At 38.9% G+C, this 115,343-nt stretch carries 108 protein-coding genes, 1 tRNA gene, 1 other RNA gene, 3 riboswitches and 1 other annotated feature (2 of these 114 cut by a window edge); of the genes, 43 read left to right on the top strand and 67 right to left on the bottom strand.

All coding sequences use genetic code 11. The annotated features are described in order from the left end of the window. Both asnB and malQ read right to left on the bottom strand, forming a co-directional pair. Positions 1-181: the beginning of an asparagine synthase (glutamine-hydrolyzing) gene (gene asnB / locus CPRO_RS01060; RefSeq protein ID WP_066046853.1), read on the bottom strand. Its footprint begins 1,649 nt before the window's first position; only the first 181 of its 1,830 coding nucleotides appear in the window; the start codon lies at positions 179-181; the stop codon falls past the left edge of the window. An 80-nt stretch (positions 182-261) separates the two neighbouring features. Continuing rightward, positions 262-1,842, bottom strand: coding sequence for a 4-alpha-glucanotransferase (gene malQ / locus CPRO_RS01055; protein WP_066046851.1), 1,581 nt, complete (start codon positions 1,840-1,842; stop codon positions 262-264). Between the two features lie 481 nt (positions 1,843-2,323). Between malQ and CPRO_RS01050 the strand changes: the two genes are divergently transcribed. The 10 genes from CPRO_RS01050 to putP all read left to right on the top strand — a co-directional run bounded on the left by CPRO_RS01050 (position 2,324) and on the right by putP (position 10,171). After that, the gene (locus tag CPRO_RS01050; RefSeq protein ID WP_066046849.1) at positions 2,324-2,704 is read left to right on the top strand and encodes a hypothetical protein; all 381 of its coding nucleotides are present in this window, start codon (positions 2,324-2,326) and stop codon (positions 2,702-2,704) included. A 201-nt stretch (positions 2,705-2,905) separates the two neighbouring features. Then, positions 2,906-3,259 (top strand): sulfite exporter TauE/SafE family protein, encoded by a 354-nt coding sequence (locus tag CPRO_RS01045; protein WP_066046847.1) that lies wholly within the window; start codon positions 2,906-2,908, stop codon positions 3,257-3,259. Next, positions 3,256-3,798 carry a sulfite exporter TauE/SafE family protein gene (locus CPRO_RS01040; RefSeq protein ID WP_066046845.1) on the top strand — a complete coding sequence of 181 codons (543 nt, stop codon included), beginning with the start codon at positions 3,256-3,258 and terminating at the stop codon, positions 3,796-3,798. Before CPRO_RS01045 ends, CPRO_RS01040 begins: the two co-directional genes overlap by 4 nt. 164 nt (positions 3,799-3,962) lie before the next feature. Beyond that, positions 3,963-4,346 carry a hypothetical protein gene (locus tag CPRO_RS01035; RefSeq protein WP_066046843.1) on the top strand — a complete coding sequence of 128 codons (384 nt, stop codon included), beginning with the start codon at positions 3,963-3,965 and terminating at the stop codon, positions 4,344-4,346. Further along, positions 4,343-5,026 (top strand): TIGR01906 family membrane protein, encoded by a 684-nt coding sequence (locus CPRO_RS01030; RefSeq protein WP_066046841.1) that lies wholly within the window; start codon positions 4,343-4,345, stop codon positions 5,024-5,026. The genes CPRO_RS01035 and CPRO_RS01030 overlap by 4 nt, the downstream gene beginning before the upstream one ends. Before the next feature lies 1 nt (position 5,027). After that, positions 5,028-6,026 (top strand): hypothetical protein, encoded by a 999-nt coding sequence (locus CPRO_RS01025; protein WP_066046839.1) that lies wholly within the window; start codon positions 5,028-5,030, stop codon positions 6,024-6,026. Then, complete coding sequence (locus CPRO_RS01020; RefSeq protein WP_066046838.1) at positions 6,019-6,423, top strand: GerW family sporulation protein; 405 nt, start codon at positions 6,019-6,021, stop codon at positions 6,421-6,423. Before CPRO_RS01025 ends, CPRO_RS01020 begins: the two co-directional genes overlap by 8 nt. Before the next feature lie 31 nt (positions 6,424-6,454). Then, a complete protein-coding gene (locus CPRO_RS01015) occupies positions 6,455-7,663 on the top strand; it encodes a Card1-like endonuclease domain-containing protein (protein WP_159430654.1) in 1,209 nt (402 codons plus the stop codon). A gap of 13 nt (positions 7,664-7,676) precedes the next feature. Continuing rightward, entirely contained in the window at positions 7,677-8,276 is a 600-nt protein-coding gene (locus CPRO_RS01010) for a TetR/AcrR family transcriptional regulator (RefSeq protein ID WP_066046834.1), read from the top strand. Between the two features lie 344 nt (positions 8,277-8,620). After that, positions 8,621-10,171, top strand: a complete 1,551-nt coding sequence (gene putP / locus CPRO_RS01005; RefSeq protein WP_066046832.1) for a sodium/proline symporter PutP — start codon at positions 8,621-8,623, stop codon at positions 10,169-10,171. A 487-nt stretch (positions 10,172-10,658) separates the two neighbouring features. Here putP and CPRO_RS01000 read toward each other — a convergent pair whose 3' ends face one another. From CPRO_RS01000 to CPRO_RS00985, 4 genes are all read right to left on the bottom strand, one after another. Continuing rightward, positions 10,659-12,386, bottom strand: coding sequence for a phospho-sugar mutase (locus CPRO_RS01000; RefSeq protein ID WP_066046830.1), 1,728 nt, complete (start codon positions 12,384-12,386; stop codon positions 10,659-10,661). A gap of 15 nt (positions 12,387-12,401) precedes the next feature. After that, positions 12,402-13,826, bottom strand: coding sequence for a PEGA domain-containing protein (locus CPRO_RS00995; protein WP_066046828.1), 1,425 nt, complete (start codon positions 13,824-13,826; stop codon positions 12,402-12,404). 426 nt (positions 13,827-14,252) lie between these two features. Beyond that, positions 14,253-15,239 carry a protein kinase family protein gene (locus CPRO_RS00990; protein ID WP_066046825.1) on the bottom strand — a complete coding sequence of 329 codons (987 nt, stop codon included), beginning with the start codon at positions 15,237-15,239 and terminating at the stop codon, positions 14,253-14,255. Positions 15,240-15,405: 166 nt separating this feature from the next. Continuing rightward, positions 15,406-15,478: transfer RNA gene (locus CPRO_RS00985), tRNA-Lys, on the bottom strand. Positions 15,479-15,762: 284 nt separating this feature from the next. On the opposite strand from CPRO_RS00985, the gene CPRO_RS00980 reads away from it, so the two are divergent. Continuing rightward, the gene (locus CPRO_RS00980; protein WP_066046823.1) at positions 15,763-16,968 is read left to right on the top strand and encodes a CCA tRNA nucleotidyltransferase; all 1,206 of its coding nucleotides are present in this window, start codon (positions 15,763-15,765) and stop codon (positions 16,966-16,968) included. 248 nt (positions 16,969-17,216) lie between these two features. Here CPRO_RS00980 and CPRO_RS00975 read toward each other — a convergent pair whose 3' ends face one another. Both CPRO_RS00975 and thyA read right to left on the bottom strand, forming a co-directional pair. Then, positions 17,217-17,705 (bottom strand): dihydrofolate reductase, encoded by a 489-nt coding sequence (locus tag CPRO_RS00975; RefSeq protein ID WP_066046821.1) that lies wholly within the window; start codon positions 17,703-17,705, stop codon positions 17,217-17,219. A gap of 13 nt (positions 17,706-17,718) precedes the next feature. Beyond that, positions 17,719-18,549: a thymidylate synthase gene (gene thyA, locus CPRO_RS00970; RefSeq protein WP_066046819.1), complete on the bottom strand. Its 831-nt coding sequence runs from the start codon at positions 18,547-18,549 to the stop codon at positions 17,719-17,721. 293 nt (positions 18,550-18,842) lie between these two features. Between thyA and CPRO_RS00960 the strand changes: the two genes are divergently transcribed. From CPRO_RS00960 to CPRO_RS00935, 6 genes are all read left to right on the top strand, one after another. Continuing rightward, entirely contained in the window at positions 18,843-20,075 is a 1,233-nt protein-coding gene (locus CPRO_RS00960) for an ABC transporter substrate-binding protein (protein WP_066046815.1), read from the top strand. A gap of 194 nt (positions 20,076-20,269) precedes the next feature. Next, positions 20,270-21,157, top strand: a complete 888-nt coding sequence (locus tag CPRO_RS00955; RefSeq protein WP_066046813.1) for a branched-chain amino acid ABC transporter permease — start codon at positions 20,270-20,272, stop codon at positions 21,155-21,157. Positions 21,158-21,160: 3 nt separating this feature from the next. Next, positions 21,161-22,249 (top strand): branched-chain amino acid ABC transporter permease, encoded by a 1,089-nt coding sequence (locus tag CPRO_RS00950; protein WP_066046810.1) that lies wholly within the window; start codon positions 21,161-21,163, stop codon positions 22,247-22,249. 28 nt (positions 22,250-22,277) lie between these two features. Next, positions 22,278-23,084, top strand: a complete 807-nt coding sequence (locus tag CPRO_RS00945) for an ABC transporter ATP-binding protein (RefSeq protein ID WP_082754388.1) — start codon at positions 22,278-22,280, stop codon at positions 23,082-23,084. Between the two features lies 1 nt (position 23,085). Next, a complete protein-coding gene (locus CPRO_RS00940) occupies positions 23,086-23,790 on the top strand; it encodes an ABC transporter ATP-binding protein (RefSeq protein WP_066053571.1) in 705 nt (234 codons plus the stop codon). Between the two features lie 126 nt (positions 23,791-23,916). Beyond that, a complete protein-coding gene (locus CPRO_RS00935) occupies positions 23,917-24,735 on the top strand; it encodes a MerR family transcriptional regulator (protein WP_066046806.1) in 819 nt (272 codons plus the stop codon). Between the two features lie 150 nt (positions 24,736-24,885). Here the strand turns inward: CPRO_RS00935 and CPRO_RS00930 are convergent, their stop codons facing one another. The 3 genes from CPRO_RS00930 to CPRO_RS00920 all read right to left on the bottom strand — a co-directional run bounded on the left by CPRO_RS00930 (position 24,886) and on the right by CPRO_RS00920 (position 27,672). Then, a complete protein-coding gene (locus CPRO_RS00930) occupies positions 24,886-26,241 on the bottom strand; it encodes an MATE family efflux transporter (RefSeq protein ID WP_066046804.1) in 1,356 nt (451 codons plus the stop codon). 79 nt (positions 26,242-26,320) lie between these two features. After that, complete coding sequence (locus tag CPRO_RS00925) at positions 26,321-26,968, bottom strand: LysE family translocator (protein ID WP_082754173.1); 648 nt, start codon at positions 26,966-26,968, stop codon at positions 26,321-26,323. Positions 26,969-26,970: 2 nt separating this feature from the next. Next, positions 26,971-27,672: a redox-sensing transcriptional repressor Rex gene (locus CPRO_RS00920; protein WP_066046802.1), complete on the bottom strand. Its 702-nt coding sequence runs from the start codon at positions 27,670-27,672 to the stop codon at positions 26,971-26,973. Positions 27,673-27,810: 138 nt separating this feature from the next. Between CPRO_RS00920 and CPRO_RS00915 the strand changes: the two genes are divergently transcribed. Together CPRO_RS00915 and CPRO_RS00910 are read left to right on the top strand one after the other, a co-directional pair. Beyond that, entirely contained in the window at positions 27,811-29,727 is a 1,917-nt protein-coding gene (locus tag CPRO_RS00915) for an ABC-F family ATP-binding cassette domain-containing protein (protein WP_066046800.1), read from the top strand. Between the two features lie 176 nt (positions 29,728-29,903). Then, the gene (locus tag CPRO_RS00910) at positions 29,904-30,572 is read left to right on the top strand and encodes a hypothetical protein (protein ID WP_066046798.1); all 669 of its coding nucleotides are present in this window, start codon (positions 29,904-29,906) and stop codon (positions 30,570-30,572) included. 56 nt (positions 30,573-30,628) lie between these two features. Here the strand turns inward: CPRO_RS00910 and CPRO_RS00905 are convergent, their stop codons facing one another. From CPRO_RS00905 to CPRO_RS00880, 6 genes are all read right to left on the bottom strand, one after another. Continuing rightward, complete coding sequence (locus CPRO_RS00905; protein WP_072743355.1) at positions 30,629-30,841, bottom strand: DUF1858 domain-containing protein; 213 nt, start codon at positions 30,839-30,841, stop codon at positions 30,629-30,631. Positions 30,842-30,916: 75 nt separating this feature from the next. Next, a complete protein-coding gene (locus CPRO_RS00900) occupies positions 30,917-31,120 on the bottom strand; it encodes a PF20097 family protein (protein WP_066046794.1) in 204 nt (67 codons plus the stop codon). 11 nt (positions 31,121-31,131) lie between these two features. Continuing rightward, entirely contained in the window at positions 31,132-31,509 is a 378-nt protein-coding gene (locus tag CPRO_RS00895) for a hypothetical protein (protein WP_066046792.1), read from the bottom strand. Positions 31,510-31,524: 15 nt separating this feature from the next. Then, on the bottom strand, positions 31,525-32,049 hold the full coding sequence (gene lepB / locus CPRO_RS00890) for a signal peptidase I (protein WP_236782366.1): 525 nt from the start codon (positions 32,047-32,049) through the stop codon (positions 31,525-31,527). A 23-nt stretch (positions 32,050-32,072) separates the two neighbouring features. Further along, positions 32,073-32,996: a SufB/SufD family protein gene (locus tag CPRO_RS00885; RefSeq protein ID WP_066046789.1), complete on the bottom strand. Its 924-nt coding sequence runs from the start codon at positions 32,994-32,996 to the stop codon at positions 32,073-32,075. Continuing rightward, positions 32,986-33,711, bottom strand: coding sequence for an ABC transporter ATP-binding protein (locus CPRO_RS00880; protein ID WP_066046787.1), 726 nt, complete (start codon positions 33,709-33,711; stop codon positions 32,986-32,988). Before CPRO_RS00880 ends, CPRO_RS00885 begins: the two co-directional genes overlap by 11 nt. A gap of 204 nt (positions 33,712-33,915) precedes the next feature. On the opposite strand from CPRO_RS00880, the gene CPRO_RS00875 reads away from it, so the two are divergent. Both CPRO_RS00875 and CPRO_RS00870 read left to right on the top strand, forming a co-directional pair. Continuing rightward, the gene (locus tag CPRO_RS00875; protein ID WP_066046785.1) at positions 33,916-34,488 is read left to right on the top strand and encodes a hypothetical protein; all 573 of its coding nucleotides are present in this window, start codon (positions 33,916-33,918) and stop codon (positions 34,486-34,488) included. Positions 34,489-34,553: 65 nt separating this feature from the next. Then, positions 34,554-34,653, top strand: a riboswitch (THF riboswitch). A 133-nt stretch (positions 34,654-34,786) separates the two neighbouring features. After that, a complete protein-coding gene (locus tag CPRO_RS00870) occupies positions 34,787-35,299 on the top strand; it encodes a folate family ECF transporter S component (RefSeq protein WP_066046783.1) in 513 nt (170 codons plus the stop codon). A 99-nt stretch (positions 35,300-35,398) separates the two neighbouring features. Here the strand turns inward: CPRO_RS00870 and CPRO_RS00865 are convergent, their stop codons facing one another. Further along, positions 35,399-35,866 (bottom strand): methylated-DNA--[protein]-cysteine S-methyltransferase, encoded by a 468-nt coding sequence (locus tag CPRO_RS00865; protein ID WP_066053565.1) that lies wholly within the window; start codon positions 35,864-35,866, stop codon positions 35,399-35,401. Positions 35,867-36,114: 248 nt separating this feature from the next. Beyond that, entirely contained in the window at positions 36,115-36,951 is an 837-nt protein-coding gene (locus CPRO_RS00860; protein WP_066046780.1) for a deoxyribonuclease IV, read from the bottom strand. 357 nt (positions 36,952-37,308) lie between these two features. On the opposite strand from CPRO_RS00860, the gene CPRO_RS00850 reads away from it, so the two are divergent. Further along, entirely contained in the window at positions 37,309-37,713 is a 405-nt protein-coding gene (locus CPRO_RS00850) for a bacteriohemerythrin (protein WP_066046776.1), read from the top strand. A 170-nt stretch (positions 37,714-37,883) separates the two neighbouring features. On the opposite strand, the gene CPRO_RS00845 is transcribed toward CPRO_RS00850, so the two are convergent. After that, on the bottom strand, positions 37,884-39,524 hold the full coding sequence (locus CPRO_RS00845; protein ID WP_082754171.1) for a Na+/H+ antiporter NhaC family protein: 1,641 nt from the start codon (positions 39,522-39,524) through the stop codon (positions 37,884-37,886). A 282-nt stretch (positions 39,525-39,806) separates the two neighbouring features. After that, positions 39,807-39,975: riboswitch (Lysine riboswitch) on the bottom strand. Continuing rightward, positions 39,970-40,101 (bottom strand): hypothetical protein, encoded by a 132-nt coding sequence (locus CPRO_RS15880; RefSeq protein WP_257721881.1) that lies wholly within the window; start codon positions 40,099-40,101, stop codon positions 39,970-39,972. (Overlaps the previous riboswitch by 6 nt.) Positions 40,102-40,200: 99 nt before the next feature. Here CPRO_RS15880 and deoD point away from each other — a divergent pair, with 99 nt between their 5' ends. Further along, a complete protein-coding gene (gene deoD, locus CPRO_RS00840; RefSeq protein ID WP_066046774.1) occupies positions 40,201-40,920 on the top strand; it encodes a purine-nucleoside phosphorylase in 720 nt (239 codons plus the stop codon). A gap of 79 nt (positions 40,921-40,999) precedes the next feature. Beyond that, entirely contained in the window at positions 41,000-42,202 is a 1,203-nt protein-coding gene (locus CPRO_RS00835) for a class I SAM-dependent rRNA methyltransferase (RefSeq protein ID WP_066046772.1), read from the top strand. A 313-nt stretch (positions 42,203-42,515) separates the two neighbouring features. Here CPRO_RS00835 and gltX read toward each other — a convergent pair whose 3' ends face one another. The 4 genes from gltX to CPRO_RS00815 all read right to left on the bottom strand — a co-directional run bounded on the left by gltX (position 42,516) and on the right by CPRO_RS00815 (position 48,934). Continuing rightward, the gene (gltX, locus tag CPRO_RS00830; protein ID WP_066046770.1) at positions 42,516-43,961 is read right to left on the bottom strand and encodes a glutamate--tRNA ligase; all 1,446 of its coding nucleotides are present in this window, start codon (positions 43,959-43,961) and stop codon (positions 42,516-42,518) included. 331 nt (positions 43,962-44,292) lie between these two features. Next, complete coding sequence (locus CPRO_RS00825) at positions 44,293-45,726, bottom strand: carbon starvation CstA family protein (RefSeq protein WP_066046768.1); 1,434 nt, start codon at positions 45,724-45,726, stop codon at positions 44,293-44,295. Positions 45,727-46,497: 771 nt separating this feature from the next. Continuing rightward, positions 46,498-47,238, bottom strand: a complete 741-nt coding sequence (locus CPRO_RS00820; protein ID WP_066046766.1) for a LytR/AlgR family response regulator transcription factor — start codon at positions 47,236-47,238, stop codon at positions 46,498-46,500. Further along, on the bottom strand, positions 47,216-48,934 hold the full coding sequence (locus tag CPRO_RS00815) for a LytS/YhcK type 5TM receptor domain-containing protein (protein WP_066046764.1): 1,719 nt from the start codon (positions 48,932-48,934) through the stop codon (positions 47,216-47,218). The genes CPRO_RS00820 and CPRO_RS00815 overlap by 23 nt, the downstream gene beginning before the upstream one ends. A gap of 389 nt (positions 48,935-49,323) precedes the next feature. On the opposite strand from CPRO_RS00815, the gene CPRO_RS00810 reads away from it, so the two are divergent. Continuing rightward, positions 49,324-50,487 carry an AI-2E family transporter gene (locus CPRO_RS00810; RefSeq protein WP_066046762.1) on the top strand — a complete coding sequence of 388 codons (1,164 nt, stop codon included), beginning with the start codon at positions 49,324-49,326 and terminating at the stop codon, positions 50,485-50,487. Positions 50,488-50,580: 93 nt separating this feature from the next. On the opposite strand, the gene CPRO_RS00805 is transcribed toward CPRO_RS00810, so the two are convergent. The 6 genes from CPRO_RS00805 to CPRO_RS00780 all read right to left on the bottom strand — a co-directional run bounded on the left by CPRO_RS00805 (position 50,581) and on the right by CPRO_RS00780 (position 55,663). Next, on the bottom strand, positions 50,581-51,384 hold the full coding sequence (locus tag CPRO_RS00805; RefSeq protein ID WP_066046760.1) for an N-acetylmuramoyl-L-alanine amidase family protein: 804 nt from the start codon (positions 51,382-51,384) through the stop codon (positions 50,581-50,583). A 176-nt stretch (positions 51,385-51,560) separates the two neighbouring features. Beyond that, positions 51,561-52,244, bottom strand: a complete 684-nt coding sequence (locus CPRO_RS00800) for an MBL fold metallo-hydrolase (RefSeq protein ID WP_066046758.1) — start codon at positions 52,242-52,244, stop codon at positions 51,561-51,563. A gap of 297 nt (positions 52,245-52,541) precedes the next feature. Beyond that, a complete protein-coding gene (locus CPRO_RS00795) occupies positions 52,542-53,114 on the bottom strand; it encodes an SOS response-associated peptidase family protein (RefSeq protein WP_066046756.1) in 573 nt (190 codons plus the stop codon). Next, entirely contained in the window at positions 53,107-53,664 is a 558-nt protein-coding gene (locus CPRO_RS00790; RefSeq protein ID WP_236782365.1) for a beta-class carbonic anhydrase, read from the bottom strand. The genes CPRO_RS00795 and CPRO_RS00790 overlap by 8 nt, the downstream gene beginning before the upstream one ends. Beyond that, the gene (locus tag CPRO_RS00785; protein ID WP_066046754.1) at positions 53,661-53,873 is read right to left on the bottom strand and encodes a hypothetical protein; all 213 of its coding nucleotides are present in this window, start codon (positions 53,871-53,873) and stop codon (positions 53,661-53,663) included. Before CPRO_RS00785 ends, CPRO_RS00790 begins: the two co-directional genes overlap by 4 nt. Positions 53,874-54,706: 833 nt before the next feature. Next, positions 54,707-55,663 carry a stalk domain-containing protein gene (locus tag CPRO_RS00780; protein WP_066046752.1) on the bottom strand — a complete coding sequence of 319 codons (957 nt, stop codon included), beginning with the start codon at positions 55,661-55,663 and terminating at the stop codon, positions 54,707-54,709. Positions 55,664-56,642: 979 nt separating this feature from the next. Between CPRO_RS00780 and CPRO_RS00775 the strand changes: the two genes are divergently transcribed. Further along, the gene (locus tag CPRO_RS00775; protein WP_066046750.1) at positions 56,643-57,545 is read left to right on the top strand and encodes a tyrosine-type recombinase/integrase; all 903 of its coding nucleotides are present in this window, start codon (positions 56,643-56,645) and stop codon (positions 57,543-57,545) included. Positions 57,546-58,028: 483 nt separating this feature from the next. Here CPRO_RS00775 and CPRO_RS00770 read toward each other — a convergent pair whose 3' ends face one another. The 9 genes from CPRO_RS00770 to CPRO_RS15125 all read right to left on the bottom strand — a co-directional run bounded on the left by CPRO_RS00770 (position 58,029) and on the right by CPRO_RS15125 (position 67,078). Then, the gene (locus tag CPRO_RS00770; protein WP_066046748.1) at positions 58,029-58,562 is read right to left on the bottom strand and encodes a hypothetical protein; all 534 of its coding nucleotides are present in this window, start codon (positions 58,560-58,562) and stop codon (positions 58,029-58,031) included. Positions 58,563-58,732: 170 nt separating this feature from the next. Further along, on the bottom strand, positions 58,733-59,635 hold the full coding sequence (locus CPRO_RS00765; protein WP_066046746.1) for a hypothetical protein: 903 nt from the start codon (positions 59,633-59,635) through the stop codon (positions 58,733-58,735). 227 nt (positions 59,636-59,862) lie between these two features. Beyond that, complete coding sequence (locus CPRO_RS00760) at positions 59,863-61,008, bottom strand: AAA family ATPase (RefSeq protein ID WP_157881608.1); 1,146 nt, start codon at positions 61,006-61,008, stop codon at positions 59,863-59,865. Then, entirely contained in the window at positions 60,951-61,157 is a 207-nt protein-coding gene (locus tag CPRO_RS15130) for a hypothetical protein (protein ID WP_157881607.1), read from the bottom strand. The genes CPRO_RS00760 and CPRO_RS15130 overlap by 58 nt, the downstream gene beginning before the upstream one ends. Before the next feature lie 789 nt (positions 61,158-61,946). Next, on the bottom strand, positions 61,947-63,584 hold the full coding sequence (locus tag CPRO_RS00755; protein WP_066046744.1) for a glycosyl hydrolase: 1,638 nt from the start codon (positions 63,582-63,584) through the stop codon (positions 61,947-61,949). A gap of 79 nt (positions 63,585-63,663) precedes the next feature. Next, positions 63,664-64,572, bottom strand: a complete 909-nt coding sequence (locus tag CPRO_RS00750; RefSeq protein WP_066046742.1) for a M48 family metalloprotease — start codon at positions 64,570-64,572, stop codon at positions 63,664-63,666. A gap of 110 nt (positions 64,573-64,682) precedes the next feature. Beyond that, complete coding sequence (locus CPRO_RS00745) at positions 64,683-65,678, bottom strand: stalk domain-containing protein (RefSeq protein WP_066046741.1); 996 nt, start codon at positions 65,676-65,678, stop codon at positions 64,683-64,685. A gap of 87 nt (positions 65,679-65,765) precedes the next feature. Beyond that, complete coding sequence (locus CPRO_RS00740) at positions 65,766-66,731, bottom strand: hypothetical protein (protein ID WP_066046739.1); 966 nt, start codon at positions 66,729-66,731, stop codon at positions 65,766-65,768. A gap of 197 nt (positions 66,732-66,928) precedes the next feature. Continuing rightward, positions 66,929-67,078 (bottom strand): hypothetical protein, encoded by a 150-nt coding sequence (locus CPRO_RS15125; RefSeq protein ID WP_157881605.1) that lies wholly within the window; start codon positions 67,076-67,078, stop codon positions 66,929-66,931. A gap of 132 nt (positions 67,079-67,210) precedes the next feature. Between CPRO_RS15125 and CPRO_RS00735 the strand changes: the two genes are divergently transcribed. From CPRO_RS00735 to CPRO_RS00720, 3 genes are all read left to right on the top strand, one after another. Continuing rightward, positions 67,211-67,534, top strand: coding sequence for a helix-turn-helix domain-containing protein (locus CPRO_RS00735; RefSeq protein ID WP_066046737.1), 324 nt, complete (start codon positions 67,211-67,213; stop codon positions 67,532-67,534). 641 nt (positions 67,535-68,175) lie between these two features. Then, positions 68,176-69,141 carry a phage/plasmid replication domain-containing protein gene (locus CPRO_RS00725; protein WP_066046733.1) on the top strand — a complete coding sequence of 322 codons (966 nt, stop codon included), beginning with the start codon at positions 68,176-68,178 and terminating at the stop codon, positions 69,139-69,141. 69 nt (positions 69,142-69,210) lie between these two features. Then, entirely contained in the window at positions 69,211-70,146 is a 936-nt protein-coding gene (locus CPRO_RS00720) for a tyrosine-type recombinase/integrase (RefSeq protein ID WP_066046731.1), read from the top strand. Between the two features lie 163 nt (positions 70,147-70,309). Here the strand turns inward: CPRO_RS00720 and CPRO_RS00715 are convergent, their stop codons facing one another. The 11 genes from CPRO_RS00715 to prpE all read right to left on the bottom strand — a co-directional run bounded on the left by CPRO_RS00715 (position 70,310) and on the right by prpE (position 85,862). After that, positions 70,310-72,979: an amidohydrolase family protein gene (locus CPRO_RS00715; protein WP_066046729.1), complete on the bottom strand. Its 2,670-nt coding sequence runs from the start codon at positions 72,977-72,979 to the stop codon at positions 70,310-70,312. A gap of 17 nt (positions 72,980-72,996) precedes the next feature. Then, positions 72,997-75,864, bottom strand: coding sequence for a hypothetical protein (locus tag CPRO_RS00710; RefSeq protein ID WP_066046727.1), 2,868 nt, complete (start codon positions 75,862-75,864; stop codon positions 72,997-72,999). Between the two features lie 439 nt (positions 75,865-76,303). Further along, an RNA gene (gene rnpB / locus CPRO_RS00705) (RNase P RNA component class A) lies at positions 76,304-76,636 on the bottom strand. 33 nt (positions 76,637-76,669) lie between these two features. Then, positions 76,670-78,331 carry a nucleoside kinase gene (locus tag CPRO_RS00700; protein ID WP_236782364.1) on the bottom strand — a complete coding sequence of 554 codons (1,662 nt, stop codon included), beginning with the start codon at positions 78,329-78,331 and terminating at the stop codon, positions 76,670-76,672. A gap of 20 nt (positions 78,332-78,351) precedes the next feature. Further along, the gene (locus tag CPRO_RS00695; RefSeq protein WP_066046726.1) at positions 78,352-79,476 is read right to left on the bottom strand and encodes a Nif3-like dinuclear metal center hexameric protein; all 1,125 of its coding nucleotides are present in this window, start codon (positions 79,474-79,476) and stop codon (positions 78,352-78,354) included. Then, positions 79,461-80,153 carry a tRNA (adenine(22)-N(1))-methyltransferase gene (locus tag CPRO_RS00690; protein ID WP_066046724.1) on the bottom strand — a complete coding sequence of 231 codons (693 nt, stop codon included), beginning with the start codon at positions 80,151-80,153 and terminating at the stop codon, positions 79,461-79,463. Before CPRO_RS00690 ends, CPRO_RS00695 begins: the two co-directional genes overlap by 16 nt. A gap of 386 nt (positions 80,154-80,539) precedes the next feature. Next, positions 80,540-81,613: an RNA polymerase sigma factor RpoD gene (rpoD, locus tag CPRO_RS00685; protein ID WP_066046721.1), complete on the bottom strand. Its 1,074-nt coding sequence runs from the start codon at positions 81,611-81,613 to the stop codon at positions 80,540-80,542. Positions 81,614-81,652: 39 nt separating this feature from the next. Continuing rightward, positions 81,653-83,431 carry a DNA primase gene (gene dnaG, locus CPRO_RS00680; RefSeq protein ID WP_066046719.1) on the bottom strand — a complete coding sequence of 593 codons (1,779 nt, stop codon included), beginning with the start codon at positions 83,429-83,431 and terminating at the stop codon, positions 81,653-81,655. 166 nt (positions 83,432-83,597) lie between these two features. After that, on the bottom strand, positions 83,598-83,783 hold the full coding sequence (locus CPRO_RS00675) for a hypothetical protein (protein WP_066046718.1): 186 nt from the start codon (positions 83,781-83,783) through the stop codon (positions 83,598-83,600). Next, a complete protein-coding gene (locus CPRO_RS00670; protein WP_066046716.1) occupies positions 83,780-84,793 on the bottom strand; it encodes a deoxyguanosinetriphosphate triphosphohydrolase in 1,014 nt (337 codons plus the stop codon). The genes CPRO_RS00675 and CPRO_RS00670 overlap by 4 nt, the downstream gene beginning before the upstream one ends. 280 nt (positions 84,794-85,073) lie before the next feature. After that, a complete protein-coding gene (prpE, locus tag CPRO_RS00665) occupies positions 85,074-85,862 on the bottom strand; it encodes a bis(5'-nucleosyl)-tetraphosphatase PrpE (RefSeq protein WP_066046714.1) in 789 nt (262 codons plus the stop codon). 126 nt (positions 85,863-85,988) lie between these two features. Between prpE and CPRO_RS00660 the strand changes: the two genes are divergently transcribed. Next, positions 85,989-86,384: a hypothetical protein gene (locus tag CPRO_RS00660; RefSeq protein ID WP_066046712.1), complete on the top strand. Its 396-nt coding sequence runs from the start codon at positions 85,989-85,991 to the stop codon at positions 86,382-86,384. A 365-nt stretch (positions 86,385-86,749) separates the two neighbouring features. On the opposite strand, the gene CPRO_RS00655 is transcribed toward CPRO_RS00660, so the two are convergent. Both CPRO_RS00655 and CPRO_RS00650 read right to left on the bottom strand, forming a co-directional pair. Further along, positions 86,750-87,010, bottom strand: coding sequence for a hypothetical protein (locus tag CPRO_RS00655; protein ID WP_066046710.1), 261 nt, complete (start codon positions 87,008-87,010; stop codon positions 86,750-86,752). After that, complete coding sequence (locus CPRO_RS00650; RefSeq protein WP_066046708.1) at positions 87,007-87,474, bottom strand: hypothetical protein; 468 nt, start codon at positions 87,472-87,474, stop codon at positions 87,007-87,009. The genes CPRO_RS00655 and CPRO_RS00650 overlap by 4 nt, the downstream gene beginning before the upstream one ends. Positions 87,475-87,597: 123 nt before the next feature. Between CPRO_RS00650 and CPRO_RS00645 the strand changes: the two genes are divergently transcribed. After that, positions 87,598-87,816 (top strand): hypothetical protein, encoded by a 219-nt coding sequence (locus CPRO_RS00645; RefSeq protein ID WP_066046706.1) that lies wholly within the window; start codon positions 87,598-87,600, stop codon positions 87,814-87,816. A gap of 247 nt (positions 87,817-88,063) precedes the next feature. Here the strand turns inward: CPRO_RS00645 and CPRO_RS00640 are convergent, their stop codons facing one another. From CPRO_RS00640 to dctP, 4 genes are read right to left on the bottom strand one after another with little or no spacing between them, the layout of a single operon-like run. Continuing rightward, positions 88,064-89,353 carry a TRAP transporter large permease gene (locus CPRO_RS00640; RefSeq protein ID WP_066046704.1) on the bottom strand — a complete coding sequence of 430 codons (1,290 nt, stop codon included), beginning with the start codon at positions 89,351-89,353 and terminating at the stop codon, positions 88,064-88,066. Then, positions 89,350-89,838, bottom strand: coding sequence for a TRAP transporter small permease (locus CPRO_RS00635; protein WP_066046702.1), 489 nt, complete (start codon positions 89,836-89,838; stop codon positions 89,350-89,352). Before CPRO_RS00635 ends, CPRO_RS00640 begins: the two co-directional genes overlap by 4 nt. Before the next feature lie 20 nt (positions 89,839-89,858). Then, a complete protein-coding gene (locus CPRO_RS15875) occupies positions 89,859-90,278 on the bottom strand; it encodes a TRAP transporter substrate-binding protein (protein ID WP_072743359.1) in 420 nt (139 codons plus the stop codon). Beyond that, a complete protein-coding gene (dctP, locus tag CPRO_RS15870) occupies positions 90,229-90,996 on the bottom strand; it encodes a TRAP transporter substrate-binding protein DctP (protein WP_066046698.1) in 768 nt (255 codons plus the stop codon). The genes CPRO_RS15875 and dctP overlap by 50 nt, the downstream gene beginning before the upstream one ends. A gap of 552 nt (positions 90,997-91,548) precedes the next feature. On the opposite strand from dctP, the gene CPRO_RS00620 reads away from it, so the two are divergent. Beyond that, positions 91,549-92,262, top strand: coding sequence for a GntR family transcriptional regulator (locus CPRO_RS00620; protein WP_066046696.1), 714 nt, complete (start codon positions 91,549-91,551; stop codon positions 92,260-92,262). A 224-nt stretch (positions 92,263-92,486) separates the two neighbouring features. Here CPRO_RS00620 and thiE read toward each other — a convergent pair whose 3' ends face one another. From thiE to CPRO_RS00600, 4 genes are all read right to left on the bottom strand, one after another. Continuing rightward, complete coding sequence (gene thiE, locus CPRO_RS00615) at positions 92,487-93,128, bottom strand: thiamine phosphate synthase (protein ID WP_066046694.1); 642 nt, start codon at positions 93,126-93,128, stop codon at positions 92,487-92,489. After that, a complete protein-coding gene (thiM, locus tag CPRO_RS00610; RefSeq protein WP_066046692.1) occupies positions 93,112-93,942 on the bottom strand; it encodes a hydroxyethylthiazole kinase in 831 nt (276 codons plus the stop codon). Before thiM ends, thiE begins: the two co-directional genes overlap by 17 nt. 258 nt (positions 93,943-94,200) lie before the next feature. Further along, positions 94,201-94,307, bottom strand: a riboswitch (TPP riboswitch). Between the two features lie 46 nt (positions 94,308-94,353). Further along, the gene (locus CPRO_RS00605) at positions 94,354-95,268 is read right to left on the bottom strand and encodes a recombinase family protein (RefSeq protein WP_066046690.1); all 915 of its coding nucleotides are present in this window, start codon (positions 95,266-95,268) and stop codon (positions 94,354-94,356) included. A gap of 374 nt (positions 95,269-95,642) precedes the next feature. Then, complete coding sequence (locus CPRO_RS00600) at positions 95,643-95,912, bottom strand: hypothetical protein (protein ID WP_066046689.1); 270 nt, start codon at positions 95,910-95,912, stop codon at positions 95,643-95,645. 77 nt (positions 95,913-95,989) lie between these two features. Here CPRO_RS00600 and CPRO_RS00595 point away from each other — a divergent pair, with 77 nt between their 5' ends. Then, on the top strand, positions 95,990-96,715 hold the full coding sequence (locus CPRO_RS00595; RefSeq protein WP_066046687.1) for a S8 family serine peptidase: 726 nt from the start codon (positions 95,990-95,992) through the stop codon (positions 96,713-96,715). Further along, positions 96,715-97,152: a hypothetical protein gene (locus CPRO_RS00590; protein WP_066046686.1), complete on the top strand. Its 438-nt coding sequence runs from the start codon at positions 96,715-96,717 to the stop codon at positions 97,150-97,152. The genes CPRO_RS00595 and CPRO_RS00590 overlap by 1 nt, the downstream gene beginning before the upstream one ends. 172 nt (positions 97,153-97,324) lie before the next feature. On the opposite strand, the gene CPRO_RS00585 is transcribed toward CPRO_RS00590, so the two are convergent. Continuing rightward, on the bottom strand, positions 97,325-98,044 hold the full coding sequence (locus tag CPRO_RS00585) for a helix-turn-helix domain-containing protein (protein WP_066046683.1): 720 nt from the start codon (positions 98,042-98,044) through the stop codon (positions 97,325-97,327). A 700-nt stretch (positions 98,045-98,744) separates the two neighbouring features. Between CPRO_RS00585 and brnQ the strand changes: the two genes are divergently transcribed. Continuing rightward, on the top strand, positions 98,745-100,049 hold the full coding sequence (gene brnQ / locus CPRO_RS00580) for a branched-chain amino acid transport system II carrier protein (protein ID WP_066046681.1): 1,305 nt from the start codon (positions 98,745-98,747) through the stop codon (positions 100,047-100,049). A gap of 394 nt (positions 100,050-100,443) precedes the next feature. Here the strand turns inward: brnQ and CPRO_RS00575 are convergent, their stop codons facing one another. The 5 genes from CPRO_RS00575 to rpoN form a co-directional block, all read right to left on the bottom strand. Beyond that, positions 100,444-101,826 carry an NAD(P)/FAD-dependent oxidoreductase gene (locus tag CPRO_RS00575; RefSeq protein ID WP_066046680.1) on the bottom strand — a complete coding sequence of 461 codons (1,383 nt, stop codon included), beginning with the start codon at positions 101,824-101,826 and terminating at the stop codon, positions 100,444-100,446. A gap of 443 nt (positions 101,827-102,269) precedes the next feature. Continuing rightward, on the bottom strand, positions 102,270-104,912 hold the full coding sequence (alaS, locus tag CPRO_RS00570) for an alanine--tRNA ligase (protein ID WP_066046678.1): 2,643 nt from the start codon (positions 104,910-104,912) through the stop codon (positions 102,270-102,272). A 67-nt stretch (positions 104,913-104,979) separates the two neighbouring features. Further along, positions 104,980-105,201: a binding site (T-box leader), on the bottom strand. 197 nt (positions 105,202-105,398) lie between these two features. Then, on the bottom strand, positions 105,399-105,614 hold the full coding sequence (locus CPRO_RS00565; protein WP_066046676.1) for a hypothetical protein: 216 nt from the start codon (positions 105,612-105,614) through the stop codon (positions 105,399-105,401). Positions 105,615-105,768: 154 nt separating this feature from the next. After that, positions 105,769-107,205, bottom strand: a complete 1,437-nt coding sequence (gene pdxR / locus CPRO_RS00560; RefSeq protein ID WP_066046674.1) for a MocR-like pyridoxine biosynthesis transcription factor PdxR — start codon at positions 107,203-107,205, stop codon at positions 105,769-105,771. 29 nt (positions 107,206-107,234) lie between these two features. Next, a complete protein-coding gene (rpoN, locus tag CPRO_RS00555; RefSeq protein ID WP_066046673.1) occupies positions 107,235-108,596 on the bottom strand; it encodes an RNA polymerase factor sigma-54 in 1,362 nt (453 codons plus the stop codon). A gap of 497 nt (positions 108,597-109,093) precedes the next feature. On the opposite strand from rpoN, the gene rsxC reads away from it, so the two are divergent. From rsxC to CPRO_RS00515, 8 genes are all read left to right on the top strand, one after another. After that, positions 109,094-110,485: an electron transport complex subunit RsxC gene (rsxC, locus tag CPRO_RS00550; RefSeq protein WP_066046671.1), complete on the top strand. Its 1,392-nt coding sequence runs from the start codon at positions 109,094-109,096 to the stop codon at positions 110,483-110,485. Between the two features lie 18 nt (positions 110,486-110,503). Next, positions 110,504-111,466, top strand: a complete 963-nt coding sequence (locus tag CPRO_RS00545; RefSeq protein WP_066046670.1) for an RnfABCDGE type electron transport complex subunit D — start codon at positions 110,504-110,506, stop codon at positions 111,464-111,466. Beyond that, on the top strand, positions 111,463-112,002 hold the full coding sequence (locus CPRO_RS00540) for an RnfABCDGE type electron transport complex subunit G (protein ID WP_066046668.1): 540 nt from the start codon (positions 111,463-111,465) through the stop codon (positions 112,000-112,002). The genes CPRO_RS00545 and CPRO_RS00540 overlap by 4 nt, the downstream gene beginning before the upstream one ends. Further along, positions 112,002-112,601, top strand: coding sequence for an electron transport complex subunit RsxE (gene rsxE / locus CPRO_RS00535; protein ID WP_066046666.1), 600 nt, complete (start codon positions 112,002-112,004; stop codon positions 112,599-112,601). Before CPRO_RS00540 ends, rsxE begins: the two co-directional genes overlap by 1 nt. A gap of 17 nt (positions 112,602-112,618) precedes the next feature. Next, positions 112,619-113,197 carry an electron transport complex subunit RsxA gene (rsxA, locus tag CPRO_RS00530; protein WP_066046665.1) on the top strand — a complete coding sequence of 193 codons (579 nt, stop codon included), beginning with the start codon at positions 112,619-112,621 and terminating at the stop codon, positions 113,195-113,197. A gap of 19 nt (positions 113,198-113,216) precedes the next feature. Beyond that, positions 113,217-114,113, top strand: a complete 897-nt coding sequence (locus tag CPRO_RS00525) for an RnfABCDGE type electron transport complex subunit B (protein ID WP_066046663.1) — start codon at positions 113,217-113,219, stop codon at positions 114,111-114,113. Positions 114,114-114,674: 561 nt separating this feature from the next. Beyond that, positions 114,675-114,932, top strand: a complete 258-nt coding sequence (locus CPRO_RS00520) for a DUF4321 domain-containing protein (protein WP_066046661.1) — start codon at positions 114,675-114,677, stop codon at positions 114,930-114,932. A gap of 207 nt (positions 114,933-115,139) precedes the next feature. Further along, positions 115,140-115,343, top strand: partial view of a rod shape-determining protein gene (locus tag CPRO_RS00515; protein ID WP_066046659.1) — the 5' end (the start) only. The gene runs 825 nt beyond the window's last position; only the first 204 of its 1,029 coding nucleotides appear in the window; it begins with the start codon at positions 115,140-115,142; the stop codon falls past the right edge of the window.

The raw sequence follows: 115,343 nt of genomic DNA, 5'->3' as shown, positions 1-115,343 counted from the left end.
AAATGGGCTGATGGCCGCCTTCTAAGTCGATGATACTCAAGCGGCGAAAGCCCATGGATACGCCGTCATCAATGTAAGAACCGCCGCTGTCTGGCCCACGATGAATGATTTTATTTTTCATGTTTTCCAGAACTTCTTCCGATGTTGCCAAACGGCCGGTAAAACCGCAAATACCACACATATTTATTTCCTCCTAAAATAATAGGGTTTTCTATCTTGATTCAGACTTAACTTTAGCATAACTTGTCAAAGAAAGCAATTCTAACCATGGTTTCTTCCGAACAAACGAGAAAGATATTTCAGCCCTTCTGTACAGCCATCATTCCACATATCCCAATCAAAGGCAAAGGACCAATTCCCCTCCGTTGTTCCCGGCTGATTCATACGATATTCCTGCCCCAGCCCCAATACATCCTGCAACGGAATAATAGCCAATTGCGCGGGAGAAGAAAAAGCAAGTCGAATCATATCCCAATTAGGGGCTTCACCCGTGACATTCATATATCTGCGAAAATGATCCTTTTCTTTTTCTGCTGCATTTTCATACCAGCCCAAGGTGGTATTATTATCATGGGTGCCTGTATAGACTACCGTATTTTGATTAAAGGAATGGGGTAAATAAGGGTGATTTTTATCCTGTCCAAAGGCAAACTGTAAAACACGCATACCGGGAAATCCTGTTTTTTCCCTTAGCTTATGAACTTCTTCTGTAATAATTCCTAAATCTTCAGCAATCAAGGGCAATTCTCCCAACGCCTTTTCCAGCCTGCGGAACAGTTTTTTACCAGGGCCTTTTACCCATTGTCCCTCTCGGGCGTCCACCGCATCAAAAGGAATCTCCCAATAGGATTCAAAGCCCCTAAAATGGTCTATTCGCAAAATGTCCATATCCTCCAAGGCCTTGCGGATACGTGAAGTCCACCATTGATACCCTGTTTTTTCGTGATATTTCCACTGATATAGAGGGTTTCCCCATAGCTGACCCGTTTCGCTGAAATAATCCGGTGGCACCCCTGCCACCACGGTAGGAAAGCCCAAGCCATTTAATTGAAATGCCTTTTGGTTCGCCCAAACATCAGCACTGTCATAGGAAACAAAAATAGGCGCATCCCCAATGATTTGTATTTTATTTTCATTGGCATAGCTTTTTAGGACACGCCATTGCTTATGGAATAAGTATTGCAAAAAACATTCCCATTGTATGTTATTCGTCAACAATTCCCGCCACTTTACAATGGTTTCTGCTTTACGCTCTCTGAGCTCTTTCGGGAAGGAGCACCAGCAAGCTGAATAGAAATATCCTCTCACCTTCTCCTCTGATAAAAATCCCTCAGTATCCCGATTAAATTCCAGAAGATCTTTATCATCTTCCTTTCTTTTCTCAATAAAGAACGCTTTTATGGCCATAAAAAGTGCGTAGTCCTCCAGCCAAACTTTATTTTCCTCCAAAAATTCTTCATATGCTTTGGGATATTCTTCTTTTCTAAAATTCTCAAATGCCCTTCGCAATAACGGCATTTTCAATTCCCTTGCTACAGAGTAATCTGTACGATGGAAAGTTGCCAACTTCTTTGCTTCCACCTCATTTTGAGAAAGCAAGCCCTCATCTACCAAAAAATCCACGCTTATGAACAAAGGCTCCCCTGCAAAAGCAGATGTGCTCTGATAAGGCGACCCACCACTATCCACTGGACAAAGGGGCAATATCTGCCATAGGGTTTGCTTTGCCGCCGCCAACTCATCTATAAATCGATATGCATCTCTACCAAAATCTCCAATACCAAAGGGCGAGGGAATGGAAGAGGGATGTAAAAGAATTCCGCTTTTTCTGCTTTCAAACATGGCAACAGCTCCTTTGGGTTTCATCTGATTCTATTTTGTGTCTTGAATGAGGATTTATGGATAAAAAATGCTCTTTATGAAAGCGCATCCTACTCATATCTTAAAAACTTTAATTAAAAAATGTGAAAAACTCACATGGAGGGTATGTAGACGTCCTGTTTTCTTTTTTTCATTGAAAAGGGAAGAGAGATTCCTGCTTCCCAAAATTTATTTAAATTTAAAAATAGTAGATAACCTCAATTCCTACCATATGTTTTTTTTCATTTTTCATACGCTTTTTTATGTTTTGAATTAAGCTTTGAATATGAGATAAAATCAGCAATCTAAAATATTAACGTACATTTTAACAGTTTTTGTTTCCTCCATCTATCCACATTTATACCAAAAAATCCCCATAATACCAGTTAAAATGAAGGATTTTTTTCTGTTTCCGTCAGACAATATAAATGCAAAGAATTATTTTTGCTTAAGGAGGGTATTTATGATGAAAAAATTTAGTTTTATTACAATGTTAGCAACGATGATGCTTGCCTTTGGTGGTTGTGGCAGCTCTGCTAACAACTTAGGCGGAGCAACCGACGGCTATGGATATGGTTATAACAGCTATGGCTATAATAACTATGACAGCGACGGTAGAGCCTATAACGGATATAATGCAGGGACTTATACCTCTAGTGGCGGCGCCGCATACTGGGATGGCTATGGTATCAACAGCGGAAGACCTTTAACAGACAATACCGTTGGAACTACCTTAGGCAATGACGTACGTGATATGGGAACAGGACTGAAAAATGCAGGCCGTAATGTTACCAATGGCGTAAGAAACACTCTGGACAACAGTACAGCTACAGTTGCCAGCTAATTAAACACATTTGGTTTATCTAAATCATAGGGTACCGATTTTGTCGGTGCCCTATGAAACCATTGATCTGAATAAATATAAAAAGTAGTATTGCAAAACCAAATACTACCTATTCTTCTTTAGAAAAGAAAATTTTTACAATACCATACATATTTACAGGTATTTCCGCCATACTAGCGAAAGAAAGGCGGTGTCATTTTCATGCACAAAAAAGGGAAGCAAATAGTCATCGGCTTAATCACAGGGTTTGCCAACGGCTTATTTGGCTCTGGCGGCGGAACCATTGTTGTACCGGCAATGGAGCGCTTTTTGGACGTTGAGGAGCATAAGGCCCATGCTACTGCAATCAGCATCATTCTGCCCTTATCCCTTCTGTCATTGATTATTTATTGCTGGAAAACAGATGTGGCTTGGAGCATTGCCCTATGGGCATCAGCAGGGGGAATTGCAGGAGGCTTTGTTGGAGCACGATTATTATCTAAGCTCAGTGGAATCTGGCTGCATCGAATCTTCGGTCTATTTATGATTGTGGCGGCAGTGAGGATGATACTATGATTTGGGTAGTGGTAATTGGTTTTGTCTCCGGTATTATTAGCGGCATGGGTATCGGCGGTGGAACAATTTTGATTCCAGCATTAATCTTTCTCCTTCAACTGAATCAGCATCAGGCACAGGGTGTGAACTTGATTTACTTTATCCCAACAGCCGTTGTTGCACTCATTACCCACACAAAAAATAAAAATGTTTTGTGGAAAACAACAAAGTCATTGGCAGTGCTTGGTCTTGCGGGGGCTGCGGCAGGTTCTCTTTTAGCCGTTTCCATGGATGCCGATTTACTACGTAAAATTTTTGGTGGCTTTTTGTTTTTTATGGGACTCAGTGAAGTATTTAAAAAGAAAACAAAGAAAGAAGGCTATGTAAGTATGAACAAAGATGAATTTTCAAAATTAAAACTTAAGTTTATTCAGGCAGATTTAAACGAAAAAATTGCAATTTACACCCAAACTCCTGGGTTAACAACACCTCAATATAAAGAGCTATTACACCACTATCCCTACGATCAAATTTCCAAACTGGAAGCCGCCCTTCAATAGGAATTAATTTACAACAAAGGTGACCTCCTGGATTCTCCCAGTTTTTTATGCATCAAAAAAAAGCCCGATTGCTTGCAGAAGATTTGCTTTGCAAAACGGGCTTTTGAACTAAAATAAATAATTACAAATCCATAGCATTTCTTATAAAAATGGAGTGCTGTTTATTGTGTATTTTCTTTTCCCATTTATTCTGCTATAATATTTCTAAGAAATGGAAGGAAGGCGGCGATGGCAGATTGAAGTTAGCGGAAGAACTATTTGTGGCAGAAAATATCAGCGACTTGGAAACAGTGGTTTATGCCTTAAAGAAAAATATTCCTATGCCCCGCCTGTATTGCATCCTTTTTAGATATGAAAAAAAGCGGTATGAAATCATTTCCTCATGGCAATTATGCAAGGGACGGTTCCCTCAGACTGAAAGCATCATCGTGGGTGTTGCCAACGGCAGACGGGAAACCTATGAGCTTATGGCCTATATTTTAGAGGAAGCAGTAAAGGAGCAAAAGGATCTATCAAATCCTAAAACGTGGATAGAGGGGATTGAATGACGGCGCTTTATAAAGGAATGGGCTTTTTCACAGGCATCGCACTTATGGTTATTTTACTAATCAGTTCCACGGAGTTTGTGGCTTATTACATGAACGGTTATTTTGAAAAAGAATATACAAAATATCAGGTTACGGAAGAAATTTCTATTGAAATGGACGATTTGCTCAATGTAACCGATGAAATGATGGACTATTTAAAAGGTAATCGTGAAGACTTGGTGATTTATACAAAAATTGGAAATACAGAACGTGAGTTTTTTAATGCCAAGGAAAAAAAACATATGCAAGATGTGCGGAAATTGTTCCTTGATGCCCAGAAAATACGCTTTGGAGCAATTCTATTTACGATTCTTGTTTCAGTGTGGCTGTTGTATTTGAAAAAAGGTCGCTATCTTCTCAAGGGAATTCAATGGGGCATCTTTGGTTTTATGACTTTAATCGGAATATTGGCAGGGCTTATGGCCTATAATTTCAATCGGTATTTTACACTGTTTCATCTTTTACTTTTTAATAATGATGATTGGATTTTAAACCCAAATACGGATTTACTGATAAATATTGTACCCGAGGGCTTTTTTCGGGATACCGCTTTCTGGATTGCAGGGCTGTTCATTGCAGGTGCCCTTCTTATCTGGTTAATGGCTTGGATTTTGTTAAAGGGCATAAAGACAGGGGAATAACATGTTAGGCATACTATTGGCTGTATTAAAGTTCATAGGGATACTGCTTCTAAGCATTTTTCTGCTGCTTATTTTTGTCATTGCAGTGGTTTTGCTCTGCCCCATCAAATACCGCCTTGCAGGGGAAAAAAAAGAAACCCTCACAGGGGATTTTGCTGTTTCATGGCTGTTTGGCTTAATACGTATCATGGGAAATTATCTTTATGGAACAGAACCTGAGATCAAAGTGAAAATTCTTTGGTTTACCTTGGGTGAAAAAAGAAAGAAAAAAAAGGTACGAAAAAGAAAAACCCGCCCCAGCAATCAGCCAATAAAAACCGGGAAAACTGTTGTAGCAAGAGAAGCTGTTTCCTCAAAAAAATCCTCCTCTCAAGGGGTTTATATGGCTGAATCTGTTCCTACGCCGAAACAGGAAGAAGAACCAATTTCTGTGGAGGAACAACCCACAGAGACAACATCCGTTGAGGAGGTAGGTAAAGATACCCCCCCCACCCCTAGACCGAAGGTAAGACGGGTAAAAATTGCAGAAATACAGGAGAAACCCATTGTTTTTGAAACAGAGGATAAAGCGTTCTTTCTGGATGAAGAAGATATTACTGAGGAGGAGATCTCTAAAGGGGACAAGCTTCGTTCTTACTGGGATAAGTTCCAAGAAATAGAGGGTAAGCGGGAAATATTTCAGGCGGCAAAAAAATTGCTGAAACGGCTGATTAAGGGCATTCTGCCAAATCATCTTATGGTGAAAGCCACCATCGGTTTAGGCGAACCCAATTATACCGGGTATTTTATGGGTTTGGTAGGCATCTTAACTGCAAAGTTTGGCAAGAATATTCAGGTAAAGGCGGATTTCACCAGACTTGTTGCAGAGGATATCCAGGTAAGCATAAAGGGCAATATCTTATTTGGCTATTTTTTGTATAGCCTTATGGCATTTATTTTGACAAAACCAGTACGCAGAATTTTAATCAAACTTTGGAAAGGAAGAAAACAAAATGGGTAAAGATTTTAAGGAATCTGTAGACGTACTTTTTAATAAAGTGGAAGATTTGGTTTCCACAAAAACCGTAGTGGGCGAGGCAATCACCATCGGCGATTTAACCCTTCTGCCTCTGATTGAAGTGGCGGTAGGCGCAGGCGCCGGTGCAAAGGAAAATGTCAACGCAGCCGGAGGCGTAGGTGCAAGAATCACTCCCTCTGCCGTTCTGGTCATTCAAAACGGAAGTGTACAAACCATCAATGTCAAAAATCAGGATGCTGTCAGCAAGCTGATTGACATGGCTCCAGGTGTGGTAAATAAACTAAACTTCGGGGCAGTTTTCGGAAACAGAGATAAAAAAGAACCTCAAGAAGATGTGAAATTTGAAGAAGAGGTCATCATCGAAGAGTTTGAAAAATAATCTTATGCAATTGAAACAAACTGGAAGGGAGATGGTTCCCACGGAACTTCTCATTGAATTTTATGATAAAGATGTTTTAAAGAACATTGTTGCACCGTTAACGCTGCGTCCTGAGAAAGTTCTTTACCTTTTTGATAATAATATGCAAGATATGATGGTTTTCTCAGCATTAAAAAAATGTTTGTCCCGAAATATCCCGGGCATCAAGGTGGAACACTTCCCCATTGATATTTCCTCCGTTGACAAAATTTCCCGCCAAATCAGTAGAGTTCTTGACCGTTTTAAGGTTGAAGAATGTGCCATTGATTTAACAGGGGGCAGTGAATTGATGCTTTTGGCTGGATATCAAGCAGGAACCAAGTTCAATCTTCCCCTCCTGCATACGGATCTGGCAAATAAAAGCATTACCAATTTATTGGATGACAGTATGGTGGCAAAAATAGTACCATTGACCTTGGAGGACTTTATTGACGCAAAGGGCGCCTGCTTTATCGGTGAATCCCACCGTCCCCCTTCTGAGGAACGTTTTTCGATAATCGAGGAAATGGCTCGATTTTTATTTGAACGCTTGACAGATTGGAAATATACCTGTAGCTTTATGCAGACCGTTGCCACCAGAACCCTCCCCCATGAACTTTTTATGGAGAGCAAATGGAACATACATATGAAAAACGGTAAGCCCGTTTATCCGGATCGGGTAATTTTAGAAAAATTTCAATGTATGGGCTTTATTCATAGTCTTCTGATAGAGGGAGAGTATGTTCAATTCGCCTTTCACTCTGTTGAAGATAAGCAGTACTGCATCAGCTACGGTGTTTGGCTTGAGCTTTATGTATATATTGCCGCAAAAAAAGCCGGTGTATTTCATGATGTAAAGCTAGGAACCATGATTGATTGGAACGCCTATGATAACATTACTGTGGCAGGAAACGAAATTGATGTGATCTTAATGGATGACTCCTTACCTGTATTTATATCTTGCAAACTGCGGGATGCGGATACAGCAGCGCTAAATGAGCTTTTGATTGCAAAAAAACGCCTTGGCGGCTGGTTTTCAAAAGGTATTATTATTACCTACGGCAAAGAAAGAAAAGGGAATACCGGCACCTATAAAAGAGCGCAAGAACTGGGTTTAGAGCTTCTAGATGCAACAGATATCATGGCGGAAGATTTCGGTCAACGCTTGGTAAAGGCCATACGGGAGCATGATTTGGTTAGTTTGAAATGGAAAAAGATTTAAGGAGAGGAACCACATGGGGAAAAAAAACAGCCGCAACACAAAAGGTAAAATTATTACAGCGGCTTGGAAGCTGTTTTATGAGCAGGGTTATGATGCTACAACCATTGAAGAAATTGTTGAAATGTCAGGCACCTCAAAAGGTTCTTTCTATCACTATTTCGGCGGAAAAGATGCACTGCTGGGCACCCTTTCAGAACTATTTGATAATAAATATCAAGAATTGATCCCCCAGTTAGATAGTCAATTAGACAGCTTTGATAAGCTCATGTTTTTGAATCAAGAGATGTTTCGCATGATTGACGACAGCATTTCTATGGATTTACTGGCAAGATTATACTCCTCACAGCTTGTTACCAGTGGACAAAAGCATTTACTGGATCACAATCGGGTTTATTATAAGTTATTGCGCCAAATTACATCTGAAGGGCAACAGCAGGGAGAATTGCGTTCTAACGTTTCCGTAAATGAATTTGTAAAGGCCTACGCATTGTGTGAAAGAGCCCTAATTTATGACTGGTGTATCTGCAACGGAGAATATTCCCTTTGCCAATATGCCAAGCAAATGATGCCTCTGTTTTTAGCAGGTTTTCGAGCAAATAAGACAGTTAATTAAAATGATTATTTTTGGAATTAAAAAAAATAACAAAAATATTCTAGTCAAAAATCCTTGAATTTACAAAGAATTTTTGACTTTTTTATTTTATAAGTATAATATATATTCTATACTTTATTCTGTATTTTAGTCTGATTTTTATTATGTTATAATGTTTTATCAATTGGAGTAATTCTACAACCATTTCAGATTTTCAATACTCTTTCGGAAAGTTATTAATGATAAGTAGATAAACTGGGTGAATGCCCACTTTCCAAATACATTTGCAATTATAAACTGTACGGCACATAAAATCTGAGGTTTCAAAAAAGGCTCCGCAACTTAAAAAGAAAGGATATGAACTTATGACATCAGCACAAATCTGCATCATGATTGCCATTACCATCTATTTGATGGCTATGGTTGCTATTGGAATCTATTGGTCCAAAAAGAATGAAAACGTAGGCGATTTTTATTTGGGAGGCAGAAAGCTTGGCCCTTTTGTAACAGCCATGAGTGCCGAGGCCTCTGATATGAGCAGCTGGCTTCTAATGGGTCTGCCGGGTGTTGCATACCTTTCCGGTATTGCAGATCCAGCATGGACAGCAATTGGTCTGGCCATTGGCACTTATATCAACTGGTTGGTGGTGGCCAAACGCATTCGTATTTATACCCATGAGGCAAATAATTCTATCACCCTGCCGGACTTCTTTTCCAGAAGATACCGGGATGATAAAAATATCCTCATGTGTATCGCCGCAGTGGTAATTATTATTTTCTTTATCCCCTACACAGCTTCCGGCTTCGCTGCCTGCGGTAAGCTATTTAGCAGCTTATTTGGGGTGGATTATCAAACAGCAATGATAATCAGTGCCATTGTTATTGTTGGCTACACAGCAACTGGCGGCTTTTCTGCCGCAAGCACAACAGACTTGGTGCAGAGTATCGTAATGACCATTGCACTATTTGTTGTTGTTATCTTTGGTATTCAGGTTGCAGGCGGTTTAGATGTAGTAATGGATAATGCAAGAGCCTTACCCGGTTACTTAAGCATGAATGCAATGTACAGCATTTCTGAGAACGCCGCAGCACCTTATGGTTTTTTGACAATCTGCTCCACAATGGCTTGGGGTCTGGGCTATTTTGGTATGCCTCATATTTTACTGCGTTTTATGGCGATTGAGGATACACAAAAATTAACGCTTTCCCGTCGTATTGCAACAGTTTGGGTAGTCATTTCCATGATTGTTGCCATCTTTATCGGTGTTGTTGGCTACAGTATGACTAAAGTTGGTGCGGTACCCGTTTTGGAAGGCTCCGCATCAGAAACGATTATTGTTCGAGTTGCTGACTTACTGAGTCATAGTGGTATTGCGACAGCCTTCCTTGCAGGCATCATCTTAGCGGGGATTTTGGCTGCTACCATGTCCACTGCGGATTCTCAGCTTTTAGCTGCATCCTCCAGTGCTTCTCACAACCTTCTGCAAGGCTTCTTTGGTATCAAAATGTCTGAGAAAAAAGCAATGAACATTGCCAGATGTTCCGTTGTCATCATCTCAATCATTGCCGCGTTTATTGCAAGAGATCCTGCAAGCTCTGTTTTTGCCATTGTTTCCTTTGCTTGGGCAGGCTTTGGTGCCGCATTTGGCCCTGTTGTACTGAGTGCATTATTCTGGAGACGTTCCAATAAGCAAGGCGCTTTGGCAGGAATGATTGCCGGTGGCGCAATGGTATTCATTTGGAAATACATGGTGAGACCTTTGGGCGGCGCTTGGAATATCTATGAATTGCTTCCCGCATTTGTGGTATCCTTTGCGGCAATCATTATCGTGAGTCTTTTGACCAAGGCACCTGAAAGAGAGATTACAGATGAGTTCGATCGGGTTAATATGCTTTGCAAAAAGAACGGTAAATAATATTAAACTTTAAAAGCCTGTGCCGAACAAATGGCACAGGCTTTTTATAAATACTCGTAGTTTCATAACAGTATTGTATACACCTACTTTTGCATCGTTTACCAGAATTTTAAAACTTTTTCAATTCTCATTTCAAATTTCTTTATTTCTTCTAAAATAATCCTCCTTGCAGATTGTCAATGTAATAAAATAATTATCCTATATGAACCTCTCTTATGAATTAAATGGTTACTTTGCATTCATGAGTACGCCCAGTTTCATTATTCTCACTGTATTATTAGGCTTTCTGTTCGTATCTTCCGCTTTTTTTATTTAAAAATGCCCAAATTATTTATATTTTAATTTCGTTACACAAAAAAGGATGTCGGCATTATCGACATCCTCAACAAGCAAAATGATTAAAATTAACCTTGTTTACAATCTAAACCATTTCATTTTAAATCAAAATAATCTTTGTATACAAAGTTCTAAAGTTCCAATTCCATAGTTAGATAGAAGCAAGTTTCTCATCCAAGTCTTTTGCAAGGGCAGAAAGCTTCTCTTTTGCTCCTTCTAAGCTTTCCCCTTTCACACCAATATAAAATTTCAGCTTGGGCTCAGTTCCTGAAGGACGAACGCACAGCCAAGTGCCATCCTCTAGGATATAATACAATACATCTGAAATGGGTAATGGACTTTTTTCTTCTTCCCCTGTTTTCAAGTTACGGAAAATCTGGGTTTTATAATCCCTTGCCCATACCACATCCTTGCCTCCAAAGGCCTTTGGTGTTGTTTCACGCAGAGAAGCCATGATTTTCTGAATTCTCTCTACGCCATCCAAGCCCTTTAACGTAATCGCCTTTACACCATCCAGATAATAGCCATATTTCTCGTATAACTTTTGCACTCCGTCATAAAGAGTCATTCCATTTTTCTTATAATAGGCCGCCATCTCACAAAGAAGTAACGTTGCCACCACTGCATCTTTATCCCTTGCGTAAGTGCCCGCCAAATACCCATAGCTCTCTTCAAAACCAAACAGATATTGATAAGCTCCTGTTTCTTCAAATTCCTTGATTTTCTCGCCGATAAATTTAAAGCCTGTCAGTACTTCAATTTTTTTAACACCATAGAAGTCACAAATAGGTTGAATCAATTCAGTGCTGACAATGGTCTTAATAACAACACCATTTTCAGGCAAAGTACCCTTCTCTGCCTTCTGAGAAAGAATATATTCTGTCAGCAGCGCACCCACCATGTTACCTGTCAGAACAACATATTCTCCCATGTCATCCTTTACCATGGCGCCAACACGGTCACAATCCGGGTCAGTTCCAACAATGATATCTCCGTTTTTTTCTTCAGAAAGCTTCTTCGCCAAGGTAAATACATTGGGATCCTCAGGATTGGGGTAGCCTACCGTTGTAAAATCGGGATCCGGTTCCTCCTGTTCAGGAACCACAAACACTTTTTTATATTTCGCTTTTTTTAAGACACGGCGCACAGGCTCGTTTCCTGAACCGTGAATGGGGGTATAAATAATGGTAAGGTTCTCCCCCATGTCCTCTGTAATTTCAGGACAAATACGTTGAGATAGCACCTGTTCATCAAAACAACGGTCAATCTCTTTGGCAATCGTATGATAAAGGCCCTTTTCCTCCGCCTCTTTTTGTTCCATCCTAAGAATCTGCCCATACTCTGTTACTGCATTAACCTCATCAATGATATCTGTATCTCTGGGTGCAACCACTTGGGCACCATCTGCCCAATACACTTTATACCCATTATATTCAGGAGGATTATGGCTTGCAGTAACCACGATACCCGCCGTACAGCCCAACCGTCTTACTGCGAATGAAAGCATCGGTGTAGGGCGTAATGAGGGGTAAACAAAAGCAGGAATTCCATTTGCCGCCAAAACTAAGCCTGCAATTCTTGCAAATTCAGGAGACATATGTCTGGAGTCATAGGCAATTGCCACACCCTTGGCCTGGGTGCCTTGTTTTTTGATATAATTTGCTAAGCCTTGGGTTGCCTTGCCTACGGTGTAAAAATTCATTCGGTTACTCCCCGTACCGATAATTCCACGAAGGCCGCCTGTGCCAAATTCCAATTCTTTATAAAACCGTTCCTTAATCTCTTTTTCATCCTCGGCAATCAGGCGAAGCTCCACCTTTGTGTCTTCGTCGATGGAAGGGTCAGCCAACCATTGGTGATATCTTTCCATATAATCCATACTCCCGCCTCCTCTTTATTCTCTTTCCAGTTCCACATTCATATGGCTTGAGCCACTGTTGACATTAATTACAGTGGAAAAGGATTGATACCCATTTTTCTCTACCCCAAGGCTATAACTGCCATAGGGGAGATTTAATTCCATGGGCGCAACACCCATGTCTTTCCCATCAATATAAATCTGAGCTCCATCCACATTGACGGAAATGCCAACAGAACCAAATTGAATATCTTTTTGCAAATTTGCATCAACAGACAGTGTATCCTTGTCCAGAACAACATGCTGGCTCCATTCTGTATAGCCATTTTTTAATATCACCACGTCATACTCTCCTAAGGGTAATACAGAGGGCACACTGCTATCCACCAAAGTTCCATTGATATAAAGCTTGTACCCCGTTACATTGGCGTTGATGATTAAAACCCCCACTTTTTCCTGTGCCTTTGAGAGGTCATATACATAAACTTCCCCTGTCTCCACAAAAATACTGTCTGTTCTTTCTTCAATATTATCACCTGAGACCGTAACCTTATGGGTTCCTTCCTTCAGAGGAATGCGCTCCACTTCTGCAAGGGGGACTGCTGCTGCTTCATCCAGCTGAAACTTCCCATTTACGATATTATCTTTATTCTCTATGGAGATATAGCCATGAAACTCTGCCACTTCTACAGACCATACAACATCTTCATAGCTTTTTAGAACCAGCACATCGCAAGCCTCCAAATCCTTAGGATTCAGTTCCTCGTGATTATACATAAAAATTGCCTGCTCTCCATAGCTAAATTTTTTCCCTTCTCCAAGCAGATTCTTTGAAGCGGTATCTGCTGTAAGCCCTGTCTCTTCCACAGTTTTTATTTTTCCGCCCTGATTCAAGGTTAATACAGTCTTGCCATCCTTATCCAAACCCACTAAAATAAGATCCCCTACACGAAGAGGAACATCCTTAACCCCTTGGCCTTGGGTATCAGTAAATTCTGTATCTTGCGTTACAAGGATGCTTTTATTGGCATTCCCCTTTATATCATAAACAATTAATTCACCACTGGCCAACGCCCCTTGAATCAAAACAGGGGTTTGCTCCTTGGCTAAATTTGGATTTCTATTTCCGGAAAAAAACAGGCCCCGCACCAGAGCAAAGCTGGCTATTGCCACAATTACTGCAACCACAGCAAGCATTGCCGCAGTCTTCTTATTCAAAAAGGGCTCTTCCACTTTTTTTCTTGGTGTCCCACGAGTAATCTCAGAAGGGCCATTAGGGGTGTTTCCAGTTGGCAAACGGTCAAACTTTTCAGACTCAAAGGCATCCAAAAATGCATCCTTGTCACCCAAGTCATCCTTAGGCTGATCATTTTCAAACTTCTTCATTTCCTTATTAATATCATCTAAACGAATCGTTTCATCAAATTCGTGCTCATCTTTTTCAAAGTGATAGTCTTTCACTAACTTCTCCTCCTTTGGGGAATTTTCAGACATACCTTACAGTACATTTTATACGTTTCCCCTATAAGTTGCAAGAAGAATTCGCAAAGCTCCTCTCCATAAGTTCCTGAAATATAAGAAAAAAATAAAAAGCCTCTTTGGTAAATTTGGACAGAAGAAAGCGAAAAAGCTATCAATCCAAGTACCCATGAGGCCTTACGTCACTGCCAACTCATTATTTTTTCTTCCTATATTTCCCAATGCTACATATCCTTAGGTTGTCCCCACCGGAAACATTTTCAGATTTTGATGGACTTCACTTGGAAAACACCTTGTTTCCCAAGTCAATCCATCCCTCTAAAATGGCTTTATTTATGGTTTGTGCTCTCTGTTTACATGCTATCACCCATGATATGAACAGATAAAACTCCCTGATCAAAGCCATTTTTAAACCCCTCGAATATAAGAGTACAGCTCTTTTGCCCGTCCCTCTTCCTCCGCCGCCAAAGCCAAACGTTCTTGCATAGCGGGAGAAACACAGGCTCTTCTTTTATTATAATACTCGTTAATTAAACGCAAAAATTTCTCAGGATAAATAACCAATGCTTGGAGCAGTACTTTTTCACCCTCCTCCAGAGGATTATTTTTTTGATATGCCTCAAGCATACCCACAACTCCATCTTTATCACCTTCCGTTTTTTTCATATAGCGTTTTAGATATGCTGCTAAATCCAATAACGGTATGTCACTGCTACATCCTTCAAAGCCACCCACAAACAGTTTTCCGCCATCTGATACCCTAAGATTTTCTCCCTTAAAGCTATGATGACAAAAGGTTCCTTCTCCCCTAGCCTTCTCAAACAAGGTGGAATAATTTGCTTCTGCCAAAAGGGCTTCTGCCTGCAAGGTCTGCTCCATATATGTATCGTAGTTATCAAGCACCAATAAATCTATGGCATCATAGCCCCCTTGTTTTTGAATGCGACGCTTAATTTTGGCAAGCTCCGCCCTTCTTTTTGCGAATTGTGCCGGCAAACGTTCTTTGTCCCATTGAACAAATCTGCTCTCTAATCCCTTTGCGCAAAGGTGCATTTTACCCAATGTTTCCGCGCCCCTGATGAAGGCCTCCTTTCCATCCTCCTCTAACGCTGCGGTGGGCAAAAGCTCCTCAAGAACATACACCGCTCCCTCCTTGACGAAGCAAGGCTGGCCGTCCATGGTATTATAAAACCTGCTTATCACAGTAAAGCCGTTTCCATAAAGACATTCCTTTACATCATGGGCATAACGGATGCCGTTCATTCGCTCCCTTGCCTTTTTCAATTCTCTTAGTCCTTTGTCCGTTTTGCAGACAAGACCTGTTCGGGTACGGGTTCCGCTGTAAAAACGAAGGCCATAACCCTCCCATAATATTTTTTCATATATTTCCTCCATATCCATTCCCCCTGCCGATTACGGACAAAACATTTCTGTACCATTCTATGGGGAAACAAACAGAAATATCCGTAAAAAAAAGAAAAACTCCCAAATCGGGAGTGTTTCAATGCAAAAAAGAAAAGCAGAACGACCTAGAATTACTCTAAGCCACTCTGCTTCGATATGCGCCCTCAGAGACTCGAACTCTGGACCCACTGATTAAGAGTCAGTTGCTCTACCAACTGAGCTAAGGGCGCGTATTTGTTGACTGCAAAAAATATATTATCACTACTTGTACCGTTTGTCAACGATTTCTGTCAAAAAATTTTTTATTTTTTTCATATATTATTTAAAGCTATCAATTAACTCTAATTTTCGGTATTTTTCGGCAATCTAAAAAAATCTGCGAAGGCTTTTTCTTTGTATTTTAGATTTTTATGGTATACTATGAAAGCATATTAAGTATTCCAAATGCTAGAATTTAATCTCTTAACGGGATTTTTTAAATACACTTTTCAGACTTTTTGAAGGGAGACTGTTTATGTTTTCAGTTGCATTGCCCCAGGATGTTTTATATATCATAAAAACGTTGAATCAAGCAGGCCACCAAGCTTACATTGTTGGAGGTTGTGTCAGAGATACCATTTTACACACCCAACCTAAGGATTGGGATATTACCACCTCAGCAAAGCCTGAGGAAACGAAAAAACTGTTTTCCCATACCTTTGACACCGGTATTCAGCATGGTACCATAACCGTTGTTTTAAATCATACCAATTATGAGGTAACCACCTATCGCATAGAGGGAGAATATGAGGATTGTCGTCATCCCAGTGGTGTAACCTTCACGAATAATTTGCAGGAGGATTTATTACGGCGAGACTTCACTATGAATGCCATTGCTTACCACCCAGAAGAGGGCTATCTGGACTTTTTTCACGGCATGGAGGATATTCAGTCAAAAACCATTCGAGGCGTAGGAGCGCCTGCTTTGCGGTTTCAAGAGGATGCTTTGCGCATGCTTCGCTGTGTAAGGTTTGCAGCACAATTGGGTTTTGATGTAGAAGAGGAAACCTATCAGGCCCTTTGCGAGAACAGAGAATTGATCAAAAAAATCAGCGTAGAACGGATTCATGACGAAATGGACAAACTATGGCTATGCCACCATGAAGATAAGATGCCCCTACTTTGGCAAAGCGGTCTCTTAACTGAAATTGATGAACAGCTTGCAAACCGCCTGATGCAACGAGAGCATGGCCTTTTAGAGGATCTCAAAAAAGCTCCAAAGGAGTCTGTTTTGCGTTGGACTATAGTTTTACAAGACTATTCCCCCCAAGAGGCAAAGGCTTTTTTAAAAAAACTCAAGTTTGACAATGATAGTTTAAAAAGAATCTGCATACTTCTTGAAAATATCAATCAGGCCCTACCCACCCTAGGGTATCCTTTAAGAGGACTTATCAGTAAGCTGGGGCTTGAAGCGGTGAGTCAGCTTATTATATTGCAAGAAATTTTGCGTCCTACAGCACCCTCTTTGCAGACGGCACAATGTCTGGATAAAATTATAGCAGACGGAGACTGCCTTACGTTAAAGGAATTGGCTGTGGATGGACAAATGCTCATGGAAATTGGTGTACCCAAGGGAAAGGAGCTAGGCAAGCTTTTATCTCTACTTTTGGACTTTGTGCATCAAAATCCTGAGAGAAACCAAAAAAATATCTTACTGGAAAAAGCAAGGGAGTTTATGTAAGGTCAAGTTCTCGGGACTCTGCCCTGAACCTTGCAATCTTAGAAACAAGTTCTCGAGACTTAGCCCCGAACCCCGCAAGCCTTTGTAAAGGCTTGACCCAAACTTTATATTTTCAAAAATTTGATTTATAATTGCATCGTGCATTAACTCACTTTATCAATCTTGACAGTACAAATAAAAAGGTGTACAAAAAGAACCTTTTTATAAAAGGGTGTCGACTTTGTCGACACCCTCACTTGTGATATTTATTATTTCTTTCTCTGATACAAAACAAACGTAAATTTCACACCGTTTTCTTCTTGCTCTTCTTCCTCAACAATCTCCCATTCAGGCATAGCATCCAAATTGGGAAAACGGGTATCTGCAGGAAAGGCTGCATGAATTTTCGTCACATACGCCTTCTGGCAAAAAGGCAAAAGCTGTTCATAAATACTTTCTCCACCTGCAACAAAAATTTCTTTTTCTTTAAATGACTCCAAAACGCTGGGTATCTCCGCTATGCTATGGCAAAGGGTAACACCCTCCGCCTGATATTCTAAATTATTAGTCAAAACAATATGTTCCCGATTGGGCAAGGGTTTTTTATTGGGGAAAGACTCTAAGGTCTTTCTTCCCAAAATCAATACATTCCCAGAGGTTATGGCACGAAACCGCTTCATGTCCCCCGAAATACGGCACAACAAATCCCCATCCTTGCCGATGCCCCATTGCTCATCTACCGCTACGATTACATTCATACCCTCACTCCTATCATATTGCCACAGGCACTTTTCCTATGGGCTTTCCATGCTGATAATCCTCTACGATAAAATCTGCCACTGTAAAATCATAAAAGTTCTTTATCTCTGGATTCAATCGCACCTTTGGAGCAGGATACTGCTCTCTTTCCATTAAATCTTGAATCATAGGCACATGCCTGTCATAAATATGCATATCACTGATTACATGAACCAGCTCTCCTGCCTTTAATCCGCTTACCTGAGCAAACATCATCAATAGAGCAGAATATTGCACCACATTCCAGTTGTTTGCCGCAAGGGTATCCTGAGAACGCTGGTTAAGTATTGCGTTGAGCTTGTCTCCCACCACGTTAAAGGTCATGCTGTAAGCACAAGGCTCCAGCCCCATTTCCATCAAATCCCCAAAGTTATAAATATTCGTCATGATTCGGCGAGAATAAGGAGTATTTTTCAACTGCCATAGCACATTATCTACCTGATCCATGGTGCCATGCTTGAAGGTATAGGGAACCCCAAGCTGATAACCGTAAGCTTTACCAATAGAACCATTTTCATCCGCCCAAGAATCCCAAATTTTACTGTTTAAATCATTGATATTGTTAGATTTTTTCTGCCAAATCCAAAGAATTTCATCGATGGCTGCTTTCCAATTTGTCGCTCTTAGTGTCAAAAGAGGGAACTCTTCAGAAAGATCATAACGATTCACAACCCCAAAGGTTTTTATGGTATATGCAGGGGTACCGTCTTCCCAATGGGGACGCACCTTTTCTTTTTCAGTAGAAAACCCATTTTCAAGGATTTCCTTGCAATTTTTGATAAAAATTTTGTCGGCTTTACTCATTTTTTCTCCTCCTATTCTGTAAATCCCTCAATCATTGAGGAGATTACCTTTTATTATAATAGAAAACCTTCTGTTTTTCTACCGCTGTCAATAAATTAATAATATATGTGTAAAACACAGCAAACCTATTTATTTTCTTGAAAAAAATCTTGTAAATATTGCCTAAGAACGTAAATTGTGGTACACTCAGGACAGCGATGCAAAACGCATATGTCCATTTGATGCGGACACGCATCGACAAAAATACACCTTTGCCCTCCACGGGCAAAAAAACTTAGGGAGGTAGTCGTATTATGAAAAAGTTCCTTGCTTTGACTTTGTCAGCTGCACTGATGCTGTCCTTGGCAGCTTGTGGTGGCGGCACAACCGGTGATGATGCTGCAAAAGATAACGCCGCAGCAACGGGTGTTGCAATTGAAGGCGACACAATCAAAATCGGTGTTTTCGAGCCTACAACCGGAGAAAATGGCGGTGGTGGCATGCAGGAAGTACTGGGTATGCGTTATGCAAACAAAGTAAATCCTACCGTTGACATTAATGGCACTACATACAAAATTCAATTAGTAGAGGTTGATAACCAGTCCGATAAAACAGCGGCGGTTACAGCAGCGCAGTCCTTAATCAGCTCCGGCGTTGTTGCAGTGCTGGGCTCTTACGGCTCCGGCGTTTCCATTGCCGCAGGACAAACCTTTGCTGATGCACAAGTTCCTGCAATAGGTGCATCCTGTACAAACCCTCAGGTAACCTTGGGTAACGATTTCTATTTCCGTACCTGCTTCTTAGATCCTTTCCAAGGTACCGTAATGGCTTCTTATGCAATTGAGAAGGGTTACAAAACCGCAGCTCTTGTAAGCCAGAACGGCGATGACTATTCCACAGGCCTTGCGGCATTCTTTAAGCAAGCATTTGAAGGCATGGGCGGCACCATTGTTGCAGATGAAACCTATCAGACAAATGAGTCTGATTTTAATGCAATCCTGACAACAATTAAAGGTGCAAACCCTGATTGTATCTTTGCGCCTTCCTCTATCGCTACTGCGACTCTGCTTCTGCCACAGGCACAGGCAAACGGCATTAAGGCACAGATTATTGCCAGCGATACATGGGAAAATGAAACCATCATCACTGCTGCTGGCTCTGCCGCAGAAGGGGTTGCTCTCTCCACATTCTTTGACGAGCATGATGAATCTAATCCTGTTGCAAAAGAATTTGTTGAAGGCTTCAAGGCTTACTTGAACGGCGATCCTCAGAACCTCACATTAAACGGTGGTTCCGACGGTGTTGCTGCTGTTTCCGCTTTGGGCTATGATGCATATATGTCCATCTACGAAGCGCTGAAGGCATTAGATGGCGCTGAAGCATTAAATTCCGTTGCTTTGCGTGATGCATTAAAAGCAGTATCCTTCAACGGCGTAACCGGTGCAATCTCCTTTGATGAAAACGGCGACGCTGTAAAGAATGTAGCTTACATCAAACAGATTAAAGATGGCAAGTTTAACTTCTTAAAAACACAGTCTGCTGAATAATAATTGTAAGAGATTGTTCTCTCAACAATTTTATAACAGTTCGCCGGGAGGAAGTTCGCCTCCCGGCAATTTTTCTTTCCAAACGGCTTGCTAAGGTTTGCAAAGGAAACCAAGGGCTAATCCTAATGGATACCTTCCCTTTTTAAACCTTTTCAAGCCGCACAATCAATTATCTTTGTCTGGAGGTTTTAACCATGACAGCAAATGCATTTTTACAATATTGTTTAACAGGTATTTCCATCGGCGGTATTTATGCCCTCATTGCCATTGGCTATACCATGGTATATGGCATTTTACGCTTAATTAACTTCGCCCATGGGGATATTTTCATGATGGCGGCTTATTTTATGATTTTTTCCATGGTAAATTTCGCTTTGCCCTGGTATTTGGCAATTATTGTGGTGATTTCTGCAACGGTAGCTCTTGGCGTATGTATCGAAAAATTGGCTTACAAGCCTTTAAGAAGCGCACCCCGTATGTCTATTATGATTTCAGCTATCGGTGTTTCCTACTTCTTGCAAAACGTGGCTACTTATTTATTCTCAGCTTTGCCAAAGCCCTATCCAACCATTGGCTTTTTGACAAAGACCATTTCCATTGGTGGAATTTCTACCTCGGTGGTAACTTTTATCACACCAATATTAACGCTGGGATTTGTATTTATTCTAATGCAGTTAATCAATCATACAAAAATCGGTATGGCCATGAGAGCCGTTTCTAAGGATTTTGAAACCTCTCAGCTTATGGGCATTAAAATTAACCGTGTCATTAGCATCACCTTTGTCATTGGCTGTTTTTTGGCAGCACTTGGTTCTATCCTTTATTTTACTCCCCGCCCCTCTGTATACCCCCTTGCCGGCTCACTACCGGGCTTAAAATGCTTTATTGCGGCAGTATTCGGGGGCATCGGCTCTATTCCCGGTGCAGTTTTGGGCGGGTTTATCATCGGCCTTTCAGAAACCTTTATTAAGGCGGCAGGCTATTCTGAATTTAGCGATGTATTTACGTTTATTTTACTCATCGTCATTTTACTAATTAAGCCAACAGGTTTGTTTGGCGAAAAAATAACTGAGAAGGTGTAAAACATGACAGAAAAAAAGAAAACCCAATTGAAAATCCTTTTTTCCGTGATTGCCCTTTTGATCTGTGCAGGTGTTTTGTATTATGTAAATCATTTTACTAAGCCTACCTTCATGCTTCGCACTGTATTGCAATTAGGCGCAATCTATGCCCTTGTGGCAGTTTCTATGAATTTATTAAACGGTTTTACCGGTTTATTTTCCCTTGGGCAGGCAGGCTTTATGGCAGTTGGCGCATATACCTTTGCCATCTTTACTATTCCCGCTAAAAGTCGCCCAGGGGTATACTATCTTTACGGCGTTGCCGATTGGCTTTCCAATCTTCAAGTGCCCATTTGGGCAGGACTAGTTTTGGCAGGCCTTGTGGCGGCGATCCTAGCGGCAATCATCGGTGCTCCTGTACTCCGCTTAAAAAGCGATTATTTCGCCATTGCAACATTAGGATTTGCAGAAATCGTTCGTATTATTGTAGGTAGTTCCCCGATGAATCGTGTCACCAACGGCTCCTTAGGACTAAAGCTGATTCCCAAGTTCCCTAACTTTTATTTTCCATTTATCGTTGTAGGAATTTGCATTCTCGTTGTTTGCTTACTCATTCGTTCCTCCTACGGGCGCTCCTTCAAAGCTATCCGAGAGGACGAAATTGCCGCTGAGGCAATGGGCATTAACCTTGCAAAGCATAAACAGCTTTCCTTTATCATTAGCTCCTTTTTTGCAGGGGTTGGCGGTGCGTTAATGGGTATGTATCTGGGGGCAATCACCTCAACAACTTTTAATATTACGTTAACCTATAACATTCTGCTGATTGTTGTAATTGGCGGTATGGGGTCCGTTACGGGCAGTATCATTTCTTCTCTTTTGGTTATTGCCGCAAGGGAGTGGTGGCTGCGTTTCTTAGATATGGAGACCTTTATCGGTAGCTTTAAGGTTCCTCTGCTAAAAAACGGCTTCCGTATGGTGGTTTTTTCTGTCATTTTAATGCTTGTCGTGTTGTTCTTCCGCCGTGGCATCATGGGAATGAAAGAATTCAATTGGGATTTTATATTAAATCGACTGGATAAAAAGAAAAAGGTAGGAGGTGAGGGCTGTGAGTGAAAAAGTTCTTTCCGTACAAGATGTTACCATGCAATTTGGTGGTGTTGTGGCAGTAAATAACCTATCCCTAGAGGTACATAAGGGAGAAATTGTTTCTCTCATCGGCCCAAACGGCGCCGGAAAAACAACAGCCTTTAATGTTATCACCGGTGTTTATGCACCAACCAATGGCAGTGTAGACTTTGAAAATAAGCTTATCATCTCCAACTACCCCAAAGGTAAAATGGAAAAAATGTATGCAGGGATAAATAAGGGAAAATACAAAAAAGTATTGGAACCAACCCCTGATAAAATTACAAATTTGGGCATCGCCCGTACCTTTCAAAACATCCGTTTGTTCAAAGAGCTCACCGTTTTGGAAAATGTATTGATTGCAAAGCATATGCGCATGAAGGCCAATGTTTTTGCTGATACCTTCCTCCTAAATTGGAAGGAAGAAAAGAAGATGAAGGAGGATTCTCTGGAGCTTTTGCGCATTCTGGACTTATATGACCTAAAGGACGAAAAATCCAGCTCCCTCCCCTATGGGAAACAACGTCATTTGGAAATTGCCCGTGCTTTGGCAACCAAACCGTCTCTGCTTTTATTGGATGAGCCTGCCGCAGGGCTGAATCCCCAAGAGACTGACGAATTAACTGCCTTTATCAAAAAAATCAGAGATCAATTTCATCTTACGGTTTTTATGATTGAGCACCATATGAATCTGGTAATGGATATTTCCGATCGTATCTATGTAATCGATTTTGGTAAAATGATTGCAGATGGCACACCCAATGAAATTCAGAATAATCAAAGGGTTATTGATGCTTATTTGGGGGTGGCTGAAGATGAGTAATATATTGGAAATCAAAAACTTAGTGGTCTCCTACGGAGGCATTGAGGCTGTAAAAGGCATTCATATGACTGTGCCGGAAGGAGAAATCGTAACCTTAATTGGTGCCAACGGTGCGGGAAAATCCACTACACTAAAGTCCATTTCCGGCTTGGTGAAGCCGAAGCAAGCTTCTATTCTCTATAAAGGAAAGGAAATTGTAGGGCAGTCTCCTGACTTTATAGTCTCTCAAGGTATCACCCTTGTTCCTGAGGGACGTAGAGTGTTTCCTAACCTCACTGTAATGGAAAACCTAAAAATAGGGGCTTATTTGCGCAAAGACAATCTAAAAGACGATTTAGAATATGTTTTCAGCCTATTCCCCCGCTTAAGGGAGCGAGAATGGCAAATGGCAGGCACCCTTTCCGGTGGTGAACAGCAAATGCTGGCAGTGGGACGGGCGCTAATGAGTAAACCGAAGGTGATTATGATGGATGAACCCTCATTGGGCTTGGCACCTTTGGTGGTAAGAGATATTTTTAATATCATTCAGACAATCAATCAAGAGGGCATTACTGTTTTATTAATAGAGCAGAACGCAAACATGGCTTTAAAAATCGCCCACAAGGCTTATGTTATTGAAACAGGTAACATAACCAAGGAAGGAACCGGTGCTGAGCTTTTGGCAAATGATGAAATCAAGGAAGCATACCTTGGCAAAACAAAATAATACCTATCCCTTTGGTCTGTATCAATCACCAAAGGGAATTTTTTTAAAAAATACCTATTGACTCTCACATTATGTGATACCTTATACTGAATCTGAGCTCAAAAATAACCCGCGTGAGGTGATAAAATGCTTAAAATTGGTGTGTTTTCAAAACTATCAAGAATCAGCATACGAATGCTGCGCCATTATGACGAAATAGGACTATTGGAACCAAAAACCATTGACTCCGAAAGCGGTTACCGCTATTACAGTGAGGCGCAACTCCCTATTGCAGAAAGAATTACTTCTTTGAAACAAATGGGGTTTTCTTTAGCAGTTATTAAGGAAATCGTCGAAAACTTTGATAATGCCCAGGCCTTTGCCCAATTGCTGGCTGTGAAAAAAGCAGAGGTCATGGAGGAGGCTGAGGATATTCGCCGCCGATTGGTTCTTTTGGAAACAACCATAGCCAAACTCAGAAAGGATGAATCAGCTATGACTTATAGTGTATCATTAAAAGAAATGCCCGAAAGATATGTGGCAAGCGTTAGACAAATTATCCCCGCCTATGACCAAGAAGGAATGCTTTGGCATACCCTAATGGCGGAAACCGCACCCCTTCAAATTCAGGATACAGAACCCTGTTATACACTGGCTATTTTTCATGACGGTGAGCATAAGGAATCCGATGTGGATGTGGAGGTGCAAAAATCTGTGAAAGGAACGTATCCCAACACAGAGCACGTTGTATTTAAAACCGTTCCTCCCGAATTAATTGCTTCTGCCACCTATCAAGGTAGCTATGAAAAAATCAGCGAGGTAAATGAGGCTGTTGCAAATTGGGTAAGAGACAATGATTATGAATTTAACGGTCTCTCTTTCTCCATTTATCACATCAGCCCTCATGAAACCTCAGATAGTAGTCAGTGGGTAACTGAGGTTTGCTATCCCGTGAAAAAGAAATAAGCAATTTATTTTAAGTCTAACCAAAGCAATACCTCTTCCGTAGAACCGCTGGGATATCTTTGTTTCTATTAAAAATAGGGAGTTTCATGGTTTTCAGTCATGAAGCTCCCTGTTTCATTGATAAAAATAGATTAAAGTTCCGTTTCCAATCTAAATACAGTGCATTTGCCATCTTGTGCCACGATAGCGGACAATGAAGAATATGGCTCTTACACACCAGTCAATAATCATGGCAATCCAAACGCCGTAAAGCCCCATTTGGAAATATACCCCTAAAATATAGCTGAATACAATTCGGAAAATCCACATAGAAAAAACGGACCAAACCATACAAAATTTTACATCGTTTGCAGCTCTGAGAGTATTGGCAAGGGAAAAAGCCTCAGGCCATATGATAATGGCGCAAATGCCATGGAGCCATGCAATTTCCGTTGTCATTTTCGTTGCCTCCGGTGATAGATGATACAGTATCAAAATCCACGGCAATGCAATCAAAATAATGGCATTGAAAACAAAAATCAGTATATGAATAAGCTTTAAAATCTTTCGAGTATAATATCTTACCATATCATAATCCCCCGCCCCAACACAGCGGGAACATACCGTCACAAGTGCCATACTTACCGCCATCCCAGGCATAATTTGGAACATAGCAATGATATTACCAACGGCATTTGCTGCAATGGCCGCCGTACCAAAAGAGGTTATCATACTCAGAACCAAGATTTTTCCCAATTGAAACATACTATTTTCCAAGCCATTGGGAATCCCGATAAAGGCAATCTTTTTCAACAATACCTTGTTTGGACGAAAGGAAAAAGGTCTGGAAAGGTGAAGGGTATGTTCCTGTCCTCGTAAGAGAAGGATAATCCCCAGGGCAGCAACAATACGGGAAACCAGTGTAGGAATAGCGGCTCCCATAACACCCATTCCAAAGCCAAAAATTAAAACTGCGTTTCCCCCAACATTGATTGTATTCATGAGAACAGAAAGGTACATAGGAACCCTTGAATTACCCATGGCACGAAAAATTCCCGCCCCTGCATTATAGAGAGCAATAAAGGGAATGGACGCAGTAACAATCATCAAATATGTTTTTGCACTTTCCATTACATTTGGCTGAATTTTACCAAAAATATTATGTAAAATCAAATTCCTTGTAAGGTATATTCCTACTGTAATCAGAATAGAGGAAACCGCTGTTAAAATCACAAGCTGATCCGTGGCCTGACAGGCTTTTTCTCGATTATTTTGCCCAAGAAATTGTCCTGCAACTACAGCCCCTCCCGTGGCAAGGGCTCCAAATAAAAAAATGACCAATACAAAAATATTATCCACCAAAGAAACTCCGGAAACGGCGTGCTCACCAACGCTGGCCACCATGATTGAATCGGATAGTCCCACCAGAATCGCCAAAAATTGCTCTATGATGATAGGCACAATCAGTCTTTTTAAATCTTTATTGGTAAATAAATAGCTCCTTTTTTCTTTTGTTTCCGAAATCATTCCCATAGCTCCTCACTGCAATACTTCTTATTTTATTTTTATAACGGACTCCCTCATGAAAAGAACAAAAATTTTGATGTTACAGGAATAAAGATGCGGCGCAATAAACCAAAAGCAACGCCATAATACCATTCAATAGCTTTTTATTTCTATCAAAAAAACTACGAAATACAGAACCAAAAAGTACCCAGCAACCACAGCTTAATAAAACAACTATCCAGTTAAACACAAGTACAACCAAAAAAGCTTTGATTGATTGGTCATAAGGAAAAACAAAATTAGAAATTAGGGTTATTCCAAATAACAAACCCTTTGGATTCACAAACTGAAGCATCACCGCTGTGAAAAACCCCCGTGTATCTAATTGGCGTCCGCCTTCTTTTGCCGCCTTGGGCTTGTCTCTCCATATCACCCACGCCAAATAAAGTATGTAAGCCGCACCAAAAATCGTCATGATTTGAACTATTTTCGGAATATAGCGAAACAAAAATAGATTACATAAAATGCTGCAAATCAAAATCAAAGAAAAACCCGTTGCCACCCCTGCACAAAAAGGCAGGCTTTTTTTCACACCATATTTGGCACCATTGTTCATGCACATGATATTATTAGGCCCTGGTGTAATACAGGATACAAATACATATGAAATAAAAGCAAAAATATGAACCAATTCACTCATCCTTTTTATATAAAACAAAAACTGCCCGCTAGGGAGCAGTCTTTTCATGTTTAGTCTTCCAAATCAACAATCGGCTTAATGGGCAATCCATTGGCAAGATGATGCAGTTCGCTTTCCTCGCTATACATTTCGTTTATTTTATAAAGCAAGGTCATCAAGCTGTCTGTCAAATGCACATTTTCAACCAAAACATCCTCAGGCACCTGCAAATCCACATGACTGAAGTTCCACATGCCCTTTACGCCCCATTTAGCCAAGTCGTTGGCAACCTTAACCGCCTTGGAACGAGGTAAAGTAAGAATCGCAACGTCTATACTATTGTTCTTGATGTATTCTTCCATTTTGTCAACATCATGAACTTCTACACCACGGATGGTCATTCCGATGATACGTGGGTTAATGTCGAACACAGCTTTGATAACAAAACCACGTTTTTCAAAATTGGTGTAATTTACCAAAGCCTGACCAATATTTCCCCCACCAACCACAATCATATTGTATAACCTGTCCAACCCGAGAATCTTCTTAATTTCATTGTGCAGATACTCTACGTTGTACCCGTAGCCCTGCTGCCCAAAACCACCGAAATTATTTAAATCCTGGCGAATTTGAGATGCAGTGATGTTCATTTTTGCACTCAGCTCCTTAGACGATATTCTGGTAATATCGCTCTCCAAAAGATCGCCCAGATAGCGGTAATATCTTGGGAGCCGATTAATCACCGCCGGCGAAATTCTCTTCTCACTGTCCATTTTATCCAAATCCTCTCTTGTCAACTTAGAATCAGTATAGCACTTATGTTATTTTATTGTCAACAATAACTCTTTTATTATCAGCCTTTTTCTGTTATGATTATACCTGTATCCCCAGAAAAAACGGAGGACAGAACTATGATACTAGCATGTAAAGATCTACACAAGGCCTATGGCATTGATGTAGTTTTAGACAAAATTACCTTCCATTTGGAAGAAAAGGAAAAAGCCGCAATTGTAGGGGTAAACGGCGCAGGCAAAACCACTTTGTTCCGTGTACTGACAGGAGAAACGTCCGCCGACGGCGGAGAGTATTACATGAAAAAAGATGCTACTCTGGGGTACATGGCACAGAATCAGCAAACCGAAAGCACACGGACAATCTATGAAGAAATGCTATCGGTTTTTGAAAAAATTTTGGAAACAGAAAAGCTTCTTCGTGAAATGGAAAACAAAATGGGGACTCTTGTGGGACAGGAATTGTCCGACAAGATGGAAGAATATTCTCGTTTACAACATTTTTTTGAGCAAAACGACGGTTATAGCTATCAAAGTCGTCTACGAGGTGTACTAAAAGGACTAGGTTTTGGAGAGGCTGATTTTAACCGCCCTCTTTCTCAGCTTTCCGGCGGTCAAAAAACCCGCATTTTTCTTGGAAAGCTTTTGCTTTCCAAGCCCGATATTCTCCTTCTGGACGAGCCTACAAATCATTTGGACATCGCTTCCATTGAATGGTTGGAGGATTTCCTCAGAAGCTATGACGGAGCCGTATTGATTATTTCCCACGACCGTTATTTCTTAGATAGAATTGTGACTAAGGTTGTGGAAATTGAACATAAAAAATCCTATATCTACAACGGAAACTATAGCTTTTATACCCAGCAAAAGGAAATCAACAGAGAAATTCAGCAGAAGGCCTTTGATAATCAGCAAAAGGAAATCAAACATCAAGAAGATGTGATTCGCACCCTTCGCTCCTTTAATCGGGAGAAGTCCATCAAACGTGCGGAAAGCCGTGAGAAAACCTTGGAAAAAATAGAGCGTGTAGCAAGGCCTGAGGCTCTGCCCGACCAAATGCGCCTCACTCTATCTCCCCTTATTATCAGCGGAAATGATGTGCTTCATACCGAAGACCTTTCCAAGTCTTACGGGGGCAATAAAATATTCCAATCCGTGGGGTTTGATGTCAAGCGTGGAGAAAAAGCCGCAATCATCGGACCTAATGGTGTAGGCAAATCTACTTTATTTAAAATGCTTCTGCGGGAAGTGACCGCAGATTCCGGCATTATTCGCTTGGGTACCAATGTTCATGTGGGCTATTATGATCAGGAACAACAAAAGCTGGATGAAACCAAAACCATATTCGCAGAAATTTCTGATACCTACCCCAATCTAACGGCAGGACAAATCAGAAATGTACTGGCGGCCTTTGTTTTTACCAATGATGATGTATTTAAGCCTATTTCTGCTTTAAGCGGCGGAGAGAAAGGGCGTGTCTCCCTAGCAAAAATTATGCTTTCCAAAGCTAATCTGCTTATGTTGGATGAGCCTACCAACCATTTGGACATGTTTTCAAAGGAAGTTTTGGAGAACGCCTTAAACTGCTATGAGGGAACAGTTGTCTACATTTCCCATGACCGTTATTTTATTAACAAAACAGCAGAGAAAATTTTGGAATTATCACCAAATGGAGTTACGCAATATACAGGCAACTATGATTATTATTTGGAAAAAAAGGCAGAGCAGGCTCGAAATGAGGCAGAACGGGCAAAGGAAGCCGGCATGTCTTCCTCGATCTCCCCTGTAGCAGTCAGCGAAACAAAGGTAGACTGGTTGAAGCAAAAGGAACAACAAGCAGCAGAAAGAAAACTTGCCGCTAAAATCTCCCGCTTAGAGCAAGAAATTGAAGAAACCGAGAGCGCCATTGTGAAAGCAGACGAAGCTATGGCAAATGCCAGCACAGATTATACAAAAGCACAGCAGATTTTTGAAGAAAAAACGAAGCTTGAAGAACATTTGGAATTGCTCTTTGCCCAATGGGAAGAGCTCCAATAAAAACGAAGGATGCACTGATTCTTGAAAGATGCAGATGGCGGATAAATTTCTGCTCGTCAGAAAAGAATTGCCCTTTTAGTCACGCTATAGAGGCATTTTGATGCTATTCAACGAAATAATTGACCATTGGTTGTGCATACAGAAAGAATCAGCGTCTACACGAAGGAGGAAAAGGAATGAGAATCTTTTATTTAGCGGCATTAATATTATTGGTAGTTCTTTTGGGTGCAGGGAGTGCATTGGGAGCCAACTCACAAATTGTATTTTACCTGTTTATTTTTATCATGGGTGTTGGTCTTGCTTTTTACGCCCATTGGTTTAAAAAATTTGCTGAAAAGGTAAATGCTTTAATGCCTCTCATCGAATCAGACCCTGATGCTTATATTGTGGAAACCGAAAAACTTTTGCAAGGCAAAAACCCCAGCAACATTCGGGCAATGCTAACTATGAATATTTCCGTTGCTTATATAGAAAAGGGGGATTTCAAAACAGCCTTGGAAAAAATGAAAACCATTCATGGCGGCGCATTGAAAAAAGCAAACAACTCCATCTATTTTTTAAATTATACCTATATTTTGATACACCTTGGTGAAAATGCCCAAGCAATGGATATTATTAAAAAATATAAGAAAAAATTCCTTAGCCTTCCTATGGGGGGAAATTTGCCCCGCTTAATCGCTTTTGTACAGATTTTTGAATTGATGCAAGAAGGCAAATGGGATATTGCCACAGAGCAATTGAAAATTTCCAGAGAAAATTGGCCCGATCGAGTGACTGGTGTTGATTTCTCCTTCCTAGAAGAGCAATTGGAACAGCATACTGCTCAGGCTGTAATTCAGGAATAAAATTAGGCTGTAATGGAAAACTCCATTACAGCCCTTTTGTTTATCGTTTATTTGTTTTACTCGCCCTTTGATGCGAAATAGCCATTGATATCTGACATAAGCTTTTCAATATCCATACCATGTACCATGCTTGCCTCTTCCAAAGTTTCTGCCGCAGCAGAAGGGCAGCCAACACAGTGCATGCCGTTTTCCATCAAAACTGCACCCACACTTCTATCCATCATTAAAAGTTCACCAATTGTCATATCTTTTGTCGCTTTCATATTCATTTCCTCCTTTATTTTATAAGCATTGTATTATGTATTGTTCCTCAAAAAACCCAAAATTAATTACATTTCGGATTTTTATATTTGGCTTTCGGGTATATCTAAAATCAGTTTACGGCAATAAGGGCAAATCTCTCCCGAAAGTTTTGCTCCACCCATATAGCTTTTCATTAAAAGATATTCCCGCTTCTTTCCTCGTTCATCCTTCGCCTTCCAAGTAAAATATCTACCTGATTCCAAATGCCCTTGGGACATCTCTTCTTGACAAAAAGGACACTTCATAAAGACCACTCCTATTCTGATGCTTGGGCGGATACGGGAACTCTTGTCACCCCGATAGCTTTCCCGTCCTGAAAGGTAAAAACGAGCTGCTCCTCTGGGCCTTCTTTGTCACCAAAGAAGCTTCTGGGTGTACCCAAGTAGTAAATCATCTCAGCATCGTTACGATCATCAGGCTCTCCTAAATAGCTTTTCAGCTCTTCTTCAGAAATACCGTCAATAATGGTTCGGTCAAAAAAATCTTTCACAATGGCTTGACGGCTGTTTCCTTCATAGTTGACCCATTTTTCTTTGCTGAAATCCTTGTAACTGTTCCACATCTGACCGCCGAAAAAAGCTACAATCACCAAAAAGCCAAGAAAGGATAAAACCAGCTTGTCCTTCTTATTCATACCATTGCCCTCCCCTTATGAAATCCATTTAAAGCCCTTGTAGTAACGGAAAACCACCTTGCCTAAAATTTTATCAGGTGCAACAAACTTATTATCCCAAAAACGGGAATCCCAAGAGTCGTTCCTGTTATCGCCCATCATAAAAAAGCTTCCTTCTGGCACCTCGAAAGGCCCAAAAGTTCCTTGGGTAACAACTTCCAGATAAGGCTCATCCAAAGCCTCCCCGTTAACGTAAACATTTCCATTTTCTACCTTTATCACATCTCCACCCATGCCGATGATGCGCTTCACATACAACGTTTTCTGTTCAGGGTCATCAGGATAGCGGAATACAACCACATCCCCTCTTTCCGGTTGGTTAAACCAATAAGACGTACGAAGGGCCAAGATGCGATCCCCCGTCATGATTGTTGTTTCCATAGAACCTGTTGGAACTTGCGCATTCACAATTAGCAGCGTATTAACCGCCCCGGCCAATACTACCGCCAAAAGGATTGTTTTAACCCAACTGATAATTTCCTTTTTTGCTGTATTGCTCACATACCCATCTCCTTTGAGAGGCTTTATTTTAAGAACCCATTGATAATTTGAGCTTCCGCTTCTTTTTCCGTCAATCCCAAGGTCATAAGCTTTGTCAACTGTTCCCCAGCAATTTTGCCGATAGCCGCCTCGTGAATTAAAGATGCATCCACATTGTTTGCAATAATTTCGGGCTCTGCCGCAACAATGCCTTGATCCATAATGATAGCATCACATTCAGAGTGTCCATAGCAAGCATTGTTTCCGCTTAATTTAGAACGAAACAGCTGTCTAGAATTATCTCTGGCAACAGAACGGGAAATCAACTTTGCACTGCTCCCCGCACCATCCAAGTCAACATCAAAAGAAGTTTCCGCATACTGAGAGCCGTGGGTCATAATCTTTTCTTTGATGACAACCGTTGCTCCTTCTGCCAACTTAGCACTGGAAATACGTTTTGTGGAATCTACACCTTTTAGCTGTACAGTATCCATTTCCACGTAACTGTTTTCTTCTGCAATAATATGCGTTTGGGGGTTGATAATATTCTGTCCATCGCCATCCCCTTCGCCAATATGCTTTTCAATATATTTCATTTTGGCATTTTTCCCTACGAAAAAGCGATGAATTCCATCGTGCTGAGAAATACCGCTTCCGCAATTGTGGATACCACAACCTGCAACAATGGTCACATCTGCACCTTCGCCAATATGAAAATCATTGTAAACAACATCATGCAAATCCGTTTCAGTCACCAAAGCAGGAATATGCACACTTTCGTTCTTTGTACCTGGTTTTACAATAATGTCAATCCCTGAGCCATCCTCTTTGGGAATAATCTGAATGGTATCCGTAGAATTGCGTCCCGCACTCTTGCCATTGTTACGAATATTAAAGGCCCCAGCGGTGGGAATATTTTGAATACCTGCCACCTCGGCGAGTAAATTTTTGATAATGTCACTCAACATGGTATGAAACCCCCTTAAAATACTTGCAACCCAAATCCACACCAAACAATCCGGGTAAAACCTCATCTTTTGTTCCCACTTTGGAAACTTCTCCGCCGCTGATTACCACAACCTGATCAGCAATATCCAAAATACGCTCCTGATGAGAAATGATTAAAATAGACCCCTTAATTTCCCCATGCATTTTTTCAAAAACATCAATTAAATTTTTAAAGCTCCATAAATCAATGCCCGCCTCCGGTTCATCAAACAAGGTAAGCTTTGTTTTTCTTGCCATAACCGTGGCAATTTCAATACGCTTAAGCTCTCCACCGGAAAGGCTTCCGTTGATTTCACGGTCAATATAATCTTTCGCACAAAGGCCAACCTCAGACAAGTATTCGCAAGCTGCAGCAGTGCTTAAATCTTTCCCACTGGCAAGGGTAATCAAATCCTTAACCGTAACCCCTTTAAATCGAACGGGCTGTTGGAAGGCAAAGCTAATGCCGGAATTCGCCCGCTTTGTAATGCTCCAATCCGTAATATCTTGTCCATCCAATAAAATTTGACCGCTGTCAGGCTTTTGAATCCCCGCAATTATCTTAGCCAATGTGGATTTTCCACCGCCATTTGGTCCTGTCATCACAACAAATTTTTCATCCTCAATCACCAAATTGATATTTTTCAATATCTCTTTCCCATCTGCCGAAAAAGATACGTTCTTTAACTCCAACATATGCTTTCCTCCATTTTAAAGACTTTCGCCTTTTCTTTCGCATACTATATAAAAATGCTATCCTAAATTATAACAATTTTCCAAATAGACTGTCAATATTTTTCCATTTTTTTAGCGTTTTTCCTGTATAAAAACAATCTTTTCATTTTGGCTCCTCTATATTACAATAGTAATTATACAAAACAATAAAAAGGAGGGCATCCTATGCTCGGTTTTCATACAGACGGCATTCGCCTTATCGGCGCATCCGATTCTTTGATTTCTTTACTCAAACAGAAAAAATTACCTCTTGTTTCGGAAATCACTGGGAATACTTTAGTGTTTGCGGTAAACGAAACGAATATACTGACAAAAAAATTATATGCAGCATCCTTCCTCGCTGGTGAAACCCCTTGGTTTGTCTGCACCGTAGGAGACTTCCCCCGCCCTCAGAAATATACCCTTCCCTTTCGGGCTGAGATGGATCTGGCAGATTTTATCACTGCCATTTACTACGCTTCACAGGGTTTTCTTCATTTGGACTTTGAACTCACTGAGCTTAAAGAAAGGCTCTCGGAAGAAAATGGACGAAAAATTATTGCCATTCCCGAGGAGGATTTTGGTAACATTCCAAAAGATGCTTTTGCCATGTGCTTTTGCTTTTCCAACGGGGGCTTTATGGAAAGTGACCGACTTTTTATGAAATTAACGAAAGAATTTGGTATGGATATGGGTAGAGTATTGCTAGCGGGTACTTTTGACTCAAAATACTCCTTTACCCGTGCCTTTGTTCTGTAAAATAGCCTATTTACCCAATAAATAAAGAATGTTACAATGAATCTGCATGGGAAACCATGTGCAAATACAGAGTAGGGCTTTGTGCGTTAAGTGTCTTGTGGACGGGGAGTTGCCACGAGAACGAAAAGGTTATTCCTTGCGGTACAAACCCCGCATCCCGCTGTCAAATAATGAAGAAGCGATTCCTCTTTATTATCACAGCAACCCCAATGAACTTGGGGCTATTTGCGTAATGTTTTACGATAATGAAGGGGTTTTTTTAGAAAGACCCCGCAGAACAAAAAGGAGGTCTTTTTTCATGCAACAAAAACTATCTAATACCCATCGTCTTGTCATTATGGCACTTTTAATGGCACTCACAATTATTTTATCACGCTTTTTATCCATCTCCGCATGGAATCTAAAAATTGGGTTCGCCTTTGCACCCATTGCCTTGGCAGGTATGCTTTTAGGACCCATCCCCGCAGGAATTGTGGCGGCAGCAGCGGATTTTCTTGGGGCAACACTGTTCCCTATCGGACAATTTTTCCCAGGCTTTACCCTCACAGCATTCCTTACCGGTATATTGTTTGGTGCTTTTCTGCATAAAAAGGTAGATACAAAAAAAATTGTACTGGCGTCCATTTCCACTCAAATTATTGGCTCTTTGCTTTTAAATACCCAATGGATTTCCATGCTATATGGCACACCATTTTGGGCACTAATGCCCACAAGAATTTTGCAGACCTGCATAATGACCGTGATCCAAATTATTGTTATCCGTATTTTGGCAGGCTATGCACCACAAATTTTAAAAATGCAGAAAGTGTAAGCTATTATTGGTAAAAACAAAAGAACCCTGTAACAAATAACATATCAAAATAAAAGCTGTTGGCAAAATTATTCTCCCCTGCCAACAGCTTTTTTATATTTATTTTCTATATTTTGTCTCATGACTTAATAAGAAAACTTTATTTTCCAAACCACCACCATAGCCTACTAATTTTCCATCACTGCCAATGACACGATGACAGGGGATGACAATGGCTAGGGGATTCTTATTATTGGCCATGCCAACTGCCCGAAAGGCTTTTTCTGTACCAACCTGCCTTGCAATGTCACCATAGGAGGCTGTAGAACCATAGGGAATGCTTTGCAGTGCCTTCCACACTTTTTTCTGAAAGTCTGTACCCATGGGACGCAAGGGCACGTCAAATGCGATTCTTTCCCCCTTAAAATATTCCTTTAGCTGCTTCTCCGTTTTTTCCAGCAATGGTGTACTTTCTATGATGTATGGCGTATTGATCCCCTTATGAAAAGATACACGGGTAAGGAAACCGTCCTCCTCCCCCAATACCAATAGCCCAACAGGGCTATGATAGAAATGGATTTTCTCCAAAGCAAACACTCCATTCTTTAACAGTCTTAAAGTGTGTCTCAGGGCTCTACCCCCGAACCCTGCAAACCTTTGAAAAGCTTGACCCAAACTTTTATATTGCAAAAACTTCATTTTTGCTAGCAACTATTCGATCCCACTCCGAAAACCAAGGATATTTGGGTTCCTATAAAAGTTTTTGCTCTTGCTTTTTTAAAAAAGCAACAGAGGGTTTGGGCAAAGCCCAATATCCTTGCCCAAGGTCTTGAGATTCACGCTTCAACTCTGTTTGCTTTTAACAACGCAATTTCCGCCCCATACCCCTCTAACTCATTGGGCGTTTCCAGATAAAAGGGTAGGTGCATCAGCTTGGGGTGATTAATGATTCTTGTTATCCCCTCTAAACCCAAAGACCCTTCACCGATTTTTTCGTGGCGATCTTTATGACTCCCCATGGGGTTTTTGCTGTCATTCAAATGAATGGCCCTCAACCGTTTTAAACCGATGGTGCGGTCAAACTCTGCCAGAACTCCGTCTAAATCCCCCAAAAGGTTATATCCCCCGTCATAAACATGGCAGGTATCCAAACAAATACCAACCCGCTCATGTTCATCCACTTGTAGAATAATTTCATTGATTTCTTCAAAACTACTGCCTACTTCACTGCCTTTTCCCGCCATTGTTTCCAACAAAATCGGCGTTTTACCACCATTTCGCAAAACCTCTTTCAGCATTTTAGAAATTACTTGAATTCCAACTTCCGCCCCTTGCTTCACATGACTGCCGGGATGAAAGTTATACATCACGTTGGGCAAAAGCTCCAACCGCTCCAAGTCCTCCTCCATCATGCGTCGGGCAAATTCTCTCAGTCCCTCATCGGCAGAACAGGCATTCATAGTATAGGGAGCATGGGCTAACAGCGTACCAATCCCCTTCTCTTGAGCAAAAGCAATATATGCCTCCAAATCTTTTTTGTCCAAAGCCTTCACATTGCCGCCTCTTGGGTTTCTTGTGAAAAACTGAAAAACATTGGCACCGATTTTTTCCGCATCCTTACCCATGGCAAGATAACCCTTTGCCGCAGATAAATGACAACCTATCCAAAACATAGACATACCTCCTCTAAACAAAGGGAAAGACTAAACCTTTTCCTCCACTTTCTCCAAACCAACTTTGCCTTGATGCTTTTAAAAATTCCGTTATCTTAATATTCGTGGAAACGTTTTCCCCTTTATCCATAGGAGTCTTTCCATCTTTGCCCTTATCATACTGGAAAGATTGTTTTTTCGCAAGCTCAATCACCGCTGTCTTTACAATTGTTTTAAAAACATATTAGATCCTAGTAAAAAATAATGATTCTTCTTTAATATGTTGTTGCATTTACAATAAAATGTGTTAAAATATAACAAAAGATATTTTCAATGTTTTAAAATAAAATATGCTGAAAATATGAGGAGGTATTTTAAATGGCTTTTACATGGACAAAAGATTTGGAAACAGGAAACACTCAAATTGACACCGAACACAAACAACTCATTCAGGCGATTAATAATCTTTTAGATGCTTGCTCCTCTGGCAAAGGACGTTCTGAGGTTATAAATACCGTAGATTTTTTGGCTCAGTACACCAGAACCCATTTTTCCCATGAACAGGTATTGCAGCAAAAATATAAATATCCCGACTTCGAAAATCATAAGAAACTCCACGAAAATTTCATTAAAGTGGTAGACGGTATTGCGGCTCGCCTGAAAAAGGAAGGCGCAACCATTCAATTGGTAGGGGAAGTAAATATGCAGGTGGGCAGCTGGCTCATTAACCATATTAAACGGGAAGATGTAAAGGTTGCAAAGCACATCCTTACCCAGCAGTAATATACATAATTAAAACCTAAAAAACCCGGTTGCATGGCAAAAATACTGCTTGCAAACGGGTTTTTCTTTTATTAATAACCTTCTTTGCTTAAATATCTATTTCCCCTAATCTCAAAAAAAGCAGATGGATACTCCATCTGCTTTTTAAATTTAACTATTTATAGAGCTAACTATGCCCTTTTCTCTTTTGCATCATAAATCCCTTTAAGGATAAAGATAGTAACAATCATACTTACAATGGCAATAGGAAGATTAATCATCCAATTCTGAATCATAGCAGCTAAAATATAATTCACTGCGGAAACAACCGCTACCGTGAAAGCATAGGGAAGCTGTGTAGAAACGTGATTGATATGGTCGCACTGGGCACCCGTGGAAGCCATAATGGTAGTATCAGAAATTGGTGAGCAATGGTCGCCACATACAGCACCAGCCAAGGTAGCCGCTACGGTTATGACCAATATTTCGCTTGTAGGGTCTAAAATAGGCACTACAATAGGCAAAAGAATACCAAAGGTTCCCCATGAGGTACCTGTTGCAAACGCCAAAAAAATCGCAATCAAGAATACAATGACAGGCAATAAAACTTGTAACATGCCTACGTTGTTTGCTAAAATTCCTGCAACAAATTCCTTGGCACCTAACAAGCCCGTAATGCCGCTTAATGTCCATGCAAATGTTAAAATTAAAATCGCAGGAACCATGGCCTTAAAGCCATCAGGCAGGCAAGACATAAATTCGTTAAAAGTAAGTACACGACGGGGAATATAAATTAAAAATGTAATAAGCAACGCCCCTGCAGAACCTAAAAGCAAGCCAACGGAGGCATCACATCCCGCAAATGCATTTACAAAAGTTTCTCCATCAAAAAATCCGCCGGTATAAATCATACCAACAACGCAGGAGATGATCAAAACAACAACTGGCAATACTAAATCGATTACTTTACCTTTGCCCGTTACCTCTCCATCTGAACAATCTGCATAGGGTCTCTCTGGCGTGGTATAAATATCGTCATTTAACTGGGCATTTCGCTCATGCAGACGCATAGGCCCAAAGTCGAAGTTTAAAACAGTCAATATTATCATTGTCACAATGGTAAGCAATGCATAGAAATTGTATGGAATTGCACGCATAAATAAATCCAACCCATTTACTCCACTCACAACACCTGCAACTGCCGCCGCCCAAGAGGAAATGGGTGCAATGATACAAACAGGCGCTGCCGTTGCATCAATAATATATGCCAGCTTTGCACGGGAAATTTTGTGCGTATCTGTTACGGGACGCATAACACTACCTACGGTTAAGCAGTTAAAATAATCATCAACGAAGATTAAAACGCCCAGCATAAAGGTGGATAATAAAGCACCCTTTCTGGTTTTAATTTTATTTCGTGCCCATTCACCGTATGCCGCAGAACCTCCTGCCTTGTTCATCAAGGACACCATAATGCCAAGGATAACCAAGAAAATGATAATACCCACGTTCCAGCTATCCGAAAGCTTTGAGAGCAAACCGCCATCTGTTTCATTCGTAAGAATTGTCAAATACGCCTGTTTCAAATTGAAGTTACTGTAAAACAGACCGCCGACAACAATACCTACAAACAAAGAGGAGTAAACCTCCTTTGTAATCAATGCCAAAATAATAGCTACCAATGGTGGCACTAAGGACCAAAATGTTGCATACATATGACTAATTTCCCCTGCCTCCGCCTCCCCGGCAAAAACAGTGAACGTCATTGCCATGATCAAAAGCATAAAAACAATGAGCTTGTTGAGCATGGGCTTTTTCTTTGTGTTGTACATAACCCTTCCCCTTTCCGGAATCATAAATAAATGTATTATACCCTTCGCTATGGAAACTTACTTAAGACTTGAACTTTTCAGGCAATACCCTCTTACCATCTCCGCCTGCTTTGTTTTTTCTTCTGAAAGAAATACCCCTTTATTTTCTGGAAACAAAAGTATTTCAAATTCCTTGATGCATGTCCATCCCGTAATAAATCCATATGAATCCTGCATTTCAGAACAAAAAAACAAGCCATGCGGCGCATGGCTTCAGAAGGATCCTATATTGGGATATTCCGAGTTTCCGATAGCGCTCCACATAAGTGACAGTACATTACATATTTTGCAATGCACCAGCCAAGCTCCCCTAAGGCAGAAAACCTGACTTCGGCAATGATCCCTTTCTCCCTTCTTGTAGCCTTAACGTTTTTGAAGGGATACTGATGAGCACTGCACCTCTATCTTATATAATTGTTCCGTCGGCAAAAACCGACTTTCTTTCATAAATACCATACCCCCCAGCTAAAGTCAAGCCTTTTCCACGAAAAACACCCCTTCTGGAAGTTTTTTCGTATATAAAATGTCTTTTTCTCATGGACTATTCCCTTAAAACCGAAAAAATGGTATAGTATGGTATAGAAATAGGATAAAAAGCAAAACTGTATTCTATAGAGAACAAAGGAGGTAATTTCTTATGGCAACACCACATATTTCAGCAGAAAAAGGGGAGTTTGCAAAAACCGTTTTGATGCCCGGTGATCCCTTACGCGCAAAATTTATCGCCGAAACATTTTTGCAGGACGCCGTTTTAGTCAATAATGTTAGAGGTATTCAAGGCTACACAGGAACATATAAGGGTACAAAGGTCTCCGTTATGGCCAGCGGCATGGGTATGCCCTCCATGGGAATTTACAGCTATGAGCTGTTTTCCTTCTATGACGTGGAAAATATCATCCGTATCGGCTCTGCAGGGGCTTTCAATGATAAACTTCAACTGCGAGATATTGTAGCCGGCATGGGCGCAAGCACCACCTCTAATTTTGGTGCACAGTATGAAATTGCAGGAACCCTCTGTAATCTGGCAGACTATGAGCTGTTGACAGCAGCAGTGGATTCCGCTAAGGAATTGGGTCAAGACCTGAAAGTAGGCAATATTTTGTCCTCCGATACTTTCTATGATGACCGTCCAAACAACATGGAAAATTGGACAAAAATGGGTATTCTTTGCGTAGAAATGGAGGCTGCAGCTTTATATATGAACGCAGCTAGATTGGGCAAAAGAGCATTGGCCCTTTTAACCATTTCGGATAAGCCCCTTACAGGGGAAGAAACCACCGCTGAGGAGAGACAGAACACCTTCACCCAGATGATGGAGATTGCTTTAGAAGCAGCAATTAAAATGGACAAAAAATAATCGTAATATTACTTGGGGGTATCGAAGCTTTCGGTACCCCTGCTTATTCTTTTTACCCCACACTACAGGAGGATTTTATATGGAATTACCCATTGTCACCCTTAAAAAGGGTGAAGGCCGCATGTTAAAGGCAGGCGGGCTTTGGATTTATGATAACGAAATTGCGCAAACCGATGAGGGTATTGTCAACGGTCAGTTGGTATCCATCTTGGATTTTGACGGCTACCCTTTGGGCACAGGCTTTTACAACAATCACTCTAAGATAACAATTCGGATGATGACACGAGATAAAAATACCGTAATTGATGAGGATTTTCTTCGTCGCCGTGTGGAAGCCGCTTGGGCTTACCGCAAAAAAACCGTAGACACCTCCTCCTGTCGTCTTATTTTCGGCGAGGCAGATTTTTTACCAGGTCTAATTGTTGATAAATTCTCTGATGTGTTGGTGGTACAATCTCTGGCCTTAGGCATCGACAAAATGAAGACTGATATTCTGAACTTTTTGGTTGAAACATTAGAAAAGGACGGCGTATCCATTCGTGGTATTTTCGAAAGAAGCGATGCAAAGGTTCGTCAACAGGAAGGCATGGAACGGGTAAAAGGTTTCCTAAGCCAGCCCTTTGATACAAAAGTAGAAATCATTGAGAACGGTGTAAAATACATGGTTGATGTAGAAGATGGACAAAAAACAGGCTTTTTTCTCGACCAAAAATATAATCGTGCCGCCATTCACAAGCTTTGCCAAGGCGCCGACGTTTTAGACTGCTTCACCCATACAGGTTCCTTTGCCCTAAACGCAGGCATTGCAGGAGCAAAAAGGGTTTTGGGCATTGATGCCTCTCAGCTTGCCGTAGACCAAGCTACAGAAAACGCCAAGTTGAACGGCTTGGAAAACGTGGTTCATTTTCAATGCGAAGATGTTTTTGAACTGCTTCCTCGTTTAGAAAAAGAAGGTCAGAAATTTGACGTCATTATTCTTGACCCTCCCGCTTTTACAAAATCCAGAAACTCCATCAAAAATGCAATCAAGGGCTACCGTGAGATTAATTTACGGGCAATGAAATTGGTAAAAGACGGCGGATTTTTAGCCACCTGCTCCTGCTCACATTTCATGACCCCCGAATTATTCACACAAACCATAGGACAAGCCGCAAAAAATGTGCATAAACGCTTGCGACAAGTGGAGTATCGTACCCAATCTCCCGACCATCCCATCCTTTGGGCTGCCGATGAGTCCTATTACCTAAAGTTTTATATCTTCCAGGTGTGCCAAAACCCCTGATTTTTCTCGAAACACGAGAACAGGCAATGATTATAGCCCATACCGCTGTAATCATTGCCTGTTCTTTTTTTTGAGGGGAGGTATATCTATGTCTATATTTGAAAAGCCGGTAAGGCTTGTTGGCGATTTCATATACATAGGATACCAAATCTTTTTGAAGAAACAATGGACAAAAACCGTCATTTCCTTTAAGAATTGCCGAATAGAATCTTAACGGAACAAGTTAGAACTTTAGGCTACAATCATGACATCAAAAAAGACCTATATTGCAGGAATTCTTCCTGCAACATAGGCTCTTCATTTATCCAATTATTCAGCTTAAAAGAGCAATGCCCTTTTCCAAACGGCGAAGGGTTTCTTCCTTACCCAAAATATCAGCCAATTCGATAGCACCGCCGGGGGAAGTAGGCTCACCTGATAAAGCCGTTCTTACAGGCCACAGTAACTGACCATTTTTAATTCCCATCTCACCAACCAATGCAATCAATCTGTCATGGATTGTTGTTTCACTCCACTCCGTCAACTCCTTCAAAACAGGAATAGCAGCCTGCAAGCTGGTTAGCGCAATGGCATCATCGGTTTTCATTTTCTTATGGGTATACAGCTCCGTTCCATAGGTAGGCAATTCCTTAAAAAAGGCCACCAAAGCAGGAATATCGTTCAAGGTTTCCAAACGTTTTTGCAAAAGTACGGCTATTTTCTTGCCATCCAACTGCGTTTCCCCCAAAGCTTCCCTAAGCTTTGGCTCGGCCAGGGCATAGAATTTTTCAAACTCCATAGCCTTCATATATTCGCTGTTCATCCATGTCAACTTTTTGATATCAAAAATTGCGGGGGATTTGCTTAAGCCTGCAATATCAAATTTTTCCTCAAGCTCCTGCAATGTGAAAATTTCAGTATTATCAGAAGGGCTCCAGCCTAACAAAGCAATGTAATTTACGATTGCCTCAACCAAGTACCCCTCTCTCACCAGGTCCTCAAAGGATTTATCCCCATGACGCTTAGAAAGCTTATGGTGTGCATCCCTCATAACAGCAGGCAAATGCACATAAACCGGTGCATCCCAGCCAAAGGCTTGATACAGCAGATTGTACTTCGGTGTGGAAGATAAATACTCACTGCCTCTTACCACATGGGTAATTTTCATCAAATGGTCATCCACCACGTTTGCAAAGTTATAGGTAGGGAATCCATCTGCTTTCATCAGAATTTGGTCGTCCAACTCTTTATTTTCCACAGTGATTTCGCCATATACCATGTCATGAAAGGTAGTTGTCCCCTCTTCAGGCATTTTTTGACGGATGACAAAGGGTTCGCCTGCATCCAGCTTCCCCTGCACTTCTTCCTTGGTCAAATGGAAACAATGACGGTCATACTTGGCAAACGCCGCACCTTCCCCATTGTTTTCCTTCAAAGCCTCCAAACGCTCCTTGGTACAGAAGCAATAATATGCCTCTCCCTTTTCCACCAATTCCTTGGCATAATCCATATACATGCCCATACGTTCACTCTGTATATAAGGACCAAATGCACCGCCAACATCAGGACCTTCATCATGATGTAAACCTGTCATTTTCAATGTATTATATATAATATCTGTGGCGCCTTCCACCAAACGTCCCTGGTCTGTATCTTCAATACGCAGAATGAATTTTCCTCCTTGAGACTTTGCAATCAAATATTCATATAACGCCGTACGCAAATTGCCAATATGCATATATCCCGTAGGACTGGGCGCAAACCTTGTTCTGATTTCCATTTTTAATACTTCCTTTCACATATTAATCCTGCAAGCTTTTATAACTCATTCTAGTTTATACGCAAACCTGTCCGCTGTAAAGCCCTTTTTCCAGAGGGTTTGGTGCCATTCTTTGAAATTTTCTAACGTTCGTTTTTTGGTTTCCGTCCGTCGTTCTTTAAATCATATCCGCATGTTATCCAGTTGTTATCCAAATAATTGAAAAGCCCCATTACAATGCAAAACTTTTGCACGCAATGGAGCCTTTTTATCCTTTGTATATTCTTCGTAAAATGGTTTCATGCCCCTAGGATGTATTGCAGCCTATTAAGGGCTCTTTCGTTAAAGTAAATCAAATGCTTGCAGTAGTATCTTGCTCTGCTGTATAATTTTTATTCATGATTTTTACCATAAACAGAATGAAGCAAAGAGCTGCAAAAATAATACCAGCAGGATAGGAGATAGCTGCGCTTAGTTTAAATCCTTCCGGTGCCATTAAAATATAGGTACAGCTTACCGCTGACATAAATGTTGCGGGAATGACTGCAACCCAAGGCAAAATTTTATTCTTACGTAAATATGCCGCTGCTGCCCAAAGAGCAATCATAGCCAAAGTTTGGTTACTCCAAGAGAAATATCTCCAGATAATTGTGATGTCCACCTGAGAAAGCAATGCACCAATTACTAACAATGGAATGGTAACCCCAAGTCTGGGTTTGATTTTTTTCTGGTCAATTTTAAACCAGTCAGCAATAACCAATCGAGCACTTCTAAAAGCGGTATCGCCGGAAGAAATAGGACAAGCAATAACGCCAACCATTGCAATCACTGCCCCAATGGGACCAAGAAGGGTATTACAAATTTCATAAACAACACCACCCTGTCCGCCAAGTCTTGTAATTGCCTCTGCCAAGCCGCCTGTACTTTGGTAAAATGCAACGCCTGCTGCTGCCCAAATCAGGGCAATGACACCTTCACAAACCATCGCGCCGTAGAAAATTTTTCTGCCGTCTTTTTCGCTCTTCATGCAACGTGCCATCAGAGGGGACTGGGTTGCATGGAAACCAGAAATAGCACCACAAGCAACGGTAATAAACATGAAGGGCCAAATTGCCTGTCCCTTTGGATGAAGGTTGCTAAATGTAATTTCAGGGATGGTATAGCCTTGCATTACAATTCCACTGGCTACGCCAAGAGCCATAACAATCAAACAAATACCAAAGATAGGATATATTTTACCAATCAATTTATCAATAGGTACTAAAGTAGCCAAGAAATAATACGCAATTACTACAATCAACCAGAATTTTGCATCAAATGTTTCCGGAGTCAGCATTGCCAAAAGAGCAGAGGGGCCTGTTGCAAAAACAGTACCAACCAACACCAGCAATACAACAGAGAAAATACGCATTACGGTTTTCATAAAAGGTCCAAGATAAATGCCAACAATTTCAGAAATGCTAGTACCTTTATGACGCATGGAAATCATACCTGAAAGATAATCATGCACACCGCCTGCAAAAATAGTACCGAAGGTGATCCATAAAAATACTGATGGACCCCACAAAGCACCTGCAATTGCACCATAAATAGGGCCTAACCCCGCAATATTTAACAGCTGAATTAAAAAAATCTTACCATTGCCCATTACCACGTAGTCTGTTCCATCTGCCATAGCTACAGCAGGTGTTTCTCTGTCGTCAGGCTTGAAGGTTCTTTCAATGAAAGCACCATATACTACATAACCTACGATAAGAATTGCAAGACATACGAAGAAACTAATCATAACTATCCCTTCCTTTCATTTTTAGAAATATGTAATTTATAAGTTCTACCGCCCATAGGGAGCAGTACTTATGCCATCCGTTTTCCGCAGACAGCACAAATGGCATATCCCATAAAAAATCTGTTCCTAAGCTTGATAAAGTTGATTTCTGAAATACCATCCAAAAAACAGCGGCTAAAATCTTTATTGTTCCGTTCAAGATTTATTATCAAAATCAAGCAATAAAAATTTATTATTTGAATAATTCAAAAAGTTTATCTATTGAGAATACTTACAAATCCCAACACCACCGCAATATCTTAACTTTGTCTATAGCCTGTCACACATTTCTTGTGAAATATGATTCTAAGGAAAGAATATCTCATTTTCACGCTTTTGTACTGCTTTTTGTTGTCACTGGTTAATATTCAAGCATAAAAAGCAGAATTTGCTGTGCAAAATGCATTTCATTTTAATGTAATTTTAACGTTTATTTAAAATCTAGTATAAAAAATACAGTATTTTCAAAATTTCTTACACCTTTTCCGTGGGTGAAATAATAGAAAACTATCCTGTTTGTTTCAATCAGTCCCGCTTATTTTGTTTATTTCTTCTCAAACAATGGAAAGCCACAGCATTCAATTTTACCTTTTTCACGCCAGTAAAAAAAGAGCTTTCTTTCTTTTTTAAATGAAAGCTCTTTTTTCTATGCCATATATGTCTTTTTATGATTTCAAAATAAAGGTTAAATTACAGCGAGCCCCTAAAGTTCTGCTCCGGCCTTTTCCACAGTTACATACTAAAAAGTTGTTTCAACTCCTTTATCTGGTTTCTACCTACCGTTAAAATTTCCTTTTCATAACCCTGCATTTTCACACAAGTGGTATTATTAAACCATGGATAAATTTCAATAACATACTCCAAATTAATCAAATAGCTTTTATGAATACGGAAAAAACCGCTCTCCTTCAGCCGTTCCTCAAAGGAATTCATGGAGCAAGATGCTGTATAAGACTTCCCTTTTGCGTGAACTATACATGCCCGCTTACCCGTTTCGATATAGACAATATCTGAGATATCCAATAAAATCATTTTTTTATCGCTGTTGATGGAAACCTTCGAAATAGGTTTTTTTTCGTCCTCCCTAGCAAGTGCCTTTCCACTGCTTTCTTGCCCTCGCTTTTTTAAAAAACGTTGTATCGTTTGCTCAATTCTCTTGGGATCAAAGGGCTTGAGAATATAGTTCAATGCATCAATATCAAAGGCCTTCTCCGCATAACTGTTATATGCAGTGGCAAACACAATTTCAACCTGAGGCTGGGCTTTTTTCGCCATGGCAGCCAAAGTGGTACCATCCATATCACCCAAATTAATGTCCATAAAAATCAAGTCGAAATCTTCTTTCAAAAATAACTCCATAGCCTCAGCGCCGGAGCTGGCCTCCATAATTTCTCCTTCTCCCAGACAGTCTAAAATCAAATGACGAAGCTCACTTCTGGACGGCCTTTCGTCATCCACGATTGCTATTTTCATCTACTTCCACCCCCTTATCCATTGGGATTTTAATGGTAACTTCCGACCCTTCTGACGAAGCTTGAATTTCCAAGCCATAATCCTGTCCATAGATGCTGCGCAGTCTTTTATCCACATTGGAAAGCCCAACCTTTGAACTATCCAAGGTATCGTTATGCAATGCATCAATAATTTCTTGGGGGATACCATATCCGGAATCCTTAACTGCAATTGTTACCATTTGCTCTGTTTGCCGTGCTTGAATGGAGACCTTTCCAGCGCTTCTCTTCATCGCACCATGCTTCACAGCATTTTCCACAATAGGCTGTAAGATAAAACTTGGCACCCGACAGTGCAAATCCATGGGCACATCAATGTCTAGTATCAATCTATCCTCAAACCTTGCTTTTTCCAATTGCAAATAGGCGTCTACATGAGAAAATTCATCATAAATATCAATCATATATTGATTCGTATTTAAAGTATTTCTGAAATAAGTGCTTAGGACAATTAATAATTCCCTTGCCTTTTCCGGCTTCTCACGACAAAATGCAGTAATGGTATTTAAAGCATTAAACAAAAAATGGGGATTAATTTGAGATTGCAACGCTCTAAACTCTGCCTTTTGCAACAACTCTCGTTGTTTTTGCGCCTCAGCCAATTCCAATTGGGTAGAAAAAAGCTTTGCCAAACCATCAACGAAATCCTTGTCCGTTTGTATTGATATTTTAAATTTCTTTGTAAAAACCAAAATTGCCCCTACTACATATCCTTTACTATGCAAAGGCGCACCCACAATGGTGAAATTCTTCAAATGCTCATAAAAAATATCTCCCTCGTCTGCCCCTTCGGCAACCATTACTCGGTCCTTGCCAATGACCAATTGGGCAATTTGTGGCAGGTGTCTCCCTCCCACGCTTTCCCCCAATGCAGCAACATCACATTGATAGCTGAGAATTTTTTCCGTATCCGTTATAACCACACCGCCATCCTTGGAGTTTTCCAGAATCATTTTGGTGACCTTATCCATATTTTCCTTGTTATACATCCCTTTTCGCAAAAAGGGCAGGCACTGCTCCGAAATATCGAAAGCCAGTTTAATTCTTTTGGCAGACTCATTATCCTGCTCTATGAAAATGGAATTGAAAACAGAAATGAAAATAACCATGCCCAAGGAATTAAATAATATCATTGGAACAGCAATGATTTGTACCGTCTCCACTGCCGCAGGATAAGGTTTTGCCACCAGTAAAATAATTATCATCTGTAATACTTCTGCTAAGGCGGAAATCAAAAAAATATCAACTTTTTTCCATTCATTGCGCTTTAGGTATTTTGATGCCAAAACACCAATAACACCCTCTGTGAAAGTGGAAATAGCACATGCTACAGAAGTAAAGCCTCCCACATCAAAAAAATACCGATGCAATCCGCCGATGATTGCCGCTCCCATTCCAACAATTGGACCGCCGATAATTCCACCAGACATCACTCCGATGACGCGGGTATTTACAATGGCACCATTTACATCCGTTCCCGTGTAGGTAGACAACACACTAATCAATCCAAAAATTACCGCCAAAGCAACATTGGATTTGATATCTGTTTTATAAGAAAACATAAATTGTTTGATGAAGGTTGTCTTTGTCAAAAGTTGGGCAATAATAACCAACATAGACAAATTCAGTATTAAATTTTTCAGAATATCCAATGTCATATACTTCCCCCATTTATTACAATTCACTTTATTATTTAGGATACTACAACCCACCAAAACGGTCAACATATGGGATTTTGTTTTTCTTATTATCTCACAAGGATTCCGAAAAATCCCCCTTACTACTTTTTTCGCACCTTATGTTTTTATATGTTACACCTTCTAATAAAATGGGAACTCCTATCTTCGAACTTTTTTTGTCAGTCGCCACACACAATGGAATTCATTGCTATTTTTGTTTGCGCATGCTATACTATTTCAAATCAAAATGTATCTTAAACAGCCCTTACATGCATGGTTACGGCTATCCCACATAAAATTTTTCACCTGCTTGACAGTTTACAATGATGATATGCAATTCCCTAAAACAGAAAGAAGGTGTTCCCTAAATGGAACTGAACCAAAACAATATTCGTAAAATAAGAGGTCTGATTGTTTTTGCCATTCTAATTCTAATTGGCCTTTACCGCTTTGACATCGTGATAGGTTCTGTCAGCTTTATTCTGCATATCCTACTGCCCTTATTCTTGGGTTGCGCCATTGCTTTCATTTTGAGCGTCCCCATGGATCGGATTCAAAAAATGCTGTTTACCAAACCCTTGCTGTCGGCGAAAGGAAAGAAAAAACAACGTTTGGAGAAAATGGCTCATCCCGTCAGCCTGATTCTGGCTATCATTTTTGTGCTGGCACTGTTGTTTATTGTGACTGCTCTGGTTTTGCCCCAGCTGGCAACCACCGCAACGGATTTGGCACGCTCCTTGCCGGAAAGAATTCCCAACCTGGAAGCAAAACTTGAAAATTTCTTTTCCGCAAACCCCGAAGCCTTATCTTATCTGTCAACCATTGAGATTGATTGGCAAAAACTGGCCACCGGCATAGCTGACTTTTTCAAGTCAGGCATTGGCAACATCTTAGACTCCACCTTCGTCGTTGCCAAGGGTATTCTAAGTGCCTTTACCTCCTTTTTCATTGGTTTCGTTTTCGCTTGCTATATCTTGCTGCAAAAGGAAACTTTGGGCAGACAAATCCGAAAGCTTCTTTTTGCCTTTTTACCACAGAAGTATGCACAAAAGACAATTGAAATCTGTGCTTTGACTCACAAAATTTTCGCAAGCTTCCTTGCCGGTCAGTGCCTTGAGGCGGTTATTTTAGGCTCTATGTTCTTCGTGGCAATGTCTATAATGCGTCTGCCTTATGCATTATTGATCGGCGTATTTATTGCTTTTACAGCCTTAATCCCTATTTTCGGGGCTTTTATCGGGCTATTATTGGGTACATTTCTGATTTTAACAGTGAGTCCTGCTCAAGCGCTTATCTTTGTTATCCTGTTTTTTATTCTGCAACAGGTTGAAGGCAACCTGATTTATCCCAATGTTGTAGGAGGCTCTGTCGGTTTGCCCTCTATATGGGTTCTTGCGGCAGTAACCATCGGCGGAAGCTTATTCGGAATCATTGGTATGCTTATATTTATACCAATTGTTTCCGTTCTTTATACACTCCTTCGAGAAACAACCAATCATCGCCTAAAAGAAAAAAAATTGAAGGTGGAATAAGGAGCTAATGGATCTCAAGCGCATCTGAACACGGACGGTTAAAGCCATTTTCTTAAAGGACATAAAAGGAGTGCCGATAAATCGGCACTCCTTTTATGATTTCCCTTTTTCCAACGTACTCAAGTATTGACAGATTCCCTGATAATAGGCTTGTGCAGCCTTTGCACAACCTTCTTCTGTACCAAAATCCTTTACATCCTGCTCATTGGTAACAAAGCATTGCTCCACCAAAACTGCGGGACAAGTCATATTTTTTAGCATTCCAAAGGTATCATAGTCATAAACCTGCGTATCAGTAGAATCAATCAGCAGCTTGGAAGTATTTCCTGTCTCGTCAGGTACATAATATCCAAACCGAACGCCATCCGGCCCTCTAAGCCTTGCCCCTGCCACTTTCATTTCCATTGCTATGTATTGGGCAAATGCCAGACTTCTCTCATAGTTCTTTTTTCCCGGAGGCGATGGATAACATTCAAATCCATAGGCTGATGCATCTTCCCCTGAATTGGCATGAATAGAAAGAACCAAATCCGGCTTTGCCCTTTGAAAAAGCTTGTTTCTATCAGTAACAGTTTTATCCTCGCCGTCTTTTCGAGAAAGAACCACGCGGAAACGCCCATCTGCCTCCAATAGTTCTGCCAGCTTGGCAGTGGTTTTCTCTGTCAGCGCAACCTCTTCGATGATACCCACCGCTCCGGTATCAACACCACCATGACCGGCATCAAGGCCAATAATATAAGGCTTGCTAAAGTGAAAATAAATCTCGAATCCGGCATATCCCACTGCAAAAAGGAAGATAAGTAAGATTAGCTTTATGGGCAATCCGCCTTTTCGGCGTCTGCGCCGCTTTTTCTTTATTCTCTGCGGCTCATATTCCCGCCAATTTTTTCCTTTCATACTCTGTCCTCCTAATTTCAAGGGATACTTCAACACTGTCCCTATCCCTGCAATTCTTGGTCAGACTTTTTATAGAACAACCCTATGCTCTCCTTATAGTGGCTTTTTCAATGCCTTTTATTTTAAATATTCATATCAAGGAAAACGCTAAAGATCTTTGAAGTTAGACCTAATGTTTAAATTGTAAATGTCTCATTTTCTTTAGAGATTTGTATTATTTTATCCCCATAAGGTTTTTCTTTTAGCATTCGGCAAACCTCAAACTTTCCCCAAAAATGCATAGGAAATACAGCGTCTGCATCAACCTCCTGCATAAAGTAATCCGTTGCCCAATAGTACTTATCCTGTAGTCGCAAATCCGCAGGAATAAATGCCACCTGAAATTTTCTACCTTTTATTCGTAAGATTTCATCTTGATAGCTTTTAGCAATTTCATTATTAAATTCCTGGCTCTCGCCATTCCAATGCCACCAGTTCAAATCTCCTCCGTGGTAAATTGCTTTTCCATCCTCCAGCACAGCAAAGGCCACACCCTCATCATTGGATAATAAGGTTTCAATGGTAAGCCCATGGAATTGATAGGTTTCGTGGGGCTTCACATACAAAACCTCCCCACAAAAGGCAGTGTCCAGTGTTACATCATGAGAGATGACATAGGATGCCTCATCCGTCCAATCAAGTATCCTTGTGTCAAAATGGTCACTATGATTGTGGGATACAAAGAAAATAATGTCCTTGCCCTTATAGGATTTGGGGTCAAAAAAATCAAAAAGCTTCCCCTGAGAATAATAGTCAAATACCAATACTTTGTTTTCCGTTTCCACTAAAAAACCGCTATGATTAAAATAAGTTACTTTCATAAGACCTCCTGATTATACGAATAAAGTGAGAAATAACTTGGATTCATCCGTAAATATCTATGAACTTTCTGATTCTAAAATTTCCGAGAAGACTGACTTAACCGTTACACAATCAATTAATCAGAATTACTGATTTTACCATATAATTGTACCACATTTTTCTTTAATTTCTACCCTTATAAAAAAGACTTAAGAATTTCTCAAGTCTTTTGACGAAAATGCGGTTATTTAGAGATATTTAGCAATAAAAATGAACCGATAAAAATTGTAAATTTCTAGTAGAAGACTCTTTTGACCCTAATCTTCCACCATTCCTTTTTTCAAGGAAAACTCCCCATGTGACAGTAATTGTTCGGAGACAGAGGTATCATAAAGCCAGTTTCTTAGCTCATCTTCCTTCAATATCAAGGGCATACGATGGTGCACCTCTGCAATTTCTCCCCTGCTATGGGTGGTTAATACCACGACTTCTGTTCTCCCCCCCTGTTTACGAAATAAGGCGGCAAAATAAAGCAGGCCTTTGCCAGCCTGGGAAAAACTAAAACAATGATGCTCATGATCCCATTCAAAAAAGCTATGAGCAGGCACGATACACCTATTTCTTCCAAAACAGGACTGAAAAAGCCCCTTTGACAAAACCGTTTCCTGCCTTGCATTATAGATCAGCTTGCCTTGATTAGTCTGAAACCCCCAATGACCTAAGGAAGCTGTGGTTTTGCCAAACTCTGAGGCCTGAAGATAAGGAATTTCATCGGTGGGACGAGCAATCTGGGGGATTATTTTCTCCGGCGATTTTCTCCGGATCTCCCCCATAATTTTTTGCACTATCTTACTGCCGTCTTCTTGATTCCATAAAAACAGCCTACACATGCTCCACCTGTCGCATTTCACCCGTTCCAGGATTCATCACAAAGCCGTAAACTTCTACGCCTTCATGAATCAAAGGATGGGTCTTGATAATTTCTACCGTTTTTTCCACCGCATGACAAACATCCCCAAAACCAGTCAGCCATTCAGCGGGGTTGCGATGATTTCTCTCCGCCTCATCCAGCGACTCTTGGGTAATTCCCTTTGCCTTCATTTTCTCAACAATCTTTGCACCATCTAAAATGCGACCGCCGCAATCATCATGGCCAATCACCAAAACTGTGTCAACCCCCAATTCATATATGGCAACAAGCAAGCTGAAAATTACACTTCCGTAAGGATGACTGATTTGCGCACCGGCATTTTTAATCATTTTAACATCGCCGTTTTTTAGACCCAAGGCAGCAGGCAAGAGCTCTGTCATTCTGGTATCCATGCAGGATAAAATAGCTATTTTTCGGTCAGGATATTTAGACGTAGCATATTTTGAATATAACTCGCTCTCAACAAACACCCGATTATATTCTAATATTTTTCTCATTTGGTCGTTCATTGTTTATCCTCCTCCTTTCTATTCCTCTGTTTCTCATCCCGCTTCATAATGGCATAAATCAATATAAACCATGAAACAATCAACCCCAGCGCAACGGGAATTATATGCTTTACTAAGATATCCCCGGAAAAAAAATGAATCCATAAAAAAAGCCCTAATGAAACAATAATAAAATATACCCCTAATATCATTTTCATATGTTCCTTCATATTTTACGCCTCTTTTCTGCTCAAAGCTCTTTTTTATGCAGAAAGAACCCTAGTTCTTTCTTTATGGCCAAAAATTTTTGTTTTTAGTAAAATAATTTTTTGCGTGGTCTTGATAGAAAGTTTTATTTTAAATTGAATTTATAATAACATAATAATTAGTATTCAGTAAAGCTAATTGTTTATGGAGAGATAACCTTTTAAGATAGTTTCCTTCATGTATATGTAGAAAAAAATCCTCCAAATTTACCGTGGCTATTAAAAAAATCTATATAGATAATTTTTAGAGGTAACGGCAAAGTCTCTGGAAAAAAAAATTATTTTCATGTCTGACTCTATACTGTAATTTATTACTACATTGCTCCGAATCAGCGAAAAGAACTATAAAAATTAATCTGAAAGTCAGAAGAGTTCTAGTTTTATAGATACCTTGTTTTCATGGACAAATTTATAGTTTGCCAGTAACAACTTCAGTTTTCAGCATATAAAAACCCTTTATAACAGTGGTTTATATAGGGGTATCTCTCTTTCATTGTTTGAGCAAGCCTAAAAGCAGAATGCCTTACAAAGTCGCTCGTAAAAAGCTGTAAAATTAATGGTTCCAGAAAGTCAAAAAGTTACAAACTGTTATTAAACCAATTTTATTTACATTTAAAGAAGATTGGAAAATCTTCAACTAAATCGGTCCAATGTGGACTTTCGGCAAAAACCATTTTGATCATCGTTTAATACAAAGGCTAATTGGATACTAATCTTTAACTCAACTATGTAATCACAAATAAAAGACCCTAATCATAATATGATCAGAGCCTTTTATTCTGTTGATATTTATATAATTAGCTTAAAACCTCTGAAGATACGTACATTACGCCATCTACTAAAGCTGCAGCCCTTGCCGCTTCTCTTTCTTTGCCATCCACTGCAAAAAGTGCCTCGTCAATTGTGATTTCGATACAACCATCTGCTTTTTCAACTAAGATTGCTTTATCTCTTCCCTGCCATGTTACAGTAAAGCCTTTTGCTTCTGCCGTGTCACGCAAAGGTATCCACTCTACTGTTCCTTCTTCGGTCTCTTCTGTCTCTTCATCAACATTTGAATCCGTTGGCTCCTTAACATCTTCACTATCTTTTTCAAGTACCATTACGAAAGAAGGTGTTGTCTGCGCCGGAATACTTTTTGTGGTTACAGTATAAAAAACCAAAGCATTCTGCCCTTTTACCATTTCCGTAGTTACGCCAATTTTACTCACACCTGAGTTTGTCAAAACTGTGTCATCACTGATATTCAACTTCAACTCATTATTTGAATCAATGAAGTTCTCATCAAAGAGTCCTACCATATATTCACCCTTGTCAGCATTTGCTACAATTACTGTTGCGCTGCCTAAGTATGGAGGCATACTCATACCCATCGGGCTTAATTCCGGATAAATTACAGAAACTACTATACCTTTCGTCAGATTGCTTGCCGAAATGCTTTTGCCTGTTTCTCTATCAACGATAACACTACCGGCATTAACACTAAATCTCAATCCACCCTGCTCATTTGAAATTGTCACAACCTGTGTTCCATCTTCTCCCGCGTCACTAATTTCAATAATCTTTCCTTCATTTACAATAAAACCCTGCACTTCTTTCTGCTCTGCCATAATAATCTTTGGCTCCGACACTGACGTTACTTCTGTTTTAGCAGTTACTTTACTCTCTGTATCCGTATTTGCAAAGGCTACTGTACCACCTGTTACTGCTAATATCATACTCAATGCTAATGCATTTTTTACATTCTTTTTCATAATTCATTTTCCTCCTTAAATAAATATCAAAAATTGATGACTTTCGTTTTTATTTTGTCTGGTACATATCTTCAGACGGCAAGTTGTTTTCAAAAGTTCCTAAAATACTTAAAATAATTCATTTATATTATTCTAACCAATTTAAATCACTGAAAACACTGATTTTTTTGACAGGTTAAAAATGAAGATTTTGAAATGAACTCCGACTTTTAGAATTCTTCAAATTGAGGCAAAAACAGACCTTTAGACTAAGAGAAATTAGCCTAATATCGCAAAAAAACAATATTTCATTTATGTAGAACTATTTCTTATGGCAGAACTTTAAAGTTCTCACTAACTGTTTGAAAAATCGGTGGCTTCTTCAAAAAAACTCTCTATATCAATATTGGTTTTCGTTAATATAATCTGTTTAGTGCAAAGCACCAACGACAAAAAATCAAACGATACTCTTTCATTTCCAGTCACATTTTCAAATACAAAAAATTGTAACAACCATCGCAGCCAAACAGACTAAGAAAGAGGCAAAAATATCATTCTCCAACCAAAATAAAAAACGTTTGTTTTGAAAGCCTTAATTTATTAATCAATAATGGATAAATAACTTGTTAACAATTAATCAGTCAGCAAAACAACATATTATCTCCTGATGAGAAAAAAGCACCTTACTAAGTATACCTAATCAATTTCTTCAATTTATTACCCTTATAAAAAACGATACAATAATTTTTATTTTTTATCGAAAAACATAAAAACCCCCTAAAATCAATGATTTCAGGGGATAACTTGTTAAAGTATCGTGAGCAAGCCATATAAGCCGGGTTATGACCACCCTTATTGAAATGCTCTTAGAATGCTGTATTTACAGGGTTTTAATGAGGTTTTTACTGGTTATAGACACTGCTGTTTTGAAAAAACAGCACTATAAGTAAAACAGTACATAACCCTGAAACTATTATACGCATTTTTAGGAGGGCTGTCAATGGACATACAAACTAACCAGTTGCATGAAGAGTTTTTAGACTATATGCTGAGTGAAAAAAATGCCTCTAAACTTACTTTGCAAAGCTATCAAACGGATTTTAAGCACTTTATAGAGTATTTAAAAATTAGTGGACGATGTGAAAATATCTTAGAGTGCCAAACGAAGGATGTTAGATTATTTATTACCTATTTAAAAATCACCAAAAGTTATGAATCTAACTCCGTCAGAAGAAAAATACATTCATTGAGTTCTTTTTTTAATTATCTATATGAAATGGAGTATATTCAAGCCAACCCTATGGCTCCAATTCACGCCCCCAAACGGGTAGAAAAATTGCCAATTTATTTTTCGAAAGCCGACTTGAAAATTCTTCTTAAAGCTCCGGGGAAATTTGCTCGTTTTCCTGAGCACAGAATGAGAGATAAGTTATTATTAGAACTTTTTGTTTATACCGGTGCGAGAAGGTCAGAGGTGCTCCAGCTTAATTGGTGCGATGTGAATTTTCAGGAAAACACCATCTTGATAAACGGGAAAGGTAAGAAACAAAGAATTGTGCCTATCATAAACGATTTAGGGGTGGATTTGGTTGCACATTACCTAGATACTAACCCCCTACCAAATGCGCCTCTTATAATATCAGATGCAGGGGGCAGGATGTCTGTTTCTGCCGTTCAAACGTTATTCCAACGGTATATAAAAAAATCCGGTCTGGGGAATAAAGGATATACCTTACATAAGCTCAGACACAGCTTCGCTACCCATCTACATCAGAGTGGAGTTGATGTATTAACAATACAAGCCTTGCTTGGGCATAGTGACTTAAATTCAACGAAAATTTACACGCATACTTCAATAAACACATTAAAATCAAATGTTGAAAAATTCCCCGATTTAAAATAGAGACTCGATCTATAATTTTTGTTAAAAATTGTGTATAATATTTCCATAGGGGTGATTAATATGTCAAACAGGATTTTAGAAAGCGTCAAAGGATCTCTTGAAGTAGAGAACTTGAAAATAAGTAATCAAATAACCGTTAATGAAGCAGTTAAAATAATTAGAGATGAGTACTCTACTTTCGGACGTCCTCAATAAATGAGTCATACTGAATTACTCAGCCAATTTAATATTTATTGAATATAATAAAAGAGTGCATCATCTCTGGTGGAATTATCTTAGATAACCCATTCCAAGGACTAGCACTCTTGATTTCAATATTTATTGTACGTATATAATAACCCAATTAAGTTAAATTGTCCTTGATAGATTCTTGCCAAATAAAAAATCGGCATATTTTTAATAGCATAGAACTAATCTTTTAATGTCATTGGAAGAGTAGATTTTCTATACGAAACCTATGTATATCATACCCTAAAGATGGTGTTATTTTATATTTAATATCTTTCTTATCTTTGAATAACCACTATAATAATAAGTACAATATTCTTTGCTATGAACTCCCGAGAAACCATTGTATGAAAAAATGTATTCTGATGTAGCTCCATAATCTATAGACCATTTAATCTTGTACATAGGCAGTCCTTCCGGTCTATTAATGTTAAATATAATGCCTTGGTTTGGTGATAAGTTCTTACAAATAAGCGAAGATGCTCTGTTCCACTTCCCCTTATCTATATTAAAGTTATATATTCTAATATTTTTCGCAGATTGACTTACAGACATTAGCAAAGTTCTATCTTCTTCAGGAGCCTCTTGATTATACTCGGTATAGTATGTAAGTTTGTTAATGTCTTCTTCGCTAGGGTTGTCTTTAATAATGATGTGACTAGATTCTTCAAAAGTATTATTAAAAAAGCCAATTACGCAAATAATTATAGAAATTAATCCCCAAACTGCAAGTAAGTTATTAATATAATCCATAGCTTGTATAGTAAACAAGTCGCTTAGACAGTTCAATTCATTCATCCTTTCTATGTGTACAAAAATCCAAAGTATTATAGTAGAACAAGGAATTTAAATACTTGGAAATCAACAATATATCGTAAATATTTATGATCTTCCGTATTTCTTTTAAAAAACCACTCAGATATTAATCTGAGCAGTTCTCCATTTTTTTATTAACTTATCTATCTTTTGTATATAAACTCATCAAGTTCAGTATCACTCATTTCATTTCCACTTTCAAAATAGTATACTGGTAAACTCTTATGATATTCGGCAAGGGACAGCGGACTTCTTTTTGAGTGCTCAATCACCTTCTCATACATCCAGTGCTCATCATCTGTCTTTAACATTTTTTCAATGTCTCTTTTAGAAATACTTTTTCCTTGCGAATCCTTAAACTCATGTTTATGTTCCTCGAGTATTATTCTTTTAAAAAATTGGGAAGTTGAAAAAAGATAGTTTTTTCTAACAATATCTTTAGGAACCAATAAAACTTTATCTCCTTTGAATTTGAAGCAATCGGTTGTTATTTCCCTCCAATTATTTAAATTGATATCCCAAGTAAAAAATGAACTTTTTGAATTAGGGGAAATTCCGTACTTACTTAATTGATCCAATGTAAAGTCATTTAACTCTTTATGTATAACATTTGTTAATAAATCAGACAATCCATCTTCAGCAAAACCTGGTATAAATACCGGTAAATCCTGTGGTTCTTCAATAGTCCTTATACTTATAACCAGGTGTTCCAATGGTTTGAAATCTTTCAGTAACCCTTCAGCTGTATTGCCTCGTCCATTGTCTCCCCTACCATAACCTAATCTAGTTGCATTTTCTTCACCGGCGTGACCTAAAATTCTTAACTTCATTTCACTATCACCATTTCTATAGGCCATATAAAATTCCTTAAAGAAAGAATCAATAGTTTTAGCTACATCTTTAGCCCAATTTGATTTTGAACATGCAATTAGACAAGGATCAATAAAAAGTTTATTATCTCTGGCCAAATCTACATCAACAAAATCAAAATATCTATGCGCTCTGTTACTACATTTTAATATTTCTTGTGAAACAAAATTTTTCATTTAAAAACTCCTTTTAAGTTAGATTATTAGACTACGGTTAATTAGCTATATAAAAATAAAAGGAGAATAAAAGCGTTTTTTTACCTTTCTATTGACAAATTTCATATTGCAAATAACATAAATTTATAGTAAAATGTTAAGGATTTGAGGACATAGTACTATACGCTAGTGCTTTTGTCAATTCACCACACCGAATTGCCGTTCGGTGTTTTCTTTTATTCTTCTGTTTACTGCTTAAAAAAATTTTGGGGTATTTTACCAAATGCTCCTTCAATATATTTTTGTTTAAGATTTACCTTTCCTCTCATCGAAAGTAATTTGCTTACCCTTTTAATTGAGCTTACTCCCATATCATTTTTACATATAATCCATACTTGGTCTCGCCTAACACCGTCTTCAATAAGTGTTAAATCATGAGATGTACAAATTAATTGTGAATTATTAGGATTAGTTTTCTGGTTATTAAATAAAGATATTAGTTCTTTTACTAAAATAGGGTGCAATCCATTCTCTATCTCATCTAAAACTAAGGTTCCCCCAGTTTCTAAAATTTCGAATAAATGTGGGAGGATAATAAATAATTTTATCGTACCACTTGATTCTGTTTGAAGAAAAGGCATTTTGACATAGTCGACAACTTCCCCATTTAAAAAAATCTTATGTGAAGATTCTATCGAAAGCTTTGCTGTTTCTCTAATAACTTCCCTATTTTCAAAATCATCCTGACTAAATTTTTGTCGTTCAACCTTCTTGTCTTTAAATGATACTTCCAAGTCGTCCATAGTTGGATCCGCTTTTTGAAGGACCTTTAAATATTTAACAATACGGTCTCTAGAAAATGCTTCTTCGGAAATATTAAATCCAGCTTTTATGGTAGCCATATTTAAAACCTTTATTTCCCTTATAGCTGATACTAGTTCATTTGCTAAGCTATTATTCAAAAATGCAGCCATAGATAGACATAATACATCTTCTTTAACAACGCTAATATTGGGCAAAAAAGAAGACAGTTCTGACTTTAAAGATATATCCAAATAAGAGGGGCTTACTCTTTCTAATATTGTCTCCGTTCTTCTGAATTTTTTTTGCAATCGCTCTGATATAATAATCCCATTTTTAATAGAAAATTCATAAGTATAAGAGACACTTTTGTGCATTAAACTAATTCCAAATAAAGTGGGAGAATCCTCATAAGCTTTTGAAAATCTAAACGTAGGAATCTCGGAAGAAAGTTCTTTTAACGGAAGCGAATCAATTAGTTGAGTATTTCCTGATGCCAAAATGGGAGATAACAAAATAATAGACTGAATTTGTCTTATAATTTTACAAAAATACGATTTTCCCGCACCATTTGCACCATAAATATAAGACACTTTATTAAAAACATAATTTTATCTTCTTTAAAAATTAAATTATCTATATATTCTTTTTTTCCTTTCTCAGCCTCAAGCGTAAACTCAACCATATCTGCAAAAGGACCGAAATTAGATACATATATTGATTTAAGAATAGTCTTTTCCATAAATTTCATCTCCTTTTCGAATATATTACTATACCATCAGCCATTCGTCAATATGTTATTTAGTTTTTTTGAACTTTTTTTTCAAAAACGTCAAATAACATGTTTTAAAATAGCATATAATATTATTTTTTTCTTTAAATCAGGCTTTTTATGTATTTAATTGATATTCCGCTATTTTTTTGCAATTACTGCTAATAATAAATAAATATCCAATAAAAAAGCTTTATTTATATTTAATTTCAATTGTTACCAATAACTTGCCCGCCCACTAATTTGGGTAAATTACTTGTTCTTGAAATTTTAAAAGGTATAGAATGGTTTATTAATATCCAATATCTAATGGAAAGTGTTTTTAAAACCTTTGACTTTGGTATAAAAATAGTTACTTAGCCTACACCTAAAGAAACAAAACGCATTTCTTCCATTAGTGTTTTAAAGGTTCGTTATGTTCATAACACTTCTCACATTTCTTGTTTTGGTTTATCCAAATTAATACCAGCTATGGGTAAATATAATTACCGTTTTATTATATTTACCTTCAAAAAAACAACCCCATCTAATTCACATTAGATGGGGTTGTTTTAAAAGGATTTACATTACATAAAGGGGATGTGTAGCAATAAACACTTAAATTTCCAGCTCCGTCGCAGGAAAAAAAATAAAACTGCTTAACCTTCCATTTAAGAAAACATTTTTGTGACTGCCTTAGTCTCCACGTTTTTGTTGTTTTTGTTGTTTATTATTACATACTATAATATGCAAATAAAAAACCAAATATAACTAAAACTCCTATTTTTCTTTAATATTTACCAAATTATTTTCATGCTTTGTTAACGTATAGGCTTTTATCTTATTATAGCCGTTGGTCGCTTTTATCACGACCTTCAATTCATGGATTCCCGTGGACACTGCACTTGCATCTAAATTGCAGGTATAAGGTATTTTTCCTTCGGAAGTAACCTTTTTACCATCCAGGGAATATTCCACTGTCACAGGAACATCTCTAGGTAAGATACAATATGTTGCCAGCTCAATAACAGGTAGATTGTCTTGATAGCTTCCAGCCTTAACGTAGGCCTTTGGCGAGACCCCCATTTGTAGAATAAAACTCTCGTTATTTTCAACGGATGCCTGATACTGGTTCATCATTTGCTTGTTATTGCTTAATGAATATAAATATTTATTGCTACTTCCTAAATCCACGTCAAAATAAATAATGCCTTTTACTTGGGGATACAGCATATTGGCATAAGTATACAGCATTTGGATTCGCTCTTTTGCAAAAGAATTTAAGTCAAGGGATTTCCCGTTGATTCCGTAGCCAATACCACACTCCGTGATAATAATAGGTTTCTTGCTCCCATATCTGTCAACAATATTTTTAAGCCTTGTCAGGGGATTCGCGTATGCCCCATTTCCATAATACATCTCCTCAAAATCCTTACCAACTAAGGGATTTTGGGGATTTCTATATTTATTTGTATATAGAGAAACACCTACCCAATCTACATAGTTATCCCCTGGGTAATAGTCAGCAATATCCACATTCCAATTTGACACATCATTGGGAGAGAAAACCAATGCAACATTGGGCGCTGTCTGTCTTGCAATATTAGCTATCTTAATGTATGCCTGTTTATATAGACTTGAGTCCCCAAGGTTTTGCCATACGTTCATCTCCCCCCCAATTCTAAGCAATACCGGTGCATCTAAAGACTTTAAATACTCCATGGTTTCTTTTAAGTACGCATCTGAAGTAGGTTGCATTATAAGCTTTAAGGAATCGTTTTCCCCTGGCATATTCATGGCAATATGTATCAGCCTAGTGCCGTCTGCATAAGGTCGAAGCATATAATCAAAGTCTTCTAAGTTATCTTGTAAACATTCAAAATAGAAAGAAACCGCCGTTTCATTTTCCATAGTTGCAACACCACCACTGGAATAAACTCTGCCGAAATATGTACCGGACTTCGGTTCATTCTTCATCCCATAAAACGGAATAGATGCTGTGTTTTGGGTTACAGCGTATACCTGTGTCATGGGGTTGATTTTATTAATTCTCTCCTTGGCAAGCTTAACCCCATCTGCATAGCCCAAGTATTCCCCATAGGGAATTTGCGCCTTTAAAATTTCAATAGCATTTCCATAATCCGCAGTATTTTCATAAGACTTATACATGGCTTCGTATGTAGTGTATAATATCTCTGCCTTATTCTTATCCATAGGCTTGTCCTTAAAAATAGCTACAATTTCCTTCCCATACTTTATAATATCGGCGTTATTTCCTGAATCTCTTGCAGTAATAAATGGCTGTTGCACTTTCCAGTATGGGCTTGGAATTGCTCCAAAAGTACATACAGAAAATAACGATGATACCAAAATACTTAAAAGAATCATGTGTAAATTTTTTCTCACATTGAATCTCATTTCTACTCCCCTTTCTATAACTAACTCAAAATCAAAAGCCTCCAATACTACACTGTTATTATAGCATTAAATCTAAAAGTCAAAATTCTCCTGCAATAAACTTCTTTAAATTCTCCTCCCTTTCATATATTGACGGCAGAATACGAAACATGCTTGTTTTTTCGCCCGTATAATTATAAGAACGCAAAAGATCAATAATTTCATTTTTAAGGCCAATTTTGACAGCAAATATATCGGTCTTAAATTCTCTATCTCTTAAATATGATCTAATGAGTAAATTTTTCATAAAAACACCAAAAGATTTTAATTTCTCGAAAAATAAAGTTATTAGAGTAGCTAAACCAAAAGAAGCCAAAAAGCTATTATCCGAATTATTTCTTGAGCCTCCTACAACACTAATCGCCATCATACAAAGGGCTGTAATTATTAAATAATAACATTTATAAATCAAAAACAACAGGAAATAAACAAAATTTGATACTTTCATTACCATCTCCAAATAGATACCTTTTTCTATAATAATACCTAGTTCTTTTGCCAATAAAGCTTGTTGTTGAAAATCCTCAAGCTTTAAAAAGTCTCTGTTTAAAATAATTGTTTTTCTGGAAACAGCTTTTACATATGTATCTATCTTATCAGAAAAATATAATTCAATATTATAATCTGTTTGTGCAAAATTTTTGTCGCTTGCTCTAAATATTATATCCTCAAAATAAACGTAGACTACACTTCTTTTATCTGCTTTCTCCGCTTTATATAATATCCTTGTGACCATATCTCCAAGCCTAAGAAGGCTTAAGGCCATGACCGAAAAATAAATGACTACGCTTAAATTAAAATATGCCTTTTGTTCAGAAAAAAATAAATCTGCAACCCCTAAAAACAGAATAAAATTAACCATTATATAAATAAATACACCTAGATTTTTAATTGATAGAATGCCTTTAACATAATGCTTTTCTTCTACCGTATTTGTATTAACTTCCATGAGTCCCCTCCAAATAAATCTATCACTTAATAAGAAACTTGAATTTAGTATGTATTAAGTTCTTACTAAATTCAAGTTTCATGTTTTGTAAATTGATTTAAATTATTCTTCTACTTTTTTTGTTTTTGCTCTTCCAACCACTTTTGATGACCCGCCTTAACACGTGCATCACCCTCGGCCTGCTCCTGTTTACATATTGCAATATACTCATCCAGAGTTTTCCCTCTGTATTTCTGTTGCTGACCGTTAAACAAGTGATGGAAAACAGACATTTTTAGAAATCTCTCTGTTTTATCTAAATATCTTAAATTGTAAAACCTGGCAAAATAAATGACCTGTCCATTAATTTGATGATTTTCCACCGCTAAGGCATGTATACCAGCCTGATGGATTACTTCACTGATTTTTACGGCTATCTTATACTGATTTTCATTGCTTAATAATGATATCTGATAAATAATTTCTGACATATAGTATACAAACTGATTAACACCTATTAGCAAATTAGCTTTATCATTTGGTACTTTTTTGACCATATCTTTATAAAGTCCAGCCAGTTTATAAATACTATCCATCCTCTTTGTTTCATCCTGCTTTTCCATGACTTTTACAATATTCATAAAATTTTCATGTTCCTTTGGTGTATTAAAATACTGGAAAGTTATGTAGTCTATATTAGGTTTTCTAACCACCATATTTTTGGTGCTCAATATATTATCATAAATAAACGCAATTGTATTAGAAGGCTCTAAAAACAAACCGTCATCACTATATTCAACGGAGTTTTCTTTAGTATCATCTTCAATCTTTACGTAGACAGGAACGTCTCCCAAATATACATAATTCGTCTTCTTATCCCATGTGACTTCTATTCCCATCGTATTCGATATGGCTCTAAGGGGTAAATACACAGTTCCATCTATAACGGCCGGCCTCGCACCTCTCAAATCAACACTACATCCTCCGTAAATGACATTAATGTCTTTATATTCGGCATCTATACAAGGCACACCGCTTTCTGCCATGGCCGGAACCACATTGCCTAGCATTGTCACTGAAACTAAAATGCACATTAAGGATATTTTTATATTTTTATGATTTTTCATTCTGCCTCACCTTTTCTATAATAACTTCTCCATTTTTGTTTTTTGTAATTTCCCTTCACTTCTACTAAAGTATCAAGTACTATAACTTTAGTTAAGATTTATGCTTATTGTTTTTGTTCCGCTATTCCATTCAATGTCAAATCCCATTATTTCCCCAAGATCTCTTAGTTTGTAATAATTATTACCAGCAATGTTATAGCCAGTTACATTTGCACTTTGTTTTACAAAATCATGAGAATAATTAGAAGTCGTTGTTTTTGCAGTAGCATTATTTTGTTTATTGCCAATTTTCAGTTCGCTTCCTGTTGCTTGATACTTGCTTCCCCCAGTAGTGGTAATGATTTTATCTGCATCCTTATCATATTGAACACTAAACTCATACTGGGTTCCCTTTAATGCCATGGCTACATCCCTTAACATAAAATAACTGCTTCCGTCTATATTGTAGGCCTCAGTTGGTATATTTTTTCCTGCTACATTTAAATTTACTGAAGTAACAGAAGCTTTCTTTTCCTCAACCTTAACTGGGGTCATATTTTTATTTCCCGCAATTTTTATGAAGCAAAGAACAGTTTCGCCCCCACTCTCTGGCATGTCCGAATTGTATTTATAAGGTGATATAGGCCCAAGAACATATCCATAACTTGCATCCTTTAAATCATAGAAAACTTGTGTGTTTGGTTCCAATTCTCCCGGATCTCTTCCAGCTGTATAGTAAGTCCCGTCTGAAAGAATGACCCCTCTTTCTACCATCTTCCAATCCTCACCCTTGTAACTGGCCATTGTCAACATAGGAGGATAATCCAATTTATCAATTTGGAAGGTTAGTCTGGCACCTTGGGGCACAGTATAAACAACCGTAGAATAGGTTTCGCCATCATAATTGATTACTTCAGTAGATTTCGAGGCCAATTCCGTTACTTCAATCTTAAAGTCTGTCAATTTTTCACCCATATAACTATCCTGGGTCACGATTGTTTGGGCGTACACATTAAAGCACATTGCGCAAGTTAATAGTGCAACTGTTGTCAATAGTCTAAATGATTTCTTCATAAATTCTCCTCTTTCTCATATGGTTTGACACCGCTTTAGTTTAGTAACTAACTTTGCAAAAAGTCAGCATACAACAATAAATCTTCCATCTGGGATAATTCGTAAAATTTAGGGATAATAATTTACGCTTTTTGTTATAGAAAGTTTAGCAATCCTAAAAGCCATTCAAATTTTAAATTCATTCCAATGAGGCTCTTTTATTCTTTCGATTCCAATACAAGTTTTTGCGTTGTTAAAAGTAAGTGTGCAATACTTAAAATATGTAGTTGCAATGGCTCAGACAAAGTTTCATAAGCAATTTTGATTTCTCGTCTCCCTTCCTCAATTCTATTGATATCTCTACGCATTTTTCTCGCCTCCAAATCTCTTTGAGTTAATATTTATTATAATATTATCCCATTGAGTTAATTGTGTCAACAATTTTTCACTCTGATTGCAATGAGTTCAAATTTATGATACATTTACCTAGAGGTGGTTGAATGAAAGAGAGACTGAAAGAATTAAGAAAAGAATTAGGCCTCAGCCAAAGAGTTTTTTGCCAAGCGCTAGGACTGAATCAGACGACTTACGCAAGTTTTGAGACGGGAGAAAGGCAAATAAAAGAAGCCTATATTAAATTGATTTGCAAAGTTTATAATGTGAACGAAGAATGGCTCACAACCGGAACTGGTAAAATGTTTCTGCCTAAATTCGCTTCTAGTACAATTGAATTATTAGAAATTTATGACGCATTAATCCCCCCCTTACAAGATTACTTGTTGCAACAAATAAGAGAATTGAAAAAACTTCAAGATCGTCTTTGAAGCTCTAAAGCCCAAAAATGGGCTTTTTTTTATGCAATAAACACTTCTAAAGCATATTTATCCGTTGCTCGAACACCCTTTTCCATACAAGGTGTTCTACCCCCTCCTTGAGCTCTTTACTTTTCCAGAAATCTATGCAATCCTATACCCGACCCGTAGTAGCAGGTCTTTTAAACGCATATAATCATCAAAATATGCGTCTTCTAAAAAATAAATAAATATTAGTAAGTTAATATCAATTACTTAAAGAAAGGAAGATAAATCATGGTACACACATTGCAGTTAAAGTACAACCTAGCACCACAGGACATAATTTATATTGAAAAAAGAATGGGGGAATTTAAACATACTGATATTTTATTTAAAGAAACCGGCCTTAAAGCCACTATTTATTTCAGACGGCAATATCCCTATGAGACAGTACTAAAGCATATTTATCCGTTGCTCGAACACCCTTTTCCATACAAGGTGTTCTACCCCCTCCTTGAGCTCTTTACTTTTCCAGAAATTTATGCAATCCTATACCCGACCCGTAGTAGCAGGTCTTTTAAACGCATATAATCACCAAAATATGCGTCTTCTAAAAAATAAATAAATATTAGTAAGTTGGTATCAATTACTTAAAGAAAGGAAGATAAATCATGGTACACACATTGCAGTTAAAGTACACCCTGGCACCACAGGACATAATTTATATTGAAAAAAGAGAGGAGGAATTTAAACATACTGATATTTTATTTAAAGAAACCGGCCTTAAAGCCACTATTTATTTCAGACGGCAATATCCCTATGAGACAGTAGACCATGAAAACTGGTACATTATAATACACATTAACCTACAGGAGTTGCTGAATAAAGGTACAGCAACAAACGCAGATCTCGAGGTTATATATAATAAATTATCGGACTTCGCTAATAACTTCTCTCTAGCAGATAATCCGAGGTTAATTTTGCAGAGAATAGATTTCAAGAGAGATCTTATAATTCCTGATAACACGATTAGACAAGCATATATAGATCTAATTAAAAAATCGTACCAGAAATGGGGTTACTTTACCAAAAGCACATTTTATAAAACTTCAGTTGAATTTGCAAACAAAAGTAGAAAAATAATAATCTATGATAAAAATAAAGAACTCCATGATAAGCATAGATCCCCCAAAACCTATGAACAAGATGTGCTCAGAATTGAAGTTCAATTAAAAAGGCGTTATATTTCCAATCACAAGTGCAATACTGGTCTGGCTGATGTTTTAGATAATTACCTCTCCGAAGAAATGAATAAAGCTTATTTTAATCATTCTGTTCTGCCTGTTATTTTTAATGGGAGCTATAGAACAAAAGAGAATTCCGCTAAAATAATAGACCTCAGCACTTATAGAGCAGACAAAAAGAAAAAATTAAAAGAATTCTTAGAATGTATTGAACAAACCAGTATTAATGATGCAAAGGAATCTTATGCCGTAAATACTTTTGCAAGATACATAAAAGCATTAAACAATCTGGATATAAATCCAATCCAGTTAAGAAATGAATTTATAACCGAGCAAGGAATTTATATTGATACACTTCCTGCTCTGTTAAAATATACTTGTTCCGGTGTATAAGTCTTTCTATACAGTGATCCAAATGAATGCCATCACTCATAATAAAAGAAAAATTCGGAGGTTTTATATATGAATAAAGAAAAATTAACACTTATTAAAATGTTGAAGCAATTTGAAATTTACCTTTATGCCAGAGAAAATTCACAAGCGACGATGAAAGCCTATATTACAGATATATCCCAGTTTATAGAGTTTTTAAAAAACAATTATCCTAGCAAAGTTTATATTGAGGACATTGATTTAAGAATTTTAGAAAGTTATAAAATTTATCTAGTAAATAAGGTATCCAAACAACAAATCTGTGCAAAAACAAAAGATAGAAAACTAGACAGTGTAATTGTTCTCTATAAATTTTTAGAGTCCCACTTCAAAATAGAGAATTTAGCCCAAAAGTTAGTTATAAATAGAACCAAAAAAAATGGTTATTCCAACATAAACGGTGAAATACAAAACAAAATTAAGTATTTATCCCAACAAGAATGTACTTTGCTTCTTGAAAAAATTATAGAAAGCAACCACATTGACAAATTAAGAGATTATTGCATAGTATTGTTAATGCTGACAACAGGAATACGAGGTTCCAGCGTAAGAGAAGCACGCTTTGAGGACTTTGATTTTATTGAAAAAACAATGGTGGTTAGAAATGTAAAAGGGAGTAAGGCTTATTCAATACCAATTACCCCAGAGCTTTGCAACGCTCTTTCCAGTTATCATACTTCCTGCCCACATACAGCAGATAAAATATTTTTAAGTAATAAGGGAGACCCCCTGTCAAAAAGCGCATTCAATAATATGATAAAGCGTGTGCTTAAATATATAAATATTGATCAAAACAAAGTTTCCTCTCATATTTTTCGACATACATTTGTAATGGACATGCTATCCAGAAAAAACGAACCAGAAAAAATCATTAAATTCACAGGACACTCCAGCATAAATGAGCTGGCACCCTACATACACTTTCAAATCGATGATTTAAGAGATTGTCTTAAATTCGTTGCTTAGTCTCAAAAAGCCTAATGATTATATGTTAACCATATAATCTTAGGTTTTTTCTTTTATCATCTCCTTCAAAATAATTTATCGTAACAGAACACTGTTATAAAAAAAGCGTATTTAACACTGAATGTGTTTTGTACGCTTTTTTAGAATATAATTTCTTTATCTATTATATTGATTCAATTAATTCATCAAGTTTCAAAAGTATACTCTCATCAGACTCGGTACGTCTTATAAATGATGAATCAATCCCATTCTTTCTTAGTTTTTCAATCCACTTTAACGCATCTTCTTTACTCACGTCTTTTTCAATCATTCCATAATAAACGTATGCCAATTCATTGGATACATCGGTATTAAATATAGATGGGTCATCAGCATTAACACATGCAATTATATTTGAAGCATCATAAGAAAACCGGTTTATATTATAAATATGATTCTCTGTCAAATTATCAATATTAGAAAGGGTTATATTTGAAGTTGGATTAATTTCAACAACAATTCCAATCTTACTGATATTTTTTCTAATCACGTTTTGCAAGTGCTTTGCTATAGCCACATCTTGCTCTGTCACTTCAAAATTAATTGGCTTATTCATCTCTATGACGAATTTCTTGCAGTGTCTTGCTATAAACAACTTTTCACTATTCCATATAATCGGCTTCTCTGCCATTATGTGCTCACAAGATTTATTGTACTTTGAATCAATACATACAAAATGATCATTTTTTGAGAACATTTTTTTATACCCGTCTACCAGCACAGATGTCGTTAATCCTTCGGTATTCCCATATATTTGTTTCGAAAGAGTATATATCTTGTTTTCGAGATATGCAATAATTGAGGTATTAAAATCACTATAAACTGTACTTAAAATATCATATGCCCAAATATAATTTTCCAAGGCCTCAATTCTTGGCATTACAACATATTTATTCTCTCTAACCCAATTTTCACACTCAATTCCAAGTGCTATTGCATGTCCTATACGGTCACCGGCATGAAATTTCAAATGCCTCACTGCCTCGTCTATTCTCCTCAATCCTGAGAGGATATGTCTAAAATCTTCTCCGGCATGAAATGTAAATCCCAAGCTTTGAAAATTATTGTTCATACCACCTCCTATACACAAAGGCTCATTACTACTGTCTCTAGCATTTTCATAAATGCTTGTAAATACCCACACAGGTGTAGAGTTTTCTAAACTCGCTGCGTCTAAACCAACTATATATCTGCTTAACTCACTATGAGAATTCCTTGCATCTTTTAATATATTTATTAGATTTTGATATTCTTCTTTACGTTTACCAAATGTTAAATAATTTTTCTCTGAATCGCCTTCACCTAAGTAATAGCATTTTTCTGGAAATGTATCATCTTCCCGTTTCAAAAGATGATATACAAGGCCTACTTGGGGAAATTTTTTTATAGGTATATATTTATATCTTACCTCTGGTTGATTGGAATTAGTTATAAAGAATTCCTTTTCCATAAGGCAGTAGTCTTCCCTAAGTATTTTCCGATAGCTTTTTAAAAATTCAACAATATCTTTCCTAAAGTCTCTTTCCCTATCTGGGATACTCCGTCTGAACTCAACCTTAGAAAGATTATTATTTTGAAATTGTTCTCTCATTGCCGTTTCCCAGAATTTATTATTCCTTATTAAACCAGCTTTTGAATTTTTAGAATAAAATTGAAGCTGGAAGTAGTCCAAACCCTTTATGGATTTCCTTTGAACCAACTTCTGAAATATAGTGTTTTTTATGCAAATATACTTTAAAAACGCAAGCTTTAAATAGGATAGAGCACCTTCTTCAATACCGCAAGATGGGTTGTCAGTGCCGGACAATACATTAAAAAGGAATACATTTTCTCCAGAAGTGCTGATGTTTTCATTAACATTAAAAATTCTATAAATAATATTTGTACTGCTATCATCTTCATCCAATAATCCCTCGTAATAAATTCTATCCCATATGTCAATAAAGAACCCATATATATCTTCTTTTTGGAATTGATATATTTTTTCTAAATTGCACTTGCAAAATTCCAAAAAAACTGGATTTAGATCCTCAATACTCTTTATTTTATGAGCTATTATGTTAGCCATGATGACTCTTAAAACTCCACAACACAATACATAAAAAACATACTTTTTATCATTTAATAAACTCGCCAATTTTTCAAACTCTCCAATTGACTTTTTATTAAAAGGACTCATTAAACCTTCCCATACACTTAAAAATGAGCGAGATGCCCCACTATGTAAATGATTCTCAGCAATTCCTTTTTGCAACACTGTGTCCAACTGCATATCGGAAACAGCTACTCTTCCATAGAAATTATGTAGATGGCTTTCATCTTTTACGCCATTGTCTATTAGATACTTTATTGCAACCAAATCCATTGAAATATGTCGATTTAAGCTATGAAACAAAAGAATTTTGTTGTTACCTGAAAATCCCCCCAGAAAATCCGAATCATTTTCATTTTCCCAGTATTTAAACACAAGTTTGCCGTCTCTTTGTGAAATAAGCGCTTTAGCTAAATCAGAAACTTTACTCATACAGCATCCAAAACTTCCTTGGAATTGAATATTTTCATAAATTTTATAAAGATAACACTTTTCTAAGTAAAGGAATACTTCATCATATGAGTATATTGGATAACGCAACTGTAAATATGAAATCAACTCATCTTGAATTGTTCTTTTAATCTTTTTTCGATTTTCTATTTCATTAAAATATTTATCCAACATGTTACTTTCTTGGAATTTCAATGAAATCAATGGATAACATAGAATACCTAAAAATCTGTTAATAGCATTGTTTATCATAAATTCTCCTTAAAAGCTTATTTAAATAGTTCGATAAACTCATCCATATTAATTTTGTCTCCAAAAACCGTAACGTTGTTAAGAAAATCTTTTTTCATAACATCGTTCACTTCCAATTGGCATTGTTCAATTTCTTTAACAAAGTTAACGAGCATTTCTGCATTAACACTGATATTTTTATTATATTTCCACATACATAAATAATAGATATTCAAAATCAGTTTGTTCTTTTCTTCGATTTTTTCTTTATTTTTTTCGTCAATTATAATTGTTGAGTTGTATAATAAATCTTTAAACATTTGCTGAGCTTCTGCTTGTCCATATCTAACTCTATTATTATGTGCTAAATTAGAAATAATTTCTAATAAACCAATGCCATGCTTTGGGGCATTATAATAAGTAAAATTGTAATAGTCCAATTCTGATTTACCCTCAACAGTCTTATTTACTTTATTTAATATATGATTAATGTTGAACTTTGTATTAATTGCTTTTGTATATGTTGCACCAGTATATATTTTCTTGAAATCCTGCCATGAATTACTGAAAAAGTTTGTTATATCCACAAATGATTTTGGTTCTTCATTATCTAAAGAATTACAAATTCTAATCATATTTACGCTAATATTTTTATTTATGTAAGCTTTAATACTATCCGCCATTGTATGATCCCATAAATTTTTAGAATCTATGGATTTAATTATAGATGCTCTCTTTTCCTCAGACGGGTCTAAGTAATTTAAAAATTCAGAACTATTAAATTCTCTATTAAAACCTTGTCCAGTAAAGAACTTAATAATCTCTTGCTTTATAGTATTAAGAAGCAAGCGATATTTTACATCACCCAAAGAATATATGTGTTCAGATAATAACTCATCTATAGTAAATAATGCTTTATCCCTGTATATATTGTTTTGTAGATAAGCAAATTCAAGTCCAAATCCATCATATAAACCAACAATATATTTAGAAATATCATATTTAGCAATATTATTTTTATCGATATTAATATCACTATAACTACAAAACGCTTGGTAGACCGAAAGTATATTTTTATTTCGTATAGCTGAAGTGACATTTGTGGTTAACCTATTCTTCTTATTTTTGTAATCATAATCTGCAAGCTCTAAAAAATCGAAAGAACGCTGACTCAATATCTGGTAGAAATTTAAGGAGAATTCAAAGTTGCTTTTGATTAAAAAATTTATGATCAAGTCAAACGAGTAATTTATAACGGTACTCTTTTTCTGCTTCCCCTTATTATCAACTCTATTAATGTGTGTTTCACCCTCTTGCATATATCCCCAATAATCTAGATACTCCTTCATTAAATCGAAGGGTTCATCTATCATTAATAAATTTTCTGAGATAATAGGATTCTTTATCAAAGTATTTATTGTAGAAATCTTAGCAAATTCGAATGAAAAGTTGTTATTATATTCTAATTCTAAAAGATTTGCAGAGAAATAAACTAACAGAAATAGTGAGAATCTTTCTACCGGTGATTTTATTATTTGGTTCTCTTTGTTAGAATATATTAATTGTATTAGGTTATCCCATCTTATAGTCGTACCCGCTTGGGTATTTCCAAATAAAATAACATTTTCAAACAATTCAACTCTATTTTTATTATAAATAGGGTTGGAGGAAACTATTGTTTCAATTAAAATTTTCCTTGTAGAAAAATCAAGTTCTTGATCTTCATCAATTTGTAATAATACATTATAAACATTATTTAGTCCTCTTGAAGTATTATCAAAAAGATGATATGAGTATAACGGCATTAAAGTTTTATTAACCTTCTCTTCATTAACAATATCAGGGTACATAACAACATCAAACAAGCGAGACTTCCCATCTGTATTATGATTCTCACATCTATCTAGAGCTTTCTTTAATAACTCACGAAGAGAGGAACCTTCATTTTTACCATCTATAGATATATTAAACTTTCCCCTTTGTTCAAGCGACCATAATTTGATATTGTGACGATACACAGGAGGTACCACTTTCTTTAGATATTCATACGCCTGAATTTTCTTTCTATCTAGCAAGCACCCATTTTTTTCATTCAAAAACTCTTGCCTCATTGCATCTGAAGTAATAAAACCCTCTTGTCTTAAAAATTCCAATGTTAATGCCTCTTCAAAGGTATCCAAATCTCCTGAAATAAACGTTAATATGTATGGACTTGATAAATAAGATAGCAGTGTCTTTACCACATCACTGCACCGTCTTGTACTCAAGTCAATATCGTCAATAAATACTACTATTAAAGGATTCCCCTTAACTTCGTTTTTGCGTTTTTTAATCAGCAAACCAATAACGGTATTAAGCTTTTTAATAAATTCAATATCTGAGTTGAACACCTGTGTAGTTTTTTTAAGATACTCGGGCTCACTGCTAAACTCTTGTATCAAAATATCTCTATAATCTTTTTGTATATATGCATATTGTTTTATCGCTTCATCATAGGCCCTTTTCAAATCATTTTCTTTATTCACTCCACATCCATTAGTTCTTTTATCTTCTTTTCTGACTATTTCGTCAACATTACTTTTAAATAACCCAAGTATTGTAGCCATAAGCGTACTTGCCTCTGACATGTTTTCAGGAATAATCAGATCTAACACAATATCCCCATTTTCTTCAATATTTTTTTCTTTCTTTAAATTTTTAGCTATTGTTTTTAAAACAGATGTTTTACCTGCACCTCTTTTCCCCATTATTCCTATATTATTGGTCTTTTGCATATCAGTATCAGCATCTGCTGAAGAGTTTCTTATTTCTATTATCTGGTCTTCTATTTTACCGTATGTTGGAAGAATTAACTTAATTTCATTATCACTTAAACTTCTTGCCCCTATTTTAGTCTGCCCACCCATAATTTCCTCCATAATTGTTGAATTTTGTCAATCATATATACTAACTTATATCACAGTTCACCGCAAAATAAAATACCTTTTCCAAATTTTTCAATAAAATGTATTTATGATGTAGATACTTTTAAAACTATAAATACTTAATATATCAAATGATTTACCCACCTATAAAACTGACTTATCTTATAAAGATTGATCTGTTCTATTTAAAAATATGTTTTCTTACCCGTGCGCAAATATTTTCGTATAAATTTTATATTGCCATTTCATCTAATCCTAAGTATAATGAAGAAAATCTAATACGGCAAATAAATGAGTATTTCAAATTAGGAACCCGGCATTATATCTTGTAAAAACGATACAATAAGTACTTTTTATGTTTTATCGAAAAACGTAAAAAACCCTCTAAAATCAATGATTTCAGAGGGTGAATACTTAAAATATCGTGAGCAAGCCATGTAAGCCGGGTTCTGTCGTGGACAGTCATCTATCTTGGTCTGTTGTTGCCAACAGCATCATGCGACATGATTGAAACAGGACGAGCAGTCCTCACGTTTCATTTCGTCTTGCTTCAGGTGGGGTTTACAGAGCCTCCCCTGTTACCAGAGAAGCGGTGGGCTCTTACCCCACCTTTCCATCCTTACCTGCATATACAGGCGGTTTATTTCTGTTGCACTATCCTTAGAGTCGCCTCCACCGGTCGTTAACCGGCACCCTGCTCTATGAAGCCCGGACTTTCCTCACCTTTATGGGGCGCGACCATCCAGCTTACTCACGGATATCATTATACGACATCCCGTTTCTATTGTCAAACCTTGAAACAGCTGCCTCCAACAAATTCCTTAATCAACGAATTATTGGGAATTTCAAGACCAGGTGCTGCAAGGAAGTACCCTAAAAACTTAATTAAACGTTTGGCAGTAATATATTCAGGCTTTGAAGCATCTACTGCAAACAATAAAGGCTCTGCATATTGCTTTAATACGCTCAACTCATAAATCGTAGCTGAATTGAAAATTGCATCGGCATTTTCTTGATAAGGAAAAATATTTTCTTCCTCACCTTTTTTCACCATATTCCAAGACTCAATGGTGGCCGCCGCATCTCTGCCTCTAAACTGATTATCTCGAACCATACGACGAATCAAACGACTGTCAGAAGTGGAAATCCTGTTATGGTCGTCAATATTTAACTGGGTGATTGCATTAATAAATATTTTAAACTTATTTTCTTTAGGAATTTCTGAGGTCAGCATATCATTCAATCCGTGAATGCCTTCAATTACTAAAATTTCATCTTGATCCAGCTGAATATAATTCCCTTTATACTCTCTCATTCCCGTTAAAAAGTTAAAGGAAGGCATTTCAACCCGATCGCCCACAATAATATTTTTTAAATCCTCATTTAATTGCTTTAAATCCAAAGCATAAATACTCTCAAAATCTTTATTTCCTTGCTCATCCACAGGTGTAAAGTCTCTATTCACAAAATAATCATCCAGAGATATTTTGTGAGGGCGAACCCCTAACGCACGAAGCTGAATGCACAATCGATTTGCAAAAGAGGTTTTACCGGAAGAAGAAGGTCCCGCAATTAAAACCATCTTTACCTGATCAATACGATGAAAAATCTGATCTGCAATTTGTGCAATTTTCTTTTCATGGAGCGCTTCATTAATTCTGATTAATTCACCGAATTCTCCCCTTACTAGTATATTGTTCAAATCCGCCACATTGGCAACGCCCATTAACTTGCACCATTTCATTTGCTCCATAAAGACAGCACTGATTTTTTCAGGGTTTACAAATGGAGGGATGCAATCAGGATTTAGGGTGCTGGGCATACAAATCATAAATCCACTTTCATGAAGTATCAGCTCAAATACCCCCAATACCCCTGTTGAAAATGGCATATAACCATAAAAATAATCGTAAAAACCGTCCATTTCATACAGATTCACATTTGATGCACGACGAAAACGCAGAAGCTCAACCTTATCCTGCATACATTGCTCTTTCATAATGCCTATGGCCTTATGTTTACCGAAGGTATGCTTCACAATGGGCAAGTTGGCCTTTACATATTCGTCCATTTTTTCTTTCAGGCGTTTTAATAAAACATTGTCAATGGTTAAATTTTCACTGACAATTTCGCAATATAAATTTCCTCTTAAGGAATGCTCAATAATCAAAGCGGCATCTTTTCCATACAAGTCCCAAACGGCTTTTGCCAACAAAAATGATACACCTCTATGATATATTCGTTTTCCCTCTTCATCTGATATATCAAAAAATGAAATAGGCTCACTTTCATGAATGGCACTGCGTAGTTCCCGAAGGCGGTTTCCTTGCTTCGCTACCATAATATTGCCTATACAAAAATCCTGAAAGTCTTTTGCTAACGCTCCATAAGTAATTCCTTCCTCAACCATAGTGCTCTTACCCATAACATTAATCTGTAACTGCTCCAAAAACATCTCCTCCTATATCATCAAATTGACCAAAAAGTCTGCCCATTCACCTTAGAGCATACCACCTCTAGTGTCCATCCTTTTTCTTTTGCTTCCTGCTGTAATGCTTTTTGTAAAATAGGTACGATAATTACTTCACTGGCATAATGGGTAATATCTCCTACACAAAGACCCATTTCCAAGGCTTTTTGGGCTTCGTGAAATTTCAAATCTCCAGTTAAATACAAGTCAGCACCCTGTTTCTTTGCCGCCGCCATAAATTCTACACCACTGCCTGTACAAAGGCCTATTCGCCTTATTTCTTGGTTAGGATCCCCCACAAGGCGAAGGATATCATCTATATTCAGCTTATCCTTTAATCGTTTTGCAAATTCAGAAAAAAGCATTGGCTTTTCTAAGTCGCCGATGCGGCCAATCCCTTCTTTTTTACCCTTTTGCTCCACGGGATATATGTCATAAGCCACTTCCTCATAGGGGTGTACTGCCTTCAAGGCTTCTATAATTCCATCCACCTTATTTAACAGTGCAATGGTTTCCAATCGGCACTCTGCTGTTTTCTCTAAAGCCCCTTCTTTACCAATATAAGGTGAAGCTCCCGCTAAGGGTAAAAAGGTTCCTTCTCCTTGGGTTTGGAAGGTGCAATGGGAATACCCACCAATATGCCCACCTCCAGCATTACACATTGCTTCCCGCACAACTTCCAAGTGACTTTGGGGTACATAAACAACAATCTTTCGTAGTTCCTCTGTATATGTTCCCTTCAAAATTTCCACATTGGTAAGGCCAATGATTTCCGCAAGAACATCATTTGTACCTCCCTTTGTCACATCCAAATTTGTATGGGCAGAAAGTGCCGCAATCTCATTTTCAATTAACTTATAAATCCGTTTGCCCAAGGCATCGTTTTTTATGATCCTGTCTATTTTTCGGAAAAGCAGCATAGGATGATGGGTCAGTATCAAATCCGCTCCAATTTCTACGGCCTCATCTATCACAGAGTCTATTACATCTAACGCAACCAAAACCTTTTTCACTGGATGCTCGTTATCCCCAACGGCAAGGCCGGTATTATCCCAACTTTCAGCTAAATTTGGTGGTGCAATGCCCTCCAAAAATGTAACAATATCCTTCACTGTTGCCAACATGCCAAAGCCTCCCTTACAAACCCAAGTCCTTCTTTCAACTGAGTCAGGCGCTCCTTGGCACTTTGCGTATCACTTTTTTGAAGTTTCTCCTCCAACAAAAGATACTTTCCCTCCTCAGCAATTAACAACTCTTTTAGTAATGGTTCTTTTTCCAATAATAACCTTTTACCATATAAATAGTCAATCTCTCGCTGATATTTTTCTGCTCCAGGAATACAGCGGATAATGGTATAATATTTGCCGTCTTCTTTTATCATCATCTCAGCTTCAATGGAAAAACCAATGCTATGCAAATGGCGGCGCACCTGATCCACGTCGTGCTGTGGTGCCAGAATCAGTTCCTTTAGGGATTTTACTACCTCAGGGCTATCCTCTAATATGCGTATCATTAGCATACCACCCATACCTGCAATGATTGCGGTATCTGCCTCACCCGGCTGTAATGTGGTTAGCCCGCTTCCCAATCGGGTCTCAATCACCCCTTGGGCTTGATGCAAAAATATATTCTCCCGGGCTTTTTCCAACGGACCTCTTCGCACATCACAAGCATATGCCTTTTTCAGCTTTCCTATTTTATGTAGATAAATGGGCACATAACCATGATCCGTTCCAATATCCGCAACAACTGGATAGGAAACCAAGGCCGCAACCCCTTGCAGTCTTTTTGAAATATCCATATTTCATTCCTTTCTATGTCAAAGTTTATTCCAATATTTTCAGATTTACTACGTTTTTACAGTATAAGCTAAAAATCAGTGTTTTTCTCAATTATAAAACAGTCTCACCAAAATTTATTTATCATTTATAGACTTTTTAGAATTAAATCTAATCAGAAATATTACATGTACATCTTTGTACCAGTCTGATTTACATACTACCTATCAACAACGACAAAAAATTTTAGAAGTCTGACAATTGAAATTTATGAAAGATGAAGTAATTGCGTGCAATGCAGATGGTAAGTCACTCCTCACACCCACACAGAATAAAGCTTCTTTCTTCCATCCTTTTCTTAAAAAAATAACGGGCGAAATTACAGAAATTCGCCCGTTTTAACATTTAATTATTCCAAGTAGTCCTTTAATTTTTTACTACGGCTGGGATGGCGAAGCTTTCTCAAGGCCTTAGCCTCAATCTGGCGAATACGTTCACGGGTAACGTTAAATTCCTTTCCAACCTCTTCCAGGGTTCTTGCTCTTCCATCATCCAGACCAAAACGAAGGCGCAATACCTTCTCTTCTCTATCTGTCAGGGTATCCAGCACCTCAATAAGCTGTTCCTTCAACAATGTGAAGGCCGCCGCTTCCGCAGGTGCAGGAATATCGTCATCAGGGATAAAATCTCCCAAATGGCTATCCTCTTCCTCGCCGATAGGAGTTTCCAAGGAAACAGGCTCTTGGGCAATCTTCATGATTTCCCTTACCTTATCTTCGGACATCTGCATTTCCGCTGCCAGTTCTTCTGCAGTTGGTTCACGCCCCAATTCCTGCAAAAGCTGTCTGGAGATACGAATCAATTTATTGATTGTCTCTACCATGTGCACGGGAATACGGATGGTTCTTGCCTGATCCGCAATGGCACGGGTAATTGCCTGTCTGATCCACCAGGTGGCATAGGTACTGAATTTATAGCCCTTATGATAGTCGAATTTTTCAACTGCCTTAATGAGCCCCAAATTGCCCTCCTGAATCAAATCCAAAAACAGCATGCCTCTACCCACATAGCGCTTTGCAATACTTACAACCAGACGAAGGTTGGCCTCGGCAAGCTTTTTCTTTGCTTCCTCATCGCCATCCTCCATGCGCTGTGCCAAATCAACTTCTTCATCTGCGCTTAACAGGGGAACCTTGCCGATTTCCTTCAAATACATACGCACCGGGTCATCAATATTGATACCTTCGGGCAATGTCAGATCCAGATCCTTTTCAATCTCCTCTTCCGCATCCATGTTACCCAAAACGTCAATTCCTTGAGATTCCAGATACTCATAAATGCGTTCAATTCGGTCGGGGTCAAGGTCCAAATCCGCCAAATGATCCATGATCTCTTTATATTCTAAAACACCTTTTTTCTTTTTTCCATGCTGAACCAATTCCTCTAAACGGGTCAACAACGTAGTTTCTTCGACGGATTTCAACGCAATCCTTCCTTTCTCTGCTCTTATAGTCTAACCATCTTAAATGGTAATATACAGGGAATCCAGCATTCTTTTGGCTTCCACCAGCCTTTGTATCTCTTCCACCGTAGCGGCGGCAGCCGTCAATTTGTCGATTTTCGTCCGTTTCAGTAGTTTTACCGCTTCATTCATCGCCTTTTGTAAATCTTCCTTACTTTGGGCGGGAAGTTGGATTGCGAAAATTTCCGTTACAGGCTTTTGCTCGGCTCCGTTTTCAAAAAAACTTACCAGCTCTGCGGGAAACACATTTCCTACATCCCGCCATAATTGGCCAATGGCCTGAAAAACCCGATAATAGATTTCTTCGGTAAAATCCTCTTTTTCTAAAACACTTACTAACTTTTCGTAAATCTTCTGCTCCGATGCACAATAATACAAGATACTTCTTTGGGCTTCCATAAGTCCCTTTTCCCTATGGTGTATCACATCACTTGCCTTTTGATTCATTTGCCGTCTTTTTTCGGCCTCATTTTGAAAAGCCATGTCCTCTTTTTGCACACGCTTATCAATTTCACTGCGGATTGCTCCTTCTTCCACACCTGTCATACGGCTTACCTCACCGGCATATACATTGCGCTCAATGGCATTATCCAGCTTGGAGAGGATGTCTGCCGCCTCTGTGGCAAAGCGCACACGATGCTCCGGGTTGTTCAGGTTATATTTCTTTTGAATACAGGCGATTTCGAAAGAAATATAGTGGACAGCGTTTACCAGGAGTTTTGAAAATTCAACAGCTCCGTTTTGCTTAATAAAATCATCGGGATCCTTCCCATCAGGAACTTGAGTCACCCGCACTCGAAAGCCGTTTGCTGTTAAAACAGGTATGGCTCTGAGGGCGGCATTGGTACCCGCTTCATCACTATCATACAAAAGTATGATATCCTCGGCGAATTTTTTCAGTGCACGTGCATGCTCCTGATTAAACGCCGTTCCCAGTGCTGCCACCACATTGTGAAACCCAGCTTGGTAAAGGGAAATCATATCCATATATCCCTCAACCAAAATCAATTCCTTTTTGCGGGCGGCTCTGGCAAAATTCAAGCCGTATAGATTTCTGCTTTTGCTAAACAGAATTGTTTCCGGAGAATTTAAGTATTTTGGTTCCCCTTTCCCAATGATGCGTCCCCCAAAGCCAACTACTCTGCCTTGGGGATCAAAAATAGGAAACATCAACCGACCACGAAAACGATCATGATATCCATTTTTCTCTTTATTTTCGATAACCAAACCGCTTTGCAGCATATCCTGAATGGAGTATCCCTTTTCCTTCAAATGCTCCATTAAGGCACCTCTTCGTTCTGGCGCATAGCCTAAGCCAAATTTGCGGCTGATATTGGGTTGAAGCTTTCTTCCTTCCATATAGCTGCGGGCAATAGTGCCTTCATCACTTTGCAAAACCTCGTGATAAAACCGCCCCGCCACACTATGGATTTCAAACAGCCTTGCCTTCAACTGCTCCGTCGCCAGAGCTTGTCCGCTCTTTTCCGGCTCCGGTAACGCAATATGCATACGGTCTGCCAGCTTTTTTAAAGCTTCGGGAAAATCGCAGTTTTCCATCTCCATAACAAAACCGAAAACATTCCCTGCGGCACCGCACCCAAAGCAATAATAAAATTGTTTTTCGCTGTTGACGGAAAAGGATGGAGTTTTTTCATTGTGAAACGGGCAAAGTCCGAAATAAGTACCGCCTTTTTTCTTCAAAGGAACATATTGAGAAATCACCTCAACGATATCGTTTTGCAAACGAACCTCTTCCACGATTTCACGGGGATAGCGCACAACCAACACCTTCCTTTTTCCCTTCGCTTTTCTATAAACAGTCCAAAAGGAAGTGAACCTTTGCCTGCACTTCCTTCTCGAATATAATAATTCGACAGAAGCTTCAAAATTCCTTTCGCTAACCTTTATTTTGTATATATGCCCAAAAATTTATGAAAAAATGACATCATTTTATAAAATTACATCCATCAATCAAAGAAACTGAACTTAATAGGCATAGAAAGGCGATATTAGTGGGATTTTCTTCCTTGGAATGGAAATCCTCTGTTCCATGGTCAGGAATGCCATTTTCTTTCAAACAAATTATGTTATACCATTTCATGAAAACAGGTGCTATAGAAACATTGTTCAAAGTTTGCTCCACTCCTTGGGAATAAATAACTGAGAGTATTTTGCAACTGCGAAGCGATCAGTCATGCAGGCGATATAGTCACAAGTCACCTGCCAAACAGGCTCACCCTCTTGCAACAGCTGTAAAAACTCCCCTTCCATCACTTCAGGATGGGCGATATAATATTCATATAAATCTCCAATGATTTTCTCAGCCTTTTCATGCTCGTCAATGGCAACCCGACTCATATAAACCCTACGAAACATAAATTCCCTTAAGTTCGTCAAGGTTTCACGCATTTGCTTGCTCATATGAATTTCACCGTTTCCCGCGCTATTCATAATGGTGTCCCGAATCATAGCATTGATGCGACTGCTGGAGGTGGTACCAATCAGTGCCACAATCTCCTCTGGAATATCCTCAGGCAAGAGCATTCCTGCCCGCACAGCGTCATCAATATCATGATTGGTATAAGCAATCTTATCCGAAAGCTGCACCACCATCCCTTCCATGGTAGAAGGTGCCCCACTGGTGCGGTGGTTTAAAATGCCATCCCGCACTTCCCAAGTTAAATTCAGACCGGCACCATTTTTCTCCAATCGCTCCACTACTCTCAAACTCTGTTCATTATGAGAAAAACCACCGTGGGCTTCACAAAGCTTGGAAAGCTTCCGTTCACCGGCATGCCCAAAGGGGGTATGCCCTAAATCGTGCCCCAAAGCGATTGCCTCCGTCAAGTCCTCATTGAGGCACAAAGCCCTTGCAAGACTTCTGGCGATTTGGGCAACTTCTAAGGTGTGGGTTAGCCGAGTGCGGTAATGGTCACCCTCCGGGGAGATAAAAACTTGGGTTTTGTGCTTCATGCGCCGAAAGGATTTGCAGTGTATAATTCGATCTCTGTCCCTTTGAAAATCTGTGCGAATGTCGCATTTTTCCTCAAACCGCTCTCTTCCCTTGGTATCAACACTTTTCTTCGCATATGTTCCAAGCAGCCTTTCCTCTCTTGCCTCTTGCAAAAGTCTCAGCTCCATGCTATCCCTCCCTTTGGTTCGTCCTTTTATCTTATTCTCTTCTTATACTAGAAAAATACGAGATTCTCTGCAAAAATCCTCTTTTATGCTCAGGAAAGATTATGAAATCAGCCATTTAAGGCATTTTATGAAACATTCAAGAGACACAGTACATCTCTACGCAAAGAAATGAGCCACCCTTTTTTAGGATGACTCTCATTTATATTCTAAGTTTTAGGAAAATATGATGATTGAACCTTATCTTTCCAATTTTCTTTCTATTTCATATGTGTTACAGATCTTAATCGGGCACCTTGCCACTACCACCGTATTCGGCGTATTTTCTCCCTCGTACCTGCACAAATTCCAGTTCAGGATAACGCAGTGCTGTCAAATAACCACCGTAAACACAGCCTTGATCGATACCTACTGTATTATGCACAATGCGAGGGCCTTCCGCAACAGTATGGCCATAAACCACAAATGTCTTGCCGTGATAATCTGCCGCCCAATCCAAACGTACGGGCTTGCCGTTGTCTTCAAATACTCCTGTTGTTTCCCCATATAAGCACACTGCCCGAATTTTGTTGGAAAAGCGCCCCATAGACTCTTCCCGCAACCCTCCATGGACAACTGCCAGCCTGCGCTTGTCCAACAGCAAATAGTAGCATTGGCTTTCATAACAACACATAAACCGATTGCGAAAAGCAATTCTTTCTTCCTTGGATAGTTTTTCAAACTCCTCTACAGTATTTTCTAAGCCATGGGAGAGACGAACCTTATTCCCTAAAAAATAACGGTAAAGCTTATTGCAATGGTTTCCATGAACCCAGAAAGCACCTGCGAAAGCCACCTGATCCATCCAAAATTCCAATGCAGCTATATTCTTAGGCCCTTTATCTGCCACATCACCCACAGAAATCATTCTTCTGCCCTTTGGGTGAAGATAGGCTTGTCCTTTTTTTTCATATCCCAATTTTGCTACAAGCTCCATCAGCTCATCATAACAACCATGGACATCTCCGATAATATCAAATTTATTTTCTCTGAATTCTAAAATACGGAAGTTTCGTTCCCGATGCTCTCTCATACCGTCATTCCACTCCTTACCTTCCTTCTTACTATATCATAAAAAAGTTCGTGGGTGAAAAAAAAGAAGAAAAATATTGCCCATTTGCTCATATATTTAATAAAACGACATTACGGAGGTAATTCCATGTATCATAATCCAAATTTACCATATCCTTTTTCTTCCCGTACTTGCGGACGCCCCATTCATCGACGTCCCACACCTGTATCAGACTGGGGTAATATACCCACAGCATACCCAAATTGTAAAGAGCACCCTGTTTGCAGAGAACAGCCTATTTGTGAGGAGAAACCCATCTGTAAAAAGCAACCCGTTTGCGAGGAAAAACCCGTTTGTATGGAAAAACCTCAAGTAAAAAACTGTCAGCCCCAGCCCTTAAATAAGGTATGCGAAAATCCCCGCTGCGACAATATTGTGACAGAGAACGTACTCACATGTGCAAATTCCTGCAACAATTCCTGTTGCAACGGAAATCAACTGATCTTTTTATTGGTGATACTATTTTTATTCGGAATGAATTAATGCCCAATTTACACATTTGCCTTGCCTGTTTGTAGCATCAAAAAAGCCCGCTGTTTTGCAAAGCTCTTGCAGATATCACAGCAAGGGCTTTTTTACTTTCAGCAAACTTTAGTAATAATTCATACATAAATCCCTTCATTAAAACAATTTATATCTAAAGTATCGGGCAATGTTATATCCCACTCCACCTTTTTCACACCTCGCCTTCTTACGAACTGTTTTCTAAATGGTTTTTACAATTAAATATCCCCTATTCTTCCAAGAAACATTTTCCTTTTAATAACAGCACAAAAAAAAGCGGTATCTGCCAAATGCAAACACCGCCAAGAAGCTTAAGTAAAAATTTAGAGCTCTTTCTATAGAAATTAATAGCCCAGCATGGACATTACTTGAATCATACGTTCCTGCTCCTCTTTTGGCAAAGTGGCACTCACTGCCGCCAAAAGAGCCTTTTGCTGATCCTCAGGCAATTTTCCGCCCTCTGCCAGCCGCTCGCCAAACTCCAACAATACATCAAGTCGTTCCATTCCTGTTTTTCCACGGCTTTTTTCTGCCGCTTCCCGTATCAATTTCAGTCTTTCTTCCCCTAATGCCTGTACCTCTGGGATATCCCATTCTTTGCTCACGATTGCCCCTCCTTGTGATCCATAATATTTCTAATTTCCATGATTTTGAGCATAGTATCTATTTGCATTTTATCTTGTGGTGCCAAATAAGGTTTTACTGCCCGCAGTAAATTATGCCTGCGGTAAACAGGATCCTCCTGTTTTTCTCTTGTCTCCAGCTTTGTCCCCTCCAGCACCCGCCTTATTTCCATAAAACGTGCTATTACAAAAATATTTTTTTGAAATTCCATATCCAAAAATGGAATGGCAGAAAATAAAATGTTTTCTCCTTGTGTCGTGCCAAAGGGTGACTCCTGTACAGAAGCTTCTTTCACTTGAATGTCCTGAGGCTTTTGCTCCTCCGCACTCCCAAAAAGGCGACGCAGCCGCTCTACTTTTTCCATCATATGAAAGGCATCGCTTCCTTCCGCGCCCATCATTGTGCTCAAAAGCTTCATCTGATCGCCGTTCAATTTATCCTCCATTTCACACCTCCCCCAACAAGCCTTTTAAAAAGATATGATGAACAGAAAGAAAAAATACCTTTGCCTATTCCCAAAAACTCATTTTCACATATTTTAATAGAGAAAGAAAGGAGATGTTTTTCCATGTCTTTTCCAAATTATTCGTCCCAAAGAGGCGAAGCCAAAACCTCTCCTGAAACCCTTTTCACAGGAAAGGGAATCGGTATTGCTTTCCTGGATACAGGCATCTCTCCCGTTGCGGATTTTATTTCACCGCTTAATAGAATTGCCGCTTTCCGGGATTTTGTAAACGGAAAGAAAGAGCCCTATGATGATAACGGTCACGGCACCCATGTGACGTGATTGAAAATGTGAATCTGGCATAAAAAATGTGTTTTGGGAAAACGAAGAGCCCTCTTCCTTTTCAGAAAGAGGGCTTTTCCGGAGTTCAATATGAGTCTCAACTATCATAAGATAGGGGACACCGTAAATTAATAATAGTAGAACATACAAATTGCAGCAAATAAGATAACCGCGCAGTCAAGCAAGCGATCCTTTGCCTTATTTACAAAAACCATAACCCATAACTTCCTTTCGGGCTTTCTATGCCTTAAGATAATATGCTAGGCAAGAACAGGGAGATTGCTGGCACATAAGTAATTAACAACAATGTGACAATCATCAAAACCAAGAAAGGTATAATACCCTTTATAACATTATCCAACGTAGTTTCACCAACACGGGAGGCGACGAACAAGTTTACGCCCAAAGGAGGTGTGATGAAGCCGATTGCCAAGTTAACTACCATAATAATACCAAAGTGTGTTACGTCAACACCCATTGCTGTTACCACAGGGAACAGAATAGGAGCCAAAATCATAATCGCACATAAGGTCTCCATAAAACAACCAACAATCAACAACAATACGTTGATTAACAAGAGAATAATAATCTTGCTATCTGTCAAAGATGTTAAGAAGGTTGCTACTGTTGTAGGAATACGTCCCAAAGTAAGAACCTTGGAGAAACCTGCAGCACAACCGATAACGATCAAAATGGTTGCTGTTGTTTCACAAGCATTTTTTGTAACATTCAATAACTGCTTAAAATTCATTTCTTTATAAACCAGACAGCCGATAACCAAGCTGTAGATTACAGAAACAGCTGCTGCTTCTGTTGGTGTAAAGATACCACCGTAAATACCACCCAAAATAATTACAGGAGAAAGGAGAGCCCATTTCGCATCCCAGGTTTCTTTCACTGCTCTTTTCACAGAAAATGGCTCAGTATCACCCTTGTATCCCATTTTTCTAGCATAGTAATAGGAATAACCAATCAAAACAATACCAATAATAATACCGGGAATAAAGCCTGCCATAAACAACTTACTTACAGAGCTGTTTGTGGTAACGCTGTAAACAACCATAGGGATACTGGGAGGAATAATAACACCGATAGAACCTGCCGCAGCAATCAGAGCTAATACAAACTTTTTGTCATATCCTTTTTGTATCATGGTAGGAACAACCATACCGCCTACCGCCGCAACGGTTGCAGGACCGGAACCGGAAATCGCCGCAAAGAACATACATACAACTACCGTTACGATAGCCAAACCACCTTGGATACGACCAAAATAAACGTTAGCTACATTCAACAGTCTGCGGGAGATACCGCCACCTCCCATTAATTCACCGGCAAAAACGAAAAACGGAATCGCCATAATGGGGAAAGAGTCTGCACCAGTTACAAGGTTCTGTGTAATAAATCCAAATGTCAGCTGTTTTGTGTATAAAATATATGATAATGATGCAATACCCAATGAAAAGCCGATGGGAACGGTCAAAACCAAGGATACAATCAGTGCACCAAAAACAACAAGAGCAATACCACTTGTCATGCTTCCGCCACCTCCTCATGATTCTTAATCGCTTTTATTCTTCTTAAAATACATTGAACTTGGCGAATAGCAGTTAAAACAAAACCAACCAAAGGTGCCGCATACACATACTGCATAGGAATACGCATAGCAGGAGAGAGCTGACCGCTCCATGTGATTTTATGGAATACTGTAATCGCTGTCACTGCAATAAATACAGAGAAGCCCAAAACAATCAGTTCACTTAAAATTTCGATATAAGGTCTCAGTTTCTTTGGGTATAAATTAATCGCCGCATCAATACGAATGTGCTTTTCACGACGAGCAGTATAGCTTACTGCAAAATAAATTAACCAAATAAACATATATCTGGACAATTCCTCTGACCAAACCAAGGAATTCTGGAATACATAACGCATAACAACCTGAATACCAATGATGATACTCATTAAAAACATCAAAGGAATAATAAAAAATTCTTCCAAATGATCATTAAAGAATTTCATTTTCTTGCCTCCCCTCTTAATTACGAAGCTGACCCTTCAGCGGGATATTTTGCTTTCGCCTTTTCTACCTCGCTATACAGTAAGTCTACGACTTCCGGATTAGTAACTTTTTTGTAAGCCAAATCTTTAACGCCAACGCATGCAGCCTTAAACTCTTCCACTGCTTCCGGTGTTAACTCTGTAAAGGTCATACCGGGGTAGTTTTTGATGTTTTCCAGAGCAGCCGCTTCGTATTGGGAACATCTTTCACGTTCATATTTTACAGCTTCATCAGAAACCTTCAATACGATTTCCTGTTGTTCCGGGTTCAGCTTTTCAAATTTTTCCTTACTCATCAGAATCAGATAAGGGGAGTAAATATGCTTTGTGTATGTATAGAATTTTTGTACTTCACAGAACTTTGTCTGCCATGTTAACTCCGCACCAATTATCCTGACCATCTACTGTGTGCTGCTGTAAGGCAGTAAACAATTCTGTAAATGCCATAGGTGTAGGGTTTGCTCCATAGCTCTTCCACTGCGCCAACTGTAATTCGTTCTCCATAATACGGATTTTCAACCCTTTCAGGTCGGAAACCTTTTCAACCTTTCTATCAGAGGTTGTTAAGGTACGGAAGGAGTTTTCCTGGAACTGTAAAAGCTTAAATCCTTTATCTTCAAGACCTGCAGCAAGGGTATCCCCTAAAACGCCGTCAAGCACTTCATAAACTTGTTGCTTATTATCATATAACCAGGGAATATCTAAACAGAAAATATCATTACTAAAAGATGCTACTGTTGCATTTGTAGCCAATACGATATCATAATTCCCAAATTGACAGCCTTCCAATAATTCACGCTCGCTGCCTAAAACGTTGTCAGTATAAATATCACAACTTAATGCACCGTCGCTTTCCTGCTCAAGACGCATTTTAAAATACTTAGCTGCGTCGATTGTTGCAGGTGCATTACCTAACGCATAAATAAAACGATAGCAATCAGGCTTCAGTTCTACGCCTGAATCAAAATTATCAGGCTCAACCTTTGCTTCCACAAAACCCGTGGGCGTTGCAGGAGTTTTAGAGTCACCTGTTTTTGTATCCTGAGGCTTTTCCCCACATGCAGTGAGTCCTAGCGCCATAACTGTTGCCAATGCAGCAGCTATCCCTCTTTTCAACATAGATTTCCCTCCTAAATATTGAACAGTTTCCGGTTTTCTCTCCCCAAAAACAAAAAAAAGCGTTTTTGGAATCATCTTTTGTTGTACTTACTATGTAGTCCCGGCCGAGGATACAAGATGATTACTTCACAAAAAAACTTCTTTTTAAAACAATTAATCATCTTTTTCTATTATAAATATTCATTTTTTTGTAGTCAATCCGTAATAAAGACGAATAAAAGTCTCTAAAACGGTAATTTCAAATCGTATTTTCATGATATTTTACTGAAATTTTAATCTTTATACCATATTTATACTCTAATCTAATATTATTGCACAAAAATCAAGGTCTTATTTTGTCATCTAATAAATTTATAATAACTAATAAATGTTGTATTTTTAAAAATAAATGTCTTATTTTTTGGTTTTTTTTGGCGATTTTAAAAAAACCCTTATTTTTTCATGTTTTCGGGAGAAAAAGTAGATTTTTTTTCGTTTCTGATGTATACTCTTTTATGGGGAAAAGATGAAAATGAAGTAACTTAATCATGAACGTGAGGACGGGGAACGATTGTGGAGGAGAAGAACGCACAAACATTAGAAAGCAAAAAAAGCACATTGGCAAATCAAATTTACCAAGATCTAAAAAACAGCATCACAAAAAAAGGGTATTCACCCGGGGAAAAATTGAATATTAAAGAATTGGCGAGAAAGTATAACGTGAGTGACACACCTGTGAAGCAGGCACTGCAACGTTTGGCCGATGAGAAAATGGTAATCAACATACCCAATAAAGGTATGAGCGTGCGTGCGCTAACCCCTCATGAGCTAAATGACATATTTGATATGCGCTTGATGATGGATACCTTTTTTACCAAGGATATTATTTCAACCTTGAACTATAATGATAGTCTGCGTCAGCAGCTGGTTGATAACCTTGAAGCACAAAAAAAATTTGTTCAGGCTAGTGAATCCTCTCTTCATCCGGAAAGATATTTTTCTATGGATCTAGAATTTCACACGCTATTTCTAACTGCGTCGGGAAATCAAAAGGCCGTTGATGTTTTCATCAACTTACAGCCCTTTACCTACGCAACGGGTACATACCTGAATCAGCCCCATTATCGGGACTGCGAATGCGTTGCTGAGCATGAGGAGATATTGAAAGCGGCCTTTGCTGCAGATTTGGATGGGTTAAATCGTGCAGTGAAAACCCACATCGAAAATTCCAGACGTGCTTTACAGCTAATTTTTAAGGTTAATCAAATGGTTTTAGCAAATGAATAAAAATTTGTATTAAATCTTCTGCTGTAAAAAACAAAAGGCCGTACAATAAGATGTCTCTTATGTGCGACCTTTCTTCATTATATATATGTTAATTTCATAACATACTATTAACCAAGCATTGTTACAACTTTGTCTGCCTCACCGCGTTCCTTTTTCTTAGACTAAAAGGTCACTCTTTTACCACAGTTTCTTTTTCAGAATTTTGGTCACGATAAATCATCTTCTTATGCTTTTACAACACTTTCCAAATTCTGTTTCATTTCTGATGTGGCTTTTCGAATATCCTCTGCCGCAAATATTGCTGAAACCACAGCAACACCGTCAATGCCCGTTCCCCCAAGCTCCGCCACATTATGATTGCTGATTCCGCCAATGGCAACAACGGGTATCTCCACCGCCGCGCAAATCGCCTTTAGCTCCTCAAAGGTTACATCCGCAGCATCCAATTTGGTAGAGGTCTGAAACATAGCCCCAACGCCCAAATAGTCAGCACCTCTCTCTTGGGCAAGAAGAGCTTCCTCCACAGTACGGGTGGATACACCGATGATTTTATCCTTTCCCAACTTTTCACGAACACTGCCAGCCTCCATATCACTCTGCCCCACATGGATACCATCAGCATTAACGGCTAAAGCCACCTCAATATTATCATTAATCACGAAAGGAACGTTATATTTTTTACAAACTTTTTTCACTTCCTGAGCCTGCTCCAGAAACTCCTCAAAAGAAGCGTCTTTTTCCCTAAGTTGCACAAAGGTAGCACCGCCCAGCAAAGCTTTCTCCACATCCTCTGCAAGCTTTCTTCCATGTAACCAAGCGCGGTCAGTTACTGCATATAATAACAAGCTTTCACGATCTAACTTCAATTTTCATTCCCTCCTCTAAAATCTCATCAGTCAGATTACTCATTGCATCAATAATATAGGTGCGATAGGATGAGGTACCATTTAATTTTGATTCCTTTAATCTTTTCAATGCGATTTCACCGCAAAGCCCCATTGCCACTACCGCTGCTGCTGCAGCATCCAATAAATGATTGGAATTTGCCACACAGTACGCTGCTACTACACCGCTGAGCATACAACCAGTCCCCGTTATTTTGGACATCAAAGGATTCCCGTTACGAATTGCATATGCCTTTTCGCCATCAGCAACAATATCAATTGCCCCAGTCATTGCAATCACTGCACCTGTTTTCCCACTGAGCAGTTTGGCAAACTGAACCATCTCATCCAAATTCTCCTCTGTTACACGATCAGCAATGTCCGCATCTACTCCTTTAGTTGTGCCTTCTTTACTCCAAAGAGCCTTCAGCTCCGAAACATTCCCTCGTATTACAGAAAACCGCACCTCTTCCAAAAGACGGATTGCCGTATCCGTACGTAATTTCGATGCACCGGCACCTACAGGGTCCAAAACAGTAACATGTCCCAGCTCATTGGCTCTTTTCCCTGCTAAAAGCATTGATTCAATGGTACGGGCATTTAACGTACCAATATTGATATTTAGGCCTCCGCAAATACTTGTAATTTCTGCCGCTTCCCCTGCGTCATCTGCCATAATAGGAGAACCACCACAAGCCAATAAAATATTAGCTACGTCATTTACTGTAACGTAGTTGGTGATATTATGCACAAGTGGCATAGTTTCCCTTACATTCTGAATTAAATTCTTCTCCATCGCTATTCCTCCTAAAAAATTCATCGGATTTTCCAGTGGAACCCTTCGTAAAATTGATTATGGTTTTATTGATAACGGACAGTGCTGGGAAAGATATTTTTTCCGTAGAAAATTCCCAAAATAGGCTTTGTCATACCAAGAAAACAGGGCATCTCAATACCTCTTGGTTTTATAAAACCTCTGTTTTCCCTATGTACTTAAATTCAATTTATTCACACCCATATGTCCGTTAAAAAAAGACACTCCCCACGGGAGTGTCTTCATAAACGAAGTATGTCCCTACGTTGGCATTATCCAAATCAGGTTTACGGTCGAAGTATCGGTACTTCCTCTCAGCCTGCCTACAAGCTCCCATTTTCAAATAACGGAATTGCTTCCTATTTTTTAGAATATCACAGGGGTATCCCGTTGTCAAACGCTTTGTTTTCCTCGTCTATTTTTCAACAATTTTTTCTGAACTTTTACAAAAACCTTCTCGCTTATAATCGGTTCATGAGTATTTTTCACAATAATCCAGCTTTCCTTGGGAAGCTCCATGGTTTTTTTGGATTTATAACTAATTTTTTGTTCTCTCCCCTGCACCATATGTCCCAGATAAACAGGGTTTTTTAATATTTTTCTTACTGTGCCAGCCCCCCATTGATTACAAGCTTCTCTACCTAAATCCTGACCCCTTTTTTGCTTTCCCTGAGAGGGAGTGGGGATATTTTCAAGGGTCAACTGATCCGCTATTTTTTTGCAGGATAACCCAGACAAATACAACTTTGCTATATATCGCACCACATTGGCTTCCGCCTCCAAAACAACCAAATGATGGCGGTCGGAAGCATCCTTTTCATAACCATAGGGTGCATAATTACCCAGAAACTGCCCCAATTCCATTTTTCTTCTAAGTACAGAGCGAATATTTTCTGAAAGCTCCTCACAATACCATTCATTTACTAAGCTGTTAATTTGCCTAGCCTTTTTATTCTCTTTTTTTGATGTATCAACTCCATCCACTACCGTAACAAAACGGATACCCCACAAGGGAAAGCGTTCATGCAAATAGATCTCCGCCGTAGCCGCACTGCGGGTAAAGCGTGATTGGGTTTTACAGAGGATTATCTCAAACTTCTTATTCTTCGCATCCTGAATCAAGCGGCAAAAGGCTGGGCGATCCTCCCGTAAGCCTGAATAATCCTCGTCCTCATAAACATCGTAAATTTCCCAGCCATTTTTTTGGGCATAAGCAATGAGCAGTATCCGTTGGTTTCTTATGCTTTCGCTTTCTTCCCCCGTTCCATCCTCTACGGAGAGACGGCAATATAAGGCTGCCTTGGGCATCACTCCGCCCCCTCAATCTTTCTTACTATCAATATATACCCTATGGGTATTCACATATCCCAAAAAATATAGAATTTAACTGGAGTAAACGCAACTTAAGGTAACAGTTACTCTTTTTAAAACTATGGATATGCCTCTGGCAATGGGCAAGGGAATCAGGCAAACATTATTACGAATAAAACCCTGCCGTTTCATTCTTAATCATTGGAAACTATGCGAAAAAAAGATTTTATATTTACAAATAGGTCTATATAACCCCTAAAGACAGGTAAGTGCCATCTGTTAATAGCTTGTAGCAAATAATAAAACACCCGCAGCAAAATGCTGCGGGAAGAAATTTTCTTATAGCGAAATATTTATTATTTTTCAACTCTTTAATCCAAATCTTTAAATATATACTTGTTACAGTTTGGACAGCAGCTATCTTCGGCAATCTTCTTTCTGCTATTGAGTGACTTTTTACAATGGGGACACTTATAATACTTGGTTTCCAAAACAAACGTAAACACTGCCAACGCAACTGCGAAAAAATAATTATGCAAAAAAACAAAACTCATGGCGGCAACGGCTAATAATAAGATATAAATTTTTTGAAATCTTTTATAATTTGCCAATAACGTCTGTCCCTTTTCAGATATTTTCACAAAAGTCCCCCCAATTTTAAATTTCTTTTCTCCTTTATTTTATCCCAACTAAGATATAAAAGCAACAGAAAAGATACGTGACCCATGTCACGGGTATCGCCTGTGGCAGTGGTACCCTTTCCAACGGCCGCTACAGGGGAATTGCACCTGAGGCTTATATTATTTCCCTAAAAATTCTTGACAGCAACGGCCAAGGCAGTTCCTCCCATGCTGTTGCCGCATTAAGATGGATAATGGACAATGCTGCAAAATATAATATAAGAGTAGTAAATTTATCCATCGGTTCCAACGACAGGAAGGTGAATCAGCCTTTGAAGGAGAGCGTTGAAGTTCTCTGGCGTAGAGGAATTGTTGTAGTGGCCGCGGCAGGCAATCCTGATGGACGCAGAGGCTATCAGCCTCCGCCACCCATCAGCCCCATGGTAATTACCGTGGGGACCTGGGAAGATCGTGATTATTTTACGCGACATAAGCCTTTTTCCCTTTTTACCAAGGAGTCATCCAATCTGCCGGATATCTGGGCCCCCGGAGAAAACATTGTTTCTGTTCTCTCCCCCGATTATAAGTTCAGCATGCCCAACCGCAGCCGGGAAAATATTATTTATCCCAATTATATCAGTATGAGTGGTGCCTCTATGGCCACCCCCTTGGTAAGCGGAGCAGCTTCTTTGCTGTTAGAACGATTCCCTTATGTCAGACCCAACGAAATTAAAGCGGCCCTAATGAAAATAGCAGCCGAAAATGGGGGACTGTTGGATCAAAGTACCTGTCTGAACCAAACAGGAAAGGTGGTTTTTATTTAATGGAACGAAATTTGATTTACGAATTGACAAAAACACTTCAGCAAACAGATGGTCTGGAAAAAGACTTTCTGGCGATGTCTACATCCTTACGAGAAGCAATTGAGAAAAACTACATTCAGAAAATCCAGTTAGCTGCCGGCGACCAAAAATCATTTACTGTGGAACATCCACCAAAAGAAGTTACCCTTCTAAGAGCAATTGCACCCTTTCTGGATGAAGGTGGGCGTGGGCAAATCCGTGATATCTGTCGTTCTTTGCTTTTTATTAATTCCTTGCAGGGGGTAAATCAAAGCGTTACCAGCTTAACCCAAGAAGGCGGCCTCCTTGCGGCTAGAAGTGCTGACGGAAGTACAGATGCAACAGGGGAAAATTTAAATCCTCAAGCAGCTAAAATTGCCGGGCTTTTGATGTCAATTGCTTTAATGGATAAATTTTGAGGCAATCAAAACCCTAAATTACTGCTTCAAAAAACTTCTTTCTAGAGCATTAGCACCAAAAAAAGTCGAAAATCCAATGGATTTTCAAAAACTGCTTCACAGAATTTTTTTCTGTATAAGCAAAACAAAAAACCGATTGCTGAGCATTCTTTATGCATAGCAATCGGTTTTTTTACAATTCCTGATTAATGACAAACATATTCATTTTCTTTATTTGTTTCAAATCTTCCTTCGTCATAACCAATTGTTCTCTCATTTCCTCATTTTCTACCATCACATCAAGGGATAGTAAAAATTTAAATGCCACCGGCAAAATCGGCTGGGTGGAAAGCCCCGAAAACATCCCTACCAATCGGCGATCATGGGTGAAAGAATTGATGGCATACATAAAAACTTGTTCTACCTTGTTATTCTGATTTTCAAAATTAAAATTGGTAAATGCATCAAATTTACGCATGGTACCATGATAAAGGAATTTGCAGTTGTAATAATTGCTGTAATCCTCTACATCTGCATAAAAATTTGCTTTATAAATTCCATTTTCCCCTGCGCCTTGCACTTCTATTATATTTTTGACAATGCGTCCTCTTCTGCCATCATAAAAATACAAGTAATATTTTGTTTTCCCCGTTTTCCGCTTGACCAAGGCATCCCCATCAGTCTCTTCAGAAGTTGTGACATTTTCATAATCAACAAGCTGATTTACAGAAATATTTAAGGCATCTGCGATAGAAAACAGCGTTTCAATATCAATAGAAATTTCCCCATTCTCATATTTAGAAACCGTTGCTTTGCTTTTGTGAATCATTTCTGCAAAGACCTCAATTGTTAATTTCTTGAGCTTTCTGTAAAGCCTGATCCGTTTACCCACATGGATACTGACTTCTTTCATAATTCCCTCCTATTATTGTTGCTATATTCTATGAAAGTATATTTTGCGCAAATTTAAGTCTGTAATGCTGATAGTATTCTTCAATTTTGATGAAACTCCTTTGCAGTTTGTAGTTGTTTTTTTAAAAATACCCATTAAACACGGAATCGTCCTTAACACAAAGACAATTCCTGTTTTCTGACGTTTGTTTTGAAAAAAGAACACCCTATATTCAATCATTTGATTCTAGAAACATTGAATTTTCCACTTACAGTGGAAAATTTCTGCAATTATTCCTACTTCCAAAAAATTTATTGTCCATCATTTCCAAACACTTTTGTTCTCATTTTTATCTAAAACATAGAAAAATCTATAGTTCAGATTAAAAATATTTTTCAAAATTAGCTAATATCACAAAAAAATTTGAATGAAATATATTTTACCAGAAAATTATACTTGCACATTGTACATTTCGTAAAAATAATAAAATTCTTGATTTTTTATTAGTTTAAGTTATATTTTATCCATTTTTCTTATTTTTTCAACTATTTTTTTATTAAGATTATGTTTTTACCATAAATTGTTTCACTTAAATATTTTTCATCGGGTTGATATTTTTGAGATTTTATTAGATAATAGTGAGCATGTCGCAATTCCATAAACAGCCGATTGCACATCAGAGAGAAAAGTTGAGAGTAAGTAATACAAGGAGGTATTATCTATGAACGGAAAGAAAAACAGCATGGCCGACGTTGCGATAATTGGTTTGGCATTATTTGCAATGTTCTTCGGTGCAGGCAACCTGATTTTTCCGCCTTACTTAGGCATTAATGCAGGTAGTGAATGGTTTACAGGATTTATTTGTTTCTTTATTGCCGATGTTGGCTTGGCATTGGTAGCAATCTTAGCTATGATTAAAACAGGCGATGTTTCTATGAACGGTATTACAGGGAAATTGGGCAGAGTACCCTCAGTCATTATTAATTCTTTGATTGTATTATGCATTGGGCCCTTCCTTGCAATCCCTCGTACTGCTGCTACAACCTTCGAAATGGGTGTTATGCCTATTTTCCCATCCATTAACTCTTGGGTATTTGGCGCAATCTTTTTTGGCCTGACCCTTATGTTTACCATCCGTCCTTCTAGCGTAATTGACGTTATCGGTAAATATTTAACACCAATCTTGGTTCTTTCTCTGTTGGCGCTGATTGTAATGGGTATTGTTAACCCAATTGGTCCAATTGTAGATACAACCGGCTTTAATACCGTTAAAGAAGGTATTCTTGCAGGATATCAGACAATGGACGTTTTGGCATCTGTGGTATTTATTATCATTATCATCTCTGCTGCGAAGGACAAGGGCTATACCGATACAAAATCGACCATGAAGGTTGTAATTCAATCCAGTGTTTTTGCAGCCGGTGCATTAATGATTATTTACGGCGGCTTGGCTTACTTGGGTGCTACCACCTCCGGCGGCGGTTTTGAAGACTTGAACCAAACAGGCTTGGTTGTTGCAATTACACAAAAGCTGGTTGGCAGCTATGGCGTATTGATGCTTGGTATTATCGTATTCTTTGCTTGTTTGACCACATCAATCGGCTTGGTTTCCTCTTGTGCATCCTTCTTTGAAGAATTAACAAATGGTAAAGTTTCTTACAAAATGGTAGTTATTATTACCGTTGGTTTCAGCTATTTTGTATCTAATTTTGGTATCTCTACCATTATCAGCATTGCAGCTCCAATTTTAACATTGCTGTACCCTGTTGTTCTTGTTATGATTATCTTGACTTTCTTTGGCAAGAACATCAAAAACAATAACATCTATATCGGTGCCGCTGTATTAGCTTTATTGGTTAGTGCTGCTGATGTATTATGTGGTTTTGGCTTACCCTTCTTATTTGTTAAAAACCTTCCTCTGGCTGGATTTCAGTGTGGATGGGTTGTTCCTGCCATTATTGGTGGTCTTATTGGTAAATTCATTCCTATGTCTGAAAAGGCAAAAGAAAGATCTGATTTTGCCTAAAGCTTTGCAAAGATTTTAAATAGAAATAGATTACACTGAAAAAAGAGAGGGAAGGATACATTTGTGTCCTTCCCTCTTTTAGACTATCCAAAACTTATTTATTAAAACGGAAGAACTCCGAAAACGATAAAAAATTATTTCTTTTTTCCATGGAAAAGATCTCTTAACTTTCTTCACATGAACTACCTTCTTATACATATGGCTTATGGCAACAGTTTATGAACGTGAAGACGAAAGCAAATGAATGGTAATCCCCATGTTGGCTTCGCCGATCCGAGAAAAAATAGGGGGTTACAAAATCCTTTTTAGTGTAAAAATGCATCTATTTGTTCTATGTCAGAGAGGGAAGGTCACAATTTGTGCCCTCCCCTCTCTTTTTTGTTATCTCGATTTATTATTTTCCTAAAATCTTATCTGCCACATACATTCCATTTGCCGCCGCCTGTGATAGAGAGCGGGTAAAGCCTGCACCATCGCCGATGGCATACAGCCCGGGACAGTCGTCCAATTGGAACTCAGTACATTTTGGTCTTGCTGAATAATACTTACATTCTATCCCATAAAGCAAGGTATCGTAGTTCGCTGTGCCCGGGGCAATTTTATCCAATGCATGTAGGGTCTCAATTATATTATCCAACTGACGCTTAGGCATACAAAGGCTTAAATCCCCAGCTACTGCATGAAGTGTTGGTCTTGTGGTGGACTTTCTGATGCGGCTTTCATCAGAACGTCTGCCGATTTCCAAATCCCCCAAGCGTTGTACCATGACGCCGCCCCCACAAATAAGATTTGCCAAGCTTGCCACATATCTTGCATATTCAATGGGCTTTTTAAATGGCTCCGTAAAACGGATGGTAGAAAGCAGGGCAAAGTTGGAGTTTTCCGTCTTTCTCGCCTGATCACGGTAGGAATGACCGTTTACTGTCAGCACACCCCCTGTATTCTCCGTTACCACATGACCTCTTTCGTTAAAGCAGAACATTCTGGTGGTATCACCGTATTGCTTGGAACGATACCATATTTTAGGTTCGTAGATTTTTTTGCTGAAGTGATCCCAAACCATTGCTGGTAACTCAACTCTCACACCAATATCTACCTGATTATTTTTCAAGGGAATATTATTCTTCTCGCACCAGTCAGAGAAAAAGCGACTGCCAACACGGCCTACGGCAAATATAATTTTATCCGCCGTTATCACATCTTTCTCCCCTTTGTGTATCAAATGAATCTCCTTGGTATCTTTATTCACATCAGTAGCCTCTGTATCAACAGCAATATCTACCTTATCTTCTAAATATTCAATCAGCTTCCGCATGGTATCAAAGTTGCTGTCTGTTCCCAAATGCTTCAACTGTGCCTGACTCATATGCAGATCGTGCTGTAAGCAAAGGCGTTTCAAATCATCATTGGGCATAAAACGGTCTGTGGTTGCACCGAATTTTACCAAGACCTCATCCGCCTGCTCAATGTAATGGATGACCGTTTGGGGCTCTAAAAACTCAGTCAGCCAGCCACCATATTCCGTAGAAATAACATATTTTCCATCGGAAAATGCGCCAGCGCCAGCCATGCCCTCCATAATGGCACAAGAGGAGCATTTGATACATTTCTCTACCTTTCCTGTCACAATAGGGCAATGGCGCTGCCGAATGGCATGACCTTTTTCCATAATTAAGACCTTCATTTGGGGATTGCTCTCAACCAAACGATATGCTGTCATAATCCCGCCGATACCACCGCCAATAATTGCTACATCATAATGCTTTTTTAAACTCATAGAAGCACCTCCTAATGTGGCATTCAAAAATGCCTTATTCAAAATATAACTGTTTTTTGCATAATTATTCTTCGCGCGCAGAAAAAGAGCGAAACTCCTCTATACTTGTGTAAGAAAAGTTTCGCTTTACTTACGTCTTATTTTAACGTATTTCCCTCCTCAAGTCAAGTGGTTCTTTTTTCTTTTCCGAAAATATCACAGACCTGCTACGCATAATCATTCATAGAACAAATAAATGTCTCCAATACAGAAACATGAAAATAACATTTCCCTTTACAGTATACCCCAAAGAAGCATATCTCAGAAGTGTAATCCAAATTTACAAGTCATTTAAATAGGTGCTATATATTTGACTGAAATGTTGGTTTTTTGCCATCCTTAGTACGTTAAATTTTTAAAAAAGGGTATAGAAAAGGGTGTCGGCTTTGCCGACACCCGAAAAATCACTTTATTTGCTGTGCAATGGTTTCTTTTGCAACTTCCAATGCCTCACCAATTTTGGAAGCATCCTTACCTCCAGCCTGGGCCATATTAGGACGACCACCGCCGCCGCCACCGCAAGCTGCCGCTGCTGCCTTAACAATATTACCTGCATGGGCACCCTTTGCAACAGCATCATCTGTTGCCATTACCAAGAGGTTTACCTTACCTTCTGCGCCGCCTGCCAAAACAACAATGCCACTGCCCAGTTTATTCTTCAACTGGTCACCTAATGTACGCATACCGTTGGCATCCAAGTCCTTTACTTCCGCCGCCAAAACTGCAACACCTTTGATTTCCGTTTTTGCATTTAAAATTTCTTCAACAGCACCGCCTGCCATTTTGGCTTTCAGTTTCTCCAATTCCTTCGCCATCTCTTTCTGCTCAGCCATCAATTGTTCCACACGGGCAACCAGCTTATCAGGGGTTGCTTTTACCAAACGGGAAATTTCCTTCAATTCGTCTTCCTGCGCTTGATAATGCTTCAAAGCCTCACTGCCTGTCACCGCCTCAATACGGCGCACACCAGCAGCAACACCATTTTCAGAAAGGATTTTAAAGGAACCAGCCTGAGCAGTGTTTGTCAAGTGGGCACCGCCGCAAAGCTCTACGCTATAGCCACCCATATCAACTACACGCACAACATCGCCGTATTTTTCTCCAAATAAAGCCATTGCCCCTTTGTTTCTTGCTTCCTCAATACTCATTTCAGCTGTCTCAATTACATAGCTTGCAAAAATAGAATCATTCACCATTTTTTCAACAGCCTTTAATTCCTCATCAGTCAAGGCTGTAAAATGGGTGAAGTCAAAACGCAAACGTTCAGGACTTACATAAGAACCAGCCTGTTCCACGTGGGTGCCCAAAACGGTTCTCAGTGCTTTTTGCAGTAAGTGGGTTGTACTATGGTTTCTTGCCGTTGCCATACGTCTTTCCCAATCCACTGTTACAACTGCCTTTTCGTCAACAGAAATTGTACCCTCAGTTATCTGACCTACATGAGCAATTTTACCACCGATAACCTTAATACAATCGGTTACCGTTACAATGCCCTTTGCTGTTTTGATTGTTCCATGGTCACCCACCTGACCTCCGCTTTCTGCATAACAAGGTGTATTATTCAAGAAAACAGAAACACTGTCACCCTTTTGTGCCACACCTGCCACCTCATTATTTGCAATCAATGCAACGATTTTTGCATCAGAAATTTCCTTCACATCATAGCCTGCAAAGCTTGTCTCTAATTCAACGGGAAGTTCATGATAAACGGTTTCTGCCGCTCCCATATAAGTGGATTTTCCTCTTGCCGCTCTCGCTCTTTCTTTTTGCTGTTTCATTTCAGCAGCAAAAGCTTCTTCATCCACATTCATGCCTGCTTCCTCTAAGATTTCCTTTGTCAAATCAATGGGGAATCCATAGGTATCATATAAACGGAAGGCTTTGTCACCACTCATTGTTGTCTGACCAGCTTCCTTCATCTCTTCCATGTCAGACTTTAGGATTGCCATGCCGTTGTCAATGGTTTTATAGAAGCTGTTTTCCTCGATGGAAAGAATTTTATAAATATATTCCTGCTTGTCCACCAATTCGGGATAAGCATCACCACTGCAAGCAATGACAGATTTAGAGAGCTCTGCCAAGAATTCTCCTTCAATCCCCAGTAGTTTTCCATGGCGTGCCGCACGGCGAAGCAAACGGCGAAGCACATAGCCCCGACCCTCATTGGAGGGCAAAACGCCATCAGCGGTCATCATGGTAACGGAACGGATATGATCTGTTATAACACGAACAGAAACGTCGGTTTTAGCAATTTTACCATATTCCACATTGGCTTTTTGGCAAATTGCATCACGAATTGATTTCACTGTATCCACGTCAAAAATAGAATCCACGCCCTGCAAAATAGTAGCCATACGCTCCAAGCCCATACCTGTATCCACGTTTTTCTGAGCAAGTTCTGTATAGGTTCCATCTACTTCAGCATTAAACTGAGTGAGTACTAAGTTCCAGAACTCCATATAGCGGTCACAATCACAGCCTACACCGCAGTCCGGACTGTCACAGCCGTACTTTTCCCCTCTGTCATAATAAATCTCTGTACAAGGGCCACAGGGGCCTGTACCGTGTTCCCAGAAGTTATCAGCTTTGCCCAGCTTTTTAATTCTATCACGAGGCACACCAACGGCATTATGCCAAATATCACCGGATTCATCATCCTCTTCATAAATTGTAACATACAGCTTATCCTCAGGAATGCCCAAAACCTCTGTCACAAACTCCCAAGACCAAGGTATGATTTCATTTTTAAAGTAATCACCAAATGAAAAATCACCCAGCATTTCAAAAAAAGTGCCATGGCGTGCTGTTTTACCAACATTTTCAATGTCACCTGTACGGATACACTTCTGACAAGTGGTTACCCTTTTGCTGGGGGGAATTTCCTGACCAGTAAAATACGCCTTCATTGGCGCCATACCTGAATTAATCAGCAGTAAGCTCTTGTCATTGTGGGGTACCAGGGGAAAGCTTTGCAAACGCAAATGTTCTTTACTTTCAAAAAAGGAAAGGAAAGCCTCTCTTACTTCATTTACACCCATGTATTTCATTGTATTTCCTCCTAATCATTTCATCTCATTTGTTTTTTGGAAAAAAATAAGCCCCCGATCACTAAGGATCAGGGACGATTAAACCGTGGTACCACCCTGCTTACGGCAAAACGCCGTCGCTTTCATGCCGTTAACGCCGGCCTGCGCCGCAGCATACTTCAAATTCCGCCGCAGAGCTGTGAATATCCAAAAAGACTGCTTCTTCAACGGGCTCCCGAAAACCTTCCACCAATGGTTTTCTCTCTGTAAAGGCCTGCCGCTAAATACTCCTTCTTTTTATGGCTTTTTTCAATTCATTCAGTTAAGAAGATTATAGTAAGTCCCTTTTCGTTTGTCAAGAGAAAGGCATATTTCATCATGGAAAATACATGCATAGTGCTTAATATTTTCGAAACATTGAAAAATATGTATTCTAAAAGAGGTGCATTCTATATATATGTCTCTCTACCGTTCTAACGAAACTGCACCAAAAACATTATAACTTTTTTATTCTATAGACCCATTCTTGTCCCCCGAATTTAAAAAGTATATTAGTTTTACGAATCTATATAAAGCAAAAAGCAGGCAGAAAGTTCTTGCAATTACAGTACCATCCACCGACAGACCATATCCAAAGGAACATAAAATATCAGGTCTAAAAAAACAATACACAGAAATAAAAATAACGATAAACTCCGCTGTAACGATATTGCTTTTATTCATTTGGTTTTCAAACCTCCCATAACCCTTGTTTGGACCTCACTACATTAAACAATCTACCACAAAGGGATGGTTATTGCATGGGTTTCCTTTCGACAATACATGACAAGTTACATGGTCTTTCCAAAACAAACTTCAATCAAAAGTATCCCTATTTCTAAAACATTTTGTTCATCGCCATATTATCAATGGTTTCACTCATACGTTTTAGCCCTACTTCAATCTTCCCATCCTCCAAACCGCAAAAGCTCAGACGGACATGACCACTGTCTCTGCCGCTGATTTCAAATTGGCTTCCTGGAGTCAGAATCACATTCTTCTCCAGCATACGGCTGCAAAAGGCCTCAGCACTTATTCCTTCAGGTAATTGAATCCAAAGGCTAACACCACCATTTGGCAAAGAAAAGGTGGCTCTGCCTGCCAAATATTTTTTGGCAAAAGAAAGGGTGTGACGGTATTTTTCCCCGCCGAAACCACGCATAGTCTTTGCATGCTCCTCCCAGCCATTTTCCTTAAAATATTGCTCCATGGCTTTTTGAATAAAGCCTGAGGTTGAAATATCCGTAGTATATTTTGCTTCCATAACCCCTTGATGAATCTTTTTGGGCAAAACCATAAGACCCATACGAAGGCCTGGCATTAATATTTTTGAAAAACTTTTAATATAAACCACTCTATTCTTATAATCCAATGCTTTTAAAGGCACCGGTGCTTCTTTGCTATAATAAAAGTCGTAGAAATCATCCTCTTCTATGATATAAGTATCATATCTTTCTGCCAATTCCAGAATGCGGCGCTTTTTTTCCAAAGAATAAGAAATTCCCGTAGGCGTTTGAAAATACGCCATCATATAGATAAACCTTGGGCGATACAGCTTCAAATAATCTTCTAAAACCGACATTTTCATACCATCGTTTTCCATGGGAATTTCAATCAGCTTTGCCCCTCTGGATAAAAATGCCCCCGCCGCACCATAAAAGGTGGGGCTTTCCACAAAAACCACATCTCCGAAATGAATCATGGCCTTGGAAATTACGTCAATGCCCTGCTGGGCACCTGAAATGATCTGTACGCTATCCGGTGCTGTTTTAATACCATACGCTTCTATGTAGCTGCAAAGCTGTTCACGTAGAGGTTGATACCCCATACTGTCCATATAACGGAAGGCACCGCCCTTTTCCCTCTCCAGAACCTCATCAAAGGCTTTCTTGAAGGCATCTACGGGAAACAACTCGTGGGGCAATGATGTATTTGCAAAATTAATTGCCTTTTCAAAAGAAATTCCCACTTCAAAGCTATGAAGATTCCCCTTGGCAACCGGCGATGGTATTGCCTCAACTGGCAAAGGGGATACAAAGGTTCCGCTACCTTTTCTGGAATAAACCATCTGTTTGCTTTCCAAATGCTTATATGCCGTAACCACCGTAACATTGTTTACGCCGTACGCCTCTGCCATTTTTCGTATCGGCGGCAATTTGCTGTCTGGCGCAAGGCTCCCTTGGGAAATCAGTCTGCCAAGTCCATCAGCCAATTGCTGATATAAGGGGGTCTGCCCCTCTTTATTTAATTTTATGTGAAAAATAGTATCCGACATAAAATCTCTCCCTTAACAACTTACTCATATTACTCATAGCGTTTTCTGCCCGACGCCCCTGCAATGCCCATGCCCTCACGATATTTTGCGACAGTTCTGCGGGAAATCTGTATGCCTTCCTTTTGCAGTGCTTCTGTCAGCTCTCTATCGCTGTAAGGCTTCATTTTGTTTTCTCTTTCAATCATCAACCGTATTTTCTGTTGAATGCTATCGGCGGAAATGGTACCTGTTTCTTCCGAAGATAGCGCCTTGGAAAAAAAGGAACTCAGTGGAAAAATCCCTCTGTCGCATTGCAGATATTTATCCCTTACCGCTCGGCTCACCGTAGACTCATGCACCTGCATGCACTCGGCAATGTCTGCTAAACGTAATGGCCTAATCTGGCCGTCAGGCCGTATAAAAAATTCTTCTTGATGATTCACAATGCATTTTGCCGTTTCAAGCAAAGTGCTTTCTCTTTTTGAAATACACTGAATTGCCCATTCTGCTTGCCTTAATTTATTAGAAATAAACTCTTTGGCCTCGTCGGATGCACCCTCTCGCAGCATTTTCAAATAAGATTGACTGATAAATAATCTAGGGGAGGAGGAGCTATTCACCGTGACCAGCAGCTCTCCTTCTTGCTTTTGTACAAAAACGTCCGGTAAAATATACTCAACGGGTCTTTCACTTAAAAATCCACGACCGGGCTTCGGCTCACAGTTTTTTATTTCCTCAAAAGCATCCTGTGCTACCTCAAGAGTCACACGCATCTGCTTCGCAACATAGCTCATCCTATTTTTTGCCAGATCAGACAAATATTTTTCTACCATAATAATGGCAATAGGAGATGCATTTTTTTGCTTAAGTTGAATCAAAAGGCATTCCTGCAAGCTTCTGGCTCCGACTCCGGGAGGGTCTAGGGACTGAAGAAGTCCCATGATATCTTCGCTGCAATTACCTTTTAAATGGTACTTTTTCTCCGCAGCTTCCAATGCGCCCTTTTCTAAGTAACCACTTTCCTCCGTACTTTCCGCCAAAAAGCGCAAAACACATTTAACCCCTTCATCCACATTTAATATATTGATTTGGAATAAAAGATATTCCCGCAGGCTCTCACGCTCCCGCTTGCCGATGGAATCTCTTTCATCCCGCTCATCTTCTTGCTCCACACGATACATACTGCGATTTTGCTCATCTGCCTCTTCCAGCCATTCCAGCTTGCGCAGCAGCTTATCCTCTTTCACAGCCTGCTCATCAGAAACCTCCTGCCATTCTAAGAGGGGATTCTCCTGTGTCAGCTCGTGAATATACTCTGTAAGCATAATTGTATTCATCTGTAAAATCTCAACAGATTGCTGCATTCTTTGAGATAAAATTTGCTTTTGTGCTAACTGCAGGGACAAATCCACGGTATCACCCTCTTCACTTATATTTTAACAATAAGTTTCTCTCGTCTTTGGCACTTTTTTCATTTTATCACAGTTTACACTAAAAAAAAGCTACATTTCTGCCATGTTGTAAAGAGTTTACTATTTTCCGTACTTTGTTTTTGTCTAATTGCCTTAAAAAACTAGGGGAAAAACCCCACCAATTATGGTAATATATTATCATTTACAATTTTACATAATAATAGTAAACTAAAGTAGGTCTTAATATTTAGCATACAAATTGATTGTATGTCTTTCTATGCGTACAAAATAAGTTAAACTCAGGTTTTACGAAAGAATTTTGTCAAAACCTTTTTTCACAAACGATAGCTTTTGCAGTTTTTTTTACAAATATGTTGTGAAAACTTCATTTTTGTATTAAAATACTGCTGTTGTACGTATAGTTCTATCATTTCTTGAAGGTATAACTAATCTTCGCGCTTCCCAAGCGCACAAAACACTTGACAGAGGGGGATAATATGCAAGCTTTAACGTTCAAACGTGGAGTTCATCCGCCTGATGGAAAAGCTCTGTCCGCAGAGCAGCCTATTCAGGTGATACTCCCAAAGGAAAACTCTGAGTTGTTCTACCCCATGAGCCAGCACATCGGCGCTCCTTGTGAGCCACTTGTTGCTGTTGGTGATCATGTAAAAGTTGGTCAGAAAATCGCAGAGTCACCCGCATTCATGTCTTCTCCAATTTTCGCTAGCGTATCCGGTGAAGTTGTGGACATCCGTCCTATGCTTGTTCCCGGCGGCGTAATGGTAAAATCCATCGTTGTGAAAAACGACGGCAAAATGGAAGAAATCGAAGGCTTGAATCAAGGCAGAGACTACACCAAAATGACAAACGACGAAATTCTTGCGGCAATTAAGGACGCAGGCGTTGTTGGTTTGGGTGGTGCTGGTTTCCCTACCCATGTAAAACTGAATCCACCCAAGGATAATCCCATTGATTATATCTTAATCAATGCGGCAGAATGTGAGCCATACCTCACATGCGATTATCGTTTAATGGTGGAAGAACCAGAACGTATTGTGAAAGGTCTGCAGATTATGCTGAAACTGCATCCCAATGCAAAGGGCGTAATCGGCATTGAAATGAACAAGCCTAAGGCAATTGAAATTATGACAAAGGCTTGCGAAGGCATTAGCAATATTGTTGTTCAACCCTTGGTAACAAAGTTCCCTCAGGGTTCTGAAAAACACTTGATTTATGCCATTACAAAAAGAGAAGTAAAATCCGGTGCTCTGCCCGCAAGTGCAGGCTGTATCGTTGATAACGTGGACACCGTTCTTGCAATTGAAAGAGCTATCGTAAAAGGTAGACCTTTGATGAGAAGAGTGGTAACCGTTTCCGGACAAGGTATCAAAAACCCAGGCAACTACAAAATCCGTATTGGTATGACTCTGCGTGATTTAGTTGATGCAATTGGTGGCTTTAACGAGGAAAACCCTCCTGTAAAGCTGATTGCCGGTGGTCCTATGATGGGTCCTTCTCTTTATACTTTAGATGTAGCATCCGTAAAAACAACTTCAGGTTTGCTTTGCTTCACAAAAGAAGAAGCATTCATTCCCGAAGAAAGAAACTGCATTCGCTGCGGTAAGTGTGTTGACCACTGTCCAATGGGACTTATGCCCTTCATGCTGAATTTCTTGGCGCTCAAGGGTGACGGCGACGCTTTTGTTGCCCACCACGGCTTGGATTGTATCGAGTGCGGCAGCTGCTCCTATGAATGCCCTGCAAAGCGTCAGCTTGCCCAGTCCATTCGTGCAGTGAAGAAAATTGAAGCAGGTAAAAAAGCGGCCGCGGCTGCAGCTGCAAGAGCGAAAGCTGAAGCAGAGGCAAAAGCGAAAGCTGAAAAGAACTGAGAAGGGGGAGAATAAAACATGGCTAATTTTGTAGTATCCGGTACCCCTCACGTACGTTCTAAGGAATCTATCCAGAGCATCATGCGTGATGTAATCATTGCTTTGGTTCCTGCTTCCGTGATGGGCATTTATTATTTCGGTTTGAGAGCACTGATGCTGATGGTTGCTGCCATTGTATCTGCTGTTTTCTTTGAATGGCTTTATCAAAAATTAATGAAAAAACCCATTACAATCAGCGATTTGAGTGCTGTTGTAACAGGTTTACTTTTGGCAATGAACTTACCCGCAGCTGCACCTGTTTGGGTTGCTATTGTTGGTAGTGCATTTGCAATTATCTTTGCAAAACAGCTTTTCGGTGGTTTGGGGCAGAACTTTATTAACCCTGCCCTTGCCGGCAGAGCTTTCTTATTGGCATCCTACCCTACCGAAATGACCTCTTGGACATCCTCCGGTAACTTCGGTGTAGATGCTGTTGCAGTTGCAACACCTTTAGCGCAGCTGAAGGGCGGCGTAATGCCCGATGCAAGCTTTACAGATGTATTGGTTGGTAACGTAGGCGGCTGTCTGGGTGAAACCTGTGCCATCGCTTTGATTATCGGTGGTGTTTATCTGATTGCAAAGCATGTAATCAACTGGAAAGTTCCTGTAATTTATATCGCAACCGTTTTTGTTCTGACCGCATTAATCGGCAGAAAAGGTCTGCGTGTTCCTGTTTACGAAATTTTTGCAGGCGGTTTGATGTTAGGTGCATTCTTTATGGCAACCGATTATGCATCCTCTCCTGTAACATCTAGGGGACAGATTATATTCGCCCTTGGCTGTGGTTTGTTGACAACATTAATCAGAATTTTTGGCGGTTACCCTGAAGGTGTATCCTACTCGATCCTGATTATGAACCTTACTGTGCCCCTGATTGAAAGACTTACAGAGCCTACTATCTTTGGTGCACTGCCTAAAGTAAAGGAGGCGAAAAAAGCATGAACGGAAAAGAGATCATAAGACCTGCTATAGTATTGCTGATTATCGCCGGCGTTGCAGCGGCAGCTTTGGGTGCGGTTCAGTCCATTACTGCAGAACCCATCAGATTGCAGGAAGAACAAACAAGAGCAGCTTCCATGAAGGCAGTTATGCCCGATGCAAGCTCTTTTGAGCAAATTGAAGATGCAGAATTAACAGGTTCCTTGACTGCTGTATATAAAGCAGACAACGGCGGCTTTGTTATCACTACTGAGCCTGGCGGCTTTGGCGGTGCTGTAAATACAATGGTTGGTATTGATGCAGACGGCGTAATCACCGGTCTGCGTGTTACAAAACATGCCGAAACACCCGGTTTAGGTGCAAAATCAACCGATCCTTCCTTCTATGAGCAGTTTACAGGTATGTCCGGTACACTAGCTGTAACAAAGGATGGCGGCGAAGTTGTTCCTATTACTAGCTCCACAATCACTTCCAGAGCCGTTACAAGCGGTGCAAATGACGCTTTGGAATGGTTTGCTGCGAACGGAGGTGCTTATTAATGGCTAACCCATTGAAATTAATTAAAAATGGTTTGATTGACGAAAACCCTACCTTTGTGCAGGTTATCGGTATGTGTCCTACTTTGGCTGTAACTAGCTCTGCTATTAACGGTATCGGTATGGGTCTTTCCACTGCAGCGGTTTTGATTTTCGCAAACCTTTTTATCTCTCTGTTGAGAAAGATTATTCCCGATAAAGTTAGAATTCCATGCTTTATCGTAGTTATCGCTACATTCGTTACAATCATTGAGTTCTTACTGAAAGCTTACCTTCCTGCCCTTAACGCATCCTTGGGTCTCTATATCCCTCTGATCGTAGTTAACTGCCTCATCTTGGCAAGAGCAGAAGCATTTGCTTTCAAAAATGGTCCGGTTTCCGCTATCTTTGATGGTATCGGTATGGGTCTTGGTTTCACAGTTGCTTTAGGTGTTTTGGGCTTGGTTCGTGAATTCATCGGTGCAGGCACATTATTTGATTACACTGTACTTCCCGCAGCATTCCCCAGAACATTACTGTTCGTTATGGCTCCCGGTGCTTTCTTTACATTGGGCTGTCTGATGGCTGCTTTAAATCATTTCAGAAACAAGAAAAAAGCTTGAGAAGGAGGGGAAATTAAATGAATCTAGTATTATTAGTTTTAGCCGGGATTTTCGTAAACAACTACGTATTATCTCAATTCTTAGGTATCTGCCCCTTCCTCGGTGTTTCTAGAAAAATTGAAACAGCAGTAGGCATGGGTGTAGCCGTTATCTTCGTTATGTCCTTGGCAGCAGCAGCAGCATGGCTTGTTTATGCCCTGATTTTGGTGCCTTTGAACATCACATATTTGTATAACATTGCGTTCATTTTGGTTATCGCATCCTTAGTACAGTTCGTTGAAATGTTCTTAAAGAAAGCTGCACCTGCGCTGTATCAAGCACTGGGCGTATTCCTTCCTTTGATTACAACAAACTGTGCAGTATTGGGTGTTGCCGTTTTGAACATGCAGAAGAATTATAACTTCATCGAATCCGTATTAAACGGTTTTGGTGGTGCAACAGGCTTCGCTTTGGCGATTGTTCTGTTTGCAGGTATTCGTGAAAGAATCGCAGACAATGATACACCGAAGGCCTTTGATGGATTCCCTTTGGCACTGCTTACAGCAGGCCTTATGTCCATTGCATTCTTAGGCTTCTCCGGCTTGATCAAACTTTAATGCAGGGAGGGTGACAAAAATGGACATATTAAATATTATGTATCCGGTCCTTAGTATCGGTGGACTTGGTGTAGTTTTTGGCGCAGGCCTTGGCATCGCCGGTGAGGTTTTCAAAGTAGAAGAGGATCCTAAAATCACTCAAATTTTAGAGGTTCTCCCCGGCGCAAACTGTGGCGGCTGTGGGTTCCCCGGCTGTGGCGGTCTTGCAAGTGCAATTGCTGCTGGAAACGCACCTGTAAACGGTTGTCCCGTTGGTGGTGCTGCTGTTGCTGAAAAAGTAGGTGCAATTATGGGTGTTGAGGCTTCCACTTCCGTACCCATTGCTGCTTTCGTTAAATGCGGCGGCACATGCGAAAAAGCAAAAGATAAATATGAATACTTCGGTATTGACGATTGTAACATGGCGGTTCAGCTGGCTTCCGGTGGTGCAAGAAGCTGCTCTTATGCCTGCTTAGGTCTTGGAAGCTGCAAAAAAGCTTGTGCTTTTGACGCAATCGAGATTCAAGATGGTATTGCTGTGATTGATAAAGACAAATGTGTTGCTTGTGGTAAATGTGTATCCACATGCCCTAAGCATATCATTGAGATGCTTCCTGCAAAAAACAAAATTAAAGTTCAGTGTTCCTCCAAGGACATTGGCAAAAACGTTATGCAGGTTTGCTCCGTTGGTTGTATTGCATGTAAAATTTGCGAAAAGAATTGTCCTTTCGACGCAATTCATGTAATTGATAACCTGGCAGTCATTGACTATGATAAGTGTAAAGCCTGCGGCATTTGTGCAAACAAGTGTCCGAAGGGTACGATTACAGGAAAAAAACCTGTGCCTCCCGCTCAGGCTGCTCCTAAGGCTGAGGCTCCTAAAACAGAAGCCCCCAAAGAGGAAGCACCTGCTAAGGAAGAAGCAAAAGCTGAATAATTAATCCGTATCAGATAGCCCCTTTTTGCAAGTTGAAAAACTTATAGAAAGGGGCTTCTCTTAATTATTTAAAACAATACCATTTAATTATCATACTAAATATTTTTTAAATATTGTAACATTAAATAAATTTTAATAACATTCGGAATTATAATTGACTGCCCGTATTTTTGCCAATAAAATTTTTCAGAAGAAAATTCCGAGTATTTTATATCAAGAACAAAATTGTTTTTCAAGAGTTCACTGACTATTTAAAAAACCAAGAAACAAGTAAATAGATTGGCTTAAGTCAGATTTCCAAAATAGATGCCATTATTTGGGGTGAGCAGAAAGAAAATATGCTCGCTTTTTCTGGAAATATGAATTGAATGTGTAATAATTGAGGGTGACATAAAACGATAAGTTTATGGCACCCTCTCTTTTTCATAGATTTTTATTTTTTGTTCCCTTTACCCTATTTTGTAAATATGGTATAATATCTTGCAATAAGTAGCAGATTGAAATATACTGTTCTACGGTACTGTTGCATTTTTGCTCAGAAGAAGTTAGGGGGCGACAATTTTGAAGGGGCAAACAAAAAATGTTTGGGTGCTGGTTTTATTTCTTTTAGCCGGCGTTGTTCTTGGAGGATTTATCGGAAGCCTTTTTGCAGATGTACCTGCGCTAAGTTGGCTGACCTATGGCAACAAGTTTGGTCTTACCTCTCCGCTGGTTCTTGATATCGGCGTGCTTACCCTACAGTTTGCCATTACCATTCGATTTACCATCGCGGGAATTATTGGCATTTTCGTTGCATTCATGGTATACCGTAAGCTGTAATTATCATAGCCGCCTGGCGGCTTTTTTTCTGTCATTTTTACAGAGTGGAAAAACAGCTCTTTTCAATAAAAATGGAAGTCAATTTTTATTGAAAAGATTGATAAAAAGAGTTATGATAGAATATAAGGCTTTTTATAGAAATATTACTTATGCCAACAATGAAATCTGTATTTAAACAGGTTCTCTTATAGGAAAGGGGCTTTAAAAATGTTTTCTAAGGATATGGGTATCGACTTGGGTACCGCTAATACACTGGTATATATGAAAGAAAAAGGCATCATTGTAAATGAACCTTCTGTTGTTGCCATCAACACACAAACAAAAGAGGTTCTTGCCGTTGGAAATGAGGCAAAAGATATGATCGGCCGTACTCCTGGCAATATTGTTGCCATTCGCCCCATGAAGGATGGT

The sequence above is a fragment of the Anaerotignum propionicum DSM 1682 genome (assembly GCF_001561955.1).
GTDB classification, from domain to species: domain Bacteria; phylum Bacillota; class Clostridia; order Lachnospirales; family Anaerotignaceae; genus Chakrabartyella; species Chakrabartyella propionicum.
The sequence above is the reverse complement of the archived record's forward strand: the minus strand, read 5'-3'. Positions and strand labels throughout refer to the sequence as shown.

What these genes read in the sequence shown, in the direction of transcription:
- CPRO_RS00810 (WP_066046762.1), top strand. Translation starts at nt 49,324, where the DNA reads ATGGAACTGAACCAAAACAATATTCGTAAAATAAGAGGTCTGATTGTT.
- CPRO_RS00870 (WP_066046783.1), top strand. Translation starts at nt 34,787, where the DNA reads ATGCAACAAAAACTATCTAATACCCATCGTCTTGTCATTATGGCACTT.
- CPRO_RS00920 (WP_066046802.1), bottom strand. Translation starts at nt 27,672, where the DNA reads ATGGACAGTGAGAAGAGAATTTCGCCGGCGGTGATTAATCGGCTCCCA.
- CPRO_RS00710 (WP_066046727.1), bottom strand. Translation starts at nt 75,864, where the DNA reads ATGGGTGGGCAGACTAAAATAGGGGCAAGAAGTTTAAGTGATAATGAA.
- thiM (WP_066046692.1), bottom strand. Translation starts at nt 93,942, where the DNA reads ATGGAGAAGAATTTAATTCAGAATGTAAGGGAAACTATGCCACTTGTG.
- CPRO_RS00900 (WP_066046794.1), bottom strand. Translation starts at nt 31,120, where the DNA reads ATGAAGTGTCCTTTTTGTCAAGAAGAGATGTCCCAAGGGCATTTGGAA.
- CPRO_RS00540 (WP_066046668.1), top strand. Translation starts at nt 111,463, where the DNA reads ATGAACGGAAAAGAGATCATAAGACCTGCTATAGTATTGCTGATTATC.
- deoD (WP_066046774.1), top strand. Translation starts at nt 40,201, where the DNA reads ATGGCAACACCACATATTTCAGCAGAAAAAGGGGAGTTTGCAAAAACC.
- CPRO_RS00950 (WP_066046810.1), top strand. Translation starts at nt 21,161, where the DNA reads ATGACAGAAAAAAAGAAAACCCAATTGAAAATCCTTTTTTCCGTGATT.
- CPRO_RS00585 (WP_066046683.1), bottom strand. Translation starts at nt 98,044, where the DNA reads ATGAAAGAAGTCAGTATCCATGTGGGTAAACGGATCAGGCTTTACAGA.
- CPRO_RS01010 (WP_066046834.1), top strand. Translation starts at nt 7,677, where the DNA reads ATGGGGAAAAAAAACAGCCGCAACACAAAAGGTAAAATTATTACAGCG.
- CPRO_RS00735 (WP_066046737.1), top strand. Translation starts at nt 67,211, where the DNA reads ATGAAAGAGAGACTGAAAGAATTAAGAAAAGAATTAGGCCTCAGCCAA.
- CPRO_RS00930 (WP_066046804.1), bottom strand. Translation starts at nt 26,241, where the DNA reads ATGATTTCGGAAACAAAAGAAAAAAGGAGCTATTTATTTACCAATAAA.
- CPRO_RS00690 (WP_066046724.1), bottom strand. Translation starts at nt 80,153, where the DNA reads ATGGATATTTCAAAAAGACTGCAAGGGGTTGCGGCCTTGGTTTCCTAT.
- CPRO_RS00750 (WP_066046742.1), bottom strand. Translation starts at nt 64,572, where the DNA reads ATGGAAGTTAATACAAATACGGTAGAAGAAAAGCATTATGTTAAAGGC.
- CPRO_RS00910 (WP_066046798.1), top strand. Translation starts at nt 29,904, where the DNA reads ATGAGAATCTTTTATTTAGCGGCATTAATATTATTGGTAGTTCTTTTG.
- CPRO_RS00720 (WP_066046731.1), top strand. Translation starts at nt 69,211, where the DNA reads ATGAATAAAGAAAAATTAACACTTATTAAAATGTTGAAGCAATTTGAA.
- CPRO_RS15130 (WP_157881607.1), bottom strand. Translation starts at nt 61,157, where the DNA reads ATGGAAAAGACTATTCTTAAATCAATATATGTATCTAATTTCGGTCCT.
- rsxA (WP_066046665.1), top strand. Translation starts at nt 112,619, where the DNA reads ATGAATCTAGTATTATTAGTTTTAGCCGGGATTTTCGTAAACAACTAC.
- CPRO_RS01015 (WP_159430654.1), top strand. Translation starts at nt 6,455, where the DNA reads ATGGTTCCCACGGAACTTCTCATTGAATTTTATGATAAAGATGTTTTA.
- CPRO_RS01025 (WP_066046839.1), top strand. Translation starts at nt 5,028, where the DNA reads ATGTTAGGCATACTATTGGCTGTATTAAAGTTCATAGGGATACTGCTT.
- CPRO_RS00825 (WP_066046768.1), bottom strand. Translation starts at nt 45,726, where the DNA reads ATGATTAGTTTCTTCGTATGTCTTGCAATTCTTATCGTAGGTTATGTA.
- CPRO_RS00975 (WP_066046821.1), bottom strand. Translation starts at nt 17,705, where the DNA reads ATGAATGTAATCGTAGCGGTAGATGAGCAATGGGGCATCGGCAAGGAT.
- CPRO_RS00945 (WP_082754388.1), top strand. Translation starts at nt 22,278, where the DNA reads ATGCAATTTGGTGGTGTTGTGGCAGTAAATAACCTATCCCTAGAGGTA.
- CPRO_RS00650 (WP_066046708.1), bottom strand. Translation starts at nt 87,474, where the DNA reads ATGGAGGATAAATTGAACGGCGATCAGATGAAGCTTTTGAGCACAATG.
- CPRO_RS00955 (WP_066046813.1), top strand. Translation starts at nt 20,270, where the DNA reads ATGACAGCAAATGCATTTTTACAATATTGTTTAACAGGTATTTCCATC.
- rsxC (WP_066046671.1), top strand. Translation starts at nt 109,094, where the DNA reads ATGCAAGCTTTAACGTTCAAACGTGGAGTTCATCCGCCTGATGGAAAA.
- CPRO_RS01045 (WP_066046847.1), top strand. Translation starts at nt 2,906, where the DNA reads ATGCACAAAAAAGGGAAGCAAATAGTCATCGGCTTAATCACAGGGTTT.
- CPRO_RS00885 (WP_066046789.1), bottom strand. Translation starts at nt 32,996, where the DNA reads ATGTTGAGTGACATTATCAAAAATTTACTCGCCGAGGTGGCAGGTATT.
- CPRO_RS00790 (WP_236782365.1), bottom strand. Translation starts at nt 53,664, where the DNA reads ATGAACGACCAAATGAGAAAAATATTAGAATATAATCGGGTGTTTGTT.
- CPRO_RS00850 (WP_066046776.1), top strand. Translation starts at nt 37,309, where the DNA reads ATGGCTTTTACATGGACAAAAGATTTGGAAACAGGAAACACTCAAATT.
- CPRO_RS00775 (WP_066046750.1), top strand. Translation starts at nt 56,643, where the DNA reads ATGGACATACAAACTAACCAGTTGCATGAAGAGTTTTTAGACTATATG.
- thyA (WP_066046819.1), bottom strand. Translation starts at nt 18,549, where the DNA reads ATGAGTAAAGCCGACAAAATTTTTATCAAAAATTGCAAGGAAATCCTT.
- CPRO_RS00905 (WP_072743355.1), bottom strand. Translation starts at nt 30,841, where the DNA reads ATGAATATGAAAGCGACAAAAGATATGACAATTGGTGAACTTTTAATG.
- CPRO_RS00990 (WP_066046825.1), bottom strand. Translation starts at nt 15,239, where the DNA reads ATGGAGGAAATATATGAAAAAATATTATGGGAGGGTTATGGCCTTCGT.
- CPRO_RS00755 (WP_066046744.1), bottom strand. Translation starts at nt 63,584, where the DNA reads ATGAGATTCAATGTGAGAAAAAATTTACACATGATTCTTTTAAGTATT.
- CPRO_RS00845 (WP_082754171.1), bottom strand. Translation starts at nt 39,524, where the DNA reads ATGTACAACACAAAGAAAAAGCCCATGCTCAACAAGCTCATTGTTTTT.
- alaS (WP_066046678.1), bottom strand. Translation starts at nt 104,912, where the DNA reads ATGAAATACATGGGTGTAAATGAAGTAAGAGAGGCTTTCCTTTCCTTT.
- CPRO_RS00805 (WP_066046760.1), bottom strand. Translation starts at nt 51,384, where the DNA reads ATGAAAGGAAAAAATTGGCGGGAATATGAGCCGCAGAGAATAAAGAAA.
- CPRO_RS01020 (WP_066046838.1), top strand. Translation starts at nt 6,019, where the DNA reads ATGGGTAAAGATTTTAAGGAATCTGTAGACGTACTTTTTAATAAAGTG.
- CPRO_RS00800 (WP_066046758.1), bottom strand. Translation starts at nt 52,244, where the DNA reads ATGAAAGTAACTTATTTTAATCATAGCGGTTTTTTAGTGGAAACGGAA.
- CPRO_RS00575 (WP_066046680.1), bottom strand. Translation starts at nt 101,826, where the DNA reads ATGAGTTTAAAAAAGCATTATGATGTAGCAATTATTGGCGGTGGTATC.
- CPRO_RS00780 (WP_066046752.1), bottom strand. Translation starts at nt 55,663, where the DNA reads ATGAAAAAGAATGTAAAAAATGCATTAGCATTGAGTATGATATTAGCA.
- CPRO_RS00835 (WP_066046772.1), top strand. Translation starts at nt 41,000, where the DNA reads ATGGAATTACCCATTGTCACCCTTAAAAAGGGTGAAGGCCGCATGTTA.
- CPRO_RS00785 (WP_066046754.1), bottom strand. Translation starts at nt 53,873, where the DNA reads ATGAAGGAACATATGAAAATGATATTAGGGGTATATTTTATTATTGTT.
- CPRO_RS00895 (WP_066046792.1), bottom strand. Translation starts at nt 31,509, where the DNA reads ATGAATAAGAAGGACAAGCTGGTTTTATCCTTTCTTGGCTTTTTGGTG.
- rsxE (WP_066046666.1), top strand. Translation starts at nt 112,002, where the DNA reads ATGGCTAACCCATTGAAATTAATTAAAAATGGTTTGATTGACGAAAAC.
- CPRO_RS01040 (WP_066046845.1), top strand. Translation starts at nt 3,256, where the DNA reads ATGATTTGGGTAGTGGTAATTGGTTTTGTCTCCGGTATTATTAGCGGC.
- CPRO_RS00660 (WP_066046712.1), top strand. Translation starts at nt 85,989, where the DNA reads ATGTATCATAATCCAAATTTACCATATCCTTTTTCTTCCCGTACTTGC.
- malQ (WP_066046851.1), bottom strand. Translation starts at nt 1,842, where the DNA reads ATGTTTGAAAGCAGAAAAAGCGGAATTCTTTTACATCCCTCTTCCATT.
- CPRO_RS00820 (WP_066046766.1), bottom strand. Translation starts at nt 47,238, where the DNA reads ATGAAAATAGCAATCGTGGATGACGAAAGGCCGTCCAGAAGTGAGCTT.
- CPRO_RS00670 (WP_066046716.1), bottom strand. Translation starts at nt 84,793, where the DNA reads ATGGAGCTGAGACTTTTGCAAGAGGCAAGAGAGGAAAGGCTGCTTGGA.
- CPRO_RS00645 (WP_066046706.1), top strand. Translation starts at nt 87,598, where the DNA reads ATGTCTTTTCCAAATTATTCGTCCCAAAGAGGCGAAGCCAAAACCTCT.
- CPRO_RS15875 (WP_072743359.1), bottom strand. Translation starts at nt 90,278, where the DNA reads ATGGTCAGGATAATTGGTGCGGAGTTAACATGGCAGACAAAGTTCTGT.
- CPRO_RS00880 (WP_066046787.1), bottom strand. Translation starts at nt 33,711, where the DNA reads ATGTTGGAGTTAAAGAACGTATCTTTTTCGGCAGATGGGAAAGAGATA.
- CPRO_RS00640 (WP_066046704.1), bottom strand. Translation starts at nt 89,353, where the DNA reads ATGACAAGTGGTATTGCTCTTGTTGTTTTTGGTGCACTGATTGTATCC.
- CPRO_RS00635 (WP_066046702.1), bottom strand. Translation starts at nt 89,838, where the DNA reads ATGAAATTCTTTAATGATCATTTGGAAGAATTTTTTATTATTCCTTTG.
- CPRO_RS00795 (WP_066046756.1), bottom strand. Translation starts at nt 53,114, where the DNA reads ATGTGTAGGCTGTTTTTATGGAATCAAGAAGACGGCAGTAAGATAGTG.
- CPRO_RS00860 (WP_066046780.1), bottom strand. Translation starts at nt 36,951, where the DNA reads ATGTTTTGGATAGGTTGTCATTTATCTGCGGCAAAGGGTTATCTTGCC.
- dctP (WP_066046698.1), bottom strand. Translation starts at nt 90,996, where the DNA reads ATGTTGAAAAGAGGGATAGCTGCTGCATTGGCAACAGTTATGGCGCTA.
- CPRO_RS00935 (WP_066046806.1), top strand. Translation starts at nt 23,917, where the DNA reads ATGCTTAAAATTGGTGTGTTTTCAAAACTATCAAGAATCAGCATACGA.
- CPRO_RS00980 (WP_066046823.1), top strand. Translation starts at nt 15,763, where the DNA reads ATGTTTTCAGTTGCATTGCCCCAGGATGTTTTATATATCATAAAAACG.
- putP (WP_066046832.1), top strand. Translation starts at nt 8,621, where the DNA reads ATGACATCAGCACAAATCTGCATCATGATTGCCATTACCATCTATTTG.
- brnQ (WP_066046681.1), top strand. Translation starts at nt 98,745, where the DNA reads ATGAACGGAAAGAAAAACAGCATGGCCGACGTTGCGATAATTGGTTTG.
- CPRO_RS00915 (WP_066046800.1), top strand. Translation starts at nt 27,811, where the DNA reads ATGATACTAGCATGTAAAGATCTACACAAGGCCTATGGCATTGATGTA.
- CPRO_RS00590 (WP_066046686.1), top strand. Translation starts at nt 96,715, where the DNA reads ATGGAACGAAATTTGATTTACGAATTGACAAAAACACTTCAGCAAACA.
- CPRO_RS00745 (WP_066046741.1), bottom strand. Translation starts at nt 65,678, where the DNA reads ATGAAAAATCATAAAAATATAAAAATATCCTTAATGTGCATTTTAGTT.
- CPRO_RS00695 (WP_066046726.1), bottom strand. Translation starts at nt 79,476, where the DNA reads ATGTTGGCAACAGTGAAGGATATTGTTACATTTTTGGAGGGCATTGCA.
- CPRO_RS00815 (WP_066046764.1), bottom strand. Translation starts at nt 48,934, where the DNA reads ATGACATTGGATATTCTGAAAAATTTAATACTGAATTTGTCTATGTTG.
- CPRO_RS15125 (WP_157881605.1), bottom strand. Translation starts at nt 67,078, where the DNA reads ATGCGTAGAGATATCAATAGAATTGAGGAAGGGAGACGAGAAATCAAA.
- CPRO_RS00765 (WP_066046746.1), bottom strand. Translation starts at nt 59,635, where the DNA reads ATGAAAAATTTTGTTTCACAAGAAATATTAAAATGTAGTAACAGAGCG.
- pdxR (WP_066046674.1), bottom strand. Translation starts at nt 107,205, where the DNA reads ATGTCGGATACTATTTTTCACATAAAATTAAATAAAGAGGGGCAGACC.
- CPRO_RS01030 (WP_066046841.1), top strand. Translation starts at nt 4,343, where the DNA reads ATGACGGCGCTTTATAAAGGAATGGGCTTTTTCACAGGCATCGCACTT.
- gltX (WP_066046770.1), bottom strand. Translation starts at nt 43,961, where the DNA reads ATGGAAATCAGAACAAGGTTTGCGCCCAGTCCTACGGGATATATGCAT.
- CPRO_RS00925 (WP_082754173.1), bottom strand. Translation starts at nt 26,968, where the DNA reads ATGAAAAGACTGCTCCCTAGCGGGCAGTTTTTGTTTTATATAAAAAGG.
- CPRO_RS00715 (WP_066046729.1), bottom strand. Translation starts at nt 72,979, where the DNA reads ATGATAAACAATGCTATTAACAGATTTTTAGGTATTCTATGTTATCCA.
- CPRO_RS00525 (WP_066046663.1), top strand. Translation starts at nt 113,217, where the DNA reads ATGGACATATTAAATATTATGTATCCGGTCCTTAGTATCGGTGGACTT.
- CPRO_RS00545 (WP_066046670.1), top strand. Translation starts at nt 110,504, where the DNA reads ATGGCTAATTTTGTAGTATCCGGTACCCCTCACGTACGTTCTAAGGAA.
- CPRO_RS00875 (WP_066046785.1), top strand. Translation starts at nt 33,916, where the DNA reads ATGCTCGGTTTTCATACAGACGGCATTCGCCTTATCGGCGCATCCGAT.
- prpE (WP_066046714.1), bottom strand. Translation starts at nt 85,862, where the DNA reads ATGAGAGAGCATCGGGAACGAAACTTCCGTATTTTAGAATTCAGAGAA.
- CPRO_RS15880 (WP_257721881.1), bottom strand. Translation starts at nt 40,101, where the DNA reads ATGAGAAAAAGACATTTTATATACGAAAAAACTTCCAGAAGGGGTGTT.
- CPRO_RS00605 (WP_066046690.1), bottom strand. Translation starts at nt 95,268, where the DNA reads ATGCCCAAGGCAGCCTTATATTGCCGTCTCTCCGTAGAGGATGGAACG.
- CPRO_RS00725 (WP_066046733.1), top strand. Translation starts at nt 68,176, where the DNA reads ATGGTACACACATTGCAGTTAAAGTACACCCTGGCACCACAGGACATA.
- CPRO_RS01000 (WP_066046830.1), bottom strand. Translation starts at nt 12,386, where the DNA reads ATGGATTATATGGAAAGATATCACCAATGGTTGGCTGACCCTTCCATC.
- CPRO_RS00960 (WP_066046815.1), top strand. Translation starts at nt 18,843, where the DNA reads ATGAAAAAGTTCCTTGCTTTGACTTTGTCAGCTGCACTGATGCTGTCC.
- CPRO_RS01050 (WP_066046849.1), top strand. Translation starts at nt 2,324, where the DNA reads ATGATGAAAAAATTTAGTTTTATTACAATGTTAGCAACGATGATGCTT.
- CPRO_RS00740 (WP_066046739.1), bottom strand. Translation starts at nt 66,731, where the DNA reads ATGAAGAAATCATTTAGACTATTGACAACAGTTGCACTATTAACTTGC.
- CPRO_RS00565 (WP_066046676.1), bottom strand. Translation starts at nt 105,614, where the DNA reads ATGAATAAAAGCAATATCGTTACAGCGGAGTTTATCGTTATTTTTATT.